This is a genomic window from Streptomyces yangpuensis (genome assembly GCF_001005295.1).
GTDB lineage: Bacteria > Actinomycetota > Actinomycetes > Streptomycetales > Streptomycetaceae > Streptomyces > Streptomyces yangpuensis.
Window position 1 is genome coordinate 822,683 of the sequence record NZ_LBMK01000002.1, and the last position, 115,343, is coordinate 938,025.

A 115,343-nucleotide genomic window follows, 5' to 3' on the forward strand; every position below is an offset into this window, starting at 1 on the left:
CGCGCAACCGGGGCCGCCTGGCCGGGGCGTACCCGCACGCGCCGAGCCGAGGAGACACCCCGTACCGGCACCGCTCCCCGACCCCCACCAGCCCCCGCCCGGCCAAGAGCCCAACCCGAACCACCGAGCACCACATGAAACCCCGCCCGGCCGGAGCCAGAGCCGGACCGCCGAGCAACCCCGCAGGGGAAAGGTTGAGCGGTCGCTCAAACTCGCCTAGAGTCCGGGTTGAGCGATCGCTCAAAAGGCGGGAACGGGGGGTGGCCATGGGCCTGTACGTCGAGACGTTCGTCCGGGCCGGGATGAACGAGCTGTGGGAACGCAGCCAGGATCCGGACCGGCACCAGCGGTGGGACCTGAGGTTCACCTCCATCCACCACCTCCCGCGGTCCGAGGGCGAGCCGCAGCGGTTCCGGTACGCGACCCGCGTACTGCCCTTCGTCTCCGTCGACGGGACCGGCGTCTCCGCGGGGGAGCGCCGCCGGCCCGACGGGACCAGGGTGTCGGCCCTGCGGTTCGCCTCGGACCACCCGCTCTCGCTGCTCGCCGAGGGCAGCGGCTACTGGCGCTACGTTCCGGACGGCGACGGCATCCGCTTCCTCACCGGCTACGACTACCGGCCCCGATGGGGCCGCTTCGGGGCGCTCGCCGACCGGTTGGTCCTGCGGCCGCTCATGGGCTGGGCCACCGCCTGGTCCTTCGACAGGCTGCGGCTGTGGTGCGAACGCGGAACCCCGCCGGGCCTCGCCCTCGCCCGGGCGGTGGGGGAGAGCGCACTGCGCGCGCTGCTGTCCGCGGCTGCCCTGCTGTACACCCCCACGGCCGTGGCCCTGCTCGTCCTGACCGCGGCGGTGCTGCTGCCGCCCCTGCCCGGAACCCCGGCCGCCCGCCGCTGCCTGCGCACCCCGCCCGGCCGCACCCCGGCCGCGGCCCCCCGTCTGCTCAGCACCCTGGAGCCGTCATGACCTCCATCTTCCGCGCCCACATGGGCACCGACTTCGACCGTCTGCACCCGCAGATCCAGCGCCGGTTCTCGGTCGGGCTGGAGAGCGGGGAGGGCTGCGTCGGCCGCGGGACCATGGACCGGATCTGGCACGGCGGCAGCTTCGTGAAGCCCTTCCTCCGGCTCGGCGGGATGCGCAACATCCTGGTGCCGCGCGAGGGCCGCGACGTCCCCTTCGTCATCGAGAACCTCCCGTACCTCGACTCCTTCGGGCGCGAGACCGTCACCTTCGTGCGGACCTTCACGCTGCCCGACGGGCCGCACCGGTTCGACGCCACGATGGTCCACAGCCCCGAGCGCGACTGCGTCCTCGACTACCTGGGCACCCACCAGCACCTCGCCAGCGATCTGCACATGAGTGCCGAACCGGACGGCTCGCTGCTCATCCGCTCCGGCGAACACCGCTTCCGTGAGGGGCCCGTCGACGTCCGCGTCCCCGACCTCATCGGCGGCGACGCCGAGGTGCGCGAGTCCTTCGACGACGCCACCGGCCGGTTCCGGATCCGGGTGCGCGTGGTCAACCGCCGCTTCGGGCCGCTCTTCGGGTACGAGGGCTCCTTCACCGCGCAGTACGTGGACGTCCGCGCGCACGGGGTCCGCGGCGACCTGCGGCCGGTCCGTGAGGAGGCCCGGGCGTGAGCGCGGCCAGTGCGGCCACCAAGGAGAAGCTCCTCGAAGGGGCCCTGCGCACGCTCGTCGAGCAGGGGATCGCCAAGGCCTCGGCCCGCACCATCGCGGCCACCGCCGGCGTCGGCCAGGGCCTGATCTTCTACCACTTCGGCTCCGTCGACGACCTGCTGGCCGCTGCCTGCCGGTACGGGGCCGAGCAGCGGGTCGCCCGCTACCGCGGCCGGCTCGCCGCACTGGGCGGCCTCACCGAACTGGTGGAGTTCGCCCGCGCGATGCACGCCGAGGAGCGGGAGGCCGGGCACGTCGCCGTGCTCGGGCAGCTGCTGGCCGCCGGGCAGAACTCGCCCGCCCTCGCGGCCGCCACCGCCGACGGACTCGGCCTGTGGATCGCGGAGCTGGAGGCGGTGCTCACCCGGCTGCTCGCGGCGACCCCGCTGGACGGGTTCGCCGACCCCGCGGGGCTCGCCCGGGCCACCGCCGCCTCCTTCGTCGGTATCGAGCTGTACGAGGTGGTGGACCCGCAGGGCGCCGGCCGCGCGTTCGACGCCCTGGAGCAGCTCGCCGGACTGGCCGCGCTGCTGGAGGGCCTGGGCCCGCTGAGCCAGCGCGCGGTCCGCCACGGCCTCCGCCGCGGCACCCGTACCTGACCCGGGGGCCCGGCCCGGGCCCGTCGGATCCGGGGCGGGTCAGTCGGGGGCGCGGCGGGCCAGGCCCAGGGCCTGCTCGGGCCACCAGGTGCCCGCCGGCGGGCCACCGCGGCAGGTTCCGTCGGACTCGCCGGGCCGCTTCACCCAGAGGTACGCGTCGACGAGCGGGTCGTCGGTCCGGTCGGTCGGCGGGGTGCCGAGGGCGCGGCCCGGAGGGTTGCACGAGGCCGGGGTGCGCTCGCCCGGCAGCGGCCCCGCGCCGTTGCGGCCGGTGTCGACGACGAAGTGCCTGCCGCCGACCGCCCGGGAGAGCTCGGCGCCGTAGGCCCGGACGGCCGCGTCCGGCTGGAAACCGGAGACGTTGAGGGCGAAGCCGTCGGCGCGGTCGAGGCCCGCCTCGCGGAGCGGGCCGGCGAGGTCCGACGGGTCCCGGATCCACCCCGGGTCGCCCGCGTCCAGGTAGACCTTCGTGTTGCGGTTCTTCTTCAGCCGGCCGACGGCCTCGGAGAGCAGCCGGTAGCGCTCGGCGCGCTGCCCGGCGGGCACGCAGCCGTCGACGGTGTGCGCGATGGCGTGCGGTTCCAGGACGACGAGGGCCCGGGCGTCGCCGATGGCATCGGCGAAGGCGCCGATCCAGCGGCCGTAGGCCCGGGCGTCGGCGGCGCCCCCGGCCGGCTGCTTCCCGCAGTCGCGGCCCGGGAGGTTGTGCGCGGCGAGCAGCAGGGTCCGCCCGGCGGCCTTCGCCGCCGCGCGGGCCCGGCGGATCCCCGGGCCGGGATCGCCCGGCCGCCCCCACAGCGCGACCGGCCGCTCGGCGATCCGGCGCAGCACCTGGGCGTCGTCGTAGCGGCCCGTCGCCTCCCACGCCGTGACCTGCCGGGCGGCTTCGCTGCCCGGGTCCACCCAGAACGGGGACGCGCCGTCGTTGGCGGCCGGGGCGGGGGCCCCGGGAGCCGCGGCGGGGGTGGGGGGACCGGGCTCCGGTACGGAGCCGGAGCCGCAGGCGGTGGCCGCCGCGAGGAGCAGGACGAGGCCGAGGACTGCGGCGGGCCGGGCGGCGACGGGTGGCATCCGGTTTCCTCGGGACGAAGGGCCGGGCGGCGGACCATGACGCCGCATGACCGGAATATGGTGACATGACGGACAGTCGGCCCGGCCGTGCGACACCGACCCGCGAGACCGCCCGCGCGACTCCGCCCGCGGCTCGTCGGCCGGTACCGGTCAGCCCGTGGCGTCCCCCGTGGTGAGGGCGATGGCCAGCGGGGTGCGCTCGTAGAGCACCTGGTGCCCCCGCCGTGCGGAGATCAGGAGCCCCGCCGCGTGCAGCGCCCCCAGGTGGGCCGAGACCGTGGACGGGGCCAGCCCGAGGCGGTGCGCCAGAGCCGTGGTGGACGCCGGCTCGTGCAGCGCGCACAGCACGTCCGCCCGGGCCCGGCCCAGCAGCCGGGCCAGCGCGGTCGGCGTGTCCGCACCCGCCGCGGCCCACAGGGCGCCGATGCCCCGGGCCGGGTACACGACCGTGGGCTGCCAGGGCGGGTCGAAGCCGCCCGCGATCTGCGGCCAGACGAAGGCGCTCGGCATGAGCAGCAGTCCCTGGCCGCCCAGGACGCGGTCGTGGTGGCTGGGCCGCTCGATGGTCAGGGTGAGCGAGGCGGCGTCCCAGGACAGATCGGGGTGCAGGCCGTCGAAGAGCGACTCCAGTCCGCCGGCGGCGAGGCGGCGCGTGTGGAAGAGGACGTCCGCCTCCAGCAGCGCCCGAAGCCGGGGCCAGTGCGGCTCGACCAGCACCCCCCAGGCCCGTTCCAGCAGATCGGCCAGCTCCCGCACCGACCGCGCCGGATCGGCCAGCAGGTACCGGCCCAGATCGCTGTCGAGAGCACCCGGAGTACAGGCCAGCGCCCTGCGCATGTCCTCGCGTGCCGCGTCCGGGTCGGCCGCGCGGATCACCGCGAGCTCCTCCTCGAAGGAGCCGCCCGGTCCGCTCGGCGGCGGGCTGATGAAGTCGGTGCTGTGCCCGTGGCGCGGCATCAGCAGCCACAGCGGCCGCAGGTCCAGCCCGTCGGCGGCGGCCCGGATCCGCCGGAGCCACGGCAGGTGGTAGCCCTGCCGGTCCGGGCGGCTCAGGGTGCGGATCGCCTCCTGCGTCTCCCACGCCGGCGACAGCGCGAACCGGCACCGCAGCAGGTCCTCGTGCCCGAAACGATGGTGCAACCCCATGCCGCACCCTCCCGCTCCACGGACCGCTCCGCCCGGCATTCGCTCCAGGCCGAATCTCTACGCCGGCCAGCCTAGGCCCCCGACGCTGCCGTCATGGCAACCGTCACCCCGGCCCCGGCCGAAGCGGGCTCCGCCGGCTACCGCAGCGTGCTGCGGACCCCGGAGTTCCCCGCCGTCTTCGCCGCACACCTGATGTCCGTACTCGGCCTGGTCGTCGCCGAGATCTCCCTCTCCGTCCTCGTCTACCGCATCACCGGCTCGCCGCTGATGAGCGCGCTCACCTTCGCCCTCGGCTTCCTCCCCTACGTCCTCGGCGGCACCCTGCTCGCCGGGATCGCCGACCGCCATCCCGCCCGGCGGGTGCTCGTCACCTGCGACCTCGTCTGCGCGGGCTGCGCGGCGGCCATGGTGCTGCCCGGCACCCCCGTCGCCGTGCTCCTCGTCCTGCGCTGCGCCATGGCCTTCGTCGCCCCCCTCTTCCAGGGCACGCGCAACGCCTCCCTCCCCGACATCCTCGGCTCCGGCGACACCTACGTCCTGGGCCGGTCGCTGCTGCGCATGGTCGCCCAGAGCGCCCAGCTCATCGGCTTCGGCCTCGGCGGGCTGCTGCTCACGGTGCTCGCCCCGCGTGCCGCCATCGCGCTGACGGCCGCCGGATTCCTCGGCTCGGCCCTGCTGCTGCGGCTGGGCACCCGAGCCCGTCCCGCGCGGACGGCCGTCCGTACCTCCCCGCTCGCCGGGATGCGGGCCGTCCTGGGCCGGCGCCGGCTGCGGGCGCTCACCCTCCTGTTCTGGCTGCCGCCCGTCTTCCTCGTCGTCCCGGAGGCGCTGCTCGCCGCGTACGCCGACGGCATCGGCGCCGGGACCGCCGTCCTCGGGCTGATGATGTGCGCCATGCCCGTCGGCACCATCGCCGGGGAGCTGTGGGCGGGCTCCGCGCTCAGCGCGCGGACGCGTTCGCGGATCGTGGCCCCGCTGGCCGCCGCCGGACTGCTGCCCTTCCTCCTCTACGCCGGCCGGCCGGGCGTGCCCCTGGCCCTGTGCGCGCTGCTGCTCGCCGGGCTGGCCCACGCGTACACCCTGGGGCTGGACCAGTGGTACGTGGACGCCGTCCCCGACGAACTGCGCGGCCGGGCGATGACCCTGCTCAGCACCGGCCTGATGACCCTCCAGGGAGCCGGCATGGCCCTGGCCGGCCTCGCCGCCGAATTCCTCCCGGTGCACGTGGTCGTCACCGGGGCCGGAGTGCTCGGCACCGCCGTCGTCCTGGGGCTCCTGGCCGAACTGCGGTCCGCCGTCCGGCAGGAGGAGCGACTGAGGGATGAGACGGCCCACGCCGGGAAGTGACCTCCCGGTAGGGTCGGAAGCGTGCCCAAGCCGCTCAGCCTTCCCTTCGACCCCATCGCCCGCGCCGACGAGCTCTGGCAGCAGCGCTGGGGTCCCGTGCCCTCGATGGCCGCGATCACCTCGATCATGCGCGCCCACCAGATCCTGCTCGGCGAGGTCGACGCGGTCGTCAAGCCGTACGGGTTGACCTTCGCGCGCTACGAGGCGCTGGTGCTGCTCACCTTCTCCAAAGCGGGCGAACTGCCGATGTCGAAGATCGGCGAGAGGCTGATGGTCCACCCGACCTCGGTGACGAACACCGTGGACCGGCTGGTGCGGTCCGGGCTGGTCGCCAAGCGGCCCAACCCCAACGACGGCCGGGGCACCCTCGCCTCCATCACGGAGAAGGGCCGGGAGGTCGTCGAGGCCGCCACGAAGGACCTGATGGCCGTCGACTTCGGCCTCGGCGTGTACGACGCCGAGGAGTGCGGGGAGATCTTCGCCCTGCTCCGGCCGCTGCGGGTGGCCGCCGCGGACTTCGACGAGTCCTGAGGGCCCCGCCCACCTCTTCCGCGATCACGGGGCCGCGTCAAGATCGAGCAAAACGGACGGTTAGGCTCGTCCGCATGAAACGAAGCGTGCTGACCCGCTACCGCGTCATGGCCTACGTGACCGCGGTCATGCTCCTGATCCTCTGCGCCTGCATGGTGGCGAAGTACGGCTTCGACACCGGTGCCGATCTCACCTTCGTGGTGTCGCAGACGCACGGTGTGCTCTTCATGATCTACCTCGTTTTCGCCTTCGACCTGGGCTCCAAGGCGAAGTGGCCCTTCGGCAAGCTGCTCTGGGTGCTCGTGTCGGGCACGATTCCGCTGGCGGCCTTCTTCGTCGAGCGGGGGATCCGCGCCGAGGTGGAACCGCTGATCAGCGACCCGCTCGCGACCGCGAAGGCCTGACGACGAGGCGAGCGTCACTCACCCCCGGGACGACTCCCGGGGGTTTCCCATCGACATTTACTAGGACGTCCTAGTAAATTCGTGGTTATGGACGCTGACGCCATCGAGGAGGGCCGCCGCCGCTGGCAGGCCCGTTATGACAAGGCCCGCAAGCGCGAGGCGGACTTCACCACGCTCTCCGGCGACGAGGTCGAACCGGTCTACGGACCCCGCCCCGGCGACACCTACGAGGGCTTCGAGCGGATCGGCTGGCCGGGGGAGTACCCGTACACGCGCGGCCTGCACGCCACCGGCTACCGCGGCCGGACCTGGACCATCCGCCAGTTCGCCGGCTTCGGCAACGCCGAGCAGACGAACGAGCGCTACAAGATGATCCTGGCCGCCGGCGGCGGCGGGCTCTCCGTCGCCTTCGACATGCCGACCCTCATGGGGCGCGACTCCGACGACCCCCGCGCGCTCGGCGAGGTGGGCCACTGCGGCGTCGCCATCGACTCCGCCGCCGACATGGAGGTCCTCTTCAAGGACATCCCCCTCGGCGACGTCACGACCTCCATGACGATCTCGGGCCCCGCCGTGCCCGCCTTCTGCATGTACCTGGTCGCCGCCGAGCGCCAGGGCGTGGACCCCGCCGTCCTGAACGGCACGCTGCAGACGGACATCTTCAAGGAGTACATCGCCCAGAAGGAGTGGCTCTTCGAACCGGAGCCGCACCTGCGCCTCATCGGCGACCTCATGGAGTACTGCGCGAAGGGCATCCCCGCCTACAAGCCGCTCTCCGTCTCCGGCTACCACATCCGCGAGGCCGGGGCCACGGCCGCGCAGGAGCTCGCCTACACCCTCGCCGACGGATTCGGCTATGTGGAGCTCGGGCTCTCCCGCGGCCTGGACGTGGACCACTTCGCCTCCGGTCTCTCCTTCTTCTTCGACGCGCACCTCGACTTCTTCGAGGAGATCGCCAAGTTCCGCGCCGCCCGCCGGATCTGGGCGCGCTGGATGAAGGAGGTCTACGGGGCCAAGAGCGAGAAGTCGATGTGGCTGCGCTTCCACACGCAGACCGCCGGCGTCTCCCTGACCGCCCAGCAGCCCTACAACAACGTCGTGCGCACCGCCGTCGAGGCCCTCGCGGCCGTCCTCGGCGGCACCAACTCCCTGCACACCAACGCTCTCGACGAGACCCTCGCGCTGCCCAGCGAGCAGGCCGCCGAGATCGCCCTGCGCACCCAGCAGGTGCTGATGGAGGAGACCGGCGTCGCCAATGTGGCGGACCCGCTGGGCGGCTCCTGGTTCGTGGAGCAGCTCACCGACCGCATCGAGGCCGACGCCGAGCGGATCTTCGAGCAGATCAAGGAGCGCGGCCTGCGCGCCCACCCCGACGGGCAGCACCCCATCGGGCCGATCACCTCGGGCATCCTGCGCGGCATCGAGGACGGCTGGTTCACCGGCGAGATCGCCGAGTCGGCCTTCCAGTACCAGCGCTCCCTGGAGAAGGGCGACAAGCGGGTCGTCGGCGTCAACGTCCACCACGGGTCGGTGACCGGTGACCTGGAGATCCTGCGGGTCAGCCACGAGGTGGAGCGCGAGCAGGTCCGCGTCCTCGCCGACCGCAAGGCCGGCCGCGACGACGCCAAGGTCGCCGCGTCCCTGAAGGCCATGCTGGACGCCGCCCGGGACGGGTCGAACATGATCCCCGCCATGCTGGACGCGGTGCGCGCCGAGGCCACGATGGGCGAGATCTGCAACACCCTGCGCGACGAATGGGGCACCTACACCGAGCCCCCGGGCTTCTAGTGCTGTGACCGCCGCTTTCGGGCCCGCAGGGTCCGGGACGGCCGGTCGTGCCCCGTACGGTGGGGGCGTGACCGGCCTTCCTGTGCCCGTACGGGGCGTGAGCGCGCGCGTGGTGATGCAGAGCGGCTGCGGGCCGTTCGCGTACATCGTGGTGGACTTCGAGCCGCCCGGCCCCGACGGCGGGTCGGAGTTCCTGCACACGGTGTCCGACGACCGGCTGCCGCACGAGTTCCTGCCGGCGGTGTGGGACGGGATCCGCGAGGGGCTGGGCGGGGTGGCGGCCGTGGTGCTGCTCACCGACGGCGGTTTCCACGAGGTCGACTCCCGTGCATCCGGGTACCGGCTCGCCGGCCGGTACGCGGGGCTTGCGGCGCTGGCGGCCGCCGGCCTGGGGGAGCCGCCCGAGGACCGGGGCCGGCAGATCAGGGTGAACTGGCCCGGCAAGCCCCGGCCGAAGCCGGCGAGCGGGCCGTGACCGCGGCGGCAGCGGCCGGGCGGGTCAGGCGGGGTCAGGCGGCGGTCGCGCCGCGCAGGCCGTGCATCAGGAGGGCGGTGAAGGCGGCCACCCAGAGCTCGTCCACCGGCTCGGAGCTCACCAGGGCGCGGTGCACGACGGTGCCCGCGATCACGTCGAAGATCAGGTCGGTGGTGCTGCCCGCGAGGAACTCGTCCTCCTCGTAGGGGAGTTCGCCGCGCGCCTGGGCCCGCTCACGGCCCAGTACGACGAGGCGTTTCTGCCGGTCCACGATCGCCGACCGGATCCGGTCACGCAGGGCCTCGTCCCGGGTGGACTCGGAGACGACCGCCATCAGGGCGGTACGGGCCTCCGGCCGCCGCAGCAGCTCGGCGAAGCGCAGGACCACGTACTCGATGTCGGCTTCCAGGGAGCCCCGGTCCGGCAGTTCGAGCGAGTCGAAGAGCTCCGCGACCGCGTCCACGACCAGCTCGCTCTTGCCCGCCCAGCGCCGGTAGAGGGTGGTCTTGGCGACGCCCGCGCGGGCCGAGACGTCGCTCATCGTCAGCTTCGACCAGCCCAGTTCGACCAGCGCGTCCCGGGTGGCGGCGAGGATGGCGGCGTCCGCGGACGCGCTGCGGGGGCGACCGGTGCGGCCGGGGCTGGCGTTGCGCATGGCCGAGACCATACCCGTCGGTAGCCGAACGGGCGGCTGTGGTTCAGATCACGGCCGCCGCGGGGGCGCGGAGGGCCTCCGGGGGAGTTACGCTACGGCTCGTAGCGTAAGAGCGACAACCACGCGAAGGGCTACAGGCGCCAGGTGGGGACCCGGCGCCGCACAGCAACACGATCGCGACGGATGCGACGGCACGGCCGGGCGGTGACGCCCGTACGGCCAATTCGCGCGATCTTTTTCGTCGGCGCGCGCATACGGGGGAGGATGTACGCATGCAGCCCAGAAACATGTCCATGAGCGGCGTCGTCGACCTCGCCGCGGTGAAGGCGGCCGGCGAGGCCAAGGCCAAGGCCGAGCAGGCCCGCGCCGAGGCGGCCCGCCAGGCGAGCCAGGGTGGCGGGGCCGCCCCGTCCGCCGGTGCCGTTCCGCCGTCCGCGCTCGTCATCGACGTAGACGAGGCCGGCTTCGAACGTGATGTGCTCCAGCTCTCCACGGAAGTCCCGGTCGTCCTGGACTTCTGGGCAGAGTGGTGCCAGCCGTGCAAGCAGCTCAGCCCGCTCCTGGAACGCCTGACCGTCGAGGCGAACGGCCGCCTCGTGCTGGCCAAGGTGGACGTCGACGCCAACCAGATGCTGATGCAGCAGTTCCAGATCCAGGGCATCCCGGCCGTCTTCGCCGTGGTCGCCGGTCAGGTGCTGCCGCTCTTCCAGGGTGTCGCCCCCGAGCAGCAGATCCGCGAGACCCTCGCCCAGCTGGTCCAGGTCGCCGAGGAGCGGTTCGGGATCATCGGCATCGAGGTGGACCCGAACGCCGAGGGCGCCGCCGAGTCCGCCCCGGCCGAGGCCCCGGCCGGTCCGCACGACGCACTGCTGGAGGCGGCCGTCGTCGCGCTCGACGCCGGTGACCTGGGCGGCGCGGTGCAGGCCTACAAGAACGTACTCGCGGACGACCCGGGCAACACCGAGGCCAAGCTGGGCCTGGCCCAGGCCGAACTGCTCGCCAGGGTCCAGCACATGAACCCGCAGCAGGTCCGCGCCGCCGCGGCCGAGAACCCGCGCGATCCGGCGGCGCAGATCGCCGCGGCCGACCTCGACCTGGTCGGCGGACATGTGGAGGACGCCTTCGGGCGCCTGGTGGACACCGTGAAGGTCACGTTCGGTGACGACAGGGATGCCGTACGGCTGCGCCTGCTGGAGCTGTTCGAAGTGATCGGCGCGGACGACCCGAGGGTGACGGCGGCGCGCACGGCGCTCGCGCGGGTGCTCTTCTAGGCGGGCCCCGCGCCCCACGCTCCGGGCCGCTGGGAGCCCGCTCCCCGTAGCCTTCCGGACGTCGGCGGGTCGCCGCCGATTTGTTGACACGTAGATAAACAGCGGCCGCGCTTTGCCAAAACTTGGCAATTGCGGCCGCTGTTACTCGCAGTAAATCGAACCTTGCGAACTGTCCGGTGTGTTCACCGGTTCACCGTTTTGTCGTGGCCCTGGGCGGCACCCTGCGTTGCCGACGGACGGTTACAGGCAGCATCCAGGTTATCTGGCCGTTACCCGCCAGTAACGAACCCCCTTGTGCCCCGGCCGGGAATGGACCACGATCGGCGACGCTCGGTCCTTCCCGCAGAGCCGCTCGCTCGGAGCCGCGGTGGAGGGTCCCCACCGGGCCGGCCGGTGGCAGTGGCACCGACCGTGGGACAGGGGGGTCTCTGCCGCACCGGCGGGGCCTGTCCTCCAGGTTGCGCGAACGCGTGGCCCAGTGGTTGTCGCTCGGGGGTGAACGCCGGTGAATCGGACGTGGCACGGCCGCGGTCCGGCCACCTGCGCTCCTTCCCGAGGACGTAGCACTTCTCCCATCCCAGGACGGGCTCGGCCCGGACCGGAGATGTACGTCCGAGAAGGAGGAACGAAATGAGTTCTCAGGTTCGTGGCGGGACCAGATGGAAGCGCTTCGCGCTCGTCATGGTGCCGAGCATCGCGGCCACCGCCGCGGTCGGTGTGGGTCTGGCGCAGGGTGCCCTCGCGGCGTCCTTCAGCGTCTCCGGCCAGGACTTCAAGGTCTCGGCCGACAAGCTCGACGGTGACAACCTCATCCAGTACGGCGGCATCGCCGAGGGGCACGACCTCAAGGGCAACGCGCAGCACCACCCGGTGACCATCTCCGGGTTCAGCCACGCCGAGATCACCAACATGTGCCAGTCGCTGGTGACCCCGACGCCGCTGGGCAACATCACGCTGCAGCTGCGCACCGGCCACAAGGGCAAGCCGGCCGTCGCCGACAACATTTACCTGGATGTTGCGGAGCTCGACACCGACGCCGAGTTCAAGAACCTGGACATCGGTGTCGCGGTCGGCGACCCGGGCCACAAGACGAAGCCGCAGGCTGGCACGGTCACCAGCCCGTACGCGTTCTCGCAGCGCGCGGACAAGGCGATCCTGACGAACGTGCGCCAGAAGGCGTGGGCGACCACCGCCGGCACGTTCAAGCTGCCCGACCTGAAGCTGCGTCTGATGGGCGGCGACCAGCCGTGCTACCAGGACTCCAAGGACTGAGTCCGTCCCGGTGAATGACCGGACGGGCGGGTGGCGACGGCCGTCCCCGCCCGTCCGGGCTCCACAGAGTTCTCCGTACCACCGTTTCCAGGGAGCTGTTGTCCATGAACCCCCAGGCCCCGGTTTACGTTCGCGCAGAAGACGACGCCTGGCTCACCGTGGTGTACTACCACTTCCATGCCTGGAGCGGTCGCCGTCCCTTCTGGGCCGGGCTGTTCACGCTCCTCGGCGGCTTCCCGATCGCGTACTTCCCTTATGCGGACCTCCGGTTGGGCAATGTCAGTCTGGCGATGGCCACCACGGGCGGCGCCGGCGCACTGATCATCGGTGTACTGCTGATCACGCTGGGCCTCGCCCTCTGGTTCCAGCAGACCATCCGCGTCTTCGCCGGAGTCGCCTCGATCCTGTTGGCCCTGGTGTCCCTGCCGGTGTCCAACCTGGGCGGATTCGGGATGGGCTTCATCCTCTCCCTCATCGGCGGCGCCCTCGCGCTGTCGTGGGCGCCCGGTCAGCCGGCGGACGAGGAGCCGGCGGGTCAGCCGCAGGCCGCCGCCGGTCCGGCCAAGGCGGAGGCGGTGATGGGCGTCCAGGGCATCCCGGCGCCCCGCGAGACGGAGACGGCACACGCGACCGAGACGACTGCCCACGCCGATGGCGGGAGGAACAGTGCGGGGTGACGAGACGCAGCGGGCCGTGGCCCCGGGCGCAGAGTCCCGTGAGAGAAAGGGCCCGCGCCACGCGGCGCCCAGGAAGTCGCTGCTGAACAAGATCCAGATACCTGTCGGCAAGACGATGGCGCTGGCGGCGATGCCGACGGCCGTCCTCGTCGGGATGGGCATGGCGCCCAAGCTCGCCGTGGCCGACGACAAGGAGATCCCCTTCGCCCCCGGGCCGTGCGTGACGCGGTCCGACGAGCCGGCGGAGACCGAGTCGAAGTCCCCGTCCCCCACGCCGTCGAAGACGGCCTCGCCGAGCGCCTCGCCCAGTGCGTCACCCGCACCGTCGACGGCTGCCAAGCCGAAGGCGAGCGCCTCTGCGTCACCGAGCACGTCCCCGTCGGCGAACGCCCCGGCCCCGGCCACCACACCGGCGCCGGAGCCGACCAAGTCCACGAACCCCCTGGACCCGCTGGGCGTCGGCGACAAGCTGAAGGACCTCGTCGACGGACTCGGCCGGCCGCTGGAGGACCCCAAGGCGACCCCGACGCCCACACCGTCCACCACCGAGAAGCCGGCCCCGGCTCCGGACCCGGCCGCGGACGCGATCCGGGACGCCGCCGAGAAGGCGGGTGCCACGGTCGAGGAGCTGCCCGACGAGGTCAAGGACACCGTCGACAAGCCCAAGGACGAGACGCCCAAGGACAAGGACAAGGGCGACGAGGACAAGGACGACAAGGACAAGGACGAGGCGAAGAAGGACCCGGACGGGAAGGAACCCTTCCCCTGCCCGACCTACGACGCCGAGGCCCTGGCCAACGCCGACCTGGAGCAGGGCATCCCGCTCCTGCCGGACGAGCCCTGGTACCTCGACAGTTCGCTGCTGACCCTCTACGGCCTGGACTACCACGGCATCGTCGAGGTGAAGACCGGCAGCGGCAAGATCAAGAAGGTCCTGAAGTTCACGGCGGACTCGCTGGACATCAAGGACCTCTACCAGACGGTCGGCAAGGGCGGGAACGTCGCCCACCTGAAGTCCCGTCCGGGCTCCACCTCCAAGATCCGCGGAGGCACGGTGACGATGTACACCGAGAGCCTCAAGGGGAACCTGTTCGGTCTGATCCCGATCGAGTTCACCCCGAACAGCCCGCCGCCCCTGAACGTCCCGTTCGCGTTCTTCACGGACGTCAAGGTCGTCCAGGCGGCGCAGTTCGGCGGCACCCTGACGGTCCCGGGCCTGAAGAACTACATGGGCCCGCCGGAGTAGCAGGCGCACGCGGTACGCACACGCGGTACACACACCGAGGGCGGCACCCCGCATCACTGCGGGGTGCCGCCCTCGGTCTCTGTGCGGCAGAGTTTCGCGGTGCGACGGCGTCAGGCGCGGTCGACGCCGCCCAGGTGGTGTACCCGGACCATGTTGGTGGTGCCCGGGACGCCGGGGGGCGAGCCGGCGGTGATGATCATGGTGTCGCCCTCGTTGTAGCGGCCCAGCTTCAGCAGCTCGCCGTCCACCAGGTCGACCATCGCGTCGGTGGTGTCCACGTGCGGGACGATGTACGACTCGACGCCCCAGCTCAGCGTGAGCTGGTTGCGGGTGTTGACGTCCGTGGTGAAGGCCAGGATCTGCTGCGTGGCACGATAGCGCGACAGGCGGCGGGCGGTGTCCCCGGACTGGGTGAAGGCGATGAGCGCCTGGCCGTCGAGGAAGTCGGCGATCTCGCACGCCGCACGGGCCACGGAGCCGCCCTGGGTGCGCGGCTTCTTGCCCGGGACCAGCGGCTGGAGGCCCTTGGAGAGGAGCTCCTCCTCGGCCGCCGCGACGATCTTCGACATCGTCTTGACGGTCTCGATCGGGTAGGCGCCGACCGAGGACTCGGCCGACAGCATGACCGCGTCCGCGCCGTCGAGGATCGCGTTGGCGACGTCGGACGCCTCCGCGCGCGTCGGGCGGGAGTTGGTGATCATCGACTCCATCATCTGGGTCGCGACGATCACCGGCTTGGCGTTGCGGCGGCACATCTCGATGAGCCGCTTCTGGACCATCGGGACCTTCTCGAGCGGGTACTCGACGGCCAGGTCGCCACGGGCCACCATGACCGCGTCGAAGGCGGCGACCACGGCCTCCATGTTCTCGACGGCCTGCGGCTTCTCCACCTTGGCGATGACGGGGACCCGGCGGCCCTCCTCGTCCATGACCCGGTGGACGTCCTTGACGTCGTTGGCGTCACGGACGAAGGACAGGGCGACCATGTCGCAGCCCATCCGCAGGGCGAAGCGGAGGTCGTCGACGTCCTTCTCCGACAGGGCCGGGACGTTCACCGCGGCACCCGGCAGGTTGATGCCCTTGTGGTCCGAGATGACACCGCCCTCGATGACGATGGTCCGCACCCGCGGGCCGTCGACCTCCGTCACCCGGAGCTCGACGTTGCCGTCGTTGATCAGGACCTGGTCGCCCTTGGCGACGTCACCCGGGAGGCCCTTGTAGGTGGTGCCGCAGATGGACTTGTCACCCGGGACGTCCTCGGTGGTGATGGTGAACTCGTCACCGCGCACCAGCTCGACCGGGCCCTCGGCGAAGGTCTCCAGCCGGATCTTGGGGCCCTGGAGGTCGGCGAGGACGCCGACGGCGCGCCCGGTGTCCTCGGAGACCTGCCGGACGCGGTCGTACCGCTCCTGGTGTTCTGCCTGGGACCCGTGGCTGAAGTTGAATCGGGCCACGTTCATACCTGCCTCGATGAGCGCTTTCAGCTGCTCATACGAGTCGACGGCGGGGCCCAGCGTGCAGACGATTTTGGAACGGCGCATGACTGGATCCTATCGGTTTGTTTCGCAGCGGAATATTCCGGCTGGTGGAAAGTCCAAGTGACTATCGAGTAACCAGCGCATACGTCTGGGTGGCGATCTCCAGTTCCTCGTCCGTCGGGACGACCGCCACGGCCACACGGGCATGATCCGCCGAAATCAGGCGCGGCTGCGGGGAACGCGCCGCGTTGGCTTCGAGATCCAGCGCCAGGCCCAGTTCGGCCAGGCCGTCCAGCGCGGCCTCCCGGACCTGGTGGGCGTTCTCGCCGACCCCGGCCGTGAACGCCACCGCGTCCACCCGCCCGAGCACCGCCGCGTAGGCCCCGATGTACTTCTTCAGCCGGTGGACGTACGCCTCGAAGGCCAGACGCGCCGACTCGTCGCCCTCGCCCGCCCGCCGCAGCACCTCGCGCATGTCGTTGTCCCCGCACATGCCCAGCAGACCGCTCTTCTTGTTCAGGAGCGAATCGATCTCGTCCACCGAGAGGCCGCCCACCCGCGCCAGGTGGAAGACGACCGCCGGGTCCAGATCGCCCGAGCGGGTGCCCATGACCAGACCCTCCAGCGGGGTCATGCCCATCGACGTCTCCACGCAGACCCCGCCCCGCACGGCCGAGGCGGACGCGCCGTTGCCCAGGTGCAGCACGATCACGTTCACGTCCTCCACCGGCCTGCCGAGCAGCGCGGCCGTCGCCCGCGACACGTAGGCGTGGGAGGTGCCGTGGAAGCCGTACCGCCGGATGGAGTAGGCCTCGGCGGTCCCGGCGTCGATCGCGTACCGCGCCACGTGCTCCGGCATCGTCGAGTGGAAGGCGGTGTCGAAGACGGCGACCTGGGGGATGTCCGCGCGCAGCGAGCGCGCCACCTCGATGCCCGTGACGTTCGCCGGGTTGTGCAGCGGCGCCAGGGGGATCAGATTCCGGATCTCCGCCAGCACCTCGTCGTCGATCACCGTCGGCCGGGTGAACCTCGTCCCGCCGTGCACCACCCGGTGCCCCACCGCGGCCAGCTCGGGGGAGTCCAGGCCCGTCCCGTCGGCGGCGAGCTCGGCCGCCACGGCCTTCAGCGCGGCCTCGTGGTCCGCGATCGGGCCGACCTGCTCGCGCTTGCCGCGGGCCGCGGCGGGCCCGGTGAGCGGCTCGTGCACCAGCCGGGAGGTCTCCTCGCCGATGCGCTCGACCAGGCCGGTGGCCAGCCGCGAGCGGTCGGCCATGTCGAGGAGCTGGTACTTGACGGACGAGGAGCCGGAGTTGAGGACGAGTACGCGCGATGCGGTCACGGTGCGGGTCTTTCCTTGTCGCGGGCGGAGGGCGGAGGGCGGAGGGCGGAGGGCGGGAAGCAGGGAGGACGGAGGTGGTCAGGCGCCGGTGGCGGGGCCCGGAGCGCCCTGCGCCTGGATCGCCGTGATGGCCACCGTGGTGACGATGTCCTGGACGAGCGCGCCGCGCGAGAGGTCGTTGACCGGCTTGCGCAGACCCTGGAGCACCGGACCGACCGCGACCGCGCCCGCCGAACGCTGCACGGCCTTGTACGTGTTGTTGCCGGTGTTGAGGTCGGGGAAGATCAGCACCGTCGCGCGGCCGGCCACCTCGGACCCGGGCAGCTTGGTCGCGGCGACCGAGGGCTCCACGGCCGCGTCGTACTGGATCGGGCCCTCGACGGCCAGGTCGGGGCGCTGCTCACGGACGGTCTCGGTGGCCTTGCGCACCTTGTCGACGTCGGCGCCGCTGCCCGAGGTGCCCGTGGAGTACGAGAGCATCGCGATCCGCGGTTCCACCCCGAAGGCGGCCGCGGTCGCCGCCGACTGGACGGCGATGTCCGCGAGTTGCTCGGCGTCCGGGTCCGGGTTGACCGCGCAGTCGCCGTACACGAGGACCCGGTCGGCCAGGCACATGAAGAAGACGGACGAGACGATCGAGGCGTCGGGCTTCGTCTTGATGATCTCGAAGGCCGGGCGGATGGTGGCCGCGGTGGAGTGCACCGAGCCGGAGACCATGCCGTCGGCCAGGCCTCGCTGGACCATCAGGGTGCCGAAGTAATTGACGTCGGTGACCACGTCGTGGGCCAGCTCGACGGTCATGCCCTTGTGCGCGCGGACCTCCGCGTAGTACTCGGAGAAGCCGTCCCGCAGCGGTGAGGTCGCCGGGTCGATGATCTGCGCGCCCGAGATGTCGATGCCGAGGTCGCCGGCCTTCTTCAGGATCGTCTGCTCGTCGCCCAGCAGGGTCAGATCGCAGATGCCCCGGCGCAGCACCACGTCCGCGGCGCGCAGCACGCGCTCCTCGGCGCCCTCGGGCAGTACGACGCGGCGGCGGTCGGAGCGGGCCCGCTCCAGCAGCTCGTGCTCGAACATCATCGGGGTGACGCGCTCCGAGCGGGCCACCGACAGCAGCCCGCGCAGTTCGGCGGTGTCCACGTGCCGCTCGAAGAGGCCGAGCGCGGTCTCCAGCTTGCGCGGGGTCGCGGAGTTCAACCGGCTCTGCAGCGAGAAGAGTTCGGCGGCGGTCGGGAAGCTGTTGCCGGCCACCGACACCACGGGCGTGCCCGGCGCCAGCTTCGAGGCCAGCGTCAGGATGTCCTGGCCCGGCCGCTCGTTCAGGGTGAGCAGCACACCGGCGATCGGCGGGGTGCCCGAGGTGTGCGCGGCCAGTGCGCCGATGACGAGGTCGGAACGGTCGCCGGGGGTCACGACCAGGCAGCCCGGGGTCAGGGCGTTCAGGAAGTTCGGCAGCATGGCGCCGCCGAAGACGAAGTCCAGGGCGTCGCGGGCCAGGCCCGCCTCGTCGCCGAGGAGCACCTCGCCGCCGAGCGCCCGGGTGATCTGGGCGACGGTCGGAGCGGACAGCGACTTGTCGTCGGGCAGTACGTAGCAGGGCACGGGGAGGCGGGCGGCGAGCCGCTCGGCTATGAGGTCGCGGTCCTCCGCGGCCACCCGGTTGACGACCATCGCGACCACGTGGCAGCCCAGGCTCTCGTACGCGCGGTAGGCGTTGCGGGCCTCGGCGCGGACGGACTCGGCGGGGTGCTTGGTGCCGCCCACGACGGGCACGACGACCGCGCCCAGCTCGTTGGCCAGGCGGGCGTTGAGCGCCAGCTCGTCGGGGAGGTTGGTCTCCGCATAGTCGGTGCCGAGGACGAGTACGACCTCGTAGTCGCGGGCCAGCCGGTGGTAGCGGTCGACCAGCTGTGAGACCAGCTCGTCGGTGCCCTGCTCGGCCAGGATCGCCGAAGCCTCCCGGTACTCCATCCCGTAGGCCGTCGAGGCGTCCTGGTCGATCCGGTAGCGGGCCTTGAGCAGATCGAAGAGGCGGTCGGGTGCGTCGTGGAGCAACGGGCGGTAGACGCCGACCCGTCCCGTCTGCCGGGTCAGGAGCTCCATGATCCCGAGTTCGACGACCTGCCGGCCGTCCCCCCGCTCGATGCCGGTCACGTACACGCTGCGCGTCACGCGTGCTCTCCGTCTCGTCGTGTGGTCGGTCGACCCGGTTGGGATGACTTGCCCTCTTGACAATACCTCCGCCAATGGATAGGGCGCCCGCCGGAACAAAGGCCTGGTCCGGGGGGTCCTGAGGGCCTCCGGGACGGGTGATGCGCAGCGCGCCCCACTCCGGGACCATGGAACAATCGGACAGGCGGCACCAAATACGCCCTTCGTAGGTGCGGCCGGCGGGCCGCAGGTGTCCTCGGGCACGGCCAGGTACGACCAGGAGCAGGAGACACAGCACGATGCGTATCGGAGTTCTCACCGCGGGCGGCGACTGTCCGGGCCTCAACGCTGTCATCCGCTCGGTCGTACACCGGGCCGTGGTCGGCCACGGGGACGAGGTCATCGGTTTCGAGGACGGCTTCAAGGGTCTCCTCGACGGTCACTTCCGCCCCCTCGACATCAACGCCGTCAGCGGCATCCTGGCCCGCGGCGGCACGATCCTCGGCTCGGCCCGCATGGAACGGGCCCGCCTCCACGAGGCTGCCGAGAACGCGCAGGAGCTGGCCACCCGCTACGGCATCGACGCCCTCATCCCGATCGGCGGCGAAGGCACCCTGACCGCCTCGCGCATGCTGTCCGACGCCGGGATGCCGGTCGTCGGCGTACCGAAGACCATCGACAACGACATCTCCTCCACCGACCGTACCTTCGGCTTCGACACCGCCGTCATGGTCGCCACCGAGGCCATCGACCGCCTCAAGACCACCGCCGAGTCGCACCAGCGCGTGATGGTCGTCGAGGTGATGGGCCGCCACGCGGGCTGGATCGCCCTGGAGTCCGGCATGGCCGGCGGAGCCCACGGGATCTGCCTTCCGGAGCGCCACTTCGAGGTGGACGCCCTGGTCAAGATGGTCGAGGAACGCTTCTCCCGCGGCAAGAAGTTCGCCGTCATCTGCGTCGCCGAGGGCGCGCACCCGGCCGAGGGCTCCATGCCCTACGAGAAGGGCGCGATCGACGCCTACGGCCACGAGCGCTTCGCCGGCATCGGCAACCGCCTCGCCATCGAACTGGAGCACCGCCTGGGCAAGGAGGCCCGGCCGGTCATCCTCGGCCACGTCCAGCGCGGCGGCACCCCCACCGCCTACGACCGCGTCCTCGCGACCCGCTTCGGCTGGCACGCGGTGGAGGCCGTCCACCGGGGCGACTTCGGCAACATGACCGCCCTACGCGGCACCGACATCGTGATGGCCCCGCTCGCCCACGCGGTCACCGAGCTGAAGACCGTCCCCGACAACCGCATGTACGAGGCCGAGTCGGTCTTCTGACCGGCCGGCCCGGCCCCGCGCGACAGCCGTCGCACCAGGCCCTCCGCCCCTGCCCGGCCGGGTCCTTCGGCCCCCCTTTCCGCCGGTCGGTCCGGAGGCCGGGGCTCCGCTCCTACGCGCCCTCCGGCCACGTCGGGCGTGGCCCCCGCTGGTTATGATTCCCTTGGGGGGATTGGGTCGGCCGAGTCGTATTCGGGCGGATCGGGGCAGCATGTTCGCGTCCCCTCATCCGCTCTCACGCACTCGATGAAAGGTGCCTCACTCCCGTGGCGACCAGCTCTGCCGTCCTGACACGCGAACCGGTCGTACACAGACCGGAACCCGGGATCACCGGCCCCTCCGCACGGCGCAGCCCCACCGTTCTCGCCGCGGCCCTCGCCGCCTCCTGGGCGGTGCCGCTGCTGCTCCACACGGTCGCCCTCGACGTGCTGCTCCTCCCCGTCCTGGTCCTGACGATCGCCGCGCTGATCCGGGTGGGCGGCGGACTGCTCGACCGCCTGGTGGTCGCGGCCTTCCTGCTCTGCGGCGCCGTGATGGGCCTCGGCCTGCTGTTCTCCGTCTGGCCGTGGGGCCTGGCCCCCGTGCCCGGGGCCGGTCTGATGCTGACGATCGCCTCCGTCTCCGGCTGGCTCGCCCGTCGCAGACCCCGCATCCCGCTGCGGCTGCGCGGCTCGGACGCGCTGATCGCCGGCACGGTCGCCGTGGTCTGGCACTACGTCCACCACCCGGTGGCCGGCAGGCCGGCCGCCGAACGGCTGGCCTACTTCGTCACATCCGAGGACCGGATGGGCCACTTCTCGTACTTCACCGGGATCCGGGAGGTCGGCGGCTACGCCTTCCTGCACCAGGACGCCGCCCGGGCGTACATGATGACGCCGTCCGAGGCGGTCTACCCGCAGGGCTCCCACTTCCTGCTGGCCTGGATCGACGCCCTGGTGACGTCCTCGGTCCAGGCGGGCTCCGCCCTCGCCATGACGAATCGTTACTTCATCTATGTCCTGGCCTGCTACGCACTCTTCTGCGGAGCGCTGGTCTGGGCCGCCCGCTGGATCGGCGGTCCGCGCCTGCGCGGCTGGCGCGCGGCCGCGGTCTGCGCCACCGTCGCCGCGGTGATGATGTCCGGATCGATGGCCCAGCTGATCGAGCGGGGCTTCGACTCCGAGACCATCGGCCTGCTGTTCCTGGCGGTCGCCCTGGCCCTGCTGGTGCGGCCCGCGGTGGGCCGGACCGAGTTCGTCCTCACCGCGGCGGCCGGGCTGATCGCCGTCACCTTCGTCTACAACCTCTACGGCGCGCTCGTCGGCATCGCCCTGGCCGCCGTGCTGCTGATCCACCGGCGCCGGTTCACCGGCCGCTGGATCCCGGTCCTGGCGGCCCTCGCCGGGGTCACCCTCGTGGCGGGGCTGCCCAGCGTCTTCTCCGTCCTCACGAAACTGGACGTCGCCAAGACCTCGAACCTGGCCGGCCCGATGGTCATCCCCGACCGCCCGGTGTTCATCGGGCTCGGACTGCTGGCCCTGGTCGCCGCCACCCTCCCGGTGAACCGCCGGACGGGCACCGGGCAGATGGTGCTGGCCCTCGTCCTCGGCGCGGCCGCGATGATCGGCGCCTTCGGCGCCTGGCAGAAGCACACCATCGGCTACTACTCGTACTACTTCGAGAAGCTGACCGCCGCCGGGCTGGTGATCGCCCTGCTCTCGCTCGGCCTCATCGGGCTGATGCTGCCGCCCGCCGGCGGGACGGCGGGCCCCGCACTGCGCCGCCGTGCGGACCTGGTGCTGCGCTCCGGCCTTGCCGCGGCGGCGGCACTGGCCCTGTTCGGCGGCGTCCAGTGGGGCGTGCCCTCCGGCTGGGGTCACCCTTCCGCCTGGTACGACAGCCCCATGCTCAAGTGGACCCGGGGCGAGGCCAGGAACAAGGACATCGCCGCACCCGCCCGCACCCTCACCGGGCGCGACCTGCAGGGTGCCGCCTCGCCGGTGATCGCCCTCTACAGCAACGACTCCTTCGTCAACCTGCAGTCGACGTTCCTCGCCCAGATCCTCACCAAGCAGGGGGGCACCATGGTCGGGCTGTACGAGGTCTTCCACGTCAAGGTCGGCGGGCCCGCCGCGGTCGAGGAGAAGGAGTACCAGGTCTCGCTGGGCCGTCTGAAGACCGCGATCGCCTCCTGCCCGTCCCGGCCGACCGTCCTGGTGGGCGATCTCAGGACCGCCGACCGGATCCGGCAGGACCTGGCGGCCGCCGGCACCGAGGCCTCCGTGGTCCACGCCCCGCTGCGCTGACCGGCGATTCGGGCGGTGCGGACGGGAAGCTGGTGCCGTGACCCGGCAAACCTTTCCGGTCACAGCACTAGGGGGCGCCCGCGCCGCCCGCCAGCTGCCAGAAGCGGCCGACGATCCCGGTGAGGAACTCCCGGCCCGCGTCCCCGCTGCCGGCGTCGCCCTGGCCGCCGCCCCAGCTGAGCGTCGCCACCATCCGCGACTGGTACTCCCCGTGCAACTGCTCCAGCACCCGCTCCAGGTGCTGCTTGGGGATCGGCAGCAGCTTGCCGAGCGGCTTCACGTACGCCTGCCAGCGCGTGGTGACCGCGCTGCGCAGCAGCTCGGCCAGTTCCTCGTGCTTCCCGGTCGCCGTCACGAACTGGGCCAGGGTCAGGCCGAGCACCGTGGCCAGGGCGGCGGACTGCCGCTCGTTGCCCTTCCAGCGCCCGGTGTCCTCCATCCTCTGGTACGAGCTCGTCTCCAGGCCGATCCGCCGGGCCAGTTCGTCCGCGGCCAGCCCCCGGGCCATCCGGTGCTCCCGCAACGTGACCGGTTCGGCGAGCAGTTCACCCGGCGAACACCACAGGACGCCCGCGAGCGCCGTGAGCTCGGCGGATGACGGCGATATCTCGCCACGCTCCCAGGCCATCACCGTCTCGGGCGCGACGACGAGTCCGTACTGGGCACGAAGGCCGTAGGCGACATGTCCGGGAGCCATGCCCAGGGCCGCGCGCAGGCGCCGCGCGGCGGGGGCATTGAATGGTGGGCTGGAGTGCACACCGCACACCGTAGAAGTGGCCGGGCTGCGCCGCCTACAGACCAAACAAACAAGCCCATACCTCGTAGGAACGTCCTATGAAGTAGGGGTCTTTTGGCGGGTTTTCCGGCGACCGTCCGGTAATCGGTGCACTTGAAGATCCAGTAATGCATAAGGTTCCAGCCAACTCCACGCGGCGCAATACCCCTCACACGGCCTCCACCGAATGTGAACCGGAACCCCTTCCCGTACGTGGTTCCTGTGGGGCCCTCGCGTACGGGGGTGGCGAGGGCCCCGCCCCCGCCACCCCCCCACGCGGCCCTAAGGCCTGAGCCAGATCGTCGCCAGCGGCGGCAGCGTCAGCCGCAGGCTCGCCGGGCGGCCCTGGGCCGGCACCGGCTCGGACCGCAGCGGCCGGGCATGGTGCACCCCGCTGCCGCCGTACGCCTCCAGGTCGGTGTTGAGGACCTCACGCCACAGCGGGACCTCCTCCGGCACCCCGAGCCGGTAGCCGTGCCGGACCACCGGCGAGAAGTTGGACACCGCCAGCAGCTGCGAACCGTCCTGGGCGTACCGCAGGAAGGCGAAGACGTTGTCCTCCGCCGCGTCGGCCTCCACCCAGGCGAAGCCCTCCGGCACGGTGTCACGCTCCCACAGCGCCGGTGTCACGGTGTACGCGCGGTTCAGGTCCCGCACCAGCTCGCGCACGCCCCGGTGGTCGCCGGCCGCCGCGTAGGAGGAGTCCAGCAGCCACCAGTCCGGCCCGTGGCTCTCCGACCACTCCGAGCCCTGGGCGAACTCCTGTCCCATGAAGAGCAGTTGCTTGCCCGGGTGGGCCCACATGAAGCCCAGGTACGCCCGGTGCGCGGCCCGCTGCTGCCACCAGTCGCCCCCGGGCATCTTCGACACCAGCGAGCGCTTGCCGTGCACCACCTCGTCGTGCGAGATCGGCAGCACGTAGTTCTCGCTGAAGGCGTAGATCATCCCGAAGGTCATGTCGTGGTGGTGGTACTTGCGGTGCACCGACTCCTTCGACATGTAGCGCAGGGTGTCGTGCATCCAGCCCATGTTCCACTTCAGGCCGAAGCCCAGCCCGCCGCCGTCCGTCGGCCGGGTCACGCCGTTCCAGGCGGTGGACTCCTCCGCGATGGTCACCACGCCCGGGCAGCGCCGGTACACGGTGGCGTTCATCTCCTGCAGGAACGCCACCGCGTCCAGGTTCTCCCGGCCGCCGTGCTCGTTCGGCGTCCACTCGCCCTCGCTGCGCGAGTAGTCCAGGTAGAGCATCGAGGCCACCGCGTCCACGCGCAGCCCGTCCACGTGGAACTCCTCGCACCAGTACACGGCGTTGGCGACGAGGAAGTTGCGGACCTCCTTGCGCCCGTAGTCGAACTCCAGCGTCCCCCAGTCCGGGTGCGCCGCCCGCCGCGGGTCCTGGTGCTCGTACAGCGGCCGCCCGTCGAACTCCGCGAGCGCCCAGTCGTCCCGCGGGAAGTGCGCCGGCACCCAGTCGACGATCACGCCGATCCCGGCCCGGTGCAGCGAGTCGACCAGGAAGCGGAAGTCGTCCGGGGTGCCCATCCGCGAGGTCGGCGCGTAGAAGCCGGTGACCTGGTACCCCCACGAGCCGCCGAAGGGGTGCTCGGCGACCGGCATCATCTCCACGTGCGTGAAGCCCAGCTCCTTGACGTATGCGGGGAGCTGCTCGGCCAGCTGCCGGTAGGACAGGCCGGGCCGCCAGGACGCCAGGTGCACCTCGTACACCGAGAAGGGCGCCTGGTGCGGGGCGCGTGCGCCGCGCCGCGCCATCCAGTCCGCGTCCTGCCACTCGTACTCCGAGGCAGTGACCACCGAGGCGTTCGCCGGGGGGACCTCGGCGGAGCGGGCCATCGGGTCGGCCCGCAGCGTGTGGCTGCCGTCCGGGCGCGTGATGTCGTACTTGTAGAGCGCCCCGGCGCCCACCCCGGGCAGGAAGAGCTCCCAGACGCCGCTCGCGCCGAGCGAGCGCATCGGATGGGCGACGCAGTCCCAGTACGAGAAGTCCCCGGTGACCCGGACCCCCTGCGCGTTCGGCGCCCACACCGTGAACCGGGTCCCGGCCACCCCCTGGTGCTCCATCGGCTGCGCGCCCAGCGCCGTCCACAGCTGCTCGTGGCGGCCTTCGCCGATCAGGTGCAGGTCCAGCTCACCGAGGGCGGGCAGGAACCGGTAGGGGTCGTGGACCTCGATCTCGTCGTTGTCGTACGCCACCAGCAGCCGGTAGTCGGGGACCGCGGTCAGCGGCAGCAGGCCGGAGAACAGCCCGTCGCCGTCGTCGTGGAGCTCGGCCCGCAGCCCCTTGGCGACGACCGTGACCGCCCTGGCGTACGGGCGCAGCATCCGGAACGCCACCCCGCCGCGCTGCGTGCGCGCGCCCAGGACCGCGTGCGGGTCGTGGTGGCGGCCCTCCAGCAGCCGGGCCCGTTCCTCGGCGCCGAGCGCCGGCGCCGGCCGGACCCCGCGCGGAGGCGCGGCGCGGCGGGCCCGGGGAGTGCGGGGCTTCTTGGCCGCCGCCGGGGCGGGGGCGGGTTCGGCTTCGTCGCGGACGGTCGGTGACGGCTGTCGTGCGGCGCTCACGCGAGCGGCCTCCTCGGGGGCTTCGGGTGCGGGTGGGGGGAGAGGGCGGGCGGGGTCGGCGGCACGCGGTGGGCGGGCCGTGCGGGCTCCGAGAGCCGCCGGATCGCGGCCATCGGGACGTGCAGCCAGTCGGGGCGGTGCCGGGACTCGTACCGGGCCTCGTACACCGCCTTGTCGGTCTCGTACGCCCGCAGCAGCACGGGGTCCTCGCGCGGGTCCCGGCCGGTGGTGCGGGCGTAGCCCTCGCAGAAGGCGGCCCGGCAGTCGTCCGCCCAGGCCGGGGCGAACGGCCGGTGCGAGCGGGCGGCGTAGTCGAAGGAACGCAGTATCCCGGCGATGTCGCGCACCGCCGGTTCGGGGCGGCGCCGGTCGGCCAGGGGCCGGGCCGGCTCGCCCTCGAAGTCGATCAACGACCAGCTGCCGTCGAGGGTGCGCAGGGTCTGCCCCAGATGGAGGTCACCGTGGATCCGCTGCGCCGCCACCCCCGTCCCCCGGGACGCGGCCAGGGCGTCGAAGGCCCCACGCAGTCCGGCCTCGTAGGGCCGCAGCGCCGGTACCTCCCGGGCGGTGGCGGCCAGCCGCGCGGTCATCCCCGCGGCCAGCCGGGCGGTCTGCTCCGGGCCGAGGGCGACGGTGGGCAGGGCCGCGGCGAGCGCGCTGTGCACCTCGGCGGTGGCCCGGCCGAGCGCGTGCGCCTCGGCGGTGAAGTCCTCCCCGGCAGCGAGCCGGCGCAGCGCGAGCTGCCAGCCGTCGTCGGAGCCGCGCAGGTACGGCTGGAGCACGCCCAGGGTCAGCGGTTCGCCGCCGGGCGGCTCGGCCTCGTACCAGGCGACGGGCGCCGGTACCCGTGTGCAGCCGGCGGCGGCCAGCGCCCTGGGCAGCTCCAGGTCCGGGTTGACCCCGGGGCCGACCCGGCGGAATACCTTCAGGATGAACGAATCTCCGTAGATCAGGGAGGAGTTCGTCTGCTCCCCGGACAGCGGCCGGGGCGTGAGCCCGGCCGGGACCGGGGTGGCGGGGTCCCGGTCGAAGCGCAGCGGACCGAGCACGCCGGGGGAGCGCAGCCGTTCCAGCAGCATCGCCGCGAGCCGGGGGTCGCCCAGCGCCTCGTAGACCGCCCGGCCCGCGTACGGCCCGTCCTCGGCCTGGCCGATCAGGGCGGGTGCGAGGGCGGGCGGCAGGGACGGGCGGAGGCCCAGCAGCAGCTGGTAGCAGTCCCCGTCCACGTCCAGGAGCACGTGCAGCAGTCCGGGGGTGGAGCCGGGGGGCAGCAGGTCGGCCGCCGAGACGGTCGTGAGTCTGCTGATGGCCCGGCCCTTGCCCGCGAACCAGCGCTGTGCGGGCAGCCAGGCCCGCAGCATCGGTTCCAGTGGGGCGATCCCGGCGGCTCGGTCGGCAGTGAGCCGGCTCCGGGCGGATGCAGCCTCCGACATGGCGTCGCGTCCTTTCCCCGGGCCGTCACAGAATGCGCAGAGTGTCCCGGATGCGCGGCAGTTGCTTCTCCGGCATGTGCGAGTGTCGGGTCAGGATGATCCGTACAGGGGCGGGCGACTGACCCGTTCGAGCTGCCCGCCCCCTGGCCCAGGCGTGGTCCGCCTGTGGCCGTGCCGGCTAGTCGGCGCGGCGGTCACCGCGCTGTTCGGCACGCAGCCGGAACCAGTAGAAGCCGTGTCCCGCCAGGGTCAGCAGGTACGGCCACTGGCCGATGGGCGGGAAGCGCACATCGCCCGTGAGCTCCACCGGGACCCGCCCGTCGAACGACTGCAGGTCCAGCTCGGTGGGCTGTGCGAAGCGCGAGAAGTTGTGCACGCACAGCACCAGGTCGTCCCCGTACTCGCGCAGGAACGCGAGCACCGCCGGGTTGGACGACTGCAGTTCGGTGTACGAGCCGAGACCGAAGGCGGGGTTCGCCTTGCGGACCTCGATCAGCCGGCGGGTCCAGTGCAGCAGCGAGGAGGGCGAGGACATCGCGGCCTCGACGTTGGTGACCCGGTACCCGTAGACGGGGTCCATGATGACCGGCAGGTTCAGCCTGCCCGGATCGCACGAGGAGAAACCGGCGTTGCGGTCCGGGGTCCACTGCATCGGGGTGCGGACGCCGTCGCGGTCGCCCAGCCAGATGTTGTCGCCCATGCCGATCTCGTCGCCGTAGTAGAGCACCGGCGAACCGGGCAGCGACAGCAGCAGGGCCGTGAACAGCTCCATCTGCTTGCGGTCGTTGTCCAGGAGCGGGGCGAGCCGGCGCCGGATGCCGATGTTGGCCCGCATGCGCGGGTCCTTGGCGTACTCGGCGTACATGTAGTCGCGCTCTTCGTCCGTGACCATTTCGAGGGTGAGCTCGTCGTGGTTGCGCAGGAAGATGCCCCACTGGCAGTTCTTCGGGATGGCCGGGGTCTTGGCCAGGATCTCGGAGACCGGGTAGCGCGACTCTCTTCGCACCGCCATGAAGATGCGCGGCATCACGGGGAAGTGGAACGCCATGTGGCACTCGTCCCCGCCCTTGGCGAAGTCCCCGAAGTAGTCGACGACGTCCTCGGGCCACTGGTTTGCCTCGGCCAGCAGCACCGTGTCCGGGTAGTGGGCGTCGATCTCGGCCCGGACTCTCTTCAGCAGCTGGTGGGTGCGCGGCAGGTTCTCGCAGTTGGTGCCCTCCTCGGCGTACAGGTAGGGCACGGCGTCGAGGCGGAAGCCGTCGATGCCGAGGTCCAGCCAGAAGCGGAGGGCGGAGATGATCTCCTCCTGGACGGCTGGGTTCTCGAAGTTGAGGTCCGGCTGGTGGGAGAAGAAGCGGTGCCAGTAGTACTGCTTGCGGACCGGGTCGTACGTCCAGTTCGAGGTCTCGGTGTCGACGAAGATGATCCGGGCGTCCTGGTACTGCTTGTCGTTGTCGGCCCACATGTAGTAGTCGCCGTAGGGGCCGTCCGGGTCCTTGCGCGACTGCTGGAACCACTCGTGCTGGTCGCTGGTGTGGTTCATGACGAAGTCGATGATCACCCGCATGCCGCGGGTGTGCGCGGCGTCCACGAACTCCACGAAGTCGGCGAGGTCGCCGAACTCGGGGAGCACGGAGGTGTAGTCGGAGACGTCGTAGCCCCCGTCGCGCAGGGGCGAGGCGAAGAACGGCGGCAGCCAGAGACAGTCGACGCCGAGCCACTGGAGGTAGTCCAGTTTGGCGGTGAGGCCCTTGAGGTCCCCGACGCCGTCGCCGTTGCTGTCGTGGAAGGAGCGGACGAGGACCTCGTAGAAGACGGCCCGCTTGAACCAGTCGGGATCGCGGTCCTTGGCGGGGGTGTCCTCGAAGGTGTCGTGGACGGGATCGTTGATCATCATGTGGTGGGTGACCCTCCGGTGGGCGGGGACGGTCGCAGAGCGGCCAGAACGTGCGCGGGCGTGCGGCCCGGCTCTAGGCGCACGTAGTTCGCCCTGCCCCAGTGATAGGTCTCGCCGGTGAGCTCGTCGCGCACCGCGAGGGACCCGTGCCAGTCGAGGCCGAGTACCGGCATGTCCAACGAGACCGTCGCCTCCTGGGTGTGGTGCGGATCGAGGTTGACGACCACCAGTACGGAATTGGCGCCCGCGTGCTTCGAATAGGCGATCACCTGTTCGTTGTCGGTCGAGTGGAAGTGGATGTCGCGCAGCTGCTGGAGCGCCGGGTTGCGTCGCCGCAGCCGGTTCAGAGTGGTGATCAGCGGGGCGATCGTGCGGCCCTCGCGGTCGGCGGCGGCCCAGTCGCGCGGCCGGAACTCGTACTTCTCGGAGTTCAGGTACTCCTCGCTGCCCTCGCGCACCGGGGTGTTCTCGCAGAGCTCGTAGCCGGCGTAGATCCCCCAGGTGGGGGACAGGGTCGCGGCGAGGACCGCGCGCACCTCGAAGGCGGGGCGGCCGCCCTTCTGGAGGTACTCGTGCAGGATGTCGGGCGTGTTGACGAAGAAATTCGGCCGCATCACCGAGGCGGACGCGGTGGCGGAGAGCTCGGTCACGTACTCGGTGAGCTCGGCCTTGGTGTTGCGCCAGGTGAAGTACGTGTACGACTGCTGGAAGCCGACGGCGGCGAGCGCGCGCATCATCGCGGGCCGGGTGAAGGCCTCCGCCAGGAAGATCACGTCCGGATCGGACTTGTTGATGTCCGCGATCACCTTCTGCCAGAAGACGACAGGCTTGGTGTGCGGGTTGTCGACCCGGAAGATCCGCACCCCGTGGTCCATCCAGTGCCGCAGGATCCGGCAGGTCTCCTCGACGATGCCGGCCATGTCGGTGTCGAAGTGGACCGGATAGATGTCCTGGTACTTCTTCGGGGGGTTCTCGGCGTACGCGATCGTGCCGTCGGCGCGGTGGCGGAACCACTCCGGGTGCTTCTCCACCCAGGGGTGGTCGGGGGAGCACTGGAGGGCGAAGTCCAGGGCGATCTCCAGGTGCAGCTCGCGGGCGCGCGCGACGAAGGCGTCGAAGTCCTCGATGGTGCCGAGTTCCGGGTGGACCGCATCGTGGCCGCCCTCGGTGGACCCGATGGCCCACGGCACACCGGGGTCCCAACTCCCGGCGGACAAAGTGTTGTTGGGGCCCTTGCGGTAGGTGCTGCCGATGGGGTGGATGGGTGGCAGGTAGACCACGTCGAAGCCCATCGCGGCGATCGCGGGCAGCCGCTCCGCAGCGGTCCGGAAGGTGCCGCTGACCGGGGCCTCGCCCGGTTCCAGCACCGCCCCCTCGGAGCGCGGGAACATCTCGTACCAGGAGCCGAAGAGGGCCCGCTTGCGCTCGACCAGCAGCGGCAGCGGCTTGGAGGCGGTGACCAGCTCCCGGTAGGGGCGCCTGGCGAGCGCGGCGCTCACGGCGGGGGCCAGCGCGGCCTCGTACCGCTCGGCGGCCGGGCGGTCCTCGTCCCGCATGATCCCGGCGGCGGCCAGGACGGCCTCACGGCCGTCGCGCTTGGGGATCCGGGCCGCGGCCCGCTCGTAGAGCTCCGCGCCCTCCAGCAGCACGAGCCCGGTGTCGATCCCGGCGGGGATCTTGATCGCGGCATGGGCCCGCCAGGTGCCCACCGGGTCGCTCCACGCCTCGACGGTGTACGTCCACCTCCCCTCGACCTCGGCGGAGACCCGGGCACCCCACCGGTCGGTGCCGGGAGCGAGTTCGCTCAGCGGCACGGGGGGCCGCAGCCGCCCCTTCGGATCACGCAGGACGAGGTGGGCGGCGACGGCGTCGTGCCCCTCGCGGAACACGGTGGCGGAGATCTCGAAGACCTCGTCCACCACCGCCTTGGCAGGTCTGGCGCCGCAGTCGACGGCGGGGCGGACGTCCAGCACGGGAATGCGACCGATCATGATGGGATCACCTGGGGGCAGTTCGCAGGGCTCGGTGACAACAGGCCAGCCGGTATCACGACTGGCAGTGCACGCTCTGTTCGCTCTGTTTCTAGCCGCTCAAGAGACGGCTGGGCTGCGGGCATGGCCGCTCCTGTCCGCGTTCACTCGGGTGGCGGGGAGAGGGTTTGTGGGCGGGTGCGCCGTGCGTGTACCACGTGTACCCGGGGAGCCCTTCCCACTCTCCCTCAGCCCAATCCGCGCACTTGGTTAACTACTCGTACGTAGTCGCACGGGCAATACCAAGGCCCCGCTCGACATCCGGCGAGGCTCCGTCAAGTCGGCCGGGACCAGGTGCGGTAGGGGCCCGGAACACCCGCCACACCGGCCCCCGGAGCCCCGGGGGAACCACCCGCGCGGGGGTACGGTCAACGACGTGCCGCATCGTCGCGGGACGGGAGTGACCGTTGATGGAGGGGGGCTTGGGAGATCTGGCCGAAGATGGTCCCTCGACGGTCCGGGCGAGGCCGGCCGCGCCCCACCACTCGCCGGCCACCCGCCGTCGCGGTGTCCGTCAGGGGCGCCATGGCCGGAACGCGGGGGCGTCGCTAGCCTTCCCGGGGTGATGCGCGGCTGCACAGCGTGGTGCGGCCGCTCCGATCCGCAATCCCCTGCGAAGGTGGAACGTGTGAAGGCTATCCGTCGATTCACCGTGCGCCCCGTCCTCCCGGAGTCCCTGCTGCCGCTCACCGGCCTCGCGCGCAATCTGCGCTGGTCGTGGCATACCGAGACCCGCGAACTCTTCCAATCCGTCGACCCCGAGGGCTGGCAGGCCGCCGGCGGCGATCCTGTCCGGCTGCTCGGCACCGTCTCCGCCGCCAGGCTCGAGGAACTGGCGGCCGACCGCCGCTTCCTGCGGCGCCTCGCCGTCGCCGCCGCCGACCTCGATGACTACGTCAACGGCGGGAGGGGGGACCAGANGGGGCGCCCGCCCGCCGCTTCCTGCGGCGCCTCGCCGTCGCCGCCGCCGACCTCGATGACTACGTCAACGGCGGGAGGTGGTACCAGAGCCGCGAGAACGGCGCGGAACTGCCTGCCGCCATCGCCTATTTCTCCCCCGAGTTCGGGATCACCGCCGCCCTGCCCCAGTACTCCGGCGGCCTCGGCATCCTCGCCGGGGACCATCTGAAGGCCGCCAGCGACCTCGGAGTCCCGCTCATCGGCGTGGGACTCCTCTACCGGCACGGCTACTTCCGCCAGTCGCTCTCCCGCGACGGCTGGCAGCAGGAGCACTATCCCGTCCTCGACCCCAACGAACTCCCGCTCGGCCTGCTCCGCCAGGACGACGGCACCCCCGCCCGCGTCTCGCTGACCCTGCCCGGCGGCCGCGCCCTGCACGCCCACATCTGGCAGGCACGCGTCGGACGCGTACCGCTGCTGCTCCTCGACTCCGACGTCGAGGACAACGACGCCGCGGCCCGTGAGGTGACCGACCGGCTCTACGGCGGCGGCAGCGACCACCGGCTGCTCCAGGAGATGCTGCTGGGCATCGGCGGCGTGCGCGCGGTGCGCACGTACTGCGGGATCAGCGGCCACCCCGCGCCCGAGGTCTTCCACACCAACGAGGGCCACGCCGGGTTCCTCGGACTCGAACGCATAAGGGAACTGGAACGCGAGCAGGGCCTCGGCTTCGACGCCGCCGTCGAGGCGGTCCGCGCGGGAACCGTGTTCACCACGCACACCCCCGTCCCGGCCGGGATCGACCGTTTCGAGCGGAGCCTGGTCGCCCGGCACTTCGGCGACGGCGGGGAACTGGCCGGCGTACCGGTCGAACGGATCCTGGAACTGGGTGCCGAGTCCTTCCCCGGGGGCGACCCCGGCGTGTTCAACATGGCGGTGATGGGGCTGCGGCTGGCCCAGCGGGCCAACGGCGTGTCCACCCTGCACGGCGCGGTCAGCCGGGAGATGTTCGCCGGCCTGTGGCCCGGCTTCGACCCGGCCGACGTGCCCATCACCTCCGTCACCAACGGGGTCCACGCCCCGACCTGGGTGGCCCCCGAGGTCGTCCGGCTCGGCGCCCGCCAGATCGGTGCGGGCCGCACCGAGGACGCCCTGTCGGTCGGCGGCTCCCGGCGCTGGGACGCGGTCGCCGACATCCCCGACCAGGACGTGTGGGACCTGCGCCGGGTGCTCCGCGAGCAGCTGGTGCAGGAGGTACGGGACCGGCTGCGGGCCTCGTGGCTCCAGCGCGGGGCCGCCGCGGCCGAACTGGGCTGGGTGGACTCCGTACTCGACCCCGACGTGCTGACCATCGGCTTCGCCCGGCGCGTGCCCTCGTACAAGCGGCTGACCCTGATGCTGCGCGACCCGGACCGGCTGCGCAGGCTGCTGCTGGACCCGGAGCGGCCGGTGCAGATCGTCGTGGCGGGCAAGGCGCACCCGGCCGACGACGGCGGCAAGCGGCTCGTGCAGGAGCTGGTGCGCTTCGCGGACGACCCGCGGGTGCGGCACCGGATCGTCTTCCTGCCCGACTACGGCATGGCCATGGCGCAGAAGCTCTACCCGGGCTGCGACGTCTGGCTGAACAACCCGCTGCGCCCGCTGGAGGCGTGCGGCACCAGCGGGATGAAGGCCGCGCTGAACGGCTGTCTCAACCTGTCCGTCCTGGACGGGTGGTGGGACGAGTGGTTCGAGCCGGACTTCGGCTGGGCCATCCCGACCGCCGACGGGCTCGGCGCGGACGAGGACCGCCGGGACCATCTGGAGGCGAGCGCCCTCTACGAGTTGATCGAGGGCCGGGTCGCGCCGCGGTTCTACGACCGGGCCGGGCGGGCCGGGCTTCCCGTGCGGTGGATCGAGATGGTCCGGCGCACGCTCGTGTCGCTGGGACCGAAGGTCCTCGCGGGGCGGATGGTGCGTGAGTACGTGGAGCGGCTGTACGCGCCGGCCGCGCTCGCCCACCGCTCCCTGACCGCCGACGCGGCGCGGGACCTCGCCTGGTGGAAGGGCCGGGTCCGGGCGTCGTGGCCGCGGGTGGGCGTCGAGCACGTGGAGGCGCTGGCCGCGGCTCCGGTGAACGGTACGGCGGAGCTCGGGGCCACCCTGACGCTGCGGGTGCAGGTTTCGCTGGACACGCTGGTGCCCGAGGACGTGGAGGTCCAGGCGGTCGCGGGCCGGGTGGACCCGCAGGACGTGATCCGGGACGGGCGGACCTTCCCGCTCAAGCCGGCCGCCGGCCCCGACATGGACGGCCGCTGGGTGTACGAGGGCCCGCTCGCCCTCGACCGCACCGGGCCCTTCGGCTACACGGTCCGCATCCTGCCGACGCATCCGCTGCTGGCGACCCCGGCCGAACTGGGCCTGGTCGCGGCCCCGGCGGGCACGGACACCGGGGGCGGGGTGCTGCTGCGCTGACACCGCCGCTGCCGCTGACGCCGATGCGGGCGTGAGCGGGGGAGAGCGGGCGGGCGGCGGCCGTCCGCCGCCCGCCCCTCATGGGACAGGGCCGCCCGGGGAGGTCTTCTCCCGGGCGGCCCCGTGTCATCTGGCGGCTCAGCTGTGGCTCATGCTGCCCCGGAGGGTCAGAAGGTGAGCTTCCAGCTGTTGATGTAGCCGGTGTCCAGGCTGGCGGCGTCGCGGACGCGGAGCTTCCAGCTGCCGTTCGCGACCTCGGACGAGGCGTTCACGGTGAAGGTCTGGACGATGTTGTCCGCGCTGCCGCCGGAGCGGTTGCGCAGGTTGTACACGCTGCCGTCGGGGGCGACCAGGTCGACCACCAGGTCACCGACGTAGGTGTGGACGATGTTCACGTCCACCTTCAGCGTGCTCGGGGCGTTGCCCGACCGGGTCACGTTGATCGGGGACTCGACCGTGGAGTTGTCCCTGATCTGGTAGTCGGCCGTGTTCTCGAAGACGTTCTGCTCGCCGCTGCCGACGGTCCAGGTGAAGGACGCCGTGCCGGTCTTGCTCTGCGAGTCCGTCACGGTGACGGTCACGTTGGACGTGCCCGCGGTGGTGGCCGTACCGGAGATGAGGCCGGTGGAGGCGTTGATCGACAGGCCGGCCGGCAGGCCGGTCGCCGCGTAGCTCAGCGCACCCGGGTTGGTGCTGGTGGCCTGGACCTGCAGGCTCACCGCGGTGTTGATCTGGGTGCTCTGGTTGGGGATCGGGGTGACCGAGACGCCGCTCACGATGCGCGGGCCGACGTTGATGGCAGCCCAGGCGTTCGCCGCGTTGTTGTAGGTGGTCGAGCCGGCGCCGTACAGGTCGGCCGCGGCCTGCAGGGTCGCCGTACGGGCGGCCGCGTAGTTGGTGTTCGACTTGAACAGACCGGTGGTCAGCGCGCGGAACCAGATCTTCGAGGCGGCGTCGCGGCCGATCGCGGTGACCGGGAGTCCGTCGGAGGTCGGCGAGTCGTAGCTCACGCCGTTGACGACCTTGGCGCCGGAGCCCTCGGAGGCCAGGTAGTACCAGTGGTTGGCCGGGCCCGAGGAGTAGTGGACGTCGATCGAGCCGATGCCCGAGTACCAGGCGTCCTTGGACGAGCCGTCCTTGCTGGGCTTGTCCATGTAGCGCAGCGGGGTGCCGTTGCCGCGGATGTCGATCTTCTCGCCGACCAGGTAGTCGCCGACGTCCTGCGGGTTGTCGGCGTAGAACTCGACCGCCGCCGCCATGATGTCGGAGGTGGCCTCGTTCAGGCCGCCGGGCTCACCGCTGTAGGTCATGTTGCCGGTGACCGAGGTCAGACCGTGGGTCATCTCGTGCGCGGCCACGTCGGTGGAGGTGAGCGGCTTTGCGTTGCCGTCACCGTCGCCGTAGGTCATGCAGAAGCAGGAGTCCTGCCAGAACGCGTTCACGTAGTTGTTGCCGTAGTGGACCCGGCTGTACGGGGCGACGCCGTCGTTGCGCAGGCCGTTGCGGCCGTGCACGTTCTTGAAGTAGTCCCACGTGACCGCGGCGCCGTAGTGCGCGTCGGCGCCGGCCGTCTCCAGGTTGGACGGCAGGTTGTTGCCCCAGATGTCGTCCGGGCCGGAGAAGAGCGTGCCGGTCCCCGACGTGCCGCGGTTGAGGTTGTACGTCTTGTGGCTGCCGCGCGCGGCGTCGGTCAGGTTCCAGGTGCTGCCCGACTGCGTGGTGCCCAGGGTCACCTGGCCGCTGTACATCGTGTTGCCGGTGCCGGTCTCGACGGCCTGCCACTCGGTGATCTTGGCGCCGGTCCTGGCGTCGGTCACCACGTGCAGCTCGTTCGGCGTGCCGTCGTGCTGGAGTCCGCCGACGACCGTCTCGAACGCGAGCCGCGGAGCGCCCTCGGCCGCCCAGATCACCTTGCGGGCGTTCTTGGAGGCCTTGGCCTCCTTGGAGCCCTCGGCGTTGGCGGCGGAGACCGCCTGGCTCTCGGCGGCCGCCGGGGTGACCGAGGCCTCGGTGGTCGGGACCTTGATCTCGTGGTGGGTGGCCTTCGTCACGCTCTTGGTGACGCCGTTCCTGGCGTGAACGGTGAGGTCGCCGCCGAGGACGGGCAGACCGTCGTAGGTCCGCTCGTACGTGGTGTGCGTGGTGCCGTCCGCATCCTGGACGACGTCACGCACGACGAGCTTCTCGCCACTGCCGAGGCCGAGCGCCTTGGCCGCCTGCGCGGTGGTCGAGTTCGCCTCGGCGAGGAGCGTCGCACGCTCCGATGCGCTGAGTACGCGGTTGGCCGCGCCCGGGTTGGACTGGGCGGCCTTGGGCGCCTGTGACGCGGTGGCGTCGGCGGTGGCGGTTCCGGTCTGTATACCTACGGCGAGCAGGGCTGCCGCGGCAACGAGCGCGCCCGCCGCGGTGGCACGCCTCTGGGGGGTGGACCTCAACGCAGACTCCTTCTGCAAGGGGGGTTCCGGATGGCTGGGTGGGCCTCCGGGCAGAGCAGGTGCGGTGCGATGAACGGTCGAAGGTTGCCACTTGGCGCGCCGAATGTCAGGGCCGCGTCAAAAGGTTGGCCGGAAACGGTTCGTTGTTCGAAGATGCATATCCGGTATCCGGACCATTCACCTTCGTGTGCACGCAGGGTCTCCAGGATGCGGAACGCCTGCTACCGGTTGCTAACACTTGCGCAACAGGGGACTGGGTTGACCGAAACGGCGTTTACCGTACGGGTGTTTGTCGTACTGTTTGCCGGTGCGGCAGATGTTCATCGCCAGGGGAAGCCATGGACACTTGCCACTGACATAGACCACGTGCCAGGGGGGCCCATGAGGCATGTTCATTTTCCTGCGCAACGAGTGGCCAGGGCGGCCCATGAAACCCTGGCGCCCGCGCGGCGCCTCGGGGACAAGGCCCGCTGGTACCGACCGGCGGCGATAGCCACCGACTTCTTCGGCGCGGCCGTCCCCGTGGGGCTCGTCTTCGACGCCGCCCAGCAGGTCCGGCCCGTCTACTGCGCCCTGGCCGCCGCCGTGGCGTGGACCGGCATCCAGGCGCTGCGGCGCCGGTACGCCACCCGGGCGCTCGGTGAGTCCCGCGGAGTCCTCCCGGTCCTCCATGACTGGCTGATTCTGATCGGTGTCCTGGCCGTGGCGCGCGTGGTGACGGAGGAGGACACGCCCCGGCTGTCCGCCCTCGGGGCGCTGCTGCCCGCCCTCCTGATCACCGTCGCCTGCCACAAGCTGACCTACCGCCACCTCTCGGCCGCCCGCCGCGAGGCACAGGCCGTGAGCCGCGTACTGGTGATAGGGGAGCCCGACGCGGCCGAGGACGTCATCGCGCACCTCGCCGCCCGCACCGACCACCCGTACGTCGTCGTCGGCGTCGTCCCGGTCGGCACCGGCCCGCTCGCCAGCGGAGTCCCCGTGGCGGCCCGGCTCGACGCCGACGCGCCCGAAGCCCCCGGTGTCGACTCCGCTGCCGTGCTCGGCGCGGTCCTCAGCCACCACGCCGACCTGGTGCTGGTCGCCCCCGGCGTGCGCATCACGGGGGAGCGGCTGCGCCGCGTCGCCTGGGCCCTGCACGACGCCGGCCTCGAACTCGCCGTCTTCCCCGGCCTGGTGGAGGTCTCCGTCAAGCGCCTGGAGACCCTCTCCGCGGGCGGACTCGCCGTGCTGCGCGTTGCGCCGCCGGTCAGCCGCGGCGTGCAGACGCTGCTCAAGTCGGTGCTGGACCGGGTGGGCGCCGCGGCGGGCCTGCTGCTGCTCTCCCCGTTCTTCCTCGGGATCGTCCTCGCGATCCGCTTCGGCTCGCGCGGCCCGGCCTTCTACCGGCAGCGGCGCATCGGCCGCGACGGGGTGCCCTTCGTCATGTGGAAGTTCCGCACGATGGTGGTGGACGCCGACGCCCGCAAGGCCGAACTGGCCGGGGCCAACGAGAACGACGGCCTGATGTTCAAGATGCGGCGCGACCCCCGGGTCACCCGGGTGGGCCGGCTCCTGCGCCGTACGTCCCTGGACGAGCTGCCGCAGCTCGTCAACGTGCTCATCGGCGACATGTCGCTGGTCGGCCCGCGCCCGCCGCTGCCGGAGGAGGTGGCCCAGTACGACGAGGTCGAGCTGCGCCGGCTCACCGTGCGGCCCGGGATGACGGGACTGTGGCAGATCAGCGGCAGGTCGGACCTGTCCTGGGACGAGACGATCCAGCTGGACCTGCAGTACGTCGACAACTGGTCCTTCACCAGTGACGTCGACGTGATGGGCCGTACGCTCCGCGCCGTCGTCGATGGTCGCGGAGCCTACTGAGGGGCCGAGGCCGCCTGTGCGATCAGCTCTGCTCGCGCCACCACTTGTACGTGGAGGCGATGCCGTCCCGCAGCGGGATGCCGGGCTTCCAGCCGAGCGAGGTCAGGCGGCCGACGTCCAGCAGCTTGCGGGGCGTCCCGTCCGGCTTGGAGGTGTCCCACGCGAGCCGGCCCCGGAAGCCGGTCACCTCGGCGACCGTCTCGGCCAGTTCGCGGATGGTGAGGTCCTCGCCGCAGCCGATGTTGACGGGCTCGTCGCCGTCGTAGCTCTCCAGCAGCACGGCGCAGGCCGCGGCCAGGTCGTCCACATGCAGGAACTCCCGCCGGGGGGTGCCGGATCCCCACAGGGTGACCTCCTCGCGGCCCTCGGCGGCGGCCTCGTGGAAGCGCCGGACGAGCGCGGGCAGGACGTGCGAGGTCTCCAGGTCGAAGTTGTCGCCGGGCCCGTAGAGATTCGTCGGCATCGCCGAGATGTACGAGGCCCCGTACTGCTTGCGGTACGACTGCACCTGGACGATGCCGGCGATCTTCGCGAGGGCGTAGGCCTCGTTGGTCGGCTCCAGCGGGCCGGTCAGCAGGGCGTCCTCGTGGATCGGCTGCGGCGCGAGCTTCGGGTAGATGCAGGACGATCCGAGGAACAGCAGCCGGCCCACACCGGCGGCGTGGGCGCCGCCGATCACGCTGAGCTGGATCTGCAGGTTCTCCTCCAGGAACTGCACCGGATACGTGCTGTTGGCCATGATGCCGCCGACCTTGGCGGCGGCCAGCACGACGGCGTCCGGGCGGACGTCCTTCAGGTACGCACCGGTGGCGGCGGCGTCGCGCAGGTCGAGGTCGGCCCGGCCCCGGGTGAGCACCTCATGGCCGTCGGCGGTGAGCCGCCGGGCGACCGCGGACCCCACGAGGCCGCGGTGGCCCGCGACGAAGACGCGGGCGTTCGGGGGGAGGAGCGGCTGCGAACTTGTCATACCGCCGATGATGCCAGTCCGCTCCCGCGGGGGCCGCAGTGGTCCACGGCCCCGGTGCCGGCCGTGCCGGCCAGCGCCGAGGGCCGGAGACTGCCTTCGGCCCGGGTCCGCGCCCGGTGTCGTCCGCAGGGCGGGACCCGGTCCCGGTGGCACCCGCCGTGCCGGTTACCGCTCCTGACCCGGCCGCAGACCGGCCCGCCGGCCCGCTTCGGAACCGGGCGCGTATCGGGCGGCGTCCGGAGCACAGAGCGGCGGACGCCCCGCAGGGGGCGTCGGCGAACAGCCGTGTACGGTACGCATCCAGCCGCCCGACCGCGGCCCGACCACTCGGTGCGCCGCCCCACAGGGCCCGCTGCGCACCCGCCGCGAGGCGACGCAACACAACGACACACAGCAACCACCAACAAGGGGACCCCATGGGCAAGACCGCACTGATCACCGGAGTCACCGGACAGGACGGCTCGTACCTCGCCGAGCTCCTGCTCTCCAAGGGCTACACGGTGCACGGTCTCGTGCGGCGGTCCTCCAGCTTCAACACGGAGCGGGTCGACCACATCTACCAGGACCCGCAGACGGCCAACCGGTCCTTCGTCCTGCACCACGCCGACCTCTCCGACGGCGTCGCGCTGGTGAACCTGCTCCGCGACATACGCCCCGACGAGGTCTACAACCTCGGCGCCCAGTCCCACGTCCGCGTCTCCTTCGACGCCCCGCTCTACACGGGCGACGTGACCGGCCTCGGCGCGCTGCGGCTGCTGGAGGCCATCCGGGCCAGCGGCGTCGACACCCGCATCTACCAGGCCTCGTCTTCGGAGATGTTCGGGTCCACCCCGCCGCCGCAGAACGAGCAGACCCCGTTCCACCCGCGCAGCCCCTACGGCGCCGCCAAGGTCTTCGCATACTGGACCACGGTGAACTACCGCGAGGCGTATGACATGTTCGCCGTCAACGGGATCCTCTTCAACCACGAGTCCCCGCGCCGCGGCGAGACCTTCGTGACCCGCAAGATCACCCGAGCGGTCGCCCGTATCAAGGCCGGTCTGCAGGACCACCTCTACCTCGGCAACCTCGACGCCGTCCGCGACTGGGGCTACGCCCCCGAGTACGTCGACGCCATGTGGCGGATGCTGCAGCAGGACGAGCCCACCGACTACGTCGTCGCCACCGGTGTGGCCGCCACCGTCCGCGAGTTCGTGGAGTCGTCCTTCTCGCACGCCGGTCTCGACTGGACCGAGCACGTGCGGTACGACGCCAAGTACGAGCGCCCCAGCGAGGTCGACGCCCTCATCGGCGACGCTTCCAAGGCCCAGGACCTGCTTGGCTGGAAGCCGTCGGTCCTGGTGGCCGAACTTGCACAGATCATGGTGGACGCCGACATTCGCCAAGTCGAGGACCAACTCGCGGGTGTGACGGTCCGTATCGACCGCTGAGGGCTTATATTTCCCCTACGATTTGCCGTGTTCCGGCCATGCGGGCGCTTCCATGCCAGGGTGGCCGGGGCAAACGTGCCGTATGTCCCTAGTGCACCCTCCATGCTGAACCTTTGATTCCAAGTTGGTATGCAATGGGTCAAGGGAGGTGACCAGGCCCCCGCGTGAGCCCTAGTCTGCGCCAGATACATATGGCTGTTCGGATAGTTCCAGCCATCAAACCGGGCGATTGCCCTGGGGGGCTCATGCGTAGATCAAGAGGGCTGACTGCCGCCCTCGTACTGTCACTGGCCGGTGCGGGCACCGGTATAGGCCTGGTGCTGATGCCGCAGGCGTCCGCCATCACGGCTCCGGTGGCATTCACCGCCGACCAGCTGCCGACGTGGCAGCCGGACGGCATCGTCTGGGCGATGGCCCAGGCCGAAGGCACCGTCTTCGCCGGCGGCACCTTCTCCGCCGTCCGTCCGCCCGAGGGAGTGGCGGGCGCCGAGCGGGAGGCCGTGAACTTCGTCGCGCTCGACGCCGCGACGGGCAACCCCACCTCCTGCAAGCTGGCCTTCACCGTTGGCGAGGGCACCGCGACGGTGCGCACGCTGGTCGTCTCGAAGGACAAGAAGACCCTCTACGCGGGTGGCTACTTCGGGGCCGTCAACGGCACCCCGGTCTCCAGTGTCGCGGCCATCGACATCGCGAGCTGCACCCCCAAGGCCGCCTTCCACCCGGGCGTCCCCGCCACCGTGCGCGGACTCGCCGTCACGGACGACACCCTTTACGTGGCCGGTGACTTCACCACCGTCGAGGGCCAGACCCGCGAGCGGTTCGCCGCCGTGGACGCCTCCTCCGGTGCGCTCAAGCCGTTCGTCGCCAACGTCGACGAGCCGGGCCGCGCCGTCGAGGTCACCCCCGACGGCAAGAACGTGCTGCTCGGCGGCGACTTCTTCACGGTCAACAACGCCAACAGCCACGCGCTGGCGGTCGTCGACGCCACGTCCGGCGCCGTGAAGAAGACCTACACCAACATCCCGTCGAACTCGGTCGTCAAGGACATCTCCACCGACGACACCGGCTTCTACACGGGCAACGAGGGCTCCGGCGGCGGTGTCTTCGACGGCCGCATCGGCCTGCGCCTGAGCGACTTCACCGAGAAGTGGCGTGACCGCTGCCTCGGCGCCACGCAGTTCGTCCTGCCGTACGAGGGCGTCCTCTACAGCTCCTCGCACGCGCACGACTGCTCCACCGAGCAGGAGTTCCCCGACGGCAAGCGCCACTTCCTGCTGGCCCAGCCGACCAACCACGAAGGCGCCGCCCCCGCGCCCGTGGACGGGTTCGTGCGCGGCCCGGGCAAGCTCGGCTGGCACCCCACGGCCAACGACGGTCTCGGCGAGGGCATCGGCCCGCGCGTGATGGCCGTGGCCGAGAAGAACGACGTGAAGTACATGTGGGTCGGCGGTGAGTTCACCCTCATCAACGGCAAGGCCCAGCAGGCTCTGACCCGCTTCGCCTCCACCGGCGACGTCGGCGCCCCGACCACCCCGGTGGCCAGCGCCTCCAGCGTCAAGCCCGGCGAGGTCCAGGTCCGCTGGCGCACCAGCTACGACGCGGACGACAGCAAGCTCACGTACCGCATCTACCGCAACGGCTCGGCCACCCCGGCCGCCACCGTCACCGCGAGCTCGCTGGAGTGGGAGCGCCCGCAGGCCTCCTGGAACGACACCACGGTCAAGGCCGGACAGTCGTACACCTACCGGGTGACCGCGACCGACGCCGCCGGCAACACCAGCGCGCTGTCGGCCACCACCTCGGTGACCGTCCCGACCTCGGTCCAGTCCTACCCGAACCAGGTCCGTACCGACGGCGCCGAGCTGTACTGGCGCTACGACGACTCGGTCAGCCCCTACGTCGCCGACACCTCGGTGTCCGGCAACCGCAGCGGCATCCAGGTCAACGCCCCCGCCCTGAAGCAGTCGCCCGGTGCCGTCCCCGGCAGCACGGCGATGGGCTTCAACGGGACCAGCCAGAAGGTGCACAGCGACCGCCGTCAGACGGTCGGCAACACCTTCACCATCGAGACCTGGTTCAAGACCAACACCACGCGCGGCGGCAAGCTGATCGGCTTCGGCAACAACACCACGCGCAACAGCGGTTCCAACGACCGCCACATCTACATGACGAACACCGGTCGCCTGGTGTTCGGCGTCTACAACGGCTCGACCCGGACGGTCTCCACCGGCCTGTTCGAGACGTACAACGACAACAAGTGGCACCACGTGGTCGGCACCCAGGGCCCCGGCGGCATCACGCTGTACGTCGACGGCCAGAGCAAGGGCACCCTGAACGCCACCAGCACCAGCAACTACGCGGGCTACTGGCACGCCGGCGGTGACAACCTCTCCGGCTGGCCGACCCGTCCGACGAGCAACTTCTTCGCCGGTCAGCTCGACGAGACCGCCGTCTACCCGACGACGCTCACCCAGGCCCAGGTCAAGAACCACTTCGACCTGGCCAAGGCTCCCACCGACACGGTCTCCACGGTCAAGACGACCGAGGACACCTACATCAACCAGGGCGCCCCCAGCACCACCTACGGCACCTCCACCTCGCTCGCCGTCCGCGGCAGCGGCTCGCTGTACCAGACGTACATGCGCTTCGACCTGCCGGCCGCCCCGGCCGGCCAGGTCCTGAAGTCCGCCGCGCTGCAGTTCAAGACGAGCACCCAGGCGAGCGCCGGCACCGCCGACACCGTCTCCGTGGTCCCGGTCACCGGTACCTGGAGCGGCGCGAGCACGTCGTTCAACACCAAGCCGGCCCTCGGCGCCACCCCGCTCGGCAGCATCGCGGGCGTGCCGGACGGCTCGGCCGTGCACAACGTCGGACTGGACACCGCCGCGGTCACCGCGGTCCTGGGCAGCAGCTACAGCCTGGGGCTGACGAGCAACGGCAGCGACCCGCTGTGGCTCTGGTCCTCGGAGTCCACGGCCGCGGAGGGCACTCCGCAGCTGGTGCTGACCTTCGGCGCCAAGTAGTACGAAACACCGCCTGACGGAATGCGGGGCCCGGCTGCGTGGCCGGGCCCCGCATTCCTGTGCCCACCCCCGCGGGGGTGGGCACCCGGATCACGGCCGGACCGCTTGATCCGGCCCCGGTCCACCGCACACCCCCTTGAGTACGGGAGCCACCCGATGTACCGACGCTCCGCAGCGGCCGCTGTCCTGCTCGCCGCCGCCCTGACGCTGACCGCCTGCAGTTCGGGCGGGGACGACGCCGACGCCCAGGCGAAGCCGAAGCCCCCGGCCTCGTCGGCGGCCCCCGACCCGGCGGACACCCCGGCCCCGTCGGCGCCCGCCCCCGACGCGAAGCCGACCGGCCCCGTCCTGCCCGACGCCAAGCTGACCCCGAAGACGGGCAGTTTCACGGCGGAGGAGAAGAAGTACCTGAGCGGCCGGGTCCCGGAGAAGATGGACCCGGCGGCCGTCCTGCAGACCGGCCAGGAGGCCTGCCAGCGGGTGGCGCGCACCGCCAAGCGCGACAAGGACGCGGCGACCGGCGCCGTCATCACCGGTGAGATCCAGGGCGCCAAGGACGCGATCACGCACCTGTGCCCGGACCAGAAGCCGATCCTCGCCGCCGCGGAGAAGGGCTTCCCCGAGGGGCCCCGCACCTCTCCCGCGGCCGGCAACTACCGCGCGCTGACCCAGGCCACGAACTGCACCTGGGAGGCCAAGGGCAAGGACGGTTCCGTCCTCGCCTCGGGCCCCGAGACCCCGCCCAAGGCCGGTGACAAGGTCACGGCCACGATCCCGGCCAACACCGCGGAGTTCAACTCCTCCGGCTGCTACGCCTGGATCCCCGCGTAACAGCGCGCACCACCGCACCACCGCAGTCGCGAAACGCCCCGCAGGACCGGACTTCCGGCCCTGCGGGGCGTTTTCGTGCCCGACGGCCGGGTAGCCGCGCCGTCACAGTCACCACACCGGAAGGCGGACCCATGGGCATCGGCGGATGCATAGGCCTGATCGTGGTGGGCGCCATCCTCACCTTCGCCAGCGACTGGGAGATGGAGAGCGTCAACCTCGACCTGGTCGGCCTGATCATGATGGCGGTGGGCGGGATCGGCCTCGCCGTCTACACCAGCATCTACAAGCGGCGCCGGGCCACGGGCGCGATCCCCGTGGTGGAGGAGCACCGCCGGGACGTCATCTGACGCGGGGCCTCAGCCGCGCAGCGCGGCCCCGTAGACCGGCAGCAGCGTGTCGAGGACCGCGTCCATGGAGAACGACCCGTCGGCCAGCGCGCGGGCCGCCAGCGAGGCCCCGCGGTTCGCCGCCGGGTCCAGCAGGTCCAGGACCGCGGCGGCCACACCCTCCGGGCCGGGCTCGACCGCGCGGCCGGCTCCCGCCCGCGCGATGTCCCGGGCCAGGCCGTTGGAGTGGGTCACCACCGACGGGACGCCCACCGCGAGGGCCTCCAGGACGGACATCGGGAACGGCTCGTCCACCGAGGGCAGGACGTAGACGTGGGCCCGGCGCAGCTCCGCGAGCACCTGCTCGCCGGACAGCGCCCCGGGGACCGTGAACCGGTCCGTCAGGCCCAGCGCCCCGATCCGGGCGCGTACGGCCCCCAGTTCGCCCTCGTCCGGGCCCGCGACCACGAAGTGCGCGTCCGGGTGCTCCGCGAGGACCGCCGGGGCGGCGTCCACGAAGTCCACCGGCCGCTTACGGGCCTGCAGGCGCGCGGAGTACAGGATGCGCGGCGCCCCCTGCGGTGCGGGCCGCTCTTCCTGCGCCGGGGTCCCGTTGACCAGCCGGACCGTGTTCGCCAGCGGCGCGCCGACCACCGCGTCCAGTCCCTCCCGCTCGTGCGGGGTCAGGTACAGCACGGTGTCCGCGCCGCGCAGCAGCCGGCGTACCGCCACCGCGTCCAGCACCTTCGCCAGGAGCTTCTCGCTCGGGTCCACCATCCCGTGGGTCTGGAGCACCAGCGGCTTGCCCGCGCGCAGCGCCGCCAGCGCCACCGGCAGGGTCACCAGGTCACGCGCCAGGTGGACATGGACCACGTCGGCGTCGCGCACCAGGCGGCCGGCCGAGGCCAGCAGCGCCGGCGAGGTCATACCGCTGAAGCCGAGGGGGAGCAGCCGGCGGGCCGGGAACAGCTTCGCCGGCACCCCCTCCACGGAGCTGGGCCACTGCTCGAAGCCGTCGCCCAGCGCCAGCAGCCGCGCCTCGTGGCCGCGGGCCCGCAGCCCCTTCGACAGGTTCAGTGCGACCCGCACCGGGCCGCCGAAGGCGTGCGAGGGGGAGTGCAGGGTGACGGCGTGCAGGACTCTCATCGCGGCACTCACTTGGGCTCCTCCACCGGGCGGCGCCGCCCGTCCTGGGTCTGCAGCGTCAGTTCCGGCAGGTCCTTGTGCACCACGGCCCCCGCGCCCGCGACGGCGCACCGGCCGACGGTCACCCCGGCCAGCACGGTCGCCCGTACCGCCACCCAGGCGCCGTCCTCGATGGTGATCGGCGCGTTGCGGTAGCGGAAGTCGGCGGCCCGGTGGTCGTGCGAGCCGGTGCACAGCATCGCCTCCTGCGAGAGGCACACGTGCGAACCGATGGTCACCGGCTCCAGGTTCAGCACCCAGACGCCCTCGCCGATCCAGGCGTGGTCCCCGACGGTGAGCTTCCACGGCCACAGCACACGGACCTTGTGCCGGATCAGCACGCCCTCGCCGATCTCCGCCCCGAAGGCCCGCAGCAGCGAGACACGCAGCCGGGCCGGACAGAACCAGGCCATGAACACCGTGTTCATCACGGCGAACCAGAGCGCCTGCGTCAGCAGTCCGCGCCCCTTGTCGTACCCGGCCAGCGTGAAGGAAGGAAGATCACGCAACAGATGCCCCCATCGTGCTCTCGGCCGCGGCCTCCCCGGGCGCGGCCCGCTCAGACTAGACTGCGCGCGGACCAGGCACATCGGGTGGGGGCGGCAGTGACGACGGACATACGCAAGCCCCCCGCAGCGCCCGCCGGGCCGGTCGTCCCGTCCCCCTTCGAGGACGAGAGCATGTGGGGCCGGGAGACCCTCCCGCGCACCCTGCTCTCCCGGGCGCTGTCCGTACCGCTCGCCCTCGGATTCACCGTCTTCCTGCCGCTGTTCGTCGCCGTCCAGACGGGCGCGGGCGTCCGCGACGCGGCCTTCTGGCTGCAGCTCCTGCTCACCATGTACGCGGGCGCCCGGCTCTCGGCGATGGTGCTCACCAGCCGCCGCAAGCTCCTGCAGGGCTCGTTCTGGCTCTTCGTCTACATGGCCATGGGCGTGGCCCCGCTGGCACAGGCCGTCCTCGGCCAGGTCCCGACGCCGGTCGTCGGCCCGCGTTCCGACCTGACCGTCGCCATCGGGCTGGTGCTGCTCGGCTGCACGGCCTTCGACGTCGGCGTGCTGCTGGCCCGGCACCGGCCGGCCGGGCGCGCGGGCGGCTCCCAGAAGGCGTCGCGGCCCGTCATGGCGCACCGGCGTCGGCTCCAGCTGCTGACGGTCCTGTCGTTCCTGTGCAGCGCCGCCTTCATCATGAAGCTGGGCGGCCCCGCGGTGTTCTTCTCCAGCCGTCAGGAGATCATCGCCGGTATCGAGGAGGCGGGCGTCTCCAACGGCGACGGCCAGGCCGGCCAGGCTCTGCTGCGCGGCTTCGGCACCGTGCCGGCCCTGCTCTCGCTGCTCCTCTACACCCGCTGGCTGATCACGTCGAAGTTCGCCCGCCGCAAGGTGTCGATCATCGTCACGTGGGCGGCGCTCGCCGGACTCAACCTGGTCGTCAACAACCCGATCTCGAACCCGCGGTACTGGTTCCTGACGGTCATGTTCGCGCTGCTGTTCACCGTCTTCCCGGTGAGCGCGGCGATGTACCGGGTGGCGCTGTCGATGGCGGTGGTCGTCGCCCTCCTGATCTTCCCGTTCGCGGACCGCTTCCGCTACGACGAGAAGAACTACCGGCCGGTCGAGACCACGTCCTTCCTGGAGCCGATGGCGCTCAAGGACTACGACCAGATCGGCATGTTCGCGAACACCATCACCTTCTCGGAGTCGGGCCCCGGGCACTTCTACGGGCGCCAGCTGGCCGGGTCGATCTTCTTCGCGGTGCCGCGCTCGGTGTGGGAGGGCAAGCCGAGGGACACCGGCGTGATGGTCGGCCAGTGGATGGGCACGGTCAACACCAACCTCTCCTCGCCGATCTGGGCGGAGCTGTGGCTGGACTTCGGGCCGCTGGGCATGGGGGCCGGTCTGCTGGGTATGGGCTACGCCGCAGCGCGGGTCGACCGGCGGTACGCGAAACGGGCCACGCGGCGGTCACCGCCGGGCAGCCTCATCTCGGTGGTCGTCCCGCTGGTCGCGGGCTACTCCTTCATCCTGCTGCGCGGACCGCTGCTCCAGGCGTCCGGACGCGTGGCGATCGCCGCCCTCTGCCTCGCGCTGGTCGCAACCCACCGCACGGACAAGTCCACCACCCTCCGCTGACGCGCGGCAGGTTGCGGGTCCGGGGCGGAGCCCGGTTCTTTCACCCCGTCCGGCGATTGAGGACCGGGTCCGGGCGGAGCCCGGGAAACGGAGAAAGGCGGGGCGGGGAGAGGCTCCGCGCAGCGGTTCAGGCCGCCGGCGAGGCCGTCCGCCGGGGCTCTTCGGCCTGCGCAGCAGCGGGGCCCAGCCGGGCCACCCGAAGCCAGCCGGCGCCGGCCTTGAGCGCGGAGCCGGCCGCCAGGCCCCATGCGGCACCCGCCACCCCCCACACCGCGTACCCGCCCAGCAGCAGCCCCACGGACAGCAGCGAGAAGACCACCTGCAGCGAGAGCGTGGCCTTCGGCGCGAGCACCCGCAGGGTCAGCAGCGCACACGTCCCCAGTCCCATCACCGCGTACTGCGCCCCCGTCGCCGGAAGCAGCACGGACGCCGACGCCCAGGTGTCGCCGAGCAGTTCCCGGCCCAGCCGGTCCGGCAGCAGGTACAGGGCGGTCGCCCAGCCCGCGCCGACCGCGGCGAGCACCAGGCCCAGCGCCGCCGTCGCCCGTACCGTGGCGCGCCTGCCGCCGAGCCGCCCGAGCACCGGCGGCCCGAACGCGTTCGCCGAGTTGAACAGCACGTTCAGCGGCCCGAACAGGGTGGTCGCACCCCGCAGCGCACCGACGGCCAGCGGCGTGGCGAAGACGCCGAGCCCCAGCACGGCGAGCTGGCTGGAGCCGTTGCCCACCGCGAACTCGACCACGAACCGCTGCCCGAGATGACCGCGCCGCAGGTACGGACGCAGGTCCGTGCGGGAGCCGCGTACGTAGCGCCGCAGCAGCCACAGGCCGAGCCCCAGCGCCGGCAGCGCGGAGAGGCCCCACGCCAGCACCAGCCGCCCCGCCGAGGCCCCTTCGGGCTGCAGGGCCAGCGCCGCGACCACGCACACCAGCCGCAGCGTGTCCGCGGCCAGCGCCCGCTCGGGGGCGCGCAGCGCGGAGAAGCAGTAGCGCAGCCCGTCCTGGAGGAGCACCAGCGGCAGGACGAGGCCCAGGGCGAGGAAGGCCCGCCCGGTGGCCCCGGGGAGCGCCAGGCCCACCGCCGCGAGCAGCACGCCCGCGGCGGCCGACGCGGCCGCCGTGAAGCCGGCGGCCGAACGGCAGGACGCGGCGAGCCCCTCGCCCTTCTCCAGGACGAGGCTCTGCCCGACGTAGGCCATGTTCAGTCCGAGGAGCACGCTGAAGGTCACGTACACCATGGAGAAGTCGGCGAAGGCGGAGGCCGACGACAGTCGTGCGGCCAGCACCAGCACCAGGATGTTGGTGGCGCTGGAGGCGGCCTGGTCCAGGACCGAGGCGACGGCGGCGAGGCCGCGTCGGCTCACCTGCGGCCCATGCGCACGGTGCGCAGCGCGACGGTGTCGGTGCCGTCACCGGGGATGTGCTGTTCGGGCTCGGCCACCTCGTAGGGGATCGGCTGGGGCTGCGGCGCGGAGTTCCCCGGCTTCGCGGGGGCCGCCGGGCCGGCGGCGGCCGGTCCGCCCTTGCCCTTGCCGCCCTTGCCCTTGCCACGCTTCTCGCCGGGCAGCGGCGCATGCAGCACCGCACCGAGCACGGTGCCGCCGGCGCCGCTGATGAGTTCGCGGATCCGGATGAGGTCGGTGCGGTGTATGGCGCGCGGGTCGCTGACGACCAGGACGCCGTCGACACGGTCGACCAGGGCGAGGGCGTCGGCGTACGAGAGCACGGGCGGCGCGAGCACGACGACGGTGGAGTTGGGGGCGTCGGCCTCGGAGATCAGCCGGGTGGCGCGGGCGGAGGTCAGCGCACGCGGCACGTTGCGCGCCCGGTCGCCGGGGATGAGGTCGAAGGAGCCGGACTCGCCGGCGTCCACGACGAGCTGGCGGCCGTCGGGCCACTCGGAGTCGGAGTGCCGGCCGGGCGCGGGCGTGCCGCCCTGGCTCCAGCGGGGGCGGCCGCCGGCGTCGGTCGGCAGCTGGCTGGCCAGCACCGGGGTGCGCAGGTCGGCCTCGATGAGCAGGACGTCCTTGCCGGTCTCCGCGAAGGAGGCGGCGAGGTTGACGGCCACCGCGGCCGCGGTCTCGCTGCTGCCGCGCGGCGCGACGACGAGGAGCCGGCGCCGGTCGGCGAAGCGGGAGTCGTAGGCGAGGCGGAAGGCCACCGAGCGGTATTCCTCGGCGAGCCGGGGGTCGGCCTCGCCGGCGGCGAGCAGCGGCCCGCCGCCCGTCCGGTCCCGCGGCAGGTAACCCAGTACGGGGGCGCGCAGGGCGCGGGCCACGTCGCCCTCGGAGCGCGGCGCCGGGTCGAAGACCAGCCGGACCCAGGCGGCCAGCAGGCCGAGCGCGAGGCCCACGGCCGCGCCGAGCGCGAGGGACATGAGGATGCCGGGGCCGTCGGTGGCGGTGGGCGCGGTCGCGGCACTGGTGACCCGGCCCGGGGTCATGTCGAGGGCCTCAAGCTTGGTGATCTTGGTGTTGTAGCTGCCGACCTCGCTCTGCAGGTCGGTCTTGGCGGAGCTGGCGGCGTCGCGTCCGGCGCCGGCGGGCATCCGGGCGATCTCCTTGGACGTCTCGTCGAGCTGCTTGGCGATCGGGTCGCGCTGGTCCTTGTAGCCCTTGACCATCTTGTCGCGGGTGGCGTCGAGGGACTCCTGCCGCTTGAGCAGGTAGGCCTCGCTCATGGCGTTGGCGCGCTTGGCGGCCTCCTTGGGGGAGTCCGCGGTGTAGGTGAAGCGCAGCACCATCGTCTGCGGCGGGTTGGTCACCTGCAGGCCGGAGCGCAGGGCGGCGAAGTCCTTGGCGGACACCCCGAGCCTCTTCGCCGCCTCGTTGGCGATGGAGGAGCTGAGCGCGACCTGGCGCTCGGAGCCGATGTTGATCGCCTTGTCCGGGGCGAGGCTCGGGTTGAACGGGTCGTCGGTGGGCGCGCGCAGCACCACGTCCGCGGTGGCGACGTAGGTGTCGGCGGTGGATATGCCGAGGTAGACGCCGCCCAGCAGGCCGACCGCGATGCCCCCGCCGATCAGCCTGCGGTAGCGCAGGAGCTGCCGGAACTGGTCCCTGAGAAGGTCGGGTTCGTCGTCGGCCGGTGCCGCTGCCGGGCGGTTCGTCTCGATCACGGCCGGGTTCCCCCAAGTGCTTCGTCCATCAGTGCGTCGATGCGGGCCAGGCCCGCTTCGCGGCTCAGGTGGGCCGCCACATGGCGGGGTCCGGCCGCTCCCAGTGCGTCCGCGCCCTCGGGGTCCTCCGCCAGGGCCCGTACGGCCTTCAGCAGGGCCTCGGGGTCCTCCGGCGGCACGAGCACCCCTGCGCCCGAGCGCTCCACCTCCTGGGCGGTCCCGCCCTCCGCCGCCACGGAGGCGACGACGGGCCGGCCGGTCTGGAAGTAGGAGGTCAGCTTCGACGGGACGCTCATGTCCAGCACGGCGGCGTGCTGTGTGACCGCGAGAACGTCCGCCGCCGCGAGGATATCCGGGAACTCGCCGTCAGCGGCAGGGGGGATGATGTCCAGATTCGGCACGTCCGCGGAGAGGTCCGCGAGGGCGGAGCGCTGACTGCCGTCGCCCATCAGGACGAAACGGACCTGCGGGTCCAGCCTGGCGGCGCCCACGAGGACTTCGAGTCCCTGCTTGAGGCCCATGTTCCCGGAGTGCAGGACGACGGTCTCGCCGGGGCCCCAGCCCAGGTGGCGGCGGGTCTCGCCGCGCGGCCTGGTCGGCTTGGGCACGTGGGACCAGTTGGGGACCAGGCGGATCCGGCCGGGGTCCACGCCCATGCCGACGACCCGTTCCACGAAGGTCTCGTGGATGACGCCGACGAGGGTGGCCCGCTTGAGGGCGTACGCCTCGGCGCGGCCGGCGATCGCGGCCGCCTTGTCGCCGCCGCTGATCCCGCTCTGCGCGGCGGCGGCGCCCATGAGGTCCTGGACCACGGGGACGTAGGGGACCTTCCAGCGCGCCGCGAGCCGGGCGGCGAGCACTCCGCCGGCCAGGCTGGGCATCTGGGCGAGCACCGCGTCGGGCCTGGGCATCCGCGGCGGTGCCACGGCGCCGTGCAGGAGAATCGATCCTTCGAACAGGGCCCGCTTCACGGCGGTCTGGCGGGGCGGCACGGTGTGCGCCCGCCGGTGCACGGTGACTCCCGCGCGCTGTTCCGTGCGCTGGAGTGNGGGGCGGCAGGGTGTGCGCCCGCCGGTGCACGGTGACTCCCGCGCGCTGTTCCGTGCGCTGGAGTGCCCCCTTGTACTCCGGTTCGAGCGACCACGCCGGGTAGTGCGGCATGCCGGCGAGGACGTGCGTCTCGTGGCCGAGATCCGCCCAGTGCTCCGCGATCTGCGTCGCGTACGGGCCGATGCCCGCGTGCTCCGGAGCGTAATTGGTGGAAACCAGCAGCATGCGCCGCTGACCGGATCTGGACACCGTGCGTCCCCTCTTCCCCTGGATGATGCGCACGTCACCCTATTCGTTCACCCGCGTGATGCGGAACGTGCACGCTATTGTCTGCTAATCCGCTGCACCGGGGGGTGTGGCCGCTGGGGATGAAGAGATGACGGGGCGGTACATGTCCGACATTGGAGCGCCTGCGCGCCGACCGTATCGAGTCGGCTACGCGCCGGGTGCCTACGACCTGTTCCATATCGGGCATCTCAACATCCTTCGGCACGCCCGGAGTCAGTGCGACTACCTGGTCGCCGGAGTGGTCTCCGACGAGATGGCCGAACTCGCCAAGGGCCGCCGCCCGATGATCCCGCTCGTCGAGCGCCTGGAGATCGTGCGCAGCGTCAAGTACGTGGACGCCGCCTTCGTCGAGACGGTCCCGGACAAGGTGGAGACCTGGAAGCAGGTCCGCTTCGACGTCATCTTCAAGGGCGACGACTGGCGCGGCACCCCCAAGGGGGACAAGCTGGAGAAGGACTTCGCCGCCCACGGCGTCGACGTCGTCTACTTCCCCTACACCGTCCACACCTCCAGCACCCAGCTGCGCAGGGCACTTGACGCGCTCGCCGAACCCGCCCCGGCGCCGGGGCAGGTCACCGGCGAACGGCGCTGAGCTCCCGGAACCACTTGGCGAGGAAGGCCAGCAGGAACAGCGCGGCGACCACGCCCAGTGCGGCGTACGCCCAGGCGAACAGCCTTCCGCCGCCGAGCAGCAGGAACACCAGGCAGAACACCCCGTAGTCAACGGGCAGCAGCGCCACCGCGCGCAGCGTGGACGGCGCGGCGGCGGGGCTTCCCGGAGCGGGCCTGGGCTTGAGCTTCTCGGTCAGCAGGCCGCCGAAGAAGGTGACGACGGCGGCGAACTGGAAGCCGAGCGGCACCAGGAGCCAGCCGTGGGCCGTCGTGCCGTACTCCTCGGGGAACCGGTAGAACGCGATCAGCACGCACGAGTGGAGCGCCGTGAGCTTCGCGGCGTCCACGACATGGTCCAGCCACTCGCCGGCGGCACTGCCGCCGCCGCGCAGCCGGGCCAGCTGTCCGTCGGCCGAGTCGAAGGCGAAGCCGACCGCGAGCGCGGCCCACACCGCGAGCCCCAGTGCCCACGAGGGTCCGGTCAGCGCGACCGCGGCCACCGCGGCGAAGCTGAAGGCGGCGCTGATCAGCGTCACCTGGTTCGGGGTGAGTCCGAGGGCGTACGAACAGGCGGCCAGGTAGCGCCCGATGGGCCGGTTCACGAACCGCGAGTAGAGCGACACCCCCTTCGCCGACTTCTGCGCCCCGCGCAGTTCCCGCAGCGCGGTCCCGACTCTGCCCATGCAGCGGCTCCCCTCAGCGACGATGTCGAACACATCATCGCAGTACAGTTGAGCGGTTCCGTTCCGGATGTCTGCGGACGTCCGGAAGCAGCAGTACGGACAGGTTCGCCGCCGCGCTGAGCGCGGCCGCGACCAGCAGCGGAACCGTCGCCCCGACGGCGGCGGCCAGCGGGGCCGCCACCGCCAGCCCCAACGGGCGGGCGGCGAACGAGATGAGGGTGTCGAAGGAGCCGACCCGGCCCAGGGTCTCCAGCGGGATGCGGCGCTGCATCTCCGTCTCCCACAGCGGACTCAGCACCCCCAGGCCGAACATGGCGCAGCCGAACGCGGCCGCCGTCACGGGCAGGGGCAGGCGCAGCGCGAAGGCGGTGAGGGGCAGGGCCTGGGCGGCCGCCCCGAAGGCCACCCCGAACAGCGGCCGGCGCAGCGGCAGGCGCCCCGCCGCCCAGACCCCGGCGAGCATGCCGACCGTGCCGGTCTGGGCGACGACCACCCAGGAGGCCTCGCCGCCCAGGCTCTCCGCGGCGATCACCGGGCCGAGGGTGAGGAGCAGTCCGGCCGCCAGGTGCCAGACCCCGTGGGCCAGCACGTTGGCGAGGAACCACGGATGGCGCCGGGTCTCGGCCCAGCCCGCGCGCAGCTCCGCGCCGAAGGCGGCGCGCGGCGCGGTCCGCGGGGCCGCGGTGGTGCGCAGGCCGCCGAGGGTGAGCGCGGAGAGTACGAAGAGCGCCGCGGTGAGCAGGGAGGCCCAGCCCCCGCCCACGGTCAGCGCCAGCGACCCGGCGGCGGCCGGGGCCGCGACGTTCGCGAGCCCGGTGGCCACCCCGAGCCGGGCGTTGACCCGCAGCCGGCCCTCCTCGGGAACCGCGGCCGCGACGAGCGTGCGGACGGCGGGCGTGCCGAACGCCACCGCGGCTCCGGTCACGGCGGCGAGCGCGGCCAGCTCGGGCACGCGGCCGTCGAGCCCGGTCAGGAGCAGGGCCCCGGTCGCCAGTTGGGCCGCCGCCCGGACCAGGTCGGCCACCAGCACCACCCGCCGGGCCCGGAACCGGTCGGCGGCCACCCCGGCGACGGGCAGCAGGAGCAGCATCGGAAGCAGCTCACTGGAGAGTACGAGGCCCAGGTCGCCGGCGGAGCCCGTCTGCAGCAGGGCCAGGGTGAGGGTGGTGGGGACGAGGGCGGAGGCGAACGCGGCGAAGGTGCGGCCGGCGACCAGCCGCCGTATCGGCGTGATCATGCGGGGACGTTATTTCGCCGGCGAATCATTCGTCAACGAAATATCGGCCCGGAATTCAGCGGGGAAGGGGACATAATGCGGGCATGGGCAGAGAGGCGGCCGAGGGCCGGGCGCGGGCGGCGGAAACAGCACCCGTCGAGGACCCCGCGGACTCCGTCGACCGGCACATCGCCCGGTGGACCGGCAAAGTGCCCTTCGACGTGCCCACCGAAGCCGTCATCACCCGTATCCAGCTCCTCGCCAAGCACGTGTCGCACGGCAAGGAGCGGGCCCTCGCCGAGACGGGGCTCCAGGCCTTCGAGTTCGACACGATGCACCGGCTCGCCTCCCGTGGCGCACCCTGGCGGGCCCCCTCCGCCGAACTCGCCGCCGAACTGCTCCTCTCCCCGGCCGGGATGACCGGCCGCCTCGACACCTTGGAGAAGTCCGGTCTGGTCCGCCGGCTGCGCGCCGCCGCGGACCGCCGCCGGGTCGACGTGGAGCTCACCGAGGAGGGCCACCGGCGGTGGACCGAGGCCATGCGTCGGCGCGGCATCGCCGAGGCCGGGATGATCGAGCCCCTCGACGACGCCGACCGCGCCGCGCTCTCCGCGCTCCTCAAGCGGATGCTCCTGGCGGTCGAGACCCGCTGACCCTCAGCAGCAGCACCGAGCGGGCCGGCACGGTCAGGGTCTCCCCGGCGCGGTGCCGGGTGCCCGGGACGGCGGCCTGCTCCTCCAGGGAGGTGTCCAGGACCAGTTCGTACTCCTCCGCCCACGGCGTCCCCGGCAGCACCCACGCCGCCGGCCGGTCACCGGTGTGCAGCAGCACGAGGAAGCTGTCGTCCGTCACCTGCAGGCCCCGCTCGTCACGGCCCGGGATGTCCCGCCCCGACAGGTACATTCCCAGCGCTGCCGCCGGGGCGTACCAGTCCCGCTCCGTCATCTCCACGCCCGCCGGCGTGAACCACGCCAGGTCCCGCAGCCCGTCCGCGCCCTGCGGCCGCCCCGAGAAGAACGCCCGCCGCCGCAGTACCGGATGGGCATGGCGCAGCGCGATCAGCCGGGCCGTCAGGGCGAACAGCGACTGCCACGCCGGATCCTCCAGCAGCGACCAGTCCACCCACCCCGTCTCGTTGTCCTGGCAGTAGGCGTTGTTGTTGCCGCCCTGCGTGCGCCCGAACTCGTCGCCCGCCACCAGCATCGGCACCCCGGTCGACAGCAGCAGGGTGGTCAGCAGGTTGCGCAGCTGCCGGCGCCGGAGCGCCCCGATGCCGGCGTCGTCCGTCTCCCCCTCCGCCCCGCAGTTCCACGAACGGTTGTCGTTGGTCCCGTCCCGGCCCGCCTCCCCGTTCGCGTCGTTGTGCTTGCGCTCGTAGGACACCAGGTCCCGCAGGGTGAAACCGTCGTGCGCGGTCACGAAGTTCACCGAGGCGTACGGGCGCCGCCCGCCCCACGCGTACAGGTCGCTCGACCCCGACAGCCGGTAGCCGAGGTCCCGCACGTCGGGCAGCGCGCCCCGCCAGAAGTCCCGTACGGCGTCCCGGTAACGGTCGTTCCACTCCGTCCACAGCGGCGGGAACGCCCCCACCTGGTAGCCGCCCGAACCCACGTCCCACGGCTCGGCGATCAGCTTCACCCGCCNCACCTCCCCCCGCCGCAGCACCGGGTCCTGCGCGATCACCGCCAGGAACGGCGACAGCATGTCCACGTCGTGCATCGACCGGGCCAGCGCCGCCGCCAGGTCGAAGCGGAAGCCGTCCACCCCCATCTCGGTGACCCAATAGCGCAGCGAGTCCGTGATGAGCCGCAGCACGTGCGGCCGCCCGGCGTGCAGGGTGTTCCCGCAGCCCGTGTAGTCGGCGTACCGCCGCTGGTCGGACTGGAGCCGGTAGTAGCCCCGGTTGTCGAAGCCGCGCAGCGACAGCGTGGGCCCCAGCTCGCCGGCCTCCGCCGTGTGGTTGTAGACCACGTCGAGGATCACCTCGATCCCGGCCGCGTGCAGCGCCCGGACCATCCGCTTGAACTCACCGACCTGCTGCCCGGCCGTACCGCTGGAGGAGTACCCCGCGTGCGGGGCGAAGTAGCCCACCGAGTTGTAGCCCCAGTAGTTGCGCAGCCCCTTGCGCAGCAGATGGTCCTCGTGCGCGAACTGGTGCACCGGCAGCAGCTCGACCGCCGTCACACCCAGCTTCACCAGGTGCTCGACCGCCGCCGGATGGGCCAGGCCCGCGTAGGTCCCGCGCAGCTCCTCGGGAACACCCGGATGGCGCATCGTGAAGCCGCGCACGTGCAGCTCGTAGATCACCGAATCGGCCCAGGGGGTCTTCGGCCGGACGTCGTCCGCCCAGTCGTCGTCATCGTGCACGACCACGCCCTTGGGCAGATACGGTGCGGAGTCCCGGTCGTCGCGCACGGTGTCCGCGATGTACTGCTGCGGCCAGTCCCGGACGTGCCCGTACACCTCCGGCGGCAGTGTGAAGTCCCCGTCGACGGCCCGTGCGTACGGGTCCAGGAGCAGCTTCGCCGGATTGTGCCGGACCCCAGTCCAGGGATCCCAGCGGCCGTGCACCCGGAAGCCGTACCGCTGCCCCGGGCGCACGCCCGGCACGAAACCGTGCCAGATCTCGTGCGTGAGCTCCGTGAGCACGCAAGCCGTCTCGGCCCCGCCCTCGTCGAAGAGGCACACCTCCACCGCCTCCGCGCCCTGCGCCCACACGGCGAAGTTGGTGCCCGCGGTCCCGTCCGGCCCGTGGTGGAAGCGGGCCCCCAGGGGATGCGAGGACCCCGGCCACACTGCCGGGGCCGGGCGTGTGTGTGCCCGTGCGGCCTGCCCATTGACCTGCCCATTGACCTGGCCGTTCGTCCGGCCGTCCGGCCGCCCGTTGGACTGCCGGCCCAGTGGGCCGCCCGGCCCGCCGTCGACGTGCGGTACGGGCGCGGCCTGTCCGCTCCGTACCGCTCCGACGGCGTTGCTGACGGCTTCCACCGCCTCCTGCTCGGCTGCGCTCGACACTGCCCGCCTCCACGGCTCTTCGGTACCGGCGGGGGCAGGGGAATGTGTGGCCCCGGCGTCCCGGCCCGGGCCCGCCCCCGTCTGGTCCTTCCCACTGTTCTGCCCGGACAGTTCTGCCCGGAACGTGGCCCGCGCTCACGTTTCCCCCGGAGGGCCCGGTCGTTGGAGGGAACGTGACACTTCTGACGAGGCGGGCAGGGGCGGGCTTGGCCGCCGTGGCGGTGTGGGCGGGCCTGCTGGGCGGGCTGGCGGGCTGCACCCAGGACGGCAAGTCTCCCGTCGAGATCCAGCTCCCCGGCAGAGTCCGCTCGCCGGACGAGGCCATCCGCATCACCCCCGACGACAACGCCAAGGACGTGCCGGCCGACGGGCGGCTGACGGTCACCGTGCCCGAGGGGCGGCTGGAACGGGTCGTGGTGACCAAGGTCGAGGACGCGCAACAGGAGGAGGTCCCCGGCGCCATCGCCCCCGACGGGCTCAGCTGGAGTCCCACCCCGCAGGCGGGCCGGCTCGCCCTCGCCGCCAAGTACACCGTGGACGCCGTCGCCCTCGACGGGCACAACCGCCGCCAGGCCCGCCGCACCACCTTCACCACCTACGTCCCCGAAGAGCGGTTCATCGGCTACTTCAAGCCCGAGAACCGCTCCACCGTCGGCACCGGCATGATCGTCTCCTTCAAGTTCAGCCGCGCCATCGAACGGCGCGCCGACGTGGAGCGCGCCATCCGGATCACCGCGGAGCCGGCGGTGGAGATCGCCGCCCACTGGTTCGGCAAGGAACGCCTCGACTTCCGGCCCAAGCAGTACTGGAAGCCCGGGACCAAGGTCACCGTGCGGATGGCCCTGCGCGATGTCGAGGGCGCGCCCGGCTCGTACGGTATCCAGTCCAAGACCGTCACCTTCACCGTCGGGCGCTCCCAGATCTCCACCGTGGACGCGGCCGCCCACACCATGGAGGTCCGCCGGGACGGGGAACTGCTGTCGACCGTGCCGATCAGCGCCGGAGCGCCCAAGACCACCACCTACAACGGGAAGATGGTGGTGATGGAGCTCTTCGACGTCACCCGGATGAACGGCCAGACCGTGGGCTTCGGCGGAGAGTACGACATCCCCGACGTCCCCCACGCCATGCGGCTGACCTCCTCCGGAACCTTCCTGCACGGGAACTACTGGTCCAGCCCCGACACCTTCGGCAGCACCAACGTGAGCCACGGCTGCGTGGGCCTGCGCGACGACAAGGGCGGCGGCTCCGACACCCCGGCGGGCTGGTTCTTCGACCGGACCCTGATCGGTGACGTGATCGAGGTCGTCAACTCGCAGGACAAGGTGGTCGCCGCGGACAACGGGCTCGGCGGCTGGAACATGTCCTGGGCGGACTGGGTGGCCGGCTCCGCCCTCGCCTGAACGGCCCACGCGCCCCCCACAAGAGTGATTCGTGTGATCGGAATGCCGTAGCGGAGAGTGTCCGCGCACCGCACCGCCGACCCCTGCCCCCAGCCTGTCAAAGCGCATCGGAGCACAACAGCGCGCACCAGGGCACATCGGGCGGCAGGGAAGCGGACGGAGCGTCATGGCAGCAAGGAACTGGACCCTCGGGCTCGCGGTCGGCGCCGTGCTGGCCGCCGCGGCCCCCACGGCCGTCGCCGCCGGCCCTGGCGCCGACCGGCCGGTGGCGGCGGCCCGGGCGCCGCTGCCCGACCGGCTCGGTCCCTGCGTTCCGGGCCGCTGCCCGGACCCGTACCCGCCGGTGGGCAGCGACGGCGTCCTGCGCGGCCGGGACAACGGCATCAACATCTTCGCCGGCGGCGACTTCCGGGTCCGCGGACGGGCCTCCGAGGCCGAGGGCCGCCTCGTCGTCCTCGGCGCCTTCGACCAGGACAAGGTGGCCGGCGGCGACAGCCGCTACAACGTCGGGATCGTCGGCGCCGGATCGCTCGTACCGCCGCCCGACGGGGCCGACTTCCTCACCACCGGCGCCGGCGTCACCGTCGCCCAGGGCGAACGCCTGCTCGCCGACGGCGGTGTGGTCCGCCACGCGGGCCCCGTCACCGGCTCGGTGTCCGCAACCCTGGTCCCCGACCCCGCCGCCGTGACCCCGTACGCCGGACTGCGCGACCGGCTCAGCGCCGCCAGCCAGTGCTACGCCCGGGTCGGCGGACAGCTCCGCCCGGCCACCGGCACCGTCGCCGACCGGGGCTACGAGACCCTCTTCACCGGCGACAACACCTCCGCGCTCCAGGTCTTCAACGTGGACGCGGACATGGCCGGCAACGGCGGCGGCATGCAGGGCATCCGCTTCGACCGGATCCCGGCCGGGGCCACCGTCCTGGTCAACGTCCTGGGCACCGACCGCACCATCAACACCTACAGCGGCGGCCTCCAGGACACCGACCCGCTGAACGCCTACCGCGACCGGCTGCTGTGGAACTTCCCCGACGCCACCACCGTACGGCTGACCGGCGGCGGCCAGTTCCAGGGAAGCTTCCTGATGGGGCAGCAGAGCTCCGAGACCACGATCACCCTGCCCGGCATCAACGGCCGCTTCTTCACCACCGGCTCCGTCACCCACGGCAGCGAGACCGTCGGGGGCGGCGGCCAGGAGTTCCACGCCTACCCCTTCAACGGGGACCTGCCCGACTGCGCCGGCCCGGCCCCGGTGACCGGCTCGGTCTCCGTCCTCAAGCGGGACGCCGGGACAGGCGCGCCGCTCGCGGGAGCCCGGTTCGAGCTGTGGCGGGAGAGCAACGGCACGGCGGGCCTCCAGCCCACCGGCCCGGACGCCGACACCCTGGTCAGCCGGTGCACCACACCGGCGAGCGGCCTGTGCGAGGAGACCACCGCGCTCGGCACGTACTACTGGCGCGAGACCCAGGCGCCCCCCGGGTACGAGCTGCCCGCCCAGCCCGTCCGCGAGCTGACCCTGACCGCCCTGAACGCGCAGACCGGAGTCCGGTACGAGGCGGACAACCGGCGCAGCCCCGAACCGCCGGCAGGCGCCCGGGTGGTGCTGCGCAAGACGGACGGGGCGAGCGGCGCGGCACTGCCCGGCGCGCAGTTCGAGCTGTGGCGGGAGAGCAACGGCACCCCCGGCCTCCAGACCGCCGCCCCGGGCGGTGACACCCGGCTGGACGGCGCCTGCGTCACCGACGCCCGGGGCACCTGCACGGTGGAACTCCCGGTCGGACAGACGTACTACTGGCGGGAGACCGCGGTCCCGGCCGGATACGAACCGCCGGCGAACCCGGTCACGCGCTTCGACCTGACCCGGGGCGACGTGGCGGACGGCATCGTCGTCACCGTCCCGAACACGAGGAGCGAGCGGTACGAGGGCTCCATCCGGGTCCTGAAGCAGGACGCCAAGACCGGGCGGCCGCTGCGCGGCGCGGTGTTCGAGGCCTGGCAGGAGACCAACGGCACCGCGGGCCTGCAGACGCGCGGCATCAACGCCGACCGCAGGGCGGCGGACGGCTGCGCCACCGACCGCGGCGGGGTCTGCGACTTCGGTCCGTTCCCCGCGGGCTCGTACTACCTGGTCGAGACGGCCGTGCCCGAGGGCTACGCGCTGCCCGCGGACCGGGTCACCGGACCGCTGGTGCTGGACGCCGCCACCCCGGACCGGCGGCTCGTGGTCACGCTCCGGAACGAGCGCGACAGCCACGGCAAGGGCAAGGGCGACCACGGCAAGGGCAACGGCAAGGGCGACCACGGCCACGGAAAGGGTGACGGCGGGCACCACCACAAGCCGAAGCACCCCGGGCACCCGAAGGACGCCCGGGGACCCCGGGCCTGACCCCCTGCCCAGAACGACGGACGGAGCGGCATGAAAGCCAGGACGACAAGGGTGTGGCTCATCGGCCCCGCCGCCGCGGCGGTGCTCGCCACGGCGGCCCCGGCCCTTGCCGCGCCGCCCGCGGCACCGGCCGGCACCGCCGAGGTGGTGCTGCGCAGCACCGATCTGGACACCGGCGCACCCCTGTCCGGAGCCCGGTTCGAGCTGTGGCGCGAGACCAACGACCGGGCCGGGCTCCAGAGCACCGGTCAGGGCGCCGACCAGAAGGTGGCGCACGGCTGCGTGACCGACGCGAAGGGCCTGTGCACCATGGCGCCGGCGACCGGCGAGACCTACTACGCGGTGCAGGTCGCCGTCCCGGCCGGTTACGAACCGCCCGACGAACCCTTCACCGGCTTCGACTTCGGCGAGGACGCCGCCCGGAAGGGGCTCGTCGTCAACGTCCCGAACCGGCGCCGGGACGCGGCGTACGGCGGCGGGGTCCGGGTCCGGTCGAAGGACGGGAAGACCGGTGCCCCGCTGCCCGGCGCGGTGTTCGAACTGTGGCGGGAGACCGACGGCACCACCGGCCTGCAGACCGCGGGCACCGCCGCCGACCAGCGGGTCCGGCCCGGCTGTGCCACCGACGCCGACGGCGCCTGCGACTTCGAAGGGCTCGCCGACGGCGCGTACTTCCTGGTCGCCAAGGACGTCCCCGAGGGCTACGTGATGCCGAAGCAGCCGGTGGCCGGCCCCTGGCGGCTGGACGCCGCGTCCGGGCGCCGGCTCCTGCTCACCGTCCCCACCAGACGGGCCGAGCGGATCCCCGAGGTGGGCGGCGACCAGGGCCGCCGCGACGGCCGCGGGCCCCGGGCCGCCCGCGCCGGTGCGCCGCCGGAGTGACCTCCTCACCCCGGCGGCGCAGCAGCGCGAGCCGTACCCCGGCCGCACGGGTTGGCTGGGCTGTGACCGTTGTGCTCACAGACCCGAGGAGGCCCGCATGGCCGTACGTCAGGCGACCGGCCCGATAGCGCGGGTGGCCGTACTCGGCGCCCTGCTCGCACTGGCGGGCACCCACCCGTCCACCGCGGTGGCCGCGCCGGCGGAACCGGAGAGCGCCTGCGTGGCGGGCACCGGCCCCTACCAGCGGGAGCTGGAGGACCACGTGGGCCGGCCGGTCGACGGGGTGCAGTCCGCCGCGGACTGCTACGCGGTCCGCGCCTTCCAGCGCGCGAACGGCGTCAGCCCCGCCGACGGCTACCCGGGCGTCGCCACCTACCGCACGATGCTCGTCGTCCAGGCCCGCCCCGACCCCAACGCCGCGGGCGACTGCCCCGAGCGCGACCACCGCGTCACGTGCATCGACCTCGACCGCCAGCTGCTGTGGGTGCAGCGGGGGAGCCGGGTCGTCTTCCCGCCCGTGCCCATCCGCACCGGCCGCGACTACCAGGAGACCCGGACCGGCTGGCACGACGTGTACTGGCGCAACAAGGACCACGTCTCCACGCTGTACGGCACGCGCATGCCGCACGCCCAGTTCTTCGACGGGGGCCAGGCCTTGCACGGTTCACCCGGCTCCCTCTACGGAACCGGTGGTTCCGCAGGCTGCGTCAACCTCACCGAACCGGACGCGAAGCGCCTGTGGGACCTGCTCACCGAGGGCGACGCCGTCTACGTCTGGGGCGTCAAGCCGGGCACGGAGGACTGACGCGCAAGCCGCCACGGCCCATTCACGGCAGTTGGGACGGAACGGTGACAAGACCGTGGCTCATCGTGATCCTCCCGTGTGATTTCCTGTCGACATGCGCGCGACTGTCCGCGCGCGGGGGACATGGGGAGAACACGAGTGAACCTGCAGCCGATACGCGGCCGCGCCCGCACCGGCCTGCCGGCCCTTCTGCTGGGAGCGGCCCTGCTGTTCACCACCGCCTGCGGCGGCGGTGGCGGCGGCAACAGCAACGGCAGCGGCAGCGACAACGCCGGTGGCGGCGGCAAGACCGGTACCGAGGCTTCGAAGGCCGTCGTCAACGTCAAGCCCGACGACGGCGCCAAGGAGGTCGCCACCAGCGGCGTCCTGAAGATCACGAGCACCGGCGGCAAGCTCAGCACGGTGACCGTCGCCGACACCAAGGGCAACGCGGTCGAGGGCAAGCTCTCCGCCGACGGCGCGAGCTGGGAGCCGGCCCGCCACCTGGCCTCGGCCACCGAGTACAAGGTGCACGCGGTCGCCAAGGACGAGGCCGGCCGGGAGTCCGCCAAGGACACCAGCTTCACGACCCTGACCCCGACCAACACCTTCGTGGGTCACTACACGCCCGAGGACGGCTCGACCGTCGGCGTGGGCATGCCGGTCTCGATCAACTTCACCCGTGGCATCACCAACCCCGAGGCCGTCGAGAAGGCCATCACCGTGACCGCCGAGCCGGCCGTGCCGATCGAGGGCCACTGGTTCGGCAACGACCGCCTCGACTTCCGCCCCGAGAACTACTGGGCCGCGGGCACCAAGGTCACCGTCAAGCTCGCCCTCGACGGAGTGGAGGGCCGCCCCGGCGTGTACGGCAAGCAGACCCGCACCGTCACCTTCACCATCGGCCGGTCCCAGGTGTCGACGGTCGACGCGGCCGCGCACACCATGCAGGTCGTCCGTGACGGCCAGGTCCTCAAGGACGTCCCGATCACCGCGGGCGCCCCGTCGACCACGACCTACAACGGCCAGATGGTCATCAGCGAGAAGTACAAGGTCACGCGGATGAACGGCGCGACCGTCGGCTTCGGGGGCGAGTACGACATCTCCGACGTCCCGCACGCCATGCGCCTGTCGCAGTCGGGCACGTTCGTGCACGGCAACTACTGGGCCCCGTCCAGCACCTTCGGCTCGGCGAACGTCAGCCACGGCTGCATCGGACTCAAGGACGTCCGCGGCGCGGGCGACTCCAAGCAGCCCGCGGCCTGGTTCTTCGACGAGTCGCTGATCGGTGACGTGGTCGTCGTGAAGAACTCGAAGGACAAGCAGATCGCCCCGGACAACGGGCTCAACGGCTGGAACATGCCGTGGGCGGAGTGGATCAAGTAACCGCCGCGCGTACGCCCCGTACGTGATCCGGGTGGCCCGGTGCTGTGACCCACGGCACCGGGCCACTTCACGTGCTGTGCCGGTCCGGGGGAGACCCCCGGCCCCCCGGGCCCTAACCTGACCCGTATGACCATCTCTCTCGAAGTCTCCGAAGGCGTCGGCACCATCCGCCTGGACCGGCCGCCCATGAACGCCCTGGACATCGCCACCCAGGACCGGCTGCGCGAGCTCGCGGTGGAGGCGACCGACCGGGCGGACGTCCGCGCGGTCGTCATCTACGGCGGCGAGAAGGTGTTCGCGGCGGGCGCGGACATCAAGGAGATGCAGACGATGGACCACGCGGCGATGGTCGTCCGGTCCCGTGCGCTGCAGGACGCCTTCACCGCCGTCGCCCGCATCCCCAAGCCCGTCGTCGCCGCGATCACCGGCTATGCGCTGGGCGGTGGTTGTGAGCTCGCGCTGTGTGCCGACTACCGGATCGCCGCCGACAACGCCAAGCTCGGCCAGCCCGAGATCCTGCTCGGCCTGATCCCCGGCGCCGGCGGTACCCAGCGGCTGTCCCGGCTGGTCGGCCCCTCCCGGGCCAAGGACCTGATCTTCACCGGCCGGATGGTCAAGGCCGACGAGGCGTTCACCCTGGGCCTGGTCGACCGGGTGGTGCCCGCGGCCGAGGTGTACGAGCAGGCGCACGCCTGGGCGGCCCGGCTCGCGCAGGGTCCGGCGATCGCGCTGCGCGCCGCGAAGGAGTGCGTGGACGCGGGTCTGGAGGCGGACATCGACACCGGGCTCACCATCGAGCGCAACTGGTTCGCGGGCCTGTTCGCCACCGAGGACCGTGAGATCGGCATGCGCAGCTTCGTCGAAGAGGGCCCGGGCAAGGCGAAGTTCGTCTGAGCCGTGGGCGGGTGGTCCTCCCTGGGGGTGGATTAGCCAGGCCTTAAGGCAGCCTTAAGCGGAATGAGTGATCAACTCCGTGTGATCACTCCCGTGCGGTGCGTCATGCCAGGTCAGGTCAGGTTTTCAGGCCCCCTTGTTGCCTCCCGCATATGACAGAACACCCCCTTGGATTGGTTGAATCCGGGGGGTGTTTTCCTGTGGAACGGCCCGGAGGAGTGGGCCTGCCCTCCATGATGGGTGCATGGCGGGCCTGGAGGGTGTGGAACAGCCGCGGCAACGCGGTGGTGCTTCGGCGGTACGGCTCACGGCGGCCGTCGAGGAGGAACAGGGCCTCAAGGCGCTGGAGCTGTACGGCAACCCGGCCGAGGCCGAAGTGACCTTGCCGTCCATGCCCGAGTCGGCCGGCACCGCGCGGCGGCTCACCCAGTGCGTGGTGATCCGGCTCTGGGGCCTCTCGCCGCAGATCTCCGAGCACGCCGTCCTGCTGGTCTCCGAACTCGTCGGCAACGCGGTCCGCCACACCGGCGCCCGCTCCTTCGGCTTACGCATGCTGCGGCGGCGCGGCTGGATCCGGGTGGAGGTGCGCGACCCCTCGCGCGGGCTGCCCTGTCTGATGCCGGTCCACGAGCTGGACACCACGGGCCGCGGCCTCTTCCTCGTCGACAAGCTCTCCGACCGCTGGGGCGCCGATCTGCTGCCCCGGGGGAAGATCACCTGGTTCGAGATGCGGGTCGCCGACCGCCAGAACGCCTGAAGCCCCCGGTTCGCCGTGTGGGGCGGGGCGGGGGCTTCATGGGAGTGCCGAGGATCGAAGGGGGTGTGATCCTCGGCATGGCGACTTCGCTCGGGTCAATGGGAAGTCGTGCTTTCGACTATGACAGACGAGGGCTCGAACGCCAAAAGTCCCTACTTGGACATAAGTGTGCAAATCCCAAGACTTTCCAGCTAAATCCTAGGTGAGGTGGGCCACTGGCCTCGCAATCCATGAATAACTATCGACTGCTCTGAGTAAATCCTTGATCACGTGGCGGATGGGTGCCCGATCGGAGGCCGTCGATGAACGTCCCGAAATGGGTCAATCATTACCTTTCGGGTCATCCACCTCTTAAATGGGCGAGTGCTCTCACATCCAGGCCGCCGCGCGGCCCTGCGTGCGGCTCTGCGCGCGGCCGGACTCGCTGCGGCCGGCGCCGCGACGGCCGGTCTCACCGCCGGGTGCGGCCCGGGTCGTCACCCCTCCCGGACCACCTCCCCGCCCCCCGGCCCGGCCCGCGCCGCCGAGCCCGCCCGGGCGGCACCGGCTGCCCCGCGCCGGTTCCCCGGGCAGCCCGTCGAGATCGGCCACGGCCCCCGCGACCGCGACCGGGTCGCCCTCACCTTCCACGGCAACGGCGATCCCGCCCTCGCCCGCGCGGCACTGGCCGCGGCCGAGAAGGGCGGCGCGCGGGTCACCGTACTGGCCATCGGCACCTGGCTCGACGCCCACCCGGACATGGCCCGCCGGATCCTCGACGGCGGACACGAACTCGGCAACCACACCCAGCGCCACCTCGCGATCAACGACATGACCGAGGCGGAGGCCTACGCCGAGATCACCGGCTGCGCCCAGCGCCTCAAGCGGCTCACCGGCTCCATCGGCACCTGGTTCCGGCCCTCCCGGACGCAGTACGCGACACCGCTCGTCCGGAAACTGGCCCAGCGGGCGGGCTACCCGCACGTCCTCTCGTACGACGTCGACTCCCTCGACTTCACCTCGCCCGGCGCCGCGGCCGTCCTGCGCACCGTCACCGGGACGATCCGGCCCGGATCCGTGGTGAGCCTGCACTTCGGCTACGCGGACACGGTCGACGCGATGCCTTCCCTCCTCGCAGAACTCGCGCGCCGCAAGCTGCGCGCGGTGACCACCACGGAGCTGCTGACGCCATGAAGACCACCCGCCTGACCCGGAATGCCGGCGTGCTGCTGGCCGGTCTGGTCCTCGCCGCCCTCTCCGGCTGCGGATCGGCAGACAGGAAATCCGCCGAGGCGCTCGGCACCGAGGGCCCGGCCGGGCCGGTCAAGGCCCAACCGGCCGCCCCGCCCGGACTCCCGGGCATGCCGCCCCTGCTGGACCCCAACGACGTCTACGCGGCGGACCGGCCGGGCAAGCTCTCCCCGGTGGTGAAGGACTTCCCGTCCCGCGTCTACGTGCCGAACACCAACTCCAACACGGTGTCCGTCATCGACCCCGCGACCTACAAGGTCATCGACACCATCCCGGTCGGGGTCCAGCCCCAGCACGTCGTGCCCTCCTGGGACCTGAAGACCCTGTGGGTCAACAACAACCGGGGCCACACGCTCACCCCGATCAACCCCGCGACCGGCGAGGCCGGCAAGCCCGTCGAGGTGCACGACCCGTACAACCTGTACTTCACGCCCAACGGCAAGTACGCGATCGTCATGGCCTCGATGGACAAGGAACTGGTCTTCCGCGACCCCCACACCATGGACCGCGTGAAGACCGTCCCGGTGACCTGCTACGGCGTCAACCACGCCGACTTCTCCGCCGACGGCCGCTACTTCATCGTCAGCTGCGAGTTCTCCGGCGAACTCCTCAAGGTGGACACCGAGCGGATGGAGGTCGTCGGCCAGCAGAAGCTGCCCTTCGAGGGCGCGATGCCGCAGGACGTCAAGGTCTCCCCGGACGGCAAGACCTTCTTCGTCGCCGACATGATGGCGCACGGCATGTGGGTGCTCAGCGGCGACACCTTCGAGACCCCCAAGCTGCTGCCCACCGGCGAGGGCTGCCACGGCCTCTACGTGAGCCGCGACTCCAAGGAGATGTACGTCTCCAACCGCGGCGAGGGCACCGTCTCCGTCTACAACTTCCCCCAGAAGAAGCTCACCAAGAAGTGGACGCTGCCGGACGGCGGCAGCCCCGACATGGGCGGCGTCTCCGCCGACGGCAAGGTGCTGTGGCTGTCCGGCCGCTACAACTCCGAGGTGTACGCGATCGACACCGTGACCGGCAAGCAGCTCGCCCGGATCCCGGTGGGCGGCGGCCCCCACGGCCTCGCGGTGTACCCGCAGCCCGGCCGCTACTCGCTCGGCCACACCGGGATCTTCCGCTAGACGGTGCCCCGGGACCCGGGGGGTCCCGCCCGCCCGGGGTGCCGTTACGCTGGGCCGGTCAACAAGCACCAAGAAGGGGTGGACCCAGTGGCGGACATCGAGAGCGCACGGGCTACGTTCGACAGGTTCGACGTGAACGGTGACGGCTTCATCACGGCCGACGAGTACAGCGCCGCGATGCGCGCCATGGGCGACGCCCACGTGTCCCCGGCCGTCGCGGACTCCGTCGTCGCCTCCAAGGACGCCAACGGCGACAACCTGCTGAGCTTCGACGAGTTCTGGGCCTCCCTGAACAAGTAGTCCCCCGCGCTGCCGCCCGGGGCCCGCGGGCCCCGGGCGGCAGCGCGCGTCAGGCCGTGCCGGAGCGCGTCAGGCGCTCGGCCCGGACCCGTCCTCCATGTCACCGACCTCGGCGAGGGCCTCCTCCAGCCAGGTCAGCCAGAACGTCTCCAGGGCGATCCCGCCGTGCAGGACGAGCCGGCGCAGCCGGTCCTCCACGGCGTCGCGCCCCGGCGGGAAGTCCTTCGCCTCGATGGCCTCGTACTGCGCCAGCTGGCGCCGGTGCAGGTCCAGATGGCGCCGCAGCTCGGGGCCGAGCCCCTGCGGCCCCACGACGCCCGCCGCCCGGATCCGCAGCAGCAGCGGATCGCGCATCGGCTTGGGGTCCTGGCTCTCCGCGACCCACCGGGCCAGCTCCGCGCCGCCCGCGGGCAGCACCTCGTACTCCTTCTTCTGCCCCCGCACGGGCACCTCGCTGGGCAGCGCCCGGATCAGCCCGGCCTCCTCCAGCCGTCCCAGCTCGCGGTAGATCTGCTGGTGCGTCGCCGACCAGAAGTACCCGATCGACTTGTCGAACCGCCGGGTCAGCTCCAGCCCGGACGAGGGCTTCTCGAGCAGGGCGGTGAGGATGGCGTGCGGCAGGGACATGCCGTCATCCTAGGTTTGCGGGGACCCGGCCGGCGCGACCCTCTCCCACCCCGGCCGCCCCCGTACGGGCCAGGCCCGCCGGCGCCCGCCCCGCGGGCTGCGCACGCTGGTCTCCGCCCCGGACGGTCTCCAGGCCTTCGGGGGACGACACGACTGGAGGAAGCCCGTGGAGCAGCTGCTGAGGGTCCAGAACTTCACCGTCTCGCGCGACGGATTCGGCCTCCTTCCACTTCGTCGACGACGACCCGGCCGCCGTCCTCGCGGCGGCCAGGGAAGCGGCGCGGGGCAAGGACGTCCGGCTCGGCGGCGGGGCCACCACCATCCGGGAGTTCCTCGACGCAGGCCTCGTCGACACCCTGCACGTGGCGGTCGCGCCGGTGGAGATCGGCTCCGGGGTACGGCTGTGGGAATCGCCCGGGGAACTGCTCGACCGCTTCCGTCTGGAGGTCGTGCCCAGCCCGAGCGGCGTGACGCACCACCTGTTCTGGCGCCGGTGACACGCCCCCGGCCGGCCCGGGGCGTACGAGGCCCCGGGCCGCCGGTTCAGTGCGCGATGTCCACGACGAACCGCTCGGGCGAGTGCAGGCTGTAGGCGCGGTAGTAGGGGACGGTGTCGAAGGCGGCGCCGAAGGTCACGTACCCCTCGTAGTCGCCGGTCATGGCGAGCCCCTTGAGCTTGCTGAGGTAGATCTTCTGCAGCTTGGGGCCGTGGTAGACGCTCTCGCCCGCGTCGTTGTGCGCGGCGGCGGGGTTGAGGCGGATCTCCAGGAAATGCTTCCCGGCCAGCGGGACGGGCTTTCCGGACCCGTCGTACACGAGCTGCGCGACGGGTGTGACGGTCACCGTGGGGGCGTACCCCTGCAGGTCGATGACGATCCGGTCGAACGTGGCGTGCCCGCCCCAGCGGGCGTTCACGACGAGCGGGGTCGGAACCTGGGTGGAGGCGAGGGAGGAGGCCGAGGCGGGCGAGGCGAACGCGAGTCCGGCGGCGAGCAGCGCGCCGGAGGCCAGAGCCACGAACCGCCGGAGACGTGTGTGGATCATGATGTCCCCTCGATTCTCGAGAGACGGGGACTGATGGCACATCCTGGGACGCCATGGCGGACCCCCCGGTTCCGCCCACCGGGAACGCAGCGGGGGCCGGGCGTACGCCGCCCGGCCCCCGAAGCGTCACGCGTGTGCGGTCAGCACTCGATGACGTTGACCGCGAGGCCGCCGCGGGCGGTCTCCTTGTACTTGATCTTCATGTCGGCGCCGGTCTCCTTCATGGTCTTGATGACCTTGTCGAGGGAGACCTTGTGGGAGCCGTCGCCGCGCATCGCCATCTTGGCGGCGGTGACGGCCTTGACCGCGGCCATGCCGTTGCGCTCGATGCAGGGGATCTGGACCAGGCCGCCGACCGGGTCGCAGGTCAGGCCCAGGTTGTGCTCCATGCCGATCTCGGCGGCGTTCTCGACCTGCTCCGGGGTGCCGCCCAGGACCTCGGCGAGGGCGCCGGCCGCCATCGAGCAGGCCGAGCCCACCTCGCCCTGGCAGCCGACCTCGGCGCCGGAGATCGAGGCGTTCTCCTTGAACAGCATGCCGATCGCGCCCGCGGCCAGGAGGAAGCGGACCACGCCGTCCTCGTCCGCGCCCGGGACGAAGTTCATGTAGTAGTGCAGGACGGCCGGGAGGACGCCCGCCGCGCCGTTGGTGGGCGCGGTGACGACACGGCCGCCGGCCGCGTTCTCCTCGTTGACCGCCATCGCGTAGATCGTCGTCCACTCGCTGCGGTGCATCATCGGGTCGCCCTCGGTGCGCAGCTGGCGCGCCGTGGAGGCGGCGCGGCGCTTGACCCGCAGGCCGCCGGGGAGGATGCCCTCGCGGGACATGCCGCGCGAGACGCAGGACTGCATGACGCGCCAGATCTCCAGGAGGCCCTCGCGGATCTCCTCCTCCGTGCGCCAGGCCTTCTCGTTCTCCAGCATCAGGGAGGAGATCGACAGGCCGGTCTCGTTCGCGAGGCGCAGCATCTCGTCACCGGAGCGGAAGGGGTACTTCAGCACCGTGTCGTCGAGCTTGATCCGGTCCTCGCCGACCGCGTCCTCGTCCACGACGAAGCCGCCGCCGACCGAGTAGTAGGTCTTCTCCAGCAGCGGCGTGCCGGCCTCGTCGTACGCGAAGAGCGTCATGCCGTTCGCGTGGTACGGCAGGGAGCGCCGGCGGTGCAGGATCAGCTGGTTCGGCTCGTCGAAGGCGATCTCGTGGCCCTCGCCTATCTCCGCGCCCAGCAGGCGCAGGCGGCCGCTCTTGCGGATGCGCTCCACCTCGTCGTCGGCGGTCTCCACGTCCACGGTGCGGGGGGAGTGGCCTTCCAGGCCCAGCAGCACCGCCTTGGGCGTGCCGTGGCCGTGGCCGGTCGCGCCGAGGGAACCGAAGAGCTCGGCCCGCACGGAGGCCGTCTGGGCGAGCACACCGTCCTTCTTCAGCCGCGTCACGAACATGCGGGCGGCGCGCATCGGACCGACCGTGTGGGAGGAGGAGGGACCGATGCCGATGGAGAAGAGGTCGAAGACGGAGATGGCCACGGTGGCGGACTCCCTTGTCTGCTCGTGGGGTGGGAGGGGGCAGGAGGGGGATTGTTCGGACTATGTCCGACAGACGAGCTTATCGCGGCGCGGTGAACGACCCGGCTGCCGGAAGGAGTGGGAAGCGTTACGCCGATGTGGCGGGCCGGGGCCGGGGCCGGTGGCCGCACCCCCCGGAGACATGGGGAAAGGGGTGAAGGGGAGCGGGCAAAGGGGGAAGGGCCCGGCCCTGTGCGGTGACCAGGCCGGGCCCTTCCATGCCCACCGCTGGGTTCTGTCGTCAAAGTAGCGCCGGTCAGGCCCGCGGTGTCCGGTGCCATGGGGTCTCCCCAGGCCCGCAGGGCCGAGGGGAAGCCTCGCAAGGCGGAGGGGCGCCCGAGTACTGGACGTACTTGGGCGCCCCGACAACGCGGCGAGGTGCGGTGCCGGGCGCCGCGGGCCAGGCGGGACTTTGACGACAGGGCCTAGCCTAGAGCGAGGGGTACAGCGGGAACTTCGCGGCGAGCGCCGAGACGCGCGCCTTGAGGCCATCGGCGTCGTACGTCGGCTTCAGCGCCTGCGCGATGATCTCGGCGACCTCGGTGAAGGCCTCGGCGTCGAAACCGCGGGTGGCCAGCGCCGGCGTACCGATCCGCAGACCCGAGGTGACCATCGGCGGCCGCGGGTCGTTCGGGATGGCGTTGCGGTTGACCGTGATGCCGACCTCGTGGAGGCGGTCCTCGGCCTGCTGGCCGTCCAGCTCGGAGTTGCGCAGGTCGACCAGGACCAGGTGCACGTCGGTGCCGCCGGTGAGGACGTCCACGCCCACGGCCTTGACGTCGTCCTGGACCAGACGGGCGGCGAGGATCTTCGCGCCCTCCAGGGTGCGCTCCTGGCGCTCCTTGAACTCGGGCGAGGCCGCGACCTTGAAGGAGACGGCCTTGGCCGCGATCACGTGCTCCAGCGGGCCGCCCTGCTGACCGGGGAAGACCGCGGAGTTGATCTTCTTGGCCAGTTCCTGCGTCGACAGGATGACACCGCCGCGCGGACCGCCGAGGGTCTTGTGCGTGGTGGTGGTCACGACGTGGGCGTGCGGCACCGGGTTGGGGTGCAGACCCGCGGCGACCAGGCCGGCGAAGTGCGCCATGTCGACCATCAGGTACGCGCCGACCTCGTCCGCGATGCGGCGGAAGGCGGCGAAGTCGAGCTGGCGCGGGTAGGCGGACCAGCCCGCGACGATCAGCTGCGGCTTGGACTCCTTGGCGAGGCGCTCGACCTCGGCCATGTCCACCTCGCCGGACTCGTCCACGTGGTACGGGACCACGTTGTAGAGCTTGCCGGAGAAGTTGATCTTCATGCCGTGGGTCAGGTGACCGCCGTGGGCCAGGTTCAGGCCCATGATCGTGTCGCCCGGCTTGAGCAGCGCGAACATCGCGGCGGCGTTCGCCTGCGCACCGGAGTGCGGCTGGACGTTCGCGGCCTCGGCGCCGAACAACGCCTTGATGCGGTCGATCGCGATCTGCTCGACCACGTCGACGTGCTCGCAGCCGCCGTAGTAGCGGCGTCCCGGGTAGCCCTCGGCGTACTTGTTGGTGAGGACCGAGCCCTGGGCCTCCATGACGGCGACCGGAGCGAAGTTCTCCGACGCGATCATCTCCAGGGTGGACTGCTGGCGCACGAGCTCCGCGTCGACGGCGGCGGCGACGTCGGGGTCGAGCTCGTGGAGAGGGGTGTTCAGTACAGACATCAGGGTCCCCTGGGGTCAGTTACCGGCGGTGAGCTTGGTGTACTCCTCGAAGGAGAGCGCGTCCTTGGGCTCCTCGGAGAGACGGACCTTGAACAGCCAGCCGCCCTCGAACGGGGCGGTGTTCACGAGCGCCGGGTCGTCGACGACGTCCTGGTTGGCCTCGACGATCTCACCGGAGACCGGGGAGTACAGGTCGCTGACCGACTTGGTCGACTCCAGCTCGCCGCAGGTCTCGCCCTCGGTCACGGTGTCGCCGACCTCGGGGAGCTGGGCGTAGACGACGTCACCGAGCGCGTTGGCCGCGAACTCCGTGATGCCGACCGTCGCGACGCCGTCCACGACGTCCGACAGCCACTCGTGCTCCTTGGTGTAACGCAGCTTCTCGGGGTTGCTCATGGCCTGATTCTCCTGGATGCGGGGGAGTGGATACGAACTGCGGTCTTGGGTACTGAGACGGAGCCGTGCGGGTACCCGCACGGCGGACGTCGTGCGCGGAGGGTTACTTCTGCCGCTTGTAGAACGGCAGCGCCACGACCTCGTACGGCTCATGCGTACCGCGAATGTCGACGCCGACGCCGGAGGTGCCGGGCGCGGCGTGCTCCGCGTCCACGTACGCCATCGCGATCGGCTTGCCCAGCGTCGGGGACGGGGCACCCGAGGTGACCTCGCCGACGACCTCTCCGCCGAAGGTGACGGCGAAGCCGGCGCGCGGGACGCGGCGGCCCTCGGCGATCAGGCCGACCAGCTTGCGCGGCGCCTTGGTCGCGGCCTGCTCGGCGGCGGCCTCCAGGGCGGCGCGGCCGACGAAGTCACCCTCCTTCTCGAACTTCACGACCCGGCCCAGACCCGCGTCGAACGGGGTCAGGGAGGTGGTCAGCTCGTGCCCGTACAGCGGCATGCCCGCTTCCAGGCGCAGGGTGTCGCGGCAGGACAGGCCGGCCGGGACCAGGCCGACGCCCTCGCCCGCCTCGGTGAGCGCCTGCCACAGCTCCACGGCGTGCTCGGGGGCGACGAACAGCTCGAAGCCGTCCTCGCCGGTGTAGCCCGTACGCGCGATCAGCGCGGGCACGCCCGCGACGGTGCCCGGCAGGCCGGCGTAGTACTTCAGGCCGTCGAGGTCGGCGTCGGTGAGCGAGGCCAGGATGCCGGGGGACTCCGGGCCCTGCACCGCGATCAGCGCGTAGGCGTCGCGGTCGTCGCGGACCTCGGTGTCGAAGCCGGCGGCACGCTCGGTCAGGGCGTCGAGGACGACCTGGGCGTTGGAGGCGTTGGCGACGACCATGTACTCGGTCTCGCCGAGGCGGTAGACGATCAGGTCGTCGAGGATCCCGCCGTCCTCCTGGCAGATGTGCGTGTAGCGGGCGCGGCCGACGCCGACGGTGGAGATGTTGCCGACCAGCGCGTAGTCCAGGGCCTTGACGGCCTCCGGGCCGGTCAGCGTGATCTCGCCCATGTGGGACAGGTCGAAGAGACCGGCCTTCGTGCGGACGGCGTTGTGCTCGTCGCGCTCGCTGGCGTACCGCAGCGGCATGTCCCAGCCCGCGAAATCGGTCATGGTCGCACCGAGCGAGCGGTGCAGCGCATCGAGGGCGGTCAGGCGGGGGGCAGTGCTCATGGGTGTGGCTCCCGGGTCCCAGGGCATCGACATGACATGACGAGGACGTTCCTCCCCATCTGTCATCGGAACCTGAGAGGTTCGCCGAGAGTTCCGCCGATCGTCCGATCGCCGGTCACCCCGACTTGCACCTTGGGTGGAGCTGCCGCGCAGCTCGCTTTTCAGATCTGCCTCATCCACGCGGTACGGGGCCTGAGAGATTCAAGGGAGGTTCTTGCTCCTTCGGCGCCCGCGCACGGCCTTGCGGCGTGCCGGGACTCTCCCGCGCGGATTCAAGCGGCCGGTATGCAGTTGGTCCAGATGGCGCACATCATTGCACGGCATGTCCGTGATCGGGGGTCGGGGTCCGAAAGTTCGTACGCCCATCCGAGCGGGCGGAGCGGAACCGGACATGCCGATTACCGTCTCTTTACACTCAGTGGGGAAGGGTCCCGGTGACCCGATTCGGGGGAGGCGAACACTGTGCGGAGATTCGGACCGGTGACGACGACGGGAACCGTGGACGCGGTGCCGGTGCAGCGGCGCGGCGCGCGTGAGCGCAGGCGGACGGCGGACGGCCTCGGCCTCGTACGCGACCTGCGCGGCCCGGCGCTGCGCGGACCCCGGCGGCTCGGCTTCGCCGAGGGCGACATCGTCGTCGTGTCCGGGCTGCCCGGCGGCGGCAAGAGCACGCTGATCAAGCGGGCCGCGCCGGAGGGCGGGGCCGTCGACTCCCAGGACGCCCGGGAGCGCTGGGAGCGCCGGATGCCCGCCGGGCTGCCGTACGCGGTCTACCGCCCGCTGGTGCGCGCCGCCCACTACTGGGGGCTGTACCGGATCCTGCGCTCCGGCGCCTCCGTGGTCGTCCACGACTGCGGCACCCAGAGCTGGGTGCGCGGCCTGCTCGCCGCGGCCGCCCGCCGCCGGGGCCGGGCACTGCACCTCGTCCTCCTGGACAGCAGCCCCGAGGAGGCCCTCTCCGGGCAGGCCGCGCGGGGCCGCGGGGTGTCCGCGTACGCCTTCGCCCGCCACCGCGGCGCCGTCGGCCGCCTGCTGCGCGACGCCGAGGCGGGCCGCCCGCCCGCCGGCTGCGCCTCGGCGACCCTGCTGGACCGCCGCTCGGCCGCCGCCGTGACGGGAATCGGCTTCCCCGACTGACCGCAGCCGCAGCCCCGGCGGCGGCGCCCGCCCCGGGGCCGGTACCCTGCGGGGCGACACGCGCGGGAGCGCGTGCGGATCAGACAGCGGACCAGACAGCGGACCAGACAGGGGCAGGGGCGGATGCAGGGCAGCGGCTGGCCGGGGAATGAGCTGGAGCAGGTGCTCGGGGCTGCGCTCGGGCAGCCGGACGCCGGCGGCCGGATCCTGGAGGTGCTCGGGCGCAGCCAGGTGTGGATCCCGCTGCCGGGCGGCGGCGGCCCGGACGCGGCCGGCCTGGACCTGCCCACCATGGACATCGGCGGGGCGGCGTACGTGCCCGTCTACAGCTCCGAGGCCCAGTTCCTCGCCTGTGTCGGGCCCGGCATGGACTTCGCGGTGGCCCCGGCGGTCGAGTTCGCCCGGGGGCTGCCCCCGCAGCTCGGCATCGCGGTCAATCCGGAGGGCGCCGTCGGCGTCCCGCTGCCCCCGCCGGCCGTCGCGGAGCTCTGCCGCGCCGGGCGCAGCGCGCTCGACGGTCCCGCCACCGGCGGCCGCGTACGGCTCTTCGAGCCCGACTGGCAGGACGACCCGGTGGACTTCCTGGCCGTCGCCGGCGAGGAGTTCCGCGCCACCGGCGTCGTCGCCGCGGCGCACCGCTGCCTCGCCAGTGTCGAGGGAGGGGACCCGGAACTGTTCATCGGTGTCCGACTGGTGGGATGGGAACCGCAGATGCGAGAGGCCCCGATGGAGGCGCTCGGAAGGGCCCTGGCCCGTGTTCCGGCGCCCTGGCCCGTGCAGTCGATCCTCCTCGACGCGGCCCAGGACCCGGTCACGGACTGGATTCGTGAGCGCGTACGCCCCTTCTACCTCGCGTAGGGCCGCTTAAGCTGGTTACATCTCCCGCCCGCACGCATGAGCGCCGGCGGGTGAGGCACGCGTGGAGCGACGGGCGGACGAAGAGGGGTACCGGGTGAGTGCGTCAGGCACGGCCGCGGCCGGGCAGGTCGAGCACATGATGCGCCAGGTGACCCCCGGGCGCTACGAGAGCTACGAGTCACTGCTGCACGCCCTGTCCGAGGGGCGGCTGTGGATGCTGCTGTGGCAGGGGCAGCCGGGGTCACCGGACGCCCAGTACGGCGGCATGGAGGTCGACGGCCTCGGCTACGCGCCCTGCGTCACCTCCCCCCAGGAGCTGGCCGCGAGCGGCTGGAACCGGGGCTACGAGGTGGTCACCGGGCGGGACATCGCCCGCGCCCTCTACCCGGACCGCTGGGGCCTGTGGCTCAACCCGCACGCCCAGGGCGGCGGTCTCGGCGTCCCGTGGGCGGACCTGCGCCGTATCGCGACCGGGCTGGACCGGATGCCGGCGGGTCCGCTGCGGCTGTCCGAGCCCAGCATCGAGCTGCCCCAGTTCTACGGGCTGCTGACCCAGCACGCGCACCGCACCCCGGCCGTACGGTCGCTGCGCCGCGCCTGGGTGCAGCCGGCGCTGGGCTCCCCGTACCTCGCGGTGGGGCTGGACCTGTACGACGCCTCCGCGCCCGCGCTGGAATCCGTACGGGAGATGATGCGCCAGTCCGTCGGGGCGGTTCCCGAGGGCGTCCCGGTGTGCACCGTGGCACTGGCGGACGAGCACGACCCCGTGGCGATGTGGCTGCGGGCGCAGACCCGCCCCTTCTACGACCGCGAGGGCCAGGCGCCGGCCTACTGAAACGGCCCGCCGGAGTGCTCCGCAGACCTGCGGGGACCTCCGGCATCACATCCGCATATTCGGACATCCGTCTCGAAGGCCGCACCGGACCCGTCGGTGCGGCCTTCGGCATATCCGCTGAATCCTCCCACGATCCGTGCCCGAAAGGGCAGTTGAGCCGGATGTCCGTTCCGCGCCGAACATGCGGTGTTTCACCGCTCAACAGGTCTGGCGGTTCGGATAACGGAAGGTGTAGCCGTAGATCACGGTTGCGCATCACATCCCCGGGGGGTCTGGCGGGCGATTGAGAGGGCGTTGAAGACTCCCCCCACCGAAGGCCGGTCCATCTCGCAAGCACCAGCTCTTCACGTGCACTTCCGGCACATTTCTCGCCAATCGCACCACCAGCGACGCCGATTGAACCAAGCCGCCACAGCGGCGGGCATGGGCCGGCCACCGTCGGCCGAGAGGGGTCCCCACCACGATGACGGCACCACTGCACGACACCGGCGCGGCCGAACCCGCGGCCGTGGCCGCCCCCGACGTTCCGCAGAAGGCGATCGAGGGGCGCTCGCCGTGGCAGATCGCCTGGCTGCGCCTCAAGCGCGACAAGGTCGCGCTGGCCGGCGGTGTCATCGTGCTCCTGCTGATCCTCGTCGCGATCTTCGCGCCGCTGATCGTCAAGGCCTTCGGACACCCGCCGGAGGAACTGCACGAGGACCTGCTCGACCCGCTGCTGGGCCTCCCGCTCGGCGACTGGGGCGGTATGAGCAGCGAGTTCCTGCTCGGCGTCGAACCGGTCAACGGACGCGACGTCTTCAGCCGCATCGTCTACGGCGCCCGGATCTCGCTGCTGGTGGCCTTCCTGTCCGCCTTCGTGGCGGTCTCGCTGGGCACCTTCTTCGGCATCGTCGCCGGCTACTTCGGCGGCTGGGTCGACGCTGCCATCAGCCGGGTCATGGACCTGCTGCTGGCCTTCCCGCAGCTGCTCTTCATCATCGCGCTGATCTCGGTCATCCCCAACAAGCTCTGGGGCTTCGAGGGTTCGGGCCTGCGCATCGCCGTCCTGGTACTGGTGATCGGCTTCTTCGGCTGGCCGTACATCGGCCGCATCGTCCGGGGCCAGACCCTCTCGCTGCGCGAGCGCGAGTACGTCGAGGCGGCGCGCAGCCTCGGCGCGGGCCGCTTCTACATCCTCTTCCGCGAACTGCTCCCGAACCTGGTGGCACCCATCACGGTCTACGCGACGCTGATGATCCCCACCAACGTGCTGACCGAGGCGGCGCTGAGCTTCCTCGGAGTCGGCGTCAAGCCGCCCACGCCGTCCTGGGGGGAAACCCTCGCCACGGCCGTGCGGACCTACGAGGACGATCCGCTCTTCATGATCTTCCCCGGCGTAGCCATCTTCATCACCGTGCTGGCCTTCAACCTCTTCGGCGACGGCGTCCGCGACGCCCTCGACCCGAAGGGCTCCCGCTAGCCACCGCAGGGCAAACCAGGAACCGGCCTCGTGCCGTACGTACACCGGAACTACAACGGAGGGTTGCGAGCATCGTGACTACCCATCGCACGTCGAAGCGCAGACTTGCCGCCGGCACGGCCGTCGTGCTCGCGGCCATGCTCACCGCGACCGCCTGTGGCGGCGGGGCCGAGAAGAAGGACGACAAGGCCGCCGGCTCCGGCAGCGGCTTCAACGCGGGCATCGAGAAGGTCGCCAACCCGTCGGACAAGAAGGGCGGCGAGCTGAAGTTCGTCGGTACCCAGGACGCCGACTCGTGGGACCCGCAGCGCGGCTACTACGGCTTCATGTGGGACTTCTCCCGCTACTACACGCGCCAGCTGATCAGCTTCAAGCCGGGCCCCGGCAAGGAGAGCACCGAGCTCGTCCCGGACCTCGCCACCGCCAAGGCCGAGATCAGCGACGGCGGCAAGACCTACAAGTACACCCTCAAGGACAACGTGACCTGGGAGGACGGCTCGCCCGTCACCGCCCAGGACATCAAGTACGGCATCGAGCGCACCTGGGCGCAGGACGTCATCTCCGGCGGTCCGGTCTACCTCCAGCAGGTCCTCGACCCGAAGGCCGAGTACCCGGGCCCGTACAAGGACACCGCTCCGGACAAGCTCGGCCTGAAGGCGATCGAGACCCCGGACGCGAAGACCATCATCTTCAAGCTCCCGACGCCCAACGGCGACTTCGAGCAGATGCTGGCGATGCCGGCGGCGAGCCCGGTCAAGCAGGACAAGGACACGGCCGCCAAGTACGGCCTCAAGCCCTTCTCCAACGGCCCGTACAAGATCGACTCGTACGAGCCGAACAAGAGCATGAAGCTCTCGCGCAACGAGAACTACAAGCCCGAGTCGGACACCATCCGCAAGGCGCTCCCGGACACCATCTCGGTCACGTTCATGGCGAACGCGGACGACATGGACAAGCGCCTGATGAACGGCGAGTTCGACCTCGACATCAACGCGACCGGCATCGGCCAGGCGGCCCGCGCCACCGCGCTGAAGGACCACAAGGGCAACCTCGACAACGGCCAGACCGGCTTCATCCGGTACGCGGTCATGCCGCAAACCGTCGCGCCGTTCGACAACATCGAGTGCCGCAAGGCCGTCATCCACGCCGCCGACAAGAAGTCGCTGCAGACCGCCCGCGGCGGCCCGCAGGCCGGTGGTGACATCGCCCCCAACATGCTCCCGCTGGGCATCAAGGGCTCGGACGCCAAGTACGACCCGTACGAGGTCCTGAAGAACGACGGCAAGCCGAACCTGGAGAAGGCCAAGGAGGCCCTCAAGGCCTGCGGCAAGGAGAGCGGCTTCAAGACCACCATCGCCGTCCGCAACAACAAGCCGGTCGAGGTCGCCACGGCCGTCTCCCTCCAGAACGCCCTGAAGCAGGTCGGCATCGAGGCCGACGTCGACCAGTTCGACGGCGCCCAGACCTCCGGCATCATCGGTTCGCCGAAGGTCGTCAAGGAGAAGGGCTACGGCATCATCATCATGGGCTGGGGCGCCGACTTCCCGACCGGACAGGGCTTCTCGCAGCCGCTGGTCGACGGCCGCTTCATCCTGCAGAGCGGCAACAACAACTTCTCCGAGCTGAACGACCCGGCGATCAACGCCCTGTTCGACCAGGCCATCGCGGAGACCGACCCGGCCAAGGCCGGCGACATCTACAAGCAGATGAACCAGAAGGTCTCCGAGGCCGCCGTCTACCTGCCCTTCGTCTACGACAAGACGATCACCTGGCGCAGCACCCGGCTGACGAACGCCTACACCACCGACGCCTACAACGGCCGCTACGACTACGCGTCCCTCGGTGTCGTGAAGTAACGGTCCATCAGTCCAGTTCCAGTGTTCCAGTGCCACACCCGCTAGGCACGAAGGGCAGGTGATGGCCGCGGTTGCGGCCTGGGGGCGCTCTCCAGAAGAGGGCGCCCCCGGGCCACAGCCAGGCCGAGCGCAGTGCTTGCATACCTCATCCGACGGATCTTCGCCGTCCTCGTCATGCTGCTGGTCATCACGCTGGTGACCTTCGGAATCTTCTTCCTCTTCCCGAAGCTGATCGGGACGGACCCTGCCCTGTACTTCGTGGGCAAGCAGTCCGACCCCGCCGCCATCGAAGGCATCCGGCAGAAGATGGGTCTCGACGACCCGATCCTCGTCCAGTTCGGCAAGTTCGTCGTCGGGCTGGTGGCGGGTCGCACGTACGCCAACGGCTCCGACGTCACGCAATGCGCCGCGCCCTGCTTCGGATACTCCTTCAAGACCGAGCAGGAGGTCTGGCCGCTGCTGCTGGACTGGTTCCCGGTCACGCTCTCCCTCGCCCTGGGCGCCGTCGTGCTCTGGGTGGCCGGCGGTGTCGCCACCGGTGTGATCTCCGCGCTCAAGCGGGGCAGCGTCCTGGACCGCTCGGCCATGGGCGTCGCCCTCGCCGGCGTCTCCCTCCCCATCTACTTCACGGGCATGCTCGTCATCGCCCTCTTCTCCGACCAGCTCGGCTGGTTCGGACGACCGGAGGCGACCTTCGCCGACGATCCGGCCAAGTGGTTCAACGGCATGATCCTGCCGTGGGTCTCGCTCGCCTTCCTCTACGCGGCGATGTACGCGCGGCTCACCCGCGCGACCATGCTCGAAGTCCTGGGCGAGGACTACATCCGCACCGCCCGGGCCAAGGGCCTGACGGAACCCGTCGTCATCGGCAAGCACGCCATGCGCTCGACGATGACGCCGATCCTGACCGTCCTGGGCCTCGACCTCGGCGCCCTGATGGGCGGCGCGGTCCTGACCGAGTACACGTTCTCGCTGCACGGCCTGGGATACAGCGCCGTGCGCGCCATCAGCGAGCACGACCTCCCGGTCATCCTGGGCATCACCCTGATCTCCGCGTTCTTCGTCGTCGCCGCGAACCTCATCGTTGACCTCCTGTACGCGGTGATCGACCCCCGAGTGAGGCTGTCATGACCGACCCGACCAAGACCGGAGAGACCACCGCACCGGCCGGAGCGCCCAACCAGCCCTACGACGGGGCGCCGGGCTCCACCGCCTTCCTCGACGTGCGCGACCTCAAGGTGCACTTCCCGACCGAGGACGGCCTGGTCAAGTCGGTCGACGGCCTCTCCTTCACCCTGGAGAAGGGCAAGACCCTCGGCATCGTGGGCGAGTCCGGATCCGGCAAGTCGGTCACCTCGCTGGGCATCATGGGCCTGCACCGCGTGGGCCAGTACGGCCGCCAGCGGGCCCGGATCTCCGGCGAGATCTGGCTCGACGGGAAGGAACTGCTCTCCGCCGACGAGGACGAGGTGCGCAGGCTGCGCGGCCGGGAGATCGCGATGATCTTCCAGGACCCGCTGTCGGCGATGCACCCCTACTTCACCGTCGGCAAACAGATCGCCGAGGCCTACCGGGTCCACCACAAGGTCGACAAGAAGGCCGCCCGCCGGCGCGCCGTCGAACTCCTCGACCGCGTCGGCATCCCGGAGCCCCACAAGCGGGTCGACAGCTACCCGCACGAGTTCTCCGGCGGCATGCGCCAGCGCGCGATGATCGCGATGGCGCTCGTCAACAACCCCGAACTGCTCATCGCGGACGAGCCGACGACCGCCCTGGACGTCACCGTCCAGGCCCAGATCCTCGACCTGATCCGGGACCTCCAGAAGGAGTTCGGCTCCGCGGTCATCATGATCACGCACGACCTCGGCGTGGTCGCCGAGATGGCCGACGAACTTCTCGTGATGTACGGCGGCCGGTGCGTCGAACGGGGCACCGCCGAGAAGGTCTTCTACGAGCCCCGGCACCCCTACACCTGGGGGCTGCTGGGCTCGATGCCGCGCATCGACCGTGAGCAGACCGAGCGCCTCATCCCGGTCAAGGGCTCGCCGCCCAGCCTCATCAACATCCCGAGCGGCTGTGCCTTCAACCCGCGCTGCCCGTACGCGGACGTGCCCAAGGGCGACGTCACCCGCACCGTGCGCCCCGAGCTCACGGCGACGGACGACACCGGGCAGGACGGCACCCGCCACTGGTCCGCCTGCCACATGTCGCAGGAGGAGCGGACCCGGATCTGGACCGAAGAGATTGCGCCGAAGCTGTGACCGACACCCAGAAGACGGATCCGGCCGTCACCCTTCCGGCACAGGCCACGGACTCTCCCGAGCCGCTGCTCAAGGTCACCGGCCTGACCAAGCACTTCCCCATCACCAAGGGGCTGCTGCGCAGGCAGTCCGGCGCGGTCAAGGCCGTCGACGGCCTCGACTTCGACGTCCGGCGCGGTGAGACCCTCGGCATCGTCGGCGAGTCCGGCTGCGGCAAGTCGACCATGGGCCGGCTGATCACGCGGCTGCTCGAACCGACCGGCGGCCGGATCGAGTTCGAGGGCAAGGACATCACGCACCTGGGGGTCGCGGGCATGCGCCCGCTGCGCCGCGACGTGCAGATGATCTTCCAGGACCCCTACGGTTCGCTGAACCCGCGCCACACGGTGGGCACCATCGTCAGCGCCCCGTTCAAGCTCCAGAACGTCACCCCGGAGGGCGGGCTCAAGGCGGAGGTCCAGCGGCTGCTGTCGCTCGTGGGCCTCAACCCGGAGCACTACAACCGCTACCCGCACGAGTTCTCGGGCGGCCAGCGCCAGCGCATCGGCATCGCGCGGGCCCTGGCGCTGAAGCCGAAGCTGGTGGTCGCGGACGAGCCCGTCTCGGCGCTGGACGTCTCGATCCAGGCCCAGGTGGTCAACCTGCTGGACGACCTCCAGCAGGAGCTCGGTCTGACCTACGTGATCATCGCGCACGACCTCTCGGTCATCCGGCACGTCTCGGACCGCATCGCGGTGATGTACCTGGGCAAGATCGTCGAGCTCGCCGACAACAAGTCGCTGTACGGGGAGCCGATGCACCCGTACACCACGGCCCTGATGTCGGCCGTGCCGGTGCCGGACCCGAGGCGGCGGGGCGCCAAGAGCGGCCGCATCCTGCTCAAGGGCGACGTGCCGTCGCCGATCTCGCCGCCGAGCGGCTGCCGCTTCCACACGCGCTGCTGGAAGGCGACGCAGATCTGCGCGACGCAGGAGCCGCCGCTGCTGGCGCTGAAGACGGGCCACCAGGTGGCCTGCCACCACCCGGAGAACGCCCCCGACCAGGCCCCGGGCGACAAGCCCCTCCCGGGCGCGTCGGACGCGGTGACCACGGCGACGGAGTGAGCCCGAGCGCCGGGTGGGCTGCCCCCAGCCCACCCGGCGCAAGCCCGGCCCCGCCGGGCTGACCCCGGTTCCACCGGCCGAGTCCAGCCCCGCCGGCGTTCGAGGCGCGGGGGCTCGGGGGCGGCGCGCCGTAACGGCGCCGCACGGCATGCGCCCGCCCTGGCCGGAGCCGCAGAGCCCGCCGCCGACCCAGCCTCGCCGGCGCGTGAGGCCCAGGTCCCGGGGCGGAGCGCCGAGTTGTGGGCCCGCGCCCGGCCGCGGCGGCGGAGCTCGGAGCTTTGGGCCTGCGCGCGGCTGCGGCGGTGGAGCCCGGGGTTTCGGGTCTGCGCCCGGCCGCGGCGGCGGAGCCCCGCATTCCGCCGAGCCCGCCACGGGCGACAATGGCCCGGTGCTCCACGATCTCTTCCCGCCGGGGGTCCAGCATGCCCTGGACCTCGCCGGCATCTTCGTCTTCGCCACCTCCGGCGCGCTGCTCGCCGTCCGCAAGAACTTCGACGTCTTCGGCATCGCCGTCCTCGCCCTCGTCACGGCCCTCGGCGGCGGCCTCTTCCGCGACCTCGTCATCGGCGCGGTCCCGCCGGCTGCCTTCGGTGAGCTGAGCTTCTTCGTCACCCCGCTCATCGCCGCCGCGTTCGTCTTCTTCCTGCACCCCGAGGTCCAGCGGATCAACCGGGCCATCAACGTCTTCGACGCCGCCGGCCTCGCGCTGTTCTGCGTCACCGGCACGACCAAGGCCTACGAGTACGGCCTCGGCCTGACCGCGTCCGCCGCGCTGGGCCTCGCCACGGCCGTCGGCGGCGGCGTCCTGCGCGACGTCCTGGTCAACGAGGTGCCCTCGCTGCTGCGCGACCGCGAGATGTACGCCGTGCCCGCCACCGTCGGCGCCGCGATGGTCGCCGTCTCCATCGCCCTGGAGTCGCTCAACGCGATCACCACCGCCCTGGCGATCGTCACCACCTTCGTCCTGAGGCTGCTCGCCATGCGCTACCACTGGCGGGCGCCGCTGGCCTGGAACCGGCGATCCTCGGTGGCCGAAGAGCCGTAACAGGAGAAAGCTACCGCTTAGTAGTAAGCGGGTGTACCGTCGTTCCATGTCATATGCAGCTGCCCAGGCATCCATTGGCGACAGCGAGTTCGACCGCGACACCGCCATCACCGAACGCGCGGACGAGCCCGGCGTCTACGACGCGGAGCTCTCCGCCGGCTGGACGATCATCGCCGCCGTCAACGGCGGCTACCTGCTCGCCCTGGTCGGCCGGGCCCTGGCGGCGGCCCTACCGCACCCGGACCCCTTCACGGTGTCCGCGCACTACCTGACCTCCTCCGTGCCCGGCCCCGCCGTGATCCGCACCGAGGTCGTCCGGGTCGGCCGCACCCTCTCCACCGGCCAGGCGTCGCTCTTCCAGTACGACGAGCACGGGAACGAGGTCGAGCGCATCCGCGTCCTCGCCTCCTACGGCGACCTCGCCTCCCTGCCCGACGACGTGCGGACGGTCGCCGTGCCGCCGCTCATGCCCTCCTACGAGAACTGCATCGGCTCCGAGGCCGGCCCCGCGCCGATCCCCGGCAGCTCCGCCATCGTGGACCGGCTCCGGCTCCGGCTGGACCCGGCGACGGCGGGCTGGGCCGTCGGCGCCCCCTCCGGCAAGGGCGAGATGCGGGCCTGGTTCGAGCTGGCCGACGGCCGCGACGCCGACCCGCTCTCCCTGCTCCTCGCGGTGGACGCGCTGCCGCCGACCGCCTTCGACCTCGGTCTGGTGGCCTGGACCCCGACCGTGGAGCTCACCACGCACATCCGCCGCCGCCCGGCCCCGGGCCCGCTGCGGATCTCCATCACCACGCGCAACCTGGCCGGCGGCTTCCTGGAGGAGGACGCCGAGGTCTGGGACTCCACCGACCACCTCGTCGCCCAGTCCCGCCAGCTGGCGCGCGCCCTGCGCATGTGACGAGCCGCCCGGCCGGGGAGCTGCGGGTGCGGGCACGAGCCCCGCGCCCCGGCCGGATCGGGGTCCCGCCGGGCGGAAGGGCGAGGGCGGGCCCCTAGAATCGGGGGATCATGGCCTACCTCGACCACGCCGCCACCACCCCCATGCTGCCGGAGGCCGCCGCGGCGATGACCGCGCAGTTCGCCGCCACGGGGAACGCCTCCTCCCTGCACGCCGCCGGCCGCCGGGCCCGCCGTACCGTCGAGGAGGCCCGCGAGGCCTTCGCCGAGGCGATCGGTGCCCGCCCCAGCGAGGTGGTCTTCACCGCGGGCGGCACGGAGGCCGACAACCTCGCCGTCAAGGGCCTCTACTGGGCCCGGCGCGACGCGGACCCCGCGCGGACCCGGATCATCGCCAGCCCCGTCGAACACCACGCCGTGCTCGACGCCGTGCACTGGCTCGCCGAGCACGAGGGCGCCCGGGTCGACTACCTGCCCGTGGACCGCTACGGACGCGTCCACCCCGACGCCTTCCGCGAAGCCGTCGAGCGCAACCCCGACGACGTCGCCCTGGCCACCGTCATGTGGGCCAACAACGAGATCGGCACCGTCATGCCGGTCCGCGAACTGGCCGCCATCGCCCGCGAGGCGGGCATCCCGCTGCACTCCGACGCCGTCCAGGCCTTCGGGCAGCTCGACGTCCACTTCGGCGACAGCGGACTCGCCGCCATGACCGTCAGCGGCCACAAGATCGGCGGCCCCTACGGCATCGGAGCGCTGCTTCTCGGCCGCGACCAGAGCCCCGTACCCGTCCTGCACGGCGGCGGCCAGGAGCGGCACGTCCGCTCCGGCACCCTCGACGTGCCCGCCATCGCCGCCTTCGCGGTGGCCGCGGTCCTCGCCGCCGAGCGGCGCGAGCAGTTCGCCACCCAGATCGGCTCCCTGCGCGACGAACTGGTCGCCGCCGTCCTGGCCGCCGTGCCCGACGCCGTCCTCGGAGGAGACCCGGAAGAGCGGCTTCCGGCCAATGCGCACTTCAGCTTCCCCGGCTGCGAGGGCGACTCCCTGCTGCTCCTGCTCGACGCCCAGGGCATCGAGTGCTCCACCGGCTCGGCCTGCACCGCGGGCGTCGCGCAGCCGAGCCACGTCCTGCTGGCGGCCGGCACCGACCCGCAGCTGGCCCGCGGCACCCTGCGCTTCTCCCTCGGCCACACCTCCACCAAGGAGGACGTCGCCGCCCTGGCCGCCGCCATCGGCCCGGCCGTCGAACGCGCCCGGACGGCAGGCCTCAGCTGAGCGTCCGGGAGGCTCGGACCGTGTCCTTCGGATCAGGCCGAAGCGGCCAGGGCCTCCCGGACCATGCGTATGTAGCGGTCCCAGTCCCAGTGGTCGCCCGGGTCCGTGTGATCGGCGCCGGGTACCTCGGAGTGCCCGACGATGTGCGTGCGGTCGGGCCGTATGTCGTACCGGCGGCAGATGCCGGCCGCCAGCCGCGCCGATGCCGTGTACATGGCGTCCGTGAAGTCCTTCGGCCGGTCCACGAAACCGACATGCTCGATGCCGACGCTGCGCTCGTTCATCGAGCGGTTCCCCGCGTGGAAGGCCACGTCCAGCTCGCGCACCATCTGCTCCACATGCCCGTCGCCGCGGACTATGTAGTGCGCCGACGCCTTGTGCCAGGGGTTCTTGAAAGCGTCCACCGAAGACTGGAAGCCGCCCTGTGTGACATGCACGACGATCCGGTCCACCCGGTAGTCGTCGGGCCGGTCCGCCATCCGCCAGTTAGCCGGGGAGGCCGCGGTCCAGCCCGCCCCCGCGTGGTCGATCTCGCCCTCCTTGCGCGGCTTGGCCACGCCCGGCAGCAGCCAGTACCCGCGCCGGATTTCGTCCCGGCCGGCGACCGCCCCCGCCGCGACGATGCCCAGCCCGCCGAGCAGCACCGCCCTGCGCGTCCGACCCGGCTTCGATCTCTTGTTGCCCTGCTCGGTCATGTGATCCACCCCCCTTGACCCGATAACGCGCTGTGACCCCGCTCGGTTCCCCCGTACCCTGGACGGTGCTATGACTGAGAACCTGCCGCGCACCGACCGCCCCCTTCGCGTCCTGGCCGCCATGTCCGGCGGAGTGGACTCCGCCGTCGCCGCCGCCCGCGCCGTCGAAGCCGGGCACGACGTGACCGGCGTCCACCTCGCGCTCTCCGCGAACCCGCAGTCCTTCCGGACCGGCGCCCGTGGCTGCTGCACCATCGAGGACTCCCGCGACGCCCGCCGCGCCGCCGACGTCATCGGCATCCCCTTCTACGTCTGGGACCTCGCCGAGCGCTTCCGTGAGGACGTCGTCGAGGACTTCATCTCCGAGTACGAGGCCGGGCGCACCCCGAACCCCTGCCTGCGCTGCAACGAGAAGATCAAGTTCGCCGCGCTGCTCGACAAGGCCCTCGCCCTCGGCTTCGACGCCGTCTGCACCGGCCACTACGCCACCGTCGTGCTCAAGGAGGACGGCTCCCGCGAGCTGCACCGCGCCTCCGACATGGCCAAGGACCAGTCCTACGTCCTCGGCGTCCTCGACGAGAAGCAGCTCGCCCACGCCCTCTTCCCGCTCGGCGACACCCTCACCACCAAGGAAGAGATCCGCGCCGAGGCGGAGCAGCGCGGCCTGGCCGTCGCGAAGAAGCCCGACAGCCACGACATCTGCTTCATCGCCGACGGCGACACCCAGGGCTTCCTCGCCGACCGCCTCGGCAAGGCCGAGGGCGACATCGTCGACGAGGCGACCGGCGAGAAGGTCGGCACGCACGAGGGCGCCTTCGGCTTCACCATCGGCCAGCGCAAGGGCCTGCGGATCGGCCACCCCGCCCCCGACGGCAAGCCGCGCTACGTCCTCGACATCTCCCCGGTGAACAACACCGTCACCGTGGGCCCCGTCGAGGCCCTCGACGTCAGCGCCCTCACCGCGATCCGTCCCCGCTGGTGCGGCGGCGAGGCCGCCGCCCCGGGCACCTACACCGCGCAGCTGCGCGCCCACGGCGGCGAGACCGAGGTCTTCGCCGAGGTCGTGGACGGCGAGCTGCGCGTCTCCTTCACCGAGCCCGTCCGCGGTGTGGCCCCCGGCCAGGCGATCGTGCTCTACGACGGCACCCGCGTGGTCGGCTCCGCCACCATCGCGACCACCACGCGGGCCGCCGCCGCCGTCTGACGGGCCCCGGTCAGACCACCGTCAGGACGATCTTGCCGGTGGTCCGGCCCTGCTCGCCGATCTCGTGGGCCCGCGCGGCGTCCGCCAGCGGCAGCACCGTCTCGACCAGCGGCTTCAGCAGGCCCTTGTCCGCGAGGTCGGCGATCGCCTCCAGACCCTTCAGGTCCGGGTCGACCAGGACCCAGGACGCGTTCACCCCGTCGGCGCCGGCCGGGACGGAGTCCGGGCCGGGCAGCGAGACCAGGTGGCCGCCAGACCTGAGCACCTTCAGGCTGCGCTCGGCGGTGTCCCCGCCCAGCGCGTCCAGGACGACGTCGACGTCCGAGACCGCCTCGGCGAAGTCCACCGAGCGGTAGTCGATCAGCTCGTCGGCGCCCAGCCCGTGCAGCACGTCGTGCTTGGCGGCGCTGGCGGTGCCGATCACGTACGCGCCGCGGGCCTTGGCGATCTGCACCGCCAGGTGCCCCACGCCGCCGGCCGCCGCGTGCACGAGCACCCGCTGCCCGGCCGTGACGCCGGCCGTGTCCACCAGCGCCTGCCAGGCGGTGAGCGCCGCCAGCGGCAGCGCCGCCGCCTGCACGTGGTCGAGGGAGGCGGGCTTGCGGGCGAAGTGCCGCGCCGGGGCCGCCACGTACTCCGCGTAGCCGCCCGCCTGGCGCGGGAAGTGCGGCATGCCGTACACCTCGTCGCCGGGGGCGTAGAGGGTCACACCGGGGCCGACCGCCTCGACGGTGCCCGAGACGTCCCAGCCCACGATCGGGGTCTCGCCCCAGGCGATCAGGGCGCCGCTGGCGCGGGTCTTCCAGTCGACCGGGTTGACGCCCGCCGCGTGGACCCGGACGAGGACCTCGCCCAGCCCCGGCTCCGGTCGCTCGATCTCCCGCTCGACCAGGTTCTCCGGGCCGCCCCACTCGTTGACGACGATCGCGCGCATCTCAGTCCGCCTCATTCCGTTCGTTTGCGTCCGATACCGGGCCGTTTCCCGGCGACGTGTCCCAGACTCGGGCACCGCGCACCCGCATGGTGTTGGCCGTTTGGCCACTATGTGACAGGATCTGGCCATGGGTGACCTGCGCGAGAACCACGAGCACGCCGAGGACAGGACCCGCCCCGGGAACGGCACGGACGGCCGGCACCTGGTCGCGGTGCTGGCCCTGCCAGGCTTCCCCCCGTTCGAGCTGGGCATACCCTCCCGGGTCTTCGGCAGCGCCGTGGACGACGACGGCGAAGCCCTGTACGAGGTCGTCGTCTGCACCGCCGACGGCGCCCCCGTGGCCAGCGACTCCGGGTTCACCCTCCAGCCCGCCGCCGGCCCCGAGGCCCTCGCCGCCGCCGACACCGTGATCGTCCCGCCCACCCACGCCATGCCCGAGCTCGCCCGCGGCGGGCCGCTGCCACCCGCGGTTGCCGAGGCCATCGCGGGCATCCGCCCCGGCACCCGCCTGGTGTCGATCTGCTCCGGCTCCTACGTGCTCGCCGCCGCCGGACTCCTCGACGACCGCCCCGCGACCACCCACTGGAACCTCGCCGACGAGTTCCGCCGCGCCTACCCCCGGGTCCGCATCGACGAGGACGTCCTGTTCGTCGACGACGGCGACGTCCTGACCTCGGCCGGAGTCTCCGCCGGAGTCGACCTGTGCCTCCACCTGATCCGCCGCGACCACGGCGTCGCCGTCACCAACCGGGCCGCCCGCATGTGCGTCGTACCGCCCTGGCGCGACGGCGGGCAGGCCCAGTTCATCGACCGGCCCGTCCCCGAGCCCACCGTCGCCACCACCACCGCCACCCGCGCCTGGGCCCTGGAACGCCTCGCCGAACCGGTCAGCCTCGCCGAGCTCGCCGCCCACGCCCGGATGAGCCTGCGCACCTTCACCCGGCGCTTCCGCGACGAGGTGGGCATGACCCCCGTGCAATGGCTCACCGCCCAGCGCCTGGAGACGGCCCGTCACCTGCTCGAATCCAGCGACCTCCCGGTCGACCTCGTCGCCCACCGGTCCGGCTTCGGCTCCGCGGGCTCCCTGCGCCAGCACATGCGCGCCTCCCTCGGCGTCTCCCCGATCGCCTACCGCCGCACCTTCCAGCCCGCCGCCCCGGCATGACCCCGGAGGTAATCGCCACCCCGGTCGCGCGCTGACAGGATCGGACCGACGGCCCGCACCGGCGGACCGGCCGGCATCGACAGGGGAGAAGACCATGACCGCGTACGCCATCGCCCACCTCCGCCCCGAGACGATGAACGAGGACGTCCTCAGCTACATCGAGGCCATCCAGCCGACGATGGACCCCTTCGGCGGCCGCTTCCTCGTGCACGGCAAGGAGGTCGAGGTCCTGGAGGGCCCCTTCCCCGGCACCGTCGTCGTCATCGGCTTCCCCGACATCGAGCGGGCCCGCGCCTGGTACGCCTCCGACGCCTACCAGGCCATCCTCCCGCTGCGGACGGACCACATAGCCGGCGAGGCCGTCCTGGTCGAGGGCGTCCCCGCCGACTACGACGCCACACAGACGGCGGCCCGCCTGCGCGCCGAAGCCGGCCTCTGATGGGCAACCGGGCCGTCTTCGTGATCGCGGGCCCGGAGGGGTACGAGCGCCGGTCCTCCTCCTTCGGAGCCGTCGGCCTCGATCTCGACCCGCTCGGCGGCCCGGAGGCGGTCCTGCCCTTCGTACTCGGCCACCGGCTCGAGGAAGGCCCCTGGTACGACGACGACATGTGCGAAGTGGGCGCCCTGATCGATCCCGCCCGCAAGCTGCTCCTGGTCTTCGCCCAGGAAGGCCCGTCGGTGGCCATGCGCACCCGCGCCGCCTGGTTGCGCATGCCCGGCCCCGCCTGGCCCGGATGGGAGGTCCGCTGGACGTACGACGGCCAGAGCGGCCTGCGCACCCACCTCGGCCTGGACCCGGGGCACGTACCCGGCACCGTGTACCCCGGCACGGCCCTGGAGGCCGACGAGGAGGAACTGGCCGACCCCGACCCGATGGCCGCCGTCGTCACGGTCGGATCCGGCCGCTGCCACGTCCTCGCCCACATCGCCGACCACCCCGTCGCCGAAGGCCCGGCGCTCCTCGAACGGCTCGCGGACGCCCCCGCCCCCACCGGGTACGCGGGGCGTGCCGAGGCCGGCATCCACCTCGACCCCGCGGCCCGCAGGGTCGGGTGGTGGCTGACCGGCATCGTGCCCCACGCCGGACGCATGGCCGCGCGCCGGCCCGGCTGGACCGTGGAGTTCTGGGCCGACCGCTGGGAGGAGCACGAACGGGCCTCCGGCGGCCGCTTCGCCCCGCCCGCGCCGGACCGTGCCGCCGCGCCGGCCGACGTACGGGCGCAGGCGCTCCGGCGGTGGGCCGGGCCGCGGGCGGACGTGCGGGCACGGCTCGTCGCCGCGCTCCCGCACGCCACGATCGGCCGGGGCTTCGCCCCCGCCGTCACGGCGGAGCAGGCGGCTGCCGCCCGCTCCGCCGTGGAGCGGGCCTACGCGGCGGCCGTCGGGATCTGACCGCGACCTTCCGGCCCCCGCGCCCGCGTGCCCCCGCCCCCACCCCCGTGCCCCCGCGCCCGCGCGCCCGCGGGACGGCCGTCGGTGCCGGCTTCCCGCCCGCCGTCGCCTGCCCGGCGGGCGGCCGGGCGCGGGCCGTCGTCGTACGGTCCCGGCGGGCCGCCGCGGCAGGCCGAGCCGCCCGGCCCGGCCCCGGGGCCGGGACCCCGGGGCTTCCCCCTCCCCGCCGCGCCGGACCTGCGAGCATGGGCCCCATGGCTACTCACCTGATCACCGGCGCCGGTTCCGGCATCGGCGCCGCCGTCGCGACCCGCCTGCACGCCCGCGGTGACGACCTCGTCCTCCTGGCCCGCGACGCCGCCCGCGGCAAGCAGCTCGTCGAGCGCTACCCCGGCTCCCGGGCCCTCGTGGGCGACCTCGCCGACCCCGACCGGCTCTCCTGGGCCTTCTCCAAGCAGGCGATCCCCGAGCGCATCGACTCGCTCCTGCACATCGCCGGGATCGTGGACCTCGGACCGGTGGGCGAGCTCCGCCCCAAGACCTGGCACCAGCAGCTCAACGTGAACCTGATCGCTCCCGCCGAGGTGACCCGGCTGCTGCTGCCCACCCTGCGCGCCTCCAAGGCCACCGTCGTCTTCGTCAACTCCGGTGCCGGCCTGACCGCCCACGCCGACTGGAGCGCGTACGCCGCCTCCAAGCACGGCCTGAAGGCCCTCGCCGACTCGCTGCGCGCCGAGGAGCGGGCCAACGGCGTACGCGTCACCTCCGTCTACCCGGGCCGCACCGCCAGCCCCATGCAGGCCAAGGTGCACTCCCAGGAGGGCAGGGAGTACGACCCCGCCGCCTGGATCGACCCCGAGTCGGTGGCGACCACCATCGTCATGGCCGTCGACCTGCCCCGTGACGCCGAGGTCAACGACCTGTCCGTGAGGCCCGGCCGATGAGCGCAGGCGCGACCGGCGTCGGCTCGCTGCCCGGCGGCGACGCCCGCGAGGCCGCCAAGACGGCGACCGGCTCCTTCGAGGACTTCCCGTACCTGCCCGAACTGCCGGCCCGCGGGCCCGGCGCGGACATGATCGGCCGCTCGACCGGGCTGCTCGTCGACATGTACGCGCACGTGGAGCCCAGCGGCTGGCGGATCAGCGACCGGCCCGGGCGCGACACCCGCCGGGCCCGGTCCTGGCTCGGCGAGGACCTGGACGCCCTGGAGGAGTTCACCCAGGGCTACACCGGCAGGCTCAAGGTCCAGGCCGTCGGCCCGTGGACGCTGGCCGCCGCCCTGGAACTGCACGGCGGCGAGGCGATGCTGCAGGACGCCGGCGCCTGCCGGGACCTGGCCGGATCGCTCGCCGAGGGCCTGCGCGACCACCTGGCCGATGTGCGCAGGCGGATCCCCGGCGCCGACATCGTGCTCCAGCTCGACGAGCCGTCCCTGACCGCCGTACTGCTCGGCCGGGTCCGCTCCGCCAGCGGCTACCGCACCTACCGCGCCGTGGACCGGCAGGTCGTCGAGGGCACGCTGCGCGAGGTGTTCGCCGTCCACGACGGCGAGGTGATCGTCCACTCCTGCGCTCCCGAGGTCCCCTTCGGCCTGCTGCGGCGGGCCGGTGCCACGGGGGTGTCGTTCGATTTCTCCCTGCTCACGGAGCGCGAGGACGACGCCATCGGGGAGGCCGTCGAAGGCGGCACGAAGCTGTTCGCCGGAGTGGTGCCGGGCACCGACGGCCCGTTGTCGGACCCGGGCGGTAGCGTCATGGGTGTCAGGAAGCTCTGGCGCAGGCTGGGACTGGCCCCGGGGACTCTCGCGGAGTCCGTCGTGGTCACCCCCTCGTGCGGTCTCGCGGGTGCCTCGCCCGCCTACGCCCGCGCGGTGCAGGCGCATTGCGTCAGAGCGGCGAGGTCGCTCGCCGACAACCCTGAGTGACGGTCGGGACGGGCCACGGGAGGACACGGCATGGCAGCCGAACAGCAGGACACGGCAGTACCGGCGGCGGTGCGCGAACAGCACCAGCTGCTGGCCGAACAGGTCGAGGAGCACCGCTTCCGGTACTACGTGAACGACCAGCCGGTCGTCAGCGACGCCGAGTTCGACCAGCTGCTGCGTTCGCTGGAGGCGCTGGAGGAGCAGTACCCGGAGCTGCGCACGCCCGACTCGCCCACCCAGAAGGTGGCCGGGGCGTACCAGACGGACTTCGCATCCGTCGAGCACCGCGAGCGCATGCTCTCCCTCGACAACGCCTTCGACGACGAGGAACTGTCCGCCTGGGCCGAGCGGGTGGCCCGGGACACGGGCACCTCCGCCTACCACTACCTGTGCGAGCTGAAGGTGGACGGCCTCGCCGTCAACCTCACCTACGAGAACGGCCGCCTCACCCGGGCGGCCACCCGCGGCGACGGCCGCACCGGTGAGGACATCACGCCCAACGTCCGCACCATCGCCGAGATCCCGGACCGGCTCTCGGGCGACCGGATCCCGGCGCTCGTGGAGATCCGCGGCGAGGTCTACTTCCCGATGGAGAAGTTCGAGGAGCTCAACGCGAGACTCGTCGAGGCGGAGGGCAAGCCCTTCGCCAACCCGCGCAACGCCGCGGCGGGATCGCTGCGCCAGAAGGACCCGAAGGTCACCGCGAGCCGCCCGCTGCACATGGTCGTCCACGGCATCGGCGCCCGCGAGGGCTTCGAGATCGAGCGCCAGTCGCAGGCGTACGAGCTGCTGCGCGAGTGGGGCCTGCCCACCGCCCGGCACAACAAGGTGGTCTCCTCGCTCGCCGAGGTCCGGGCGTTCATCACGGAGTTCGGGGAGAACCGGCACTCCGTGGAGCACGAGATCGACGGCGTCGTCGTCAAGCTCGACGAGATCGCCCTCCAGGGCCGCCTCGGCTCCACCGCCCGCGCCCCGCGCTGGGCCATCGCCTGGAAGTACGCGCCCGAAGAGGTCAACACCAAGCTGATCGACATCAAGGTCGGCGTCGGCCGCACCGGGCGCGTGACCCCGTACGCCCAGGTGGAGCCGGTCACGGTGGCGGGCTCCGAGGTCGAGTTCGCGACCCTGCACAACCAGGAGGTCGTCAAGGCCAAGGGCGTCCTCATCGGGGACACCGTGGTCCTGCGCAAGGCCGGTGACGTCATCCCCGAGATCCTCGGCCCGGTCGTCGACCTGCGGGACGGCACCGAGCGGGAGTTCGAGATGCCGGCCGAGTGCCCCGCCTGCGGGACCGCCCTGCGGCCCATGAAGGAAGGGGACATCGACGTCCGCTGCCCCAACGGGCAGACCTGCCCCGCCCAGTTGCGCGAGCGGCTCTTCTACCTGGCCGGCCGGCAGTCCCTGGACATCGAGAACTTCGGCATGGTCGCGGCGGCCGCGCTGACCGGCCCGCTGGAGCCTGCCGAGCCGCCCCTGCTCGACGAGGGCGACCTCTTCGCCCTGACCATCGAGCAACTGCTGCCCATCAAGGCGTACGTCCTGGACCAGGACAGCGGACTGCCCAAGCGCGACCCGAAGACGGGCGAGGAGAAGATCGTCACGGTCTTCGCCAACCAGAAGGGCGAGCCGAAGAAGAACGCCCTGGCGATGCTGGAGAACATCGCGGCCGCCAAGGAGCGGCCGCTCGCCCGCATCATCAACGGCCTGTCCATCCGCCATGTCGGACCGGTCGCGGCCGAGGCCCTCGCCCGCGAGTTCCGGTCCATCGCCGCCATCGAGGCGGCGACCGAGGAGCAGCTGACCGCCACCGACGGGGTCGGGGCGATCATCGCCGCCTCCCTCAAGGAGTGGTTCGCGGTCGACTGGCACCAGGAGATCCTGCGCAAGTGGCGGGAGGCCGGGGTGCGCATGGAGGAGGAAGGTTCCGCCGAGGACGAGGGGCCGCGGCCCCTGGAGGGGCTGACCGTGGTCGTCACCGGCACTTTGCAGAACCACACCCGGGACGGCGCCAAGGAGGCCCTGCAGAGCCGCGGCGCCAAGGTGACCGGATCCGTCTCCAAGAAGACCTCCTTCGTCGTGGTCGGCGACAACCCCGGCTCGAAGTACGACAAGGCCGTCCAGTTGAAGCTCTCCATCCTCGACGACGCCGGCTTCGCCGTGCTGCTGGAGCAGGGCCCGGACGCGGCGCGCGAGGCCGCGCTCCCGGTGGACGGCGCGGCCGAAGGCGAGTAGGACCGAAGGGGGAATCCCCGAAGGGGAGTAGCGAAGGCGAACGGATGCGTGGCGTGCGGCTGTACGGGCGGGCGCACGCCAGGCGCGGCGGACGGTGGTAAACGGCCGGTACAAGGCTGGTCGCAGGGCGGCGACCTGTCGGATCATCGGACGGGTGGCAGGGGGCCCCGGTCCAAACTCACCCGTTCGGCGGATACCGTACTGATGAGGATGGCTGGGGCGCATTCGGGCAACCACTGCCGACCGCTGCCCCTGGAAGCCTCCCGCGTCCTACTGTTGAGGGGTGCGCCTGTCGTGCGCGGCTGCAGGACGCGATGTCCGGCCGTGGTGGCACGACATCGGGGCCATCGCGTGACATCGGCATCGCCGGCTGTGAGAGGTACGGGCATGAAACCCACCGAAAGCGCCGACCCGTCACCTGAATTCGGCGGGGACATCCCGTCCATGCGGGCGGGCAGGCTCGGTGTCCTGGGTGCCAGGACACCGGAGACCCGACCGGTCGACACCGGTGAGGGCGGGCAGGGGCGGCGCGGCGTGCTGCCCTTCCTCGTCGTGGGTCTCGCGGTCGCGGTCCTCACCACCGGCATCGCGTCCGCCCTGAGCGGCCGTCACGCGCTGTTCCCCGGCGGGCCCGTCGGCTGGGCGCTGGCCCTCCTCACCGGCATCATCGTCGGCCACCTGGTCGCCCTCGGCCGGGACCGCTGGTGGGGCGGCACCGGATCGGGCGCCGCGCTCACCCTCGGCGTGCTCATCCTCTACGGCTGGGTGCCCGCCGGACTGGTCTCGCTGGCCGTGGTCTCCCTGGTCGGGGCGGCGCGCCGGCACCGCTGGCGCCAGGGACTGCTCCACGGCTCCGTCGACATCCTCGGCATCGGAGCCGCCGCCCTCGTGCTCGCCGCCTTCGGCGAGACACCCACCGTCGAGACGCCCTGGCTGCCCGCCGTCTGGGGGCTGGAAGCCGTCCCCGAGATCGTCCTCGTCGCCGTCACCTACCTGCTCGCCACCCGCTTCCTGCTCTGGATCGCGCTCGCCCCACGCGGCGGCGGGCTGCCCACCGTCGCCCGGACCGCCCTGCTCCGACAGGCCTTAGTCGCGGTCGCGCTGCTCGGCATCGCCCCCCTCATCTGTGTGGTCGCGGTCACCCAGCCGGTGCTGCTGCCGCTCTTCGCCGTCCCCCTGATCGCACTGGACTCCACCCTCTGGATCGCCCGGGCCCGCGCCGAGGAGCAGCTGCGGGACCCGCTGACCGGCCTGCCGAACCGGCAGTGGCTGCTGGAACGGGCCTGGTCCGCCCTGGACGAGGCTGAACGTTTGGGCACCCGGTCGGCGCTCGTGCTCATCGACCTGGACCGCTTCCGGGCCGTCAACGACACCCTCGGTCACCTGGCGGGCGACCGGCTGCTCCTGCAGATCGCCGACCGGCTGCGCCAGGCCCTGCCCGAGGAGGCCGAGGCCGCGCGCCTGGGCGGCGACGAGTTCGCCGTACTGCTCCCCGTCGCCGACTCCACCACCAGCGCCCAGCGCGTCGCCCGCCACCTGGTCGCGGCGCTCAGCTCCCCGCTCGACCTGGACGGACTCACGCTCGTCCTGGAGGCCAGCGCCGGCCTCGCCGTCTTCCCCGACCACGCCCTGGACGCGGAGGGGCTGCTGCGGCGCGCGGACGTGGCGATGTACCAGGCCAAGCGGGACCGTACGGGCGTGGAGGTGTACGAGTCCAAGCGCGACAGCAACACCCCCGACCGCCTGGGTCTCCTCGGTGACCTGCGCCGGGCCCTCGACGCCGGCGAGGTGGAACTCCACTACCAGCCGAAGGTCCGCTTCGACGGACAGGTCGCGGGGCTCGAGGCGCTCGTGCGATGGGTCCACCCGGAACGCGGCCGGGTCCCCCCGGACGAGTTCATCGCCATCGCCGAGACCTCCGGGCTGATGCCGCACCTGACCGAGTACGTGCTGGAGACCGCCCTGGCCCAGGTGGCCCGCTGGCGCGCCCAGGGCCTGAAGGTCCCCGTCGCCGTCAACGTCTCCCCGCGCGACGTCCACACCCCCGGCTTCGCCGGAGCGGTGGCCGCGCGACTGGCCCGCCACGGGGTCCCGGCGAGCGGCCTGCAGCTGGAGATAACGGAACACGTCCTGCTGGAGGACCCCCAGCGGGCGGCGGACACCATGGCCGGCCTCACCGGGCACGGCGTGAAGATGTCCCTGGACGACTTCGGCACCGGCTACTCCTCCCTCGTCCACCTGCGCCGCCTGCCGGTCAGCGAGCTGAAGATCGACCGCTCGTTCGTAGGCCGGCTCGCGGTCGACACGCAGGACGCGGAGATCGTCCGCTGCACCGTGGACCTCGCGCACTCGCTCGGCCTGCTCGTCGTGGCCGAGGGCGTCGAGGACGACGAGACCTGGGAGCGGCTGCGGGACCTGGGCTGCGACGCCGTGCAGGGGTGGCTGGTGGCAGCAGCGATGCCGCCGCAGGAGGCCACCGCCTGGCTGCTGGCCCGCGGCGAGCGCGGCTGGCGCCGCCCGGCGGACATCACGGCGGAGCTGGCGGCGGCCGAGGCCGACGCGGTCTGACCGCCGCCGGCCCGTCGGCGCGCGCCGACGGCCGTTCGGTAGCGCCGTCGGCCGTTCGGTGAGCGGCGCCGGCGATCGGGGCGCCGGTCCGGCGGAGCCGCACAGGGACCCGTGAGCCGGGCCCGCGCCCGGACCCGCACGGCGGCCCGGGCCAAACCGTTTCGCAGGCCGAGCGCCCGGACCCATAGGATTGGGTCCGAAACGAAACATCCACCCACCCCCAGAGGATCGCTGCATGCCTGGCATTACGCGCGAGGAGGTCGTCCACCTCGCACGGCTGGCGCGCCTTGAGCTGTCCAGCAACGAGCTGGATCACTTCGCCGGACAGCTCGACGACATCATCGGCGCGGTCGCCCGTGTCTCCGAGGTCGCCGACCAAGACGTCCCGCCGACCTCCCACCCGCTGCCGCTGACGAACGTCATGCGCGCGGACGAGGTCCGTCCGTCGCTCACCCCCGAGCAGGCGCTCTCCGGTGCTCCCGCCCAGGAGCAGCAGCGTTTCAAGGTGCCGCAGATCCTGGGGGAGGACTAACAGCCATGGTCGACATCATCAAGCTCACGGCCGCCGAGACCGCCGAGAAGATCGCCTCCGGCGAGCTCACGGCCGTCGAGGTGACCGAGGCCCACCTGGCCCGCATCGACGCCACCGACGAGAAGGTCCACGCCTTCCTGCACGTGGACCGCGAGGGCGCGCTCGCCCAGGCCCGCGCCGTCGACGCCAAGCGCGCGGCCGGCGAGAAGCTCGGCCCGCTGGCCGGCGTACCCCTCGCCCTCAAGGACATCTTCACCACCGTCGGGGTCCCGACCACCGTCGGTTCGAAGATCCTCGAAGGCTGGATCCCGCCCTACGACGCCACCCTGACGCGCAAGCTCAAGGAAGCCGACGTCGTCATCCTCGGCAAGACCAACATGGACGAGTTCGCCATGGGGTCCTCCACCGAGAACAGCGCCTACGGCCCGACCGGCAACCCCTGGGACCTCACCCGGATCCCCGGCGGCTCCGGCGGCGGCTCCGCCGCGGCCCTCGCCGCGTTCCAGGCCCCGCTCGCCATCGGCACGGACACCGGCGGCTCCATCCGCCAGCCCGCGGCCGTCACCGGCACCGTCGGCGTGAAGCCCACCTACGGCGGCGTCTCCCGCTACGGCATGGTCGCCTTCTCCTCCTCCCTCGACCAGGGCGGTCCCTGCGCCCGTACGGTCCTGGACGCGGCCCTCCTGCACGAGGTGATCGCCGGGCACGACCCGCTCGACTCCACCTCCATCGACGCCCCGGTCCCGCCGGTCGTCGAGGCCGCCCGCAACGGCTCCGTCGCCGGCATGCGCGTCGGTGTCGTCAAGCAGTTCGCGGGCGAGGGCTACCAGGCCGGCGTCGTCCAGCGCTTCAACGAGTCGGTGGAGCTCCTCAAGGAACTCGGCGCCGAGATCGTCGAGCTGGACTGCCCGTCCTTCGACCTCGCGATGGCCGCGTACTACCTGATCGCGCCCTCCGAGTGCTCCTCGAACCTGGCCCGCTTCGACGCCATGCGCTACGGCCTGCGCGTCGGCGACGACGGCACCAGGTCCGCCGAGGACGTCACCGCCCTGACCCGCGAAGCCGGCTTCGGCGACGAGGTCAAGCGCCGCGTCATCCTCGGTACGTACGCGCTCAGCTCCGGCTACTACGACGCGTACTACGGCTCCGCCCAGAAGGTCCGCACGCTCATCTCGCAGGACTTCGAGAAGTCCTTCGAGCAGGTCGACGTGATCGTCTCCCCGACGACCCCGACCACCGCCTTCGCGATCGGTGAGCGCACCGACGACCCGCTGGCGATGTACCTCGCGGACCTGTGCACCATCCCGACCAACCTGGCCGGCAACTCCGCCATGTCGCTGCCCTGCGGCCTGGCGCCGGAGGACGGCCTCCCGGTCGGGCTGCAGATCATCGCCCCCGCGATGAAGGACGACCGGCTCTACAAGGTCGGTGCCGCCGTCGAGGCCGCCTTCGTCGCGCGCTGGGGTCACCCGCTGCTTGAGGAGGCACCGTCGCTGTGAGCACCAGTGCACTGTCCAAGGCCAAGGGCTTCAAGAAGTCCAAGACCGGCACCTACCTGTCGATCGGCACCACCGCCTTCGGCGCCATCAGCGTGTTCAAGCAGGTCAAGAAGGCCCGCAGCGAGCACGACATGCTGAAGCTGGTCGACGCCGCCGTGTCCGCCGCCGCCATCGTCACCGGCCTCGCGATCCTGTACCGCGAGCTCAAGCGCCTGGGCGACGACGACGTCCTGCTGGGCTGAGAGGGAAAGTTTCACCGTGACCACCTTCACCGAACTGCTGTCGTACGAGGACGCCCTGGCGTCGTACGACCCCGTCATGGGCCTCGAGGTCCATGTCGAGCTCGGCACCAGGACCAAGATGTTCTGCGGCTGCTCGACCGAGCTCGGCGGCGAGCCCAACTCGCAGACCTGCCCCACCTGCCTCGGCCTGCCCGGATCCCTCCCGGTCGTCAACGCGATCGGCGTCGAGTCCGCCATCAAGATCGGTCTCGCGCTGAACTGCGAGATCGCCGAGTGGTGCCGCTTCGCCCGGAAGAACTACTTCTATCCGGACATGCCGAAGAACTTCCAGACCTCCCAGTACGACGAGCCCATCGCCTTCAACGGCTACCTGGACGTCCAGCTGGAGGACGGCGAGATCTTCCGCGTGGAGATCGAGCGCGCCCACATGGAGGAGGACACCGGCAAGTCGCTGCACGTCGGCGGCGCCACCGGCCGTATCCACGGCGCGTCCCACTCCCTGCTGGACTACAACCGCGCCGGCATCCCGCTCATCGAGATCGTCACCAAGCCCATCGAGGGCGCGGGCGAGCGGGCCCCCGAGGTCGCCAAGGCGTACGTCGCCGAGCTGCGCGAGCTCATCAAGGCACTCGGCGTCTCCGAGGCCCGTATGGACAAGGGCCAGATGCGCTGCGACGTGAACCTGTCGCTGCGCCCCCACGGGACGAAGGAATTCGGCACCCGCTCGGAGACCAAGAACGTCAACTCGCTGCGCTCCGTCGAGCGCGCCGCGCGCTTCGAGATCCAGCGGCACGCGGCCGTGCTGTCCTCCGGCGGCTCGATCGTGCAGGAGACCCGGCACTTCCACGAGGAGGACGGCTCCACCACGGCCGGCCGCATCAAGGACAACGCCGAGGACTACCGGTACTTCCCGGAGCCCGACCTGGTCCCCGTGGCGCCGGCCCGTGAGTGGGTCGAGGAGCTGCGCACCGGTCTGCCCGAGATGCCGCGCGTGCGCCGCAACCGCCTCCGCGAGGAGTGGGGCGTCAGCGAGCACGACATGCAGTCGATCCTCAACGCGGGCGCGGTGGACTCCATCGTCGCCACCATCGAGGAGGGCGCCGACTCCGCCGCCGCCCGCAAGTGGTGGATGGGCGAGCTGGCCCGTAACGCCAACGAGCAGGGCGTCGTCGTCGACGAGCTCCCGATCACCCCGGCGCAGGTGGCCCGGGTCGCGGCCCTGGTCGCGGCGGGCGACCTGAACGACAAGCTGGCCCGTCAGGTCATCGAGGGCGTCCTCGCCGGCGAGGGCACCCCGGACGAGGTCGTCGAGAAGCGCGGCCTGAAGGTCGTCTCGGACGAGGGCGCGCTCGGCGCGGCCGTCGACGAGGCCATCGCGGGCAACGCGGCCATCGCCGACAAGATCCGCGGAGGCAAGATCGCCGCGGTCGGCGCCCTGGTCGGCGCGGTCATGAAGACCACCCGCGGCCAGGCCGACGCGGCGCGCGTCAAGGAGCTCATCCTGGAGCGCCTGGGCGTCTCCGAGGGCTGACCCCTTCGCCCCGACGGCCCGAACATCCCGAGGCCCCGCACCCGTTGGTGCGGGGCCTCGGTCGTCTCCCGCACACTGGACCGTCGAAACCATGGATGGGCAGGGGGAGTTGTGGTGGAGTTCGGTGCGATGGTCATCGCTGCCGTGGGCGTGGTGGGCACCCTGGGCGGGGCGCTGCTCACCCAGCGGGGCGCGGAGCGGGCGAAGCGCCGGGAGATGGAACTCCTGCGCGGCCACGAGGAGATCCGCGACCTGCTGGCGCTGCGGCGGGCCTGCTACACGGACCTCAACCGGGACGCCCGGCAGTTCACCACCGCCCTCAACCGTCATCTGCACGTCATGCGGGAGCGCGCGGTCGAGGACGCGGACCGGGAGGCGCTCGACGAGGCGAAGGTCGCCCAGCGCGACCGCTACTCCGAGGCGCAGATGATCGCACCGGACGCCGTGCTGGAGCCCGCGAGCGCCGTCAACCACGCCCTGAGCAGGGTCTACGGCCAGGTCAGGCGCCTGGAACGGGGCTGTCCCGAGGAGGGTGAGACGATGGCCGCCGTCTCCGCGGCCCAGCAGGAGATCTGGGCCCTGCTCCGGGAGATGCGGGCGGCCATGCGGGCCGACCTCGGGGTGTCGGACGGGACCGGCTCCGTCAGCGCTTGAGGACGGGGGCCGCCAGGACGGCGTTGCCGCGGCCCTTGCAGCCCTCCTCCACCTTGATGCGCAGCCGCAGGGCACCCTTGATGTCCAGGGACTTGGTGACCGGCTTGCCCAGGTGGACCAGTTCGGAGAAGACCGCGGGCTTGTCGTCCACCGAGATGGTCAGCCGTGCCTGTTCCACGGTCGAGCCGTCATCGATGCCGGCGGTGAACTCCAGCGTGGACCAGGCCCTGTTGACGTCGTACTCGATCGCCGCGCCGTAGTAGCAGCTGCCGAGCAGCGCCGCCCCGTACTCCGTGGTGTTCAGCTTCGCCGAGCCGACCTCGAAGTTGTCGGAGCCTCCCACCGAGGACAGCACGGTCAGGTCGGCGACGTTGCTGTCCTTGACCTCCCCGGGGGCGTGGGGGCCGGCGGAGCCCTCCGGTGCCGGGGAGGCTCCTGGACCGGAGCCGGACCCGGAGCCGTCCGTGGCGGAGTCCGCGGACGGGGTCGCGGAGGCCGAGGGGGAGGCGGGCGCCGGTGACTGCGGTGCGCTCGCCCCGCCGGGCTTCCCGCCCGCCGCGTGGTCCTCCTTGTCCTTGTCGCCCAGCAGCTTCACACCGGCGACCGTGCTCGCGGCGAGCACCACCACGGCGACCGCCGAGCCCAGGACGAGGCCGGTGCGCCGCTTCTTCTTGGGCGGGGCGGGCTGCGCGGGCGGCGGTGCCGGGGACAGGTTGTACGCCGGCCCGTACCCTGCCGGCACCGAGGCCGCCGACTCCGGTACGGGTGCCGGTGCGGCCGCCGGTGCGGGCTCCGTGGCCGGTTGAGCCGGTTGAGCCGGTCGATCCGGTTGCGCAGGCCGGTCGGGCCGGGTGGGTACCGGCGCGGTCGGGGGAGCCGTCGGCGGGGCCGCAGCGGCGGCCCCGCCGGGTGCGATCGGACTGTACGCGGGCGGTGGCGGCGCCGCCGCGGCCGCCGCAGCCACCGTCGGCGGCGCGGGCACGGCCGGCTTGGGCGGAGCGTCCTGGAGGGCGGAGCGCTGCGAGGTCGTGGAGGTGGTCGTGGACACCACGGCGCGGCGTACGTCCTTCATCCACCCGGCCAGGTTCACCGGCCGCCGGGAGGGATCCTCCGCGTAGAGGTCGGTGATCCGGGCCCGCTGTTCGGCGTCCAGCACCGCGATCTGCGGCAGTTCGGCCATCGCCCGCGCCAGCTGCTGCGGGGAGGCGGGCGGTGACTCCCCGCTGAGCAGGAAGTACGCGATCGCCCCGAAGGCGTACCGGTCGGTGCCCGGTGTCCGCTTGCCCTCGAACACCTCGGGCGCCGCGTAGCCGGGGGTGAACCAGACCTCGGCCGTCTGGTGGTCGGCGGTCAGCTTGCTGAGGCCGAAGTCCACCAGCGTGGCCTGCCCGTGCGCGTCGACCATCACATTGCCGGGGGAGAGGTCGCCGTGGACGACCTGGCGCCCGGAGGGCGTGGCCTTCCCCGAGTGCAGCCAGTCCAGCACCTCGGCCAGCTGCTCCAGGGTCCGCATGACCTCGCGCCGCTCGGCGGCGGTGGCGAGGGTCCGTTCGGCCCGCCAGTCCCGCAGGTCGAGCCCGTCGATGTGGTTCATGACCAGGACGAGCGCCCGCCCGGTCAGGGTGGACGACTCCCCGGGCCGGTGGATCGGCGGCCCCTCGAAGTGCTCCCGCACCCCCACGACGCCGGGCCGGTGGACGAATCTCAGCAGTTCCGCCTGCTCGTTCCACTTCTGGCTGATGCGGTCGAAGACCTCGGGCGTGATGGTCGTCTTGGAGTCGAGCACCTTGACGACCACGGGCTCCGACCCGCCGGCGAGCTCGATCTCGGCGAGGTAGAGCACGGCCTCCCCGCCGCGCCCGATCGACCTGAGCAGGCGGTAGCGGTCCGCTGCCGCGTCCGGCCCGATGTGCAGATTCTGGCTGGTCAATTTCCCCCCAGCGCGTGCTTGGTGATTGACCATCAGTCTTTCGTGACCGGAATCACCCGGTCAATCGGAACGATCGGTTTGCCGTGACCGTCCAGGTGTTCGCCGTCGCCGGGGCGCCCGGCTCGCGGAACCGCCCACCGGGCGAACTCCGTTCGCCGAGCGCCCCTTCGGCGGGCGGCGCACGTCAGCGGCTCCCCGCGGGAGGCGGCGCCGGTGCGTCGAGGAAGACGAGGCGGGCCGGCTTGGCCGGGAGGTGGACCTCGGGCAGGTCGATCTCCGGCAGCACCACCTCAGGGCCGAGCGCGAACCCGGTGCGTTCCAGCCGTGCGATGGCCTTGGTGTTGCGAGCGTCCGGCTCGGCGACCACACGCCGGGTGGCCGGATCGGAGAACACGAAGGCGAGGAAGGCCGTGAGCAGGCCCCCGGTGAAGCCGGGCCGGGGATCGCCCTCGCAGGGGCCGATCAGCAGGTGCACGCCGACGTCGCCCGGCCGGGCGTCGTAGCACTCGCTGACCCGGTCCGCTTCACAGTCGTACGTCTGGAACAGTGCGGCCGGTTCGCCCTCCAGGGCCACGAGGAAGGCGTGGTGGGTGGTGCGACGGTCGATGTCCTCGTAGATCTCCCGGACCAGTTCCCGGCCGGCCCCGCCCATTCCCCAGAAACGGGCCCGCTCCTGCGTGACCCAGCCGTGGATCAGGCCGGCGTCGGCGGCCGGATCGACCGGGGTGACGGTGACGGTGCCGAAGCCCTCCACGAGGTGGGTGTGGACGGGCTGCCGGGCGGCGGCCGGGGCGTTCACATCGACTCCTTGGTCAGCCGGGCCCAGTCGGTGACGACGGGGACGAGTTCGCAGCGTGCCCACAGGGGCAGCTGGTCGCGGTGGTGGGGGCTGCCGGTGACACCGTCCGCGCCCAGCGGGACCGCCCAGAGGCTGTCCTCGCGGCGGGCCAGGTCCCAGACGTAGCGGGCGGCCGACGCGCGGGCGGTGACATCGGTGAAACCGGGTACGGAGGAGGTGGCGTTCACGCAGTCGTGGTCGCCGCCGAGCCCGGGCCACTCGGGGGCGTCCGGGTCGGGCACCGCCTGCCAGGGGGCCAGCCGGTGGACCTCCGACCACGGGGTGTTGGGGGAGCCCGCCGCGGCGGTCTCCTCCAGGGCGGCCCGGACGTGCGCCGCGCGGTCCAGCTCCGGCACCAGGGACGTGGTGAGCAGGCCTTCGAGCGCGTAACCGATCTTGGGTACCAGGTACAGCCAGGGGTGGAACACCGCGGGGCCGGTCGGCGCCCCCGCCAGGTCCGCGAAGACGGGATCGGCGGCGAAGCGGCGTACGGTCGCGGTCCGGAAGGCCGAGAAGACGGTGGCGTCGGTGCTGTCCGCCTCCATGCGCCGGTCCCAGGCCAGCAGCCGGGTGCGCAGCTCCCGCGCGGCCGGGGTCAGCCCGTCGAAGCCGGGCAGCAGGGCGAGCAGCGGCTCGGCCGAGGCCAGGTGGGTGTCGCGGTGCACGTCGGCCATCGCCTTCGGCGACCAGTCCGCGGAGCCGCTGAGCAGCTCGCGGATGCGGTCGGCGCGGTGCGGCGGCGCGAACTCCACGCCCAGCGGGGAGGCGATGCCGCGCGCGTTCGCCATCACGGCGAAGCCCTGCACGGGCTCGGCCGGGGTCGGCGCCCAGCCCTGCCAGGCGTGCTCCGGGTCCCACGCGGGTACGGGGCGCAGCCGGTTGGCGGGGTGGCGCAGCGGAACGGCGCCCGCGACCCGGTGCAGCAGGCCGCCCTCGGTGTCGGCGGCGTGGACGACGTTGACCGGCTCGGCCCAGCCGTCGAGGGCGCGGTCGATGTCGGCGACGGTGCGGGCGCGCAGCAGGGCGGGGAGGACGGCGAAGCCCAGGTCGCGCCGGACGCGGGGCGGGTAGCGCAGGGAGAGGGTCTGCGTGCTGCCGTCGGCGTCCGCGCAGGCGGCGTCCGTGCCCGTGTCCGCGTCCGCGTCCCTGTCCGTGCCGGGGGCGCCGTCCGCGTGCACGACCACCGGGCCGCGGGCGGTCTCCAGGATCTCCACCTCGACGTCGTCGCCGCCCGCCACGGCGATGGTCTCCGTGTGGCGTGCGACGGGCTCCCAGACCCCGTCAGGGCCGAGGGCCTCGACGACGGAGCCCTCGCCGCGGCGCAACTGCTCGACGTACAGGTCCTGGTAGTCGGACATCGCGTTGGTGATGGCCCAGGCGGCGCTGCCGGTGTGCCCGAAGTGGGCGAGGCCGGGGACGCCGGGGACGGCGAGGCCCAGGACGTCGTAGTCCGGGCAGGACAGGCGGATCTGCTGGTAGACGCCCGGGTCCTCGATGAACCGGTGCGGGTCGCCCGCGATGATCGCCGCACCGGTGGTGGTGCGGTCGCCGGGCACCATCCAGCCGTTGCTGCCGGCGATGCGGGGACCGTCGGTGGCGAAGAGGGTGAGCGCGTCGTCGCCCAGGGCGCGGGCCACGCGCTCGCGCCACAGCTTGGTCGGGAAGCCCGCGAACAGGATGTGCGTGGCGATCCAGATCGCCAGCGGCACCCACGGTTCCCAGGGCGACGGGGCGAGGCCGGTGCGGGCGAAGCGCTCCTCGCGGGCGGCGCCGGCGGCCAGGCCCTCGTTGACGCCGTCCACGTACGCGCGCACCCAGGCGGCGGTGGCAAGGTCGTCGGTCTCCATCGCCGCGAAGCAGAGGCGGGCGGTGTCGGCGAGGCGGCTCCGGCGGGCGAAGCGGTCCCAGGTGACGGAGTCCGGGCCCAGGAAGGAGGCGCTGGAGCCCTCGGCGCGGTGCCGTTCGACCTCCAGCTGCCAGGCGCGGTCGAAGGCGGTGACCCGGCCCTGGGCGTGGGCGAGCGCGAGTTCGTCCGATGCACGCAGGTGGGGGATGCCCCAGGGGTCGCGGAAGACACCGTAGGATTCCGGGGGCTGCCCGTGGGGCCCGCCCTGGACGCCCGCGTCCGAGGCCGGGTCGCTCTCGCTGCTCACACTGCTGCTCACGCTGCTCACACTCTCCCCGATGGCGCATTAGGTTAGGCTGACCTAACTATAAAGGTGCCAGGGGAGGGGTCGGACATGGCGGTCGGCAAGGGTTGGGAGGGCGTCGTCCTCAAGCTCCTGCGGGGCAAGGACTTCACGTTCACGGTGACCGGGGCGGAGGACGTCACGGAGCACTACCGCCGGGTGTACTTCACCGACGGCGGACTGCTGGCCGCCGCCGGTGACTCACTGCACCCGACGATGTGGGTGCGGGTCTGGTTCCAGAACGCGGACAAGCCGCACCAGCGGGCCTACACCCTGGTGGACCCGGATCCCGAAGCGGGCACCTTCTGTTTCGAGTTCGCCCTGCACGACGGGGTCGCCAGCGCCTGGGCGCGCGACGCGAAGCCGGGCGACACCATCGAGGCCACCGTCCAGGGCACCGGATTCTCCGCCCCGGCGCCGTCCCCGGAACGCCTGCTGGTCATCGGCGACCCCGCCTCCCTCCCGGCGATCAACTCGCTGCTGGACGCCTTCCCCGGCCTGCCCGCGACCATCTGGTTCGAGACCCAGCACACCTCTGACACGGACCTGCCCGTACGTCTGGACGCGGAGCGGCACGACATGCGCCGGGTGCCGCGGGACGGCACGGCGCTGGCCGACCGGGTCCGGGCCGAGCTGCCGGAGCTGCTCGGCGACCCTGGATCGGCGTACGTCTGGCTCGCCTGCGACACGGCCACGACCCGCACCCTGACGGCCTACCTGCGCAAGGACCTCGGCCTGCCGAAGCAGCGGGTCAACGGCCTGGGGTACTGGCGCGCCGCCTAGTGCTGTGGCCGGAAGGGTGGCCTGGCGGTAGGGCCGGGGCCGTGCCCCGGTCGTCCCGTCGATCGCCTCGCGCAGGAAGTCCGCGTGGCCGTTCATCCCCGGTCATGGGCGGGCTGATGCGTTCCATGCCCACGACCTTGTCCGGCGGGGCCCCGGGGCCGCGGAACCCCTGTTCTACGCGGGCCGCCCGGCGGGGCCGGCGGAGCCGGCGGGGCCTCCCCCTACGGCCTCAGTCCGCGTCGGGGCCGGGCCGCGTCCAGATGTACGGCACCGTCACGCCCATCACCCCGAAGCCCAGCCGCTCCAGGATCGGACGGCTGTCGTCCGAGGCGTCCACCTGGAGGTAGGGGATGCCGAGCTCCGCCGCCAGGCGCGCACGGTGCGCGACGAGAAGGCGGTAGATGCCGCGGCCGCGCCACTGCGGGACCGTGCCGCCGCCCCACAGGCCGGCGAAGGCCGCCCCCGGCCGCATTTCCATCCGCGCGGCGCTCACCGGGACGTCGCTCGCCATCGCGACCACCGCCGCGACGGTCTCCGGCTCGTCGCGCAGCCGGCTCAGCAGCGCCTCCCGGATCCGGGGCCGCTCCGTGCCGAAGGCCCCCGCGTGGACCTCCATCATCAGATCCACCCCGGCCTCGTCCGTCACCACCCGCAGGGTGATCCCCTCCGGCGGATCCACCGGCAGCTGCGCGAGCTCGGCCACCAGCCCCACCATCAGCGTCTCCGGCGGCTCCGGTACGAAGCCCGCGGCCCGCAGCCGGTCCCCGAGGTCCGCCGGCCGGTCGTGCGCGTACAGCTTCCACTCGAAGTCCGGGCAGCCGCGCTCCGCGAAGAACCCCACCTGCGCGGCGATCTGCGCGTCCGCCGTCTCCTCGTCGAGGTCCGACCAGAGCACGCCGTTCCAGCCGAGACCGGGCACGCTCTGCCGGACGACCGGGCCCACCCGTTCCACGAGGGCGCCCCTGCCGTCGGCCTGCGCACCCTCACGGACCTCCGCGTCGAACCGGGCGCGTACCGTGAGCAGTTCATCAAGATCCATCGTCATCAGCCCAGCTCACCAGTGTCCGGCGGGCCCGCACAACTGCATTAGCCTCACCAGCGTGAACGACGACCTCACCATCTACACCGGCAAGGCCGCACCCGACGCCGCCGCCGACCGAGGCTGGCTCCTCGGCCACTTCAAGGACCCGGCCGATCCCCGTCACAGCGAGGACGTGGAGATCAAATGGGGTGTCCACCCCAAGGGCGACGCACGCGAGCGCTGGGCGACCGCCGAGAAGCGCACCGCGCTGCTGGTTCTGATCAGCGGACGCTTCCGGCTGGAGTTCCCGGGGCGGACCGTCGTCCTCGCCGAGCAGGGCGACTACGTGCTCTGGGGCCGCGGCGTCGACCACTCCTGGTACGCGGAGGAGGACGCGGTCGTCCTCACCGTCCGCTGGCCCTCGATCCCCGGCTACCGGGTCGACGAGCCCGAGCACCGGGAGGGCGTCCTCGCCCCGGCGGCCTCCGGCGAGGCCGGGACCCCGCCCGGCATCTGAGTTCCCGCACCCCTCCCGATCCTGCTGTGATGATGCACACGAAACGGGCCAACGATCACGAAACGCTGAGACCGTAGCGGTTGCAGACCATCTGAGCCGGACCACGGGGCGACCCCCCGGGCCTTCGGCCGGGCCTTCACGAGTTCACGCGTTCTTTGCGACGGGCGGTCTCCCGGTAAAGATCCGAACCCACCAGGGAGCACGTCCGTTGGCAGTCCTCGCGCGGTGGTGCATGCGCCACCGTCTCCTCGCCGTCCTGATCTGGCTGCTCGCCCTCGGCGGAACCGCGGCGGCCGCAGTGACCGCCGGAACGGCGTACTCCAACAACTACGAGGTCCCCGGCACCGAGTCCGGGAAGGCCAACGACCTCCTGCGCGAAGGCTTCCACGGCCAGGGCGGCGACACCGACACCATCGTGTGGCGGGCCCCGGACCATCAGAACGCGCGCACCCCGGACATCGAGCAGCGCATGACCCGGGCCCTTGAGGCCGTCGCCGCACTGCCCGGTGTCGGATCGGTCGCCGGACCGTACGGTCCCGGCCCCGAGAGCGCTGCGCGCATCAGCCCCGACGGGCGCACCGCCTACGCCGTGGTGACCTTCGACCAGCCGGCCGACTCCGTACCCAAGGCCCAGGCCAGGGCCGTCGTCGACACCGCGAAGAACCCCACCACCGAGGCCGGCGGACTCCAGGTCGAACTGGGCGGCCGGGCCATCCAGCTCACCGAGGCCCCCACCGCGCACCTCGCCGAGGTCATAGGCGTGGCCGTCGCGGCCCTCGTCCTTTTCCTCGCCTTCGGCTCCCTCGCAGCGAGCCTGCTGCCCATCGCGACCGCCCTCGTCAGCGTCGGCACCGCCTATTTCGGCATCACCCTGCTCGGGCACGCGATGCCGGTCGCCGACTTCGCCCCCATGCTCGGCACCCTCATCGGCCTGGGCGTCGGCATCGACTACGCGCTGTTCATCGTCACCCGGCACCGCAAGGGCCTCATGCGCGGCCTTCCGGTGGAGGAGGCCGCCGCCGGGGCCGTCGCCACCACCGGCCGGGCCGTCGTCTTCGCGGGCCTCACCGTCTGCATCGCGCTGCTCGGCATGCTGGTGCTGCGGCTGAACTTCCTCAACGGCGTCGCGATAGCGGCATGCGTGACGGTCGTCCTGACCGTCGCCGCCTCGGTGACCCTGCTGCCCGCGCTGCTCTCCTTGATCGGCATGCGCGCCCTCTCCGGCCGTGAGCGCCGCAGGCTCGCCGCCGAGGGCCCGCAGCCCGAGCGGACCTCCGGCTTCGCCGCCCGCTGGTCCGCCTTCGTCGAACGCCACCCCAAGCTGCTCGGCGCCGTCGCCACCGCCGTCATGGTGGTCCTGGCGCTGCCCACCCTCTCCCTCCACCTGGGCACCTCCGACCAGGGCAACAACCCGGCCGGCTCCACCACCCGGCAGGCCTACGACCTGCTCGCGGACGGCTTCGGGCCCGGCGCGAACGGCCCGCTGGCCGTCGTCGCCCGCCTGGGCGGCGCCGGGGACCGGCTCGCCCTGGACCGGCTGGAGCAGGCCCTGCGGACGACACCGGGTGTCGCCTCCACCGGCCCCGCCGTCTTCAACGGCAGCGGCGACACGGCCGTCCTGACCGTCGTACCGGACTCCGCCCCCCAGTCCCGGGCCACGAGCGACCTGGTCGACACGCTCCGGCAGGACGTCATCCCGCGCGCCGGCCAGGGCAGCTCCATGGAGGTCCACGTCGGCGGTGTGACAGCCGCCTACGACGACTTCGCCGAGGTCATCATCGGGAAGCTGCCGCTCTTCGTGGGCGTGGTCATCGCCCTCGGCTGCGCCCTGCTGCTGCTGGCCTTCCGGTCCATCGGCATCCCGCTGAAGGCGGCGGCGATGAACGTCGCCGCCGTCGCCTCCTCCTTCGGCGTCGTGGTTGCGATCTTCCAGTGGGGCTGGGGCAGCGAACGGCTGGGCCTGGGCAGCGCAGGACCCATCGAGCCCTTCCTGCCTGTGATCATGGTGTCCGTCCTCTTCGGACTGTCGATGGACTACCAGGTCTTCCTCGTCAGCCGGATGTACGAGGAGTGGCTGGAGACCGGTGACAACAGGCGAGCCGTGCGTGTCGG

Annotated in this window: 92 protein-coding genes, 5 pseudogenes and 1 riboswitch (1 of these 98 cut by a window edge); of the genes and pseudogenes, 62 read left to right on the top strand and 35 right to left on the bottom strand. The window is 72.1% G+C overall.

Annotated features, from left to right (window positions below):
• The first annotated feature begins 266 nt into the window (after positions 1 to 266).
• From AAT21_RS09120 to AAT21_RS09130, 3 genes are read left to right on the top strand one after another with little or no spacing between them, the layout of a single operon-like run.
• Complete coding sequence (locus tag AAT21_RS09120; RefSeq protein WP_046776192.1) at positions 267 to 965, top strand: hypothetical protein; 699 nt, start codon at positions 267 to 269, stop codon at positions 963 to 965.
• Positions 962 to 1,642, top strand: a complete 681-nt coding sequence (locus AAT21_RS09125; protein WP_046776193.1) for a DUF4166 domain-containing protein — start codon at positions 962 to 964, stop codon at positions 1,640 to 1,642. Before AAT21_RS09120 ends, AAT21_RS09125 begins: the two co-directional genes overlap by 4 nt.
• Positions 1,639 to 2,280 (top strand): TetR/AcrR family transcriptional regulator, encoded by a 642-nt coding sequence (locus AAT21_RS09130; RefSeq protein WP_046776194.1) that lies wholly within the window; start codon positions 1,639 to 1,641, stop codon positions 2,278 to 2,280. The genes AAT21_RS09125 and AAT21_RS09130 overlap by 4 nt, the downstream gene beginning before the upstream one ends.
• A 39-nt stretch (positions 2,281 to 2,319) precedes the next feature.
• On the opposite strand, the gene AAT21_RS09135 is transcribed toward AAT21_RS09130, so the two are convergent.
• Complete coding sequence (locus AAT21_RS09135) at positions 2,320 to 3,351, bottom strand: glycoside hydrolase family 6 protein (RefSeq protein WP_046776195.1); 1,032 nt, start codon at positions 3,349 to 3,351, stop codon at positions 2,320 to 2,322.
• Positions 3,352 to 3,501: 150 nt separating this feature from the next.
• Entirely contained in the window at positions 3,502 to 4,497 is a 996-nt protein-coding gene (locus AAT21_RS09140) for an ArsR/SmtB family transcription factor (protein WP_046776196.1), read from the bottom strand.
• Between the two features lie 93 nt (positions 4,498 to 4,590).
• Between AAT21_RS09140 and AAT21_RS09145 the strand changes: the two genes are divergently transcribed.
• The 5 genes from AAT21_RS09145 to AAT21_RS09165 all read left to right on the top strand — a co-directional run bounded on the left by AAT21_RS09145 (position 4,591) and on the right by AAT21_RS09165 (position 9,042).
• Entirely contained in the window at positions 4,591 to 5,844 is a 1,254-nt protein-coding gene (locus AAT21_RS09145; protein ID WP_046776197.1) for an MFS transporter, read from the top strand.
• A 21-nt stretch (positions 5,845 to 5,865) separates the two neighbouring features.
• Positions 5,866 to 6,375 carry a MarR family winged helix-turn-helix transcriptional regulator gene (locus tag AAT21_RS09150; protein WP_046776198.1) on the top strand — a complete coding sequence of 170 codons (510 nt, stop codon included), beginning with the start codon at positions 5,866 to 5,868 and terminating at the stop codon, positions 6,373 to 6,375.
• 74 nt (positions 6,376 to 6,449) lie between these two features.
• Positions 6,450 to 6,779: a DUF3817 domain-containing protein gene (locus tag AAT21_RS09155; RefSeq protein WP_030031371.1), complete on the top strand. Its 330-nt coding sequence runs from the start codon at positions 6,450 to 6,452 to the stop codon at positions 6,777 to 6,779.
• Positions 6,780 to 6,866: 87 nt separating this feature from the next.
• Positions 6,867 to 8,567, top strand: a complete 1,701-nt coding sequence (locus AAT21_RS09160) for an acyl-CoA mutase large subunit family protein (RefSeq protein ID WP_046776199.1) — start codon at positions 6,867 to 6,869, stop codon at positions 8,565 to 8,567.
• Between the two features lie 67 nt (positions 8,568 to 8,634).
• Positions 8,635 to 9,042: a hypothetical protein gene (locus AAT21_RS09165; protein ID WP_157879656.1), complete on the top strand. Its 408-nt coding sequence runs from the start codon at positions 8,635 to 8,637 to the stop codon at positions 9,040 to 9,042.
• Positions 9,043 to 9,076: 34 nt separating this feature from the next.
• Here AAT21_RS09165 and AAT21_RS09170 read toward each other — a convergent pair whose 3' ends face one another.
• Positions 9,077 to 9,697 carry a TetR/AcrR family transcriptional regulator gene (locus tag AAT21_RS09170; RefSeq protein ID WP_046777187.1) on the bottom strand — a complete coding sequence of 207 codons (621 nt, stop codon included), beginning with the start codon at positions 9,695 to 9,697 and terminating at the stop codon, positions 9,077 to 9,079.
• A 272-nt stretch (positions 9,698 to 9,969) separates the two neighbouring features.
• Here AAT21_RS09170 and AAT21_RS09175 point away from each other — a divergent pair, with 272 nt between their 5' ends.
• The 4 genes from AAT21_RS09175 to AAT21_RS09190 all read left to right on the top strand — a co-directional run bounded on the left by AAT21_RS09175 (position 9,970) and on the right by AAT21_RS09190 (position 14,163).
• Positions 9,970 to 10,968 (top strand): tetratricopeptide repeat protein, encoded by a 999-nt coding sequence (locus AAT21_RS09175; RefSeq protein WP_046776201.1) that lies wholly within the window; start codon positions 9,970 to 9,972, stop codon positions 10,966 to 10,968.
• Positions 10,969 to 11,598: 630 nt separating this feature from the next.
• Positions 11,599 to 12,240: a DUF6230 family protein gene (locus tag AAT21_RS09180; protein ID WP_046776202.1), complete on the top strand. Its 642-nt coding sequence runs from the start codon at positions 11,599 to 11,601 to the stop codon at positions 12,238 to 12,240.
• Positions 12,241 to 12,344: 104 nt separating this feature from the next.
• A complete protein-coding gene (locus tag AAT21_RS09185; protein WP_046776203.1) occupies positions 12,345 to 12,917 on the top strand; it encodes a DUF6114 domain-containing protein in 573 nt (190 codons plus the stop codon).
• Entirely contained in the window at positions 12,907 to 14,163 is a 1,257-nt protein-coding gene (locus AAT21_RS09190; RefSeq protein WP_046776204.1) for a hypothetical protein, read from the top strand. Before AAT21_RS09185 ends, AAT21_RS09190 begins: the two co-directional genes overlap by 11 nt.
• Positions 14,164 to 14,273: 110 nt before the next feature.
• Here AAT21_RS09190 and pyk read toward each other — a convergent pair whose 3' ends face one another.
• From pyk to pta, 3 genes are all read right to left on the bottom strand, one after another.
• On the bottom strand, positions 14,274 to 15,704 hold the full coding sequence (pyk, locus tag AAT21_RS09195) for a pyruvate kinase (protein ID WP_046776205.1): 1,431 nt from the start codon (positions 15,702 to 15,704) through the stop codon (positions 14,274 to 14,276).
• A gap of 61 nt (positions 15,705 to 15,765) precedes the next feature.
• The gene (locus AAT21_RS09200; RefSeq protein WP_046776206.1) at positions 15,766 to 16,980 is read right to left on the bottom strand and encodes an acetate kinase; all 1,215 of its coding nucleotides are present in this window, start codon (positions 16,978 to 16,980) and stop codon (positions 15,766 to 15,768) included.
• Between the two features lie 78 nt (positions 16,981 to 17,058).
• Complete coding sequence (gene pta / locus AAT21_RS09205) at positions 17,059 to 19,149, bottom strand: phosphate acetyltransferase (RefSeq protein WP_046776207.1); 2,091 nt, start codon at positions 19,147 to 19,149, stop codon at positions 17,059 to 17,061.
• Positions 19,150 to 19,427: 278 nt separating this feature from the next.
• On the opposite strand from pta, the gene AAT21_RS09210 reads away from it, so the two are divergent.
• On the top strand, positions 19,428 to 20,453 hold the full coding sequence (locus tag AAT21_RS09210; protein ID WP_046776208.1) for an ATP-dependent 6-phosphofructokinase: 1,026 nt from the start codon (positions 19,428 to 19,430) through the stop codon (positions 20,451 to 20,453).
• Positions 20,454 to 20,719: 266 nt separating this feature from the next.
• Positions 20,720 to 22,738, top strand: a complete 2,019-nt coding sequence (locus AAT21_RS09215) for a hypothetical protein (protein ID WP_046776209.1) — start codon at positions 20,720 to 20,722, stop codon at positions 22,736 to 22,738.
• A gap of 67 nt (positions 22,739 to 22,805) precedes the next feature.
• On the opposite strand, the gene AAT21_RS09220 is transcribed toward AAT21_RS09215, so the two are convergent.
• The 5 genes from AAT21_RS09220 to AAT21_RS09240 all read right to left on the bottom strand — a co-directional run bounded on the left by AAT21_RS09220 (position 22,806) and on the right by AAT21_RS09240 (position 31,411).
• Positions 22,806 to 23,435: a helix-turn-helix domain-containing protein gene (locus AAT21_RS09220; RefSeq protein ID WP_046777188.1), complete on the bottom strand. Its 630-nt coding sequence runs from the start codon at positions 23,433 to 23,435 to the stop codon at positions 22,806 to 22,808.
• 360 nt (positions 23,436 to 23,795) lie between these two features.
• Complete coding sequence (gene glgB, locus AAT21_RS09225; protein ID WP_107081231.1) at positions 23,796 to 26,090, bottom strand: 1,4-alpha-glucan branching enzyme; 2,295 nt, start codon at positions 26,088 to 26,090, stop codon at positions 23,796 to 23,798.
• Positions 26,087 to 27,523, bottom strand: coding sequence for a maltokinase N-terminal cap-like domain-containing protein (locus AAT21_RS09230; protein WP_063838080.1), 1,437 nt, complete (start codon positions 27,521 to 27,523; stop codon positions 26,087 to 26,089). Before AAT21_RS09230 ends, glgB begins: the two co-directional genes overlap by 4 nt.
• Positions 27,524 to 27,701: 178 nt before the next feature.
• Complete coding sequence (gene treS / locus AAT21_RS09235) at positions 27,702 to 29,420, bottom strand: maltose alpha-D-glucosyltransferase (protein WP_046776210.1); 1,719 nt, start codon at positions 29,418 to 29,420, stop codon at positions 27,702 to 27,704.
• On the bottom strand, positions 29,417 to 31,411 hold the full coding sequence (locus tag AAT21_RS09240; RefSeq protein WP_046776211.1) for an alpha-1,4-glucan--maltose-1-phosphate maltosyltransferase: 1,995 nt from the start codon (positions 31,409 to 31,411) through the stop codon (positions 29,417 to 29,419). Before AAT21_RS09240 ends, treS begins: the two co-directional genes overlap by 4 nt.
• A gap of 667 nt (positions 31,412 to 32,078) precedes the next feature.
• Here AAT21_RS09240 and AAT21_RS38720 point away from each other — a divergent pair.
• The coding region (locus tag AAT21_RS38720; protein WP_235438725.1) for a DUF3417 domain-containing protein at positions 32,079 to 32,370 on the top strand (292 nt) is incomplete at its 3' end.
• Position 32,371: 1 nt separating this feature from the next.
• Positions 32,372 to 34,804, top strand: a pseudogene (gene glgP, locus AAT21_RS09245) (alpha-glucan family phosphorylase); the annotation flags it as partial.
• Between the two features lie 167 nt (positions 34,805 to 34,971).
• On the opposite strand, the gene AAT21_RS09250 reads toward glgP, so the two are convergent.
• The gene (locus AAT21_RS09250) at positions 34,972 to 37,239 is read right to left on the bottom strand and encodes a M4 family metallopeptidase (protein ID WP_046776212.1); all 2,268 of its coding nucleotides are present in this window, start codon (positions 37,237 to 37,239) and stop codon (positions 34,972 to 34,974) included.
• Between the two features lie 381 nt (positions 37,240 to 37,620).
• On the opposite strand from AAT21_RS09250, the gene AAT21_RS09255 reads away from it, so the two are divergent.
• On the top strand, positions 37,621 to 39,096 hold the full coding sequence (locus AAT21_RS09255) for a sugar transferase (protein ID WP_079025531.1): 1,476 nt from the start codon (positions 37,621 to 37,623) through the stop codon (positions 39,094 to 39,096).
• A gap of 22 nt (positions 39,097 to 39,118) precedes the next feature.
• Here AAT21_RS09255 and AAT21_RS09260 read toward each other — a convergent pair whose 3' ends face one another.
• Positions 39,119 to 40,063, bottom strand: coding sequence for a GDP-L-fucose synthase family protein (locus tag AAT21_RS09260; RefSeq protein WP_046776213.1), 945 nt, complete (start codon positions 40,061 to 40,063; stop codon positions 39,119 to 39,121).
• A 416-nt stretch (positions 40,064 to 40,479) separates the two neighbouring features.
• On the opposite strand from AAT21_RS09260, the gene gmd reads away from it, so the two are divergent.
• From gmd to AAT21_RS09280, 4 genes are all read left to right on the top strand, one after another.
• Complete coding sequence (gene gmd, locus AAT21_RS09265) at positions 40,480 to 41,493, top strand: GDP-mannose 4,6-dehydratase (protein ID WP_046776214.1); 1,014 nt, start codon at positions 40,480 to 40,482, stop codon at positions 41,491 to 41,493.
• A 245-nt stretch (positions 41,494 to 41,738) separates the two neighbouring features.
• A complete protein-coding gene (locus AAT21_RS09270) occupies positions 41,739 to 44,516 on the top strand; it encodes a CBM96 family carbohydrate-binding protein (protein WP_046776215.1) in 2,778 nt (925 codons plus the stop codon).
• A 156-nt stretch (positions 44,517 to 44,672) separates the two neighbouring features.
• Positions 44,673 to 45,347, top strand: a complete 675-nt coding sequence (locus AAT21_RS09275) for a hypothetical protein (RefSeq protein WP_046776216.1) — start codon at positions 44,673 to 44,675, stop codon at positions 45,345 to 45,347.
• Positions 45,348 to 45,478: 131 nt separating this feature from the next.
• Positions 45,479 to 45,694 (top strand): DUF6458 family protein, encoded by a 216-nt coding sequence (locus AAT21_RS09280; RefSeq protein ID WP_030961345.1) that lies wholly within the window; start codon positions 45,479 to 45,481, stop codon positions 45,692 to 45,694.
• 9 nt (positions 45,695 to 45,703) lie between these two features.
• On the opposite strand, the gene AAT21_RS09285 is transcribed toward AAT21_RS09280, so the two are convergent.
• Complete coding sequence (locus AAT21_RS09285) at positions 45,704 to 46,819, bottom strand: glycosyltransferase (protein WP_046776217.1); 1,116 nt, start codon at positions 46,817 to 46,819, stop codon at positions 45,704 to 45,706.
• Between the two features lie 8 nt (positions 46,820 to 46,827).
• A complete protein-coding gene (locus AAT21_RS09290; protein ID WP_046776218.1) occupies positions 46,828 to 47,367 on the bottom strand; it encodes a WcaF family extracellular polysaccharide biosynthesis acetyltransferase in 540 nt (179 codons plus the stop codon).
• Between the two features lie 171 nt (positions 47,368 to 47,538).
• Between AAT21_RS09290 and AAT21_RS09295 the strand changes: the two genes are divergently transcribed.
• Positions 47,539 to 48,987, top strand: coding sequence for a hypothetical protein (locus AAT21_RS09295; RefSeq protein ID WP_200904394.1), 1,449 nt, complete (start codon positions 47,539 to 47,541; stop codon positions 48,985 to 48,987).
• A gap of 127 nt (positions 48,988 to 49,114) precedes the next feature.
• On the opposite strand, the gene AAT21_RS09300 is transcribed toward AAT21_RS09295, so the two are convergent.
• The 4 genes and pseudogenes from AAT21_RS09300 to AAT21_RS38725 form a co-directional block, all read right to left on the bottom strand.
• Entirely contained in the window at positions 49,115 to 50,350 is a 1,236-nt protein-coding gene (locus AAT21_RS09300) for an MATE family efflux transporter (RefSeq protein WP_046776219.1), read from the bottom strand.
• The gene (locus tag AAT21_RS09305) at positions 50,347 to 52,104 is read right to left on the bottom strand and encodes an LPS biosynthesis protein (protein ID WP_046776220.1); all 1,758 of its coding nucleotides are present in this window, start codon (positions 52,102 to 52,104) and stop codon (positions 50,347 to 50,349) included. The genes AAT21_RS09300 and AAT21_RS09305 overlap by 4 nt, the downstream gene beginning before the upstream one ends.
• Positions 52,101 to 53,152 (bottom strand): glycosyltransferase family 4 protein (locus AAT21_RS09310; RefSeq protein ID WP_235438726.1); only part of this gene is annotated, 1,052 nt, incomplete at its 5' end. The genes AAT21_RS09310 and AAT21_RS09305, both read right to left, overlap by 4 nt.
• 1 nt (position 53,153) lies before the next feature.
• Positions 53,154 to 53,379 (bottom strand): annotated as a pseudogene (locus AAT21_RS38725) (glycosyltransferase WbuB); the annotation flags it as partial.
• Positions 53,380 to 53,545: 166 nt separating this feature from the next.
• Here AAT21_RS38725 and AAT21_RS09315 point away from each other — a divergent pair.
• Positions 53,546 to 54,034, top strand: a complete 489-nt coding sequence (locus tag AAT21_RS09315) for an adenylyltransferase/cytidyltransferase family protein (protein WP_046777194.1) — start codon at positions 53,546 to 53,548, stop codon at positions 54,032 to 54,034.
• Here the strand turns inward: AAT21_RS09315 and AAT21_RS09320 are convergent.
• The gene (locus AAT21_RS09320; RefSeq protein WP_046777195.1) at positions 54,015 to 54,737 is read right to left on the bottom strand and encodes a CDP-alcohol phosphatidyltransferase family protein; all 723 of its coding nucleotides are present in this window, start codon (positions 54,735 to 54,737) and stop codon (positions 54,015 to 54,017) included. The two genes, AAT21_RS09315 and AAT21_RS09320, sit on opposite strands and share 20 nt — an antisense overlap.
• Before the next feature lie 34 nt (positions 54,738 to 54,771).
• On the bottom strand, positions 54,772 to 55,974 hold the full coding sequence (locus tag AAT21_RS09325) for an MFS transporter (protein WP_046776221.1): 1,203 nt from the start codon (positions 55,972 to 55,974) through the stop codon (positions 54,772 to 54,774).
• An 83-nt stretch (positions 55,975 to 56,057) separates the two neighbouring features.
• Here AAT21_RS09325 and AAT21_RS09330 point away from each other — a divergent pair, with 83 nt between their 5' ends.
• A complete protein-coding gene (locus AAT21_RS09330) occupies positions 56,058 to 56,606 on the top strand; it encodes a MarR family winged helix-turn-helix transcriptional regulator (RefSeq protein WP_046776222.1) in 549 nt (182 codons plus the stop codon).
• Here AAT21_RS09330 and AAT21_RS38730 read toward each other — a convergent pair.
• Together AAT21_RS38730 and AAT21_RS38735 are read right to left on the bottom strand one after the other, a co-directional pair.
• A pseudogene (locus AAT21_RS38730) lies at positions 56,572 to 57,596 on the bottom strand (glycogen debranching protein GlgX); the annotation flags it as partial. The gene AAT21_RS09330 and the pseudogene AAT21_RS38730 sit on opposite strands and share 35 nt — an antisense overlap.
• A gap of 1 nt (position 57,597) precedes the next feature.
• Positions 57,598 to 58,968 (bottom strand): annotated as a pseudogene (locus AAT21_RS38735) (glycogen debranching protein); the annotation flags it as partial.
• 182 nt (positions 58,969 to 59,150) lie between these two features.
• Here AAT21_RS38735 and AAT21_RS09340 point away from each other — a divergent pair.
• The 10 genes from AAT21_RS09340 (at position 59,151) to AAT21_RS09385 (ending at position 70,117) form a co-directional block, all read left to right on the top strand.
• The gene (locus AAT21_RS09340; protein WP_046777197.1) at positions 59,151 to 60,371 is read left to right on the top strand and encodes a L,D-transpeptidase; all 1,221 of its coding nucleotides are present in this window, start codon (positions 59,151 to 59,153) and stop codon (positions 60,369 to 60,371) included.
• A gap of 166 nt (positions 60,372 to 60,537) precedes the next feature.
• Positions 60,538 to 62,757 (top strand): choice-of-anchor A family protein, encoded by a 2,220-nt coding sequence (locus AAT21_RS38325; RefSeq protein WP_052757701.1) that lies wholly within the window; start codon positions 60,538 to 60,540, stop codon positions 62,755 to 62,757.
• Between the two features lie 30 nt (positions 62,758 to 62,787).
• A complete protein-coding gene (locus tag AAT21_RS09350) occupies positions 62,788 to 63,639 on the top strand; it encodes an MSCRAMM family protein (protein ID WP_157879657.1) in 852 nt (283 codons plus the stop codon).
• Between the two features lie 97 nt (positions 63,640 to 63,736).
• Entirely contained in the window at positions 63,737 to 64,444 is a 708-nt protein-coding gene (locus AAT21_RS09355) for a L,D-transpeptidase family protein (RefSeq protein WP_046776224.1), read from the top strand.
• A 123-nt stretch (positions 64,445 to 64,567) separates the two neighbouring features.
• A complete protein-coding gene (locus AAT21_RS09360) occupies positions 64,568 to 65,809 on the top strand; it encodes a L,D-transpeptidase (RefSeq protein WP_046776225.1) in 1,242 nt (413 codons plus the stop codon).
• 126 nt (positions 65,810 to 65,935) lie between these two features.
• The gene (locus tag AAT21_RS09365; RefSeq protein ID WP_046776226.1) at positions 65,936 to 66,703 is read left to right on the top strand and encodes an enoyl-CoA hydratase/isomerase family protein; all 768 of its coding nucleotides are present in this window, start codon (positions 65,936 to 65,938) and stop codon (positions 66,701 to 66,703) included.
• 244 nt (positions 66,704 to 66,947) lie between these two features.
• A complete protein-coding gene (locus AAT21_RS09370) occupies positions 66,948 to 67,460 on the top strand; it encodes an ATP-binding protein (RefSeq protein ID WP_030961322.1) in 513 nt (170 codons plus the stop codon).
• Between the two features lie 363 nt (positions 67,461 to 67,823).
• Complete coding sequence (locus tag AAT21_RS09375) at positions 67,824 to 68,633, top strand: polysaccharide deacetylase family protein (RefSeq protein ID WP_235438727.1); 810 nt, start codon at positions 67,824 to 67,826, stop codon at positions 68,631 to 68,633.
• Positions 68,630 to 69,817, top strand: coding sequence for a YncE family protein (locus AAT21_RS09380; RefSeq protein WP_046776227.1), 1,188 nt, complete (start codon positions 68,630 to 68,632; stop codon positions 69,815 to 69,817). Before AAT21_RS09375 ends, AAT21_RS09380 begins: the two co-directional genes overlap by 4 nt.
• A gap of 87 nt (positions 69,818 to 69,904) precedes the next feature.
• A complete protein-coding gene (locus AAT21_RS09385; protein ID WP_046776228.1) occupies positions 69,905 to 70,117 on the top strand; it encodes an EF-hand domain-containing protein in 213 nt (70 codons plus the stop codon).
• Between the two features lie 69 nt (positions 70,118 to 70,186).
• Here the strand turns inward: AAT21_RS09385 and AAT21_RS09390 are convergent, their stop codons facing one another.
• Positions 70,187 to 70,744, bottom strand: a complete 558-nt coding sequence (locus AAT21_RS09390; protein WP_046776229.1) for a PadR family transcriptional regulator — start codon at positions 70,742 to 70,744, stop codon at positions 70,187 to 70,189.
• A gap of 221 nt (positions 70,745 to 70,965) precedes the next feature.
• On the opposite strand from AAT21_RS09390, the pseudogene AAT21_RS09395 reads away from it, so the two are divergent.
• Positions 70,966 to 71,241: pseudogene (locus AAT21_RS09395) on the top strand (dihydrofolate reductase family protein); the annotation flags it as partial.
• Between the two features lie 46 nt (positions 71,242 to 71,287).
• Here the strand turns inward: AAT21_RS09395 and AAT21_RS09400 are convergent.
• The 5 genes from AAT21_RS09400 to gcvT form a co-directional block, all read right to left on the bottom strand.
• Complete coding sequence (locus AAT21_RS09400) at positions 71,288 to 71,788, bottom strand: AMIN-like domain-containing (lipo)protein (protein WP_046776230.1); 501 nt, start codon at positions 71,786 to 71,788, stop codon at positions 71,288 to 71,290.
• Positions 71,789 to 71,928: 140 nt separating this feature from the next.
• On the bottom strand, positions 71,929 to 73,311 hold the full coding sequence (locus tag AAT21_RS09405; RefSeq protein WP_046776231.1) for an L-serine ammonia-lyase: 1,383 nt from the start codon (positions 73,309 to 73,311) through the stop codon (positions 71,929 to 71,931).
• A 469-nt stretch (positions 73,312 to 73,780) separates the two neighbouring features.
• Complete coding sequence (glyA, locus tag AAT21_RS09410; RefSeq protein ID WP_046776232.1) at positions 73,781 to 75,037, bottom strand: serine hydroxymethyltransferase; 1,257 nt, start codon at positions 75,035 to 75,037, stop codon at positions 73,781 to 73,783.
• Between the two features lie 15 nt (positions 75,038 to 75,052).
• On the bottom strand, positions 75,053 to 75,433 hold the full coding sequence (gcvH, locus tag AAT21_RS09415) for a glycine cleavage system protein GcvH (RefSeq protein WP_030846773.1): 381 nt from the start codon (positions 75,431 to 75,433) through the stop codon (positions 75,053 to 75,055).
• A 103-nt stretch (positions 75,434 to 75,536) separates the two neighbouring features.
• Complete coding sequence (gene gcvT, locus AAT21_RS09420; protein WP_046776233.1) at positions 75,537 to 76,652, bottom strand: glycine cleavage system aminomethyltransferase GcvT; 1,116 nt, start codon at positions 76,650 to 76,652, stop codon at positions 75,537 to 75,539.
• A gap of 171 nt (positions 76,653 to 76,823) precedes the next feature.
• A riboswitch (glycine riboswitch) is annotated at positions 76,824 to 76,927 on the bottom strand.
• A gap of 205 nt (positions 76,928 to 77,132) precedes the next feature.
• Between gcvT and AAT21_RS09425 the strand changes: the two genes are divergently transcribed.
• The 11 genes from AAT21_RS09425 to AAT21_RS09475 all read left to right on the top strand — a co-directional run bounded on the left by AAT21_RS09425 (position 77,133) and on the right by AAT21_RS09475 (position 89,381).
• Positions 77,133 to 77,789: an AAA family ATPase gene (locus AAT21_RS09425; protein ID WP_107081232.1), complete on the top strand. Its 657-nt coding sequence runs from the start codon at positions 77,133 to 77,135 to the stop codon at positions 77,787 to 77,789.
• Between the two features lie 123 nt (positions 77,790 to 77,912).
• On the top strand, positions 77,913 to 78,647 hold the full coding sequence (locus AAT21_RS09430; RefSeq protein ID WP_046776234.1) for an enhanced serine sensitivity protein SseB: 735 nt from the start codon (positions 77,913 to 77,915) through the stop codon (positions 78,645 to 78,647).
• Positions 78,648 to 78,741: 94 nt separating this feature from the next.
• Entirely contained in the window at positions 78,742 to 79,482 is a 741-nt protein-coding gene (locus AAT21_RS09435) for an enhanced serine sensitivity protein SseB C-terminal domain-containing protein (protein ID WP_030826595.1), read from the top strand.
• Positions 79,483 to 79,945: 463 nt separating this feature from the next.
• On the top strand, positions 79,946 to 80,941 hold the full coding sequence (locus tag AAT21_RS09440) for an ABC transporter permease (RefSeq protein WP_046776235.1): 996 nt from the start codon (positions 79,946 to 79,948) through the stop codon (positions 80,939 to 80,941).
• Between the two features lie 74 nt (positions 80,942 to 81,015).
• Positions 81,016 to 82,797 (top strand): ABC transporter substrate-binding protein, encoded by a 1,782-nt coding sequence (locus tag AAT21_RS09445; protein WP_046776236.1) that lies wholly within the window; start codon positions 81,016 to 81,018, stop codon positions 82,795 to 82,797.
• A 132-nt stretch (positions 82,798 to 82,929) separates the two neighbouring features.
• Positions 82,930 to 83,928 carry an ABC transporter permease gene (locus AAT21_RS09450; protein ID WP_046776237.1) on the top strand — a complete coding sequence of 333 codons (999 nt, stop codon included), beginning with the start codon at positions 82,930 to 82,932 and terminating at the stop codon, positions 83,926 to 83,928.
• Complete coding sequence (locus AAT21_RS09455; RefSeq protein WP_046776238.1) at positions 83,925 to 85,058, top strand: ABC transporter ATP-binding protein; 1,134 nt, start codon at positions 83,925 to 83,927, stop codon at positions 85,056 to 85,058. The genes AAT21_RS09450 and AAT21_RS09455 overlap by 4 nt, the downstream gene beginning before the upstream one ends.
• Positions 85,055 to 86,161, top strand: a complete 1,107-nt coding sequence (locus AAT21_RS09460) for an ABC transporter ATP-binding protein (protein WP_046776239.1) — start codon at positions 85,055 to 85,057, stop codon at positions 86,159 to 86,161. Before AAT21_RS09455 ends, AAT21_RS09460 begins: the two co-directional genes overlap by 4 nt.
• 388 nt (positions 86,162 to 86,549) lie before the next feature.
• Complete coding sequence (locus tag AAT21_RS09465; protein ID WP_046776240.1) at positions 86,550 to 87,206, top strand: trimeric intracellular cation channel family protein; 657 nt, start codon at positions 86,550 to 86,552, stop codon at positions 87,204 to 87,206.
• A 46-nt stretch (positions 87,207 to 87,252) separates the two neighbouring features.
• Positions 87,253 to 88,107: a thioesterase family protein gene (locus AAT21_RS09470; RefSeq protein WP_046777202.1), complete on the top strand. Its 855-nt coding sequence runs from the start codon at positions 87,253 to 87,255 to the stop codon at positions 88,105 to 88,107.
• A gap of 110 nt (positions 88,108 to 88,217) precedes the next feature.
• Positions 88,218 to 89,381 carry a cysteine desulfurase family protein gene (locus AAT21_RS09475; protein WP_046776241.1) on the top strand — a complete coding sequence of 388 codons (1,164 nt, stop codon included), beginning with the start codon at positions 88,218 to 88,220 and terminating at the stop codon, positions 89,379 to 89,381.
• A 32-nt stretch (positions 89,382 to 89,413) separates the two neighbouring features.
• Here the strand turns inward: AAT21_RS09475 and AAT21_RS09480 are convergent, their stop codons facing one another.
• Positions 89,414 to 90,076 carry an N-acetylmuramoyl-L-alanine amidase gene (locus tag AAT21_RS09480; RefSeq protein ID WP_052757702.1) on the bottom strand — a complete coding sequence of 221 codons (663 nt, stop codon included), beginning with the start codon at positions 90,074 to 90,076 and terminating at the stop codon, positions 89,414 to 89,416.
• Between the two features lie 70 nt (positions 90,077 to 90,146).
• On the opposite strand from AAT21_RS09480, the gene mnmA reads away from it, so the two are divergent.
• Positions 90,147 to 91,280 carry a tRNA 2-thiouridine(34) synthase MnmA gene (gene mnmA / locus AAT21_RS09485; RefSeq protein WP_046776243.1) on the top strand — a complete coding sequence of 378 codons (1,134 nt, stop codon included), beginning with the start codon at positions 90,147 to 90,149 and terminating at the stop codon, positions 91,278 to 91,280.
• Positions 91,281 to 91,290: 10 nt separating this feature from the next.
• On the opposite strand, the gene AAT21_RS09490 is transcribed toward mnmA, so the two are convergent.
• Positions 91,291 to 92,214 (bottom strand): NADP-dependent oxidoreductase, encoded by a 924-nt coding sequence (locus tag AAT21_RS09490; protein ID WP_046776244.1) that lies wholly within the window; start codon positions 92,212 to 92,214, stop codon positions 91,291 to 91,293.
• Between the two features lie 127 nt (positions 92,215 to 92,341).
• Between AAT21_RS09490 and AAT21_RS09495 the strand changes: the two genes are divergently transcribed.
• The 12 genes from AAT21_RS09495 to AAT21_RS09550 all read left to right on the top strand — a co-directional run bounded on the left by AAT21_RS09495 (position 92,342) and on the right by AAT21_RS09550 (position 105,953).
• Positions 92,342 to 93,379 carry a GlxA family transcriptional regulator gene (locus AAT21_RS09495; protein ID WP_107081233.1) on the top strand — a complete coding sequence of 346 codons (1,038 nt, stop codon included), beginning with the start codon at positions 92,342 to 92,344 and terminating at the stop codon, positions 93,377 to 93,379.
• 94 nt (positions 93,380 to 93,473) lie between these two features.
• Positions 93,474 to 93,818: a DUF1330 domain-containing protein gene (locus AAT21_RS09500; protein WP_046776245.1), complete on the top strand. Its 345-nt coding sequence runs from the start codon at positions 93,474 to 93,476 to the stop codon at positions 93,816 to 93,818.
• On the top strand, positions 93,818 to 94,771 hold the full coding sequence (locus AAT21_RS09505) for a hypothetical protein (protein WP_046776246.1): 954 nt from the start codon (positions 93,818 to 93,820) through the stop codon (positions 94,769 to 94,771). Before AAT21_RS09500 ends, AAT21_RS09505 begins: the two co-directional genes overlap by 1 nt.
• A gap of 254 nt (positions 94,772 to 95,025) precedes the next feature.
• Complete coding sequence (locus tag AAT21_RS09510; protein ID WP_046777204.1) at positions 95,026 to 95,715, top strand: SDR family oxidoreductase; 690 nt, start codon at positions 95,026 to 95,028, stop codon at positions 95,713 to 95,715.
• On the top strand, positions 95,712 to 96,695 hold the full coding sequence (locus AAT21_RS09515; protein ID WP_046776247.1) for a methionine synthase: 984 nt from the start codon (positions 95,712 to 95,714) through the stop codon (positions 96,693 to 96,695). Before AAT21_RS09510 ends, AAT21_RS09515 begins: the two co-directional genes overlap by 4 nt.
• A gap of 30 nt (positions 96,696 to 96,725) precedes the next feature.
• Positions 96,726 to 98,927: an NAD-dependent DNA ligase LigA gene (gene ligA, locus AAT21_RS09520; RefSeq protein WP_046776248.1), complete on the top strand. Its 2,202-nt coding sequence runs from the start codon at positions 96,726 to 96,728 to the stop codon at positions 98,925 to 98,927.
• Positions 98,928 to 99,314: 387 nt separating this feature from the next.
• Positions 99,315 to 101,495 (top strand): putative bifunctional diguanylate cyclase/phosphodiesterase, encoded by a 2,181-nt coding sequence (locus tag AAT21_RS09525; RefSeq protein ID WP_079025534.1) that lies wholly within the window; start codon positions 99,315 to 99,317, stop codon positions 101,493 to 101,495.
• Between the two features lie 235 nt (positions 101,496 to 101,730).
• Positions 101,731 to 102,027 carry an Asp-tRNA(Asn)/Glu-tRNA(Gln) amidotransferase subunit GatC gene (gatC, locus tag AAT21_RS09530; protein ID WP_030030671.1) on the top strand — a complete coding sequence of 99 codons (297 nt, stop codon included), beginning with the start codon at positions 101,731 to 101,733 and terminating at the stop codon, positions 102,025 to 102,027.
• Positions 102,028 to 102,032: 5 nt separating this feature from the next.
• On the top strand, positions 102,033 to 103,526 hold the full coding sequence (gatA, locus tag AAT21_RS09535) for an Asp-tRNA(Asn)/Glu-tRNA(Gln) amidotransferase subunit GatA (protein ID WP_046776250.1): 1,494 nt from the start codon (positions 102,033 to 102,035) through the stop codon (positions 103,524 to 103,526).
• A complete protein-coding gene (locus AAT21_RS09540; RefSeq protein WP_030030669.1) occupies positions 103,523 to 103,768 on the top strand; it encodes a hypothetical protein in 246 nt (81 codons plus the stop codon). The genes gatA and AAT21_RS09540 overlap by 4 nt, the downstream gene beginning before the upstream one ends.
• Before the next feature lie 16 nt (positions 103,769 to 103,784).
• On the top strand, positions 103,785 to 105,299 hold the full coding sequence (gatB, locus tag AAT21_RS09545) for an Asp-tRNA(Asn)/Glu-tRNA(Gln) amidotransferase subunit GatB (protein WP_079025535.1): 1,515 nt from the start codon (positions 103,785 to 103,787) through the stop codon (positions 105,297 to 105,299).
• Between the two features lie 111 nt (positions 105,300 to 105,410).
• The gene (locus tag AAT21_RS09550; RefSeq protein WP_235438728.1) at positions 105,411 to 105,953 is read left to right on the top strand and encodes a hypothetical protein; all 543 of its coding nucleotides are present in this window, start codon (positions 105,411 to 105,413) and stop codon (positions 105,951 to 105,953) included.
• Here the strand turns inward: AAT21_RS09550 and AAT21_RS09555 are convergent.
• The 3 genes from AAT21_RS09555 to AAT21_RS09565 all read right to left on the bottom strand — a co-directional run bounded on the left by AAT21_RS09555 (position 105,943) and on the right by AAT21_RS09565 (position 110,886).
• The gene (locus tag AAT21_RS09555; RefSeq protein WP_167350568.1) at positions 105,943 to 107,883 is read right to left on the bottom strand and encodes a protein kinase domain-containing protein; all 1,941 of its coding nucleotides are present in this window, start codon (positions 107,881 to 107,883) and stop codon (positions 105,943 to 105,945) included. The genes AAT21_RS09550 and AAT21_RS09555 overlap by 11 nt on opposite strands.
• A gap of 184 nt (positions 107,884 to 108,067) precedes the next feature.
• Complete coding sequence (locus AAT21_RS09560) at positions 108,068 to 108,682, bottom strand: GNAT family N-acetyltransferase (protein WP_046776252.1); 615 nt, start codon at positions 108,680 to 108,682, stop codon at positions 108,068 to 108,070.
• A complete protein-coding gene (locus AAT21_RS09565; RefSeq protein WP_412180304.1) occupies positions 108,679 to 110,886 on the bottom strand; it encodes a penicillin acylase family protein in 2,208 nt (735 codons plus the stop codon). The genes AAT21_RS09560 and AAT21_RS09565 overlap by 4 nt, the downstream gene beginning before the upstream one ends.
• A 75-nt stretch (positions 110,887 to 110,961) precedes the next feature.
• On the opposite strand from AAT21_RS09565, the gene AAT21_RS09570 reads away from it, so the two are divergent.
• Positions 110,962 to 111,693 carry a siderophore-interacting protein gene (locus AAT21_RS09570; RefSeq protein WP_046776253.1) on the top strand — a complete coding sequence of 244 codons (732 nt, stop codon included), beginning with the start codon at positions 110,962 to 110,964 and terminating at the stop codon, positions 111,691 to 111,693.
• A gap of 229 nt (positions 111,694 to 111,922) precedes the next feature.
• On the opposite strand, the gene AAT21_RS09575 is transcribed toward AAT21_RS09570, so the two are convergent.
• Positions 111,923 to 112,732, bottom strand: coding sequence for a GNAT family N-acetyltransferase (locus AAT21_RS09575; protein ID WP_046777208.1), 810 nt, complete (start codon positions 112,730 to 112,732; stop codon positions 111,923 to 111,925).
• Between the two features lie 61 nt (positions 112,733 to 112,793).
• Between AAT21_RS09575 and AAT21_RS09580 the strand changes: the two genes are divergently transcribed.
• Both AAT21_RS09580 and AAT21_RS09585 read left to right on the top strand, forming a co-directional pair.
• Entirely contained in the window at positions 112,794 to 113,231 is a 438-nt protein-coding gene (locus AAT21_RS09580; RefSeq protein ID WP_046776254.1) for a cupin domain-containing protein, read from the top strand.
• Between the two features lie 208 nt (positions 113,232 to 113,439).
• Positions 113,440 to 115,343 carry the 5' portion of an MMPL family transporter gene (locus AAT21_RS09585; RefSeq protein ID WP_046776255.1) on the top strand. It continues 346 nt past the right edge of the window, so the window shows 1,904 of its 2,250 coding nt (coding positions 1–1,904); its start codon is at positions 113,440 to 113,442; the stop codon falls past the right edge of the window.

Coding starts and splice junctions, on each gene's coding strand:
- AAT21_RS09180 (WP_046776202.1), top strand. CDS start 11,599: ATGAGTTCTCAGGTTCGTGGCGGGACCAGATGGAAGCGCTTCGCGCTC.
- AAT21_RS09575 (WP_046777208.1), bottom strand. CDS start 112,732: ATGGATCTTGATGAACTGCTCACGGTACGCGCCCGGTTCGACGCGGAG.
- AAT21_RS09240 (WP_046776211.1), bottom strand. CDS start 31,411: ATGATCGGTCGCATTCCCGTGCTGGACGTCCGCCCCGCCGTCGACTGC.
- AAT21_RS09120 (WP_046776192.1), top strand. CDS start 267: ATGGGCCTGTACGTCGAGACGTTCGTCCGGGCCGGGATGAACGAGCTG.
- AAT21_RS09365 (WP_046776226.1), top strand. CDS start 65,936: ATGACCATCTCTCTCGAAGTCTCCGAAGGCGTCGGCACCATCCGCCTG.
- gatC (WP_030030671.1), top strand. CDS start 101,731: ATGCCTGGCATTACGCGCGAGGAGGTCGTCCACCTCGCACGGCTGGCG.
- gatA (WP_046776250.1), top strand. CDS start 102,033: ATGGTCGACATCATCAAGCTCACGGCCGCCGAGACCGCCGAGAAGATC.
- AAT21_RS09275 (WP_046776216.1), top strand. CDS start 44,673: ATGTACCGACGCTCCGCAGCGGCCGCTGTCCTGCTCGCCGCCGCCCTG.
- ligA (WP_046776248.1), top strand. CDS start 96,726: ATGGCAGCCGAACAGCAGGACACGGCAGTACCGGCGGCGGTGCGCGAA.
- AAT21_RS09480 (WP_052757702.1), bottom strand. CDS start 90,076: ATGACCGAGCAGGGCAACAAGAGATCGAAGCCGGGTCGGACGCGCAGG.
- AAT21_RS09355 (WP_046776224.1), top strand. CDS start 63,737: ATGGCCGTACGTCAGGCGACCGGCCCGATAGCGCGGGTGGCCGTACTC.
- AAT21_RS09510 (WP_046777204.1), top strand. CDS start 95,026: ATGGCTACTCACCTGATCACCGGCGCCGGTTCCGGCATCGGCGCCGCC.
- AAT21_RS09370 (WP_030961322.1), top strand. CDS start 66,948: ATGGCGGGCCTGGAGGGTGTGGAACAGCCGCGGCAACGCGGTGGTGCT.
- AAT21_RS09400 (WP_046776230.1), bottom strand. CDS start 71,788: ATGATCCACACACGTCTCCGGCGGTTCGTGGCTCTGGCCTCCGGCGCG.
- AAT21_RS09525 (WP_079025534.1), top strand. CDS start 99,315: ATGAAACCCACCGAAAGCGCCGACCCGTCACCTGAATTCGGCGGGGAC.
- AAT21_RS09135 (WP_046776195.1), bottom strand. CDS start 3,351: ATGCCACCCGTCGCCGCCCGGCCCGCCGCAGTCCTCGGCCTCGTCCTG.
- AAT21_RS09390 (WP_046776229.1), bottom strand. CDS start 70,744: ATGTCCCTGCCGCACGCCATCCTCACCGCCCTGCTCGAGAAGCCCTCG.
- AAT21_RS09455 (WP_046776238.1), top strand. CDS start 83,925: ATGACCGACCCGACCAAGACCGGAGAGACCACCGCACCGGCCGGAGCG.
- AAT21_RS09220 (WP_046777188.1), bottom strand. CDS start 23,435: ATGGCTCCCGGACATGTCGCCTACGGCCTTCGTGCCCAGTACGGACTC.
- gcvH (WP_030846773.1), bottom strand. CDS start 75,433: ATGAGCAACCCCGAGAAGCTGCGTTACACCAAGGAGCACGAGTGGCTG.
- pyk (WP_046776205.1), bottom strand. CDS start 15,704: ATGCGCCGTTCCAAAATCGTCTGCACGCTGGGCCCCGCCGTCGACTCG.
- AAT21_RS09175 (WP_046776201.1), top strand. CDS start 9,970: ATGCAGCCCAGAAACATGTCCATGAGCGGCGTCGTCGACCTCGCCGCG.
- AAT21_RS09325 (WP_046776221.1), bottom strand. CDS start 55,974: ATGATCACGCCGATACGGCGGCTGGTCGCCGGCCGCACCTTCGCCGCG.
- AAT21_RS09430 (WP_046776234.1), top strand. CDS start 77,913: ATGCAGGGCAGCGGCTGGCCGGGGAATGAGCTGGAGCAGGTGCTCGGG.
- AAT21_RS09155 (WP_030031371.1), top strand. CDS start 6,450: ATGAAACGAAGCGTGCTGACCCGCTACCGCGTCATGGCCTACGTGACC.
- AAT21_RS09475 (WP_046776241.1), top strand. CDS start 88,218: ATGGCCTACCTCGACCACGCCGCCACCACCCCCATGCTGCCGGAGGCC.
- gmd (WP_046776214.1), top strand. CDS start 40,480: ATGGGCAAGACCGCACTGATCACCGGAGTCACCGGACAGGACGGCTCG.
- AAT21_RS09170 (WP_046777187.1), bottom strand. CDS start 9,697: ATGCGCAACGCCAGCCCCGGCCGCACCGGTCGCCCCCGCAGCGCGTCC.
- AAT21_RS09260 (WP_046776213.1), bottom strand. CDS start 40,063: ATGACAAGTTCGCAGCCGCTCCTCCCCCCGAACGCCCGCGTCTTCGTC.
- AAT21_RS09470 (WP_046777202.1), top strand. CDS start 87,253: ATGTCATATGCAGCTGCCCAGGCATCCATTGGCGACAGCGAGTTCGAC.
- AAT21_RS09315 (WP_046777194.1), top strand. CDS start 53,546: ATGTCCGACATTGGAGCGCCTGCGCGCCGACCGTATCGAGTCGGCTAC.
- AAT21_RS09350 (WP_157879657.1), top strand. CDS start 62,788: ATGAAAGCCAGGACGACAAGGGTGTGGCTCATCGGCCCCGCCGCCGCG.
- AAT21_RS09495 (WP_107081233.1), top strand. CDS start 92,342: ATGGGTGACCTGCGCGAGAACCACGAGCACGCCGAGGACAGGACCCGC.
- AAT21_RS09230 (WP_063838080.1), bottom strand. CDS start 27,523: ATGTCGGAGGCTGCATCCGCCCGGAGCCGGCTCACTGCCGACCGAGCC.
- AAT21_RS09125 (WP_046776193.1), top strand. CDS start 962: ATGACCTCCATCTTCCGCGCCCACATGGGCACCGACTTCGACCGTCTG.
- AAT21_RS09285 (WP_046776217.1), bottom strand. CDS start 46,819: ATGAGAGTCCTGCACGCCGTCACCCTGCACTCCCCCTCGCACGCCTTC.
- AAT21_RS09490 (WP_046776244.1), bottom strand. CDS start 92,214: ATGCGCGCGATCGTCGTCAACGAGTGGGGCGGCCCGGAGAACCTGGTC.
- AAT21_RS09360 (WP_046776225.1), top strand. CDS start 64,568: ATGGGGAGAACACGAGTGAACCTGCAGCCGATACGCGGCCGCGCCCGC.
- AAT21_RS09515 (WP_046776247.1), top strand. CDS start 95,712: ATGAGCGCAGGCGCGACCGGCGTCGGCTCGCTGCCCGGCGGCGACGCC.
- AAT21_RS09145 (WP_046776197.1), top strand. CDS start 4,591: ATGGCAACCGTCACCCCGGCCCCGGCCGAAGCGGGCTCCGCCGGCTAC.
- gcvT (WP_046776233.1), bottom strand. CDS start 76,652: ATGAGCACTGCCCCCCGCCTGACCGCCCTCGATGCGCTGCACCGCTCG.
- AAT21_RS09160 (WP_046776199.1), top strand. CDS start 6,867: ATGGACGCTGACGCCATCGAGGAGGGCCGCCGCCGCTGGCAGGCCCGT.
- glyA (WP_046776232.1), bottom strand. CDS start 75,037: ATGTCTGTACTGAACACCCCTCTCCACGAGCTCGACCCCGACGTCGCC.
- AAT21_RS09255 (WP_079025531.1), top strand. CDS start 37,621: ATGAGGCATGTTCATTTTCCTGCGCAACGAGTGGCCAGGGCGGCCCAT.
- AAT21_RS09500 (WP_046776245.1), top strand. CDS start 93,474: ATGACCGCGTACGCCATCGCCCACCTCCGCCCCGAGACGATGAACGAG.
- AAT21_RS09380 (WP_046776227.1), top strand. CDS start 68,630: ATGAAGACCACCCGCCTGACCCGGAATGCCGGCGTGCTGCTGGCCGGT.
- AAT21_RS09295 (WP_200904394.1), top strand. CDS start 47,539: ATGTGGGGCCGGGAGACCCTCCCGCGCACCCTGCTCTCCCGGGCGCTG.
- treS (WP_046776210.1), bottom strand. CDS start 29,420: ATGATGATCAACGATCCCGTCCACGACACCTTCGAGGACACCCCCGCC.
- AAT21_RS09210 (WP_046776208.1), top strand. CDS start 19,428: ATGCGTATCGGAGTTCTCACCGCGGGCGGCGACTGTCCGGGCCTCAAC.
- AAT21_RS09320 (WP_046777195.1), bottom strand. CDS start 54,737: ATGGGCAGAGTCGGGACCGCGCTGCGGGAACTGCGCGGGGCGCAGAAG.
- AAT21_RS09440 (WP_046776235.1), top strand. CDS start 79,946: ATGACGGCACCACTGCACGACACCGGCGCGGCCGAACCCGCGGCCGTG.
- AAT21_RS09330 (WP_046776222.1), top strand. CDS start 56,058: ATGGGCAGAGAGGCGGCCGAGGGCCGGGCGCGGGCGGCGGAAACAGCA.
- AAT21_RS09280 (WP_030961345.1), top strand. CDS start 45,479: ATGGGCATCGGCGGATGCATAGGCCTGATCGTGGTGGGCGCCATCCTC.
- AAT21_RS09505 (WP_046776246.1), top strand. CDS start 93,818: ATGGGCAACCGGGCCGTCTTCGTGATCGCGGGCCCGGAGGGGTACGAG.
- AAT21_RS09185 (WP_046776203.1), top strand. CDS start 12,345: ATGAACCCCCAGGCCCCGGTTTACGTTCGCGCAGAAGACGACGCCTGG.
- mnmA (WP_046776243.1), top strand. CDS start 90,147: ATGACTGAGAACCTGCCGCGCACCGACCGCCCCCTTCGCGTCCTGGCC.
- AAT21_RS09270 (WP_046776215.1), top strand. CDS start 41,739: ATGCGTAGATCAAGAGGGCTGACTGCCGCCCTCGTACTGTCACTGGCC.
- AAT21_RS09570 (WP_046776253.1), top strand. CDS start 110,962: ATGGCGGTCGGCAAGGGTTGGGAGGGCGTCGTCCTCAAGCTCCTGCGG.
- AAT21_RS09140 (WP_046776196.1), bottom strand. CDS start 4,497: ATGGGGTTGCACCATCGTTTCGGGCACGAGGACCTGCTGCGGTGCCGG.
- AAT21_RS38325 (WP_052757701.1), top strand. CDS start 60,538: ATGGCAGCAAGGAACTGGACCCTCGGGCTCGCGGTCGGCGCCGTGCTG.